Annotated in this window: 93 protein-coding genes and 1 pseudogene (1 of these 94 running past the window's edge); 54 read left to right on the top strand and 40 right to left on the bottom strand. The window is 49.8% G+C overall.

Annotated elements, in window-relative coordinates:
* The 17 genes from K331_RS0127600 to K331_RS0127525 all read right to left on the bottom strand — a co-directional run.
* Positions 1-321, bottom strand: partial view of a hypothetical protein gene (locus K331_RS0127600; RefSeq protein ID WP_156897731.1) — the 5' portion only. The gene continues 66 nt to the left of window position 1, outside the view; 321 of the gene's 387 nt are visible here — the first part of the coding sequence; the start codon lies at positions 319-321; its stop codon lies beyond the left edge, outside the window.
* Positions 322-541: 220 nt separating this feature from the next.
* A complete protein-coding gene (locus K331_RS0127595) occupies positions 542-793 on the bottom strand; it encodes a hypothetical protein (RefSeq protein ID WP_028592826.1) in 252 nt (83 codons plus the stop codon).
* Between the two features lie 238 nt (positions 794-1,031).
* Positions 1,032-2,243 (bottom strand): ABC transporter permease, encoded by a 1,212-nt coding sequence (locus K331_RS0127590; protein WP_028592825.1) that lies wholly within the window; start codon positions 2,241-2,243, stop codon positions 1,032-1,034.
* Entirely contained in the window at positions 2,240-2,959 is a 720-nt protein-coding gene (locus K331_RS0127585) for an ABC transporter ATP-binding protein (protein WP_028592824.1), read from the bottom strand. The genes K331_RS0127590 and K331_RS0127585 overlap by 4 nt, the downstream gene beginning before the upstream one ends.
* Entirely contained in the window at positions 2,956-4,416 is a 1,461-nt protein-coding gene (locus tag K331_RS0127580; RefSeq protein WP_028592823.1) for an efflux RND transporter periplasmic adaptor subunit, read from the bottom strand. The genes K331_RS0127585 and K331_RS0127580 overlap by 4 nt, the downstream gene beginning before the upstream one ends.
* A gap of 145 nt (positions 4,417-4,561) precedes the next feature.
* A complete protein-coding gene (locus tag K331_RS0127575) occupies positions 4,562-5,773 on the bottom strand; it encodes a TolC family protein (RefSeq protein ID WP_028592822.1) in 1,212 nt (403 codons plus the stop codon).
* A gap of 505 nt (positions 5,774-6,278) precedes the next feature.
* Positions 6,279-9,512, bottom strand: a complete 3,234-nt coding sequence (locus tag K331_RS0127570; protein ID WP_028592821.1) for a DEAD/DEAH box helicase — start codon at positions 9,510-9,512, stop codon at positions 6,279-6,281.
* 48 nt (positions 9,513-9,560) lie between these two features.
* On the bottom strand, positions 9,561-11,180 hold the full coding sequence (locus tag K331_RS0127565) for an SWIM zinc finger family protein (protein WP_028592820.1): 1,620 nt from the start codon (positions 11,178-11,180) through the stop codon (positions 9,561-9,563).
* 388 nt (positions 11,181-11,568) lie between these two features.
* Entirely contained in the window at positions 11,569-12,543 is a 975-nt protein-coding gene (locus K331_RS0127560) for a FecCD family ABC transporter permease (protein ID WP_025680799.1), read from the bottom strand.
* 7 nt (positions 12,544-12,550) lie between these two features.
* Positions 12,551-13,444, bottom strand: coding sequence for a heme ABC transporter substrate-binding protein IsdE (gene isdE / locus K331_RS0127555; protein WP_051290079.1), 894 nt, complete (start codon positions 13,442-13,444; stop codon positions 12,551-12,553).
* A gap of 87 nt (positions 13,445-13,531) precedes the next feature.
* Positions 13,532-13,828, bottom strand: a complete 297-nt coding sequence (locus tag K331_RS0127550) for a hypothetical protein (RefSeq protein ID WP_028592818.1) — start codon at positions 13,826-13,828, stop codon at positions 13,532-13,534.
* Positions 13,829-13,904: 76 nt separating this feature from the next.
* Positions 13,905-14,897, bottom strand: coding sequence for a heme-binding Shp domain-containing protein (locus K331_RS0127545; RefSeq protein WP_028592817.1), 993 nt, complete (start codon positions 14,895-14,897; stop codon positions 13,905-13,907).
* Between the two features lie 3 nt (positions 14,898-14,900).
* Positions 14,901-16,139, bottom strand: coding sequence for an S-layer homology domain-containing protein (locus K331_RS0127540; protein ID WP_028592816.1), 1,239 nt, complete (start codon positions 16,137-16,139; stop codon positions 14,901-14,903).
* Between the two features lie 134 nt (positions 16,140-16,273).
* Positions 16,274-16,621, bottom strand: a complete 348-nt coding sequence (locus K331_RS31785; RefSeq protein WP_084165602.1) for a nitrous oxide-stimulated promoter family protein — start codon at positions 16,619-16,621, stop codon at positions 16,274-16,276.
* A gap of 3 nt (positions 16,622-16,624) precedes the next feature.
* Positions 16,625-18,283, bottom strand: coding sequence for an amino acid ABC transporter ATP-binding/permease protein (locus tag K331_RS0127535; protein ID WP_028592815.1), 1,659 nt, complete (start codon positions 18,281-18,283; stop codon positions 16,625-16,627).
* Complete coding sequence (locus K331_RS0127530; RefSeq protein WP_028592814.1) at positions 18,276-20,459, bottom strand: DUF454 family protein; 2,184 nt, start codon at positions 20,457-20,459, stop codon at positions 18,276-18,278. The genes K331_RS0127535 and K331_RS0127530 overlap by 8 nt, the downstream gene beginning before the upstream one ends.
* Before the next feature lie 248 nt (positions 20,460-20,707).
* A complete protein-coding gene (locus tag K331_RS0127525) occupies positions 20,708-23,221 on the bottom strand; it encodes an S-layer homology domain-containing protein (protein ID WP_028592813.1) in 2,514 nt (837 codons plus the stop codon).
* Positions 23,222-23,661: 440 nt separating this feature from the next.
* Here K331_RS0127525 and K331_RS0127520 point away from each other — a divergent pair, with 440 nt between their 5' ends.
* From K331_RS0127520 to K331_RS0127495, 6 genes are all read left to right on the top strand, one after another.
* On the top strand, positions 23,662-25,218 hold the full coding sequence (locus tag K331_RS0127520) for a response regulator transcription factor (RefSeq protein WP_028592812.1): 1,557 nt from the start codon (positions 23,662-23,664) through the stop codon (positions 25,216-25,218).
* Positions 25,219-25,220: 2 nt separating this feature from the next.
* Positions 25,221-26,987 carry a sensor histidine kinase gene (locus K331_RS0127515; RefSeq protein ID WP_028592811.1) on the top strand — a complete coding sequence of 589 codons (1,767 nt, stop codon included), beginning with the start codon at positions 25,221-25,223 and terminating at the stop codon, positions 26,985-26,987.
* A gap of 217 nt (positions 26,988-27,204) precedes the next feature.
* Positions 27,205-28,488 (top strand): ABC transporter substrate-binding protein, encoded by a 1,284-nt coding sequence (locus tag K331_RS0127510; protein ID WP_028592810.1) that lies wholly within the window; start codon positions 27,205-27,207, stop codon positions 28,486-28,488.
* A 134-nt stretch (positions 28,489-28,622) separates the two neighbouring features.
* The gene (locus K331_RS0127505; RefSeq protein WP_018886977.1) at positions 28,623-29,516 is read left to right on the top strand and encodes a carbohydrate ABC transporter permease; all 894 of its coding nucleotides are present in this window, start codon (positions 28,623-28,625) and stop codon (positions 29,514-29,516) included.
* Entirely contained in the window at positions 29,516-30,340 is an 825-nt protein-coding gene (locus K331_RS0127500) for a carbohydrate ABC transporter permease (RefSeq protein WP_018886976.1), read from the top strand. Before K331_RS0127505 ends, K331_RS0127500 begins: the two co-directional genes overlap by 1 nt.
* 209 nt (positions 30,341-30,549) lie before the next feature.
* On the top strand, positions 30,550-33,588 hold the full coding sequence (locus K331_RS0127495; protein ID WP_028592809.1) for a glycoside hydrolase family 2 TIM barrel-domain containing protein: 3,039 nt from the start codon (positions 30,550-30,552) through the stop codon (positions 33,586-33,588).
* Between the two features lie 183 nt (positions 33,589-33,771).
* On the opposite strand, the gene K331_RS0127490 is transcribed toward K331_RS0127495, so the two are convergent.
* The 4 genes from K331_RS0127490 to K331_RS0127475 all read right to left on the bottom strand — a co-directional run bounded on the left by K331_RS0127490 (position 33,772) and on the right by K331_RS0127475 (position 36,722).
* Positions 33,772-34,104: a DUF3139 domain-containing protein gene (locus tag K331_RS0127490; protein WP_028592808.1), complete on the bottom strand. Its 333-nt coding sequence runs from the start codon at positions 34,102-34,104 to the stop codon at positions 33,772-33,774.
* Positions 34,105-34,190: 86 nt separating this feature from the next.
* Positions 34,191-34,859, bottom strand: coding sequence for a hypothetical protein (locus K331_RS0127485; protein WP_028592807.1), 669 nt, complete (start codon positions 34,857-34,859; stop codon positions 34,191-34,193).
* Positions 34,860-34,871: 12 nt separating this feature from the next.
* Entirely contained in the window at positions 34,872-35,687 is an 816-nt protein-coding gene (locus K331_RS31285; RefSeq protein ID WP_226383713.1) for a hypothetical protein, read from the bottom strand.
* A 210-nt stretch (positions 35,688-35,897) separates the two neighbouring features.
* Positions 35,898-36,722, bottom strand: coding sequence for a helix-turn-helix transcriptional regulator (locus K331_RS0127475; protein ID WP_028592806.1), 825 nt, complete (start codon positions 36,720-36,722; stop codon positions 35,898-35,900).
* Between the two features lie 217 nt (positions 36,723-36,939).
* Between K331_RS0127475 and K331_RS0127470 the strand changes: the two genes are divergently transcribed.
* The 3 genes from K331_RS0127470 to melA all read left to right on the top strand — a co-directional run bounded on the left by K331_RS0127470 (position 36,940) and on the right by melA (position 41,206).
* The gene (locus tag K331_RS0127470) at positions 36,940-38,229 is read left to right on the top strand and encodes a Gfo/Idh/MocA family protein (RefSeq protein ID WP_028592805.1); all 1,290 of its coding nucleotides are present in this window, start codon (positions 36,940-36,942) and stop codon (positions 38,227-38,229) included.
* Positions 38,230-38,432: 203 nt separating this feature from the next.
* Positions 38,433-39,560 (top strand): AraC family transcriptional regulator, encoded by a 1,128-nt coding sequence (locus K331_RS0127465; protein ID WP_028592804.1) that lies wholly within the window; start codon positions 38,433-38,435, stop codon positions 39,558-39,560.
* Between the two features lie 140 nt (positions 39,561-39,700).
* Entirely contained in the window at positions 39,701-41,206 is a 1,506-nt protein-coding gene (gene melA / locus K331_RS0127460; protein ID WP_028592803.1) for an alpha-glucosidase/alpha-galactosidase, read from the top strand.
* A 141-nt stretch (positions 41,207-41,347) separates the two neighbouring features.
* Here the strand turns inward: melA and K331_RS0127455 are convergent, their stop codons facing one another.
* Positions 41,348-42,181, bottom strand: coding sequence for a helix-turn-helix transcriptional regulator (locus K331_RS0127455; protein WP_028592802.1), 834 nt, complete (start codon positions 42,179-42,181; stop codon positions 41,348-41,350).
* Positions 42,182-42,513: 332 nt separating this feature from the next.
* Between K331_RS0127455 and pyk the strand changes: the two genes are divergently transcribed.
* The 5 genes from pyk (at position 42,514) to K331_RS0127420 (ending at position 47,648) form a co-directional block, all read left to right on the top strand.
* Positions 42,514-43,929 (top strand): pyruvate kinase, encoded by a 1,416-nt coding sequence (pyk, locus tag K331_RS0127450; protein WP_018886959.1) that lies wholly within the window; start codon positions 42,514-42,516, stop codon positions 43,927-43,929.
* A gap of 161 nt (positions 43,930-44,090) precedes the next feature.
* Positions 44,091-44,666, top strand: a complete 576-nt coding sequence (locus tag K331_RS0127445; protein ID WP_028592801.1) for an N-acetylmuramoyl-L-alanine amidase family protein — start codon at positions 44,091-44,093, stop codon at positions 44,664-44,666.
* Positions 44,667-44,796: 130 nt separating this feature from the next.
* Entirely contained in the window at positions 44,797-45,348 is a 552-nt protein-coding gene (locus K331_RS0127440; protein WP_028592800.1) for a putative periplasmic lipoprotein, read from the top strand.
* 209 nt (positions 45,349-45,557) lie between these two features.
* Positions 45,558-46,646: a mechanosensitive ion channel family protein gene (locus tag K331_RS0127435; RefSeq protein ID WP_036636088.1), complete on the top strand. Its 1,089-nt coding sequence runs from the start codon at positions 45,558-45,560 to the stop codon at positions 46,644-46,646.
* Positions 46,647-47,462: 816 nt separating this feature from the next.
* The gene (locus K331_RS0127420; RefSeq protein ID WP_028592796.1) at positions 47,463-47,648 is read left to right on the top strand and encodes a hypothetical protein; all 186 of its coding nucleotides are present in this window, start codon (positions 47,463-47,465) and stop codon (positions 47,646-47,648) included.
* Positions 47,649-47,768: 120 nt separating this feature from the next.
* On the opposite strand, the gene K331_RS0127415 is transcribed toward K331_RS0127420, so the two are convergent.
* On the bottom strand, positions 47,769-48,152 hold the full coding sequence (locus tag K331_RS0127415; RefSeq protein ID WP_018886953.1) for an SHOCT domain-containing protein: 384 nt from the start codon (positions 48,150-48,152) through the stop codon (positions 47,769-47,771).
* 209 nt (positions 48,153-48,361) lie between these two features.
* On the opposite strand from K331_RS0127415, the gene K331_RS31280 reads away from it, so the two are divergent.
* The 3 genes from K331_RS31280 (at position 48,362) to K331_RS30740 (ending at position 50,330) form a co-directional block, all read left to right on the top strand.
* Positions 48,362-49,333 (top strand): C40 family peptidase, encoded by a 972-nt coding sequence (locus tag K331_RS31280; RefSeq protein ID WP_051290077.1) that lies wholly within the window; start codon positions 48,362-48,364, stop codon positions 49,331-49,333.
* A gap of 362 nt (positions 49,334-49,695) precedes the next feature.
* Entirely contained in the window at positions 49,696-49,896 is a 201-nt protein-coding gene (locus tag K331_RS0127405; RefSeq protein WP_018886951.1) for a cold-shock protein, read from the top strand.
* 221 nt (positions 49,897-50,117) lie between these two features.
* A complete protein-coding gene (locus tag K331_RS30740; protein ID WP_018886950.1) occupies positions 50,118-50,330 on the top strand; it encodes a cold-shock protein in 213 nt (70 codons plus the stop codon).
* 140 nt (positions 50,331-50,470) lie between these two features.
* Here the strand turns inward: K331_RS30740 and K331_RS0127400 are convergent, their stop codons facing one another.
* On the bottom strand, positions 50,471-50,938 hold the full coding sequence (locus tag K331_RS0127400) for a TM2 domain-containing protein (protein ID WP_028592795.1): 468 nt from the start codon (positions 50,936-50,938) through the stop codon (positions 50,471-50,473).
* Positions 50,935-51,291, bottom strand: coding sequence for a TM2 domain-containing protein (locus tag K331_RS0127395; protein ID WP_025680780.1), 357 nt, complete (start codon positions 51,289-51,291; stop codon positions 50,935-50,937). Before K331_RS0127395 ends, K331_RS0127400 begins: the two co-directional genes overlap by 4 nt.
* Positions 51,292-51,586: 295 nt before the next feature.
* On the opposite strand from K331_RS0127395, the gene K331_RS0127390 reads away from it, so the two are divergent.
* The 7 genes from K331_RS0127390 to K331_RS0127360 all read left to right on the top strand — a co-directional run bounded on the left by K331_RS0127390 (position 51,587) and on the right by K331_RS0127360 (position 59,259).
* Entirely contained in the window at positions 51,587-52,426 is an 840-nt protein-coding gene (locus tag K331_RS0127390) for a YitT family protein (RefSeq protein WP_028592794.1), read from the top strand.
* Positions 52,427-52,824: 398 nt separating this feature from the next.
* Positions 52,825-53,613: an ABC transporter ATP-binding protein gene (locus tag K331_RS0127385; RefSeq protein WP_226383712.1), complete on the top strand. Its 789-nt coding sequence runs from the start codon at positions 52,825-52,827 to the stop codon at positions 53,611-53,613.
* On the top strand, positions 53,610-54,416 hold the full coding sequence (locus tag K331_RS0127380; protein ID WP_084165600.1) for an ABC transporter permease: 807 nt from the start codon (positions 53,610-53,612) through the stop codon (positions 54,414-54,416). The genes K331_RS0127385 and K331_RS0127380 overlap by 4 nt, the downstream gene beginning before the upstream one ends.
* Positions 54,417-54,418: 2 nt before the next feature.
* The gene (locus K331_RS0127375; RefSeq protein ID WP_028592791.1) at positions 54,419-55,273 is read left to right on the top strand and encodes an ABC transporter permease; all 855 of its coding nucleotides are present in this window, start codon (positions 54,419-54,421) and stop codon (positions 55,271-55,273) included.
* 260 nt (positions 55,274-55,533) lie between these two features.
* Positions 55,534-56,610 (top strand): ABC transporter substrate-binding protein, encoded by a 1,077-nt coding sequence (locus K331_RS0127370; protein ID WP_028592790.1) that lies wholly within the window; start codon positions 55,534-55,536, stop codon positions 56,608-56,610.
* 156 nt (positions 56,611-56,766) lie between these two features.
* Complete coding sequence (locus K331_RS0127365; protein ID WP_028592789.1) at positions 56,767-57,648, top strand: nitrilase-related carbon-nitrogen hydrolase; 882 nt, start codon at positions 56,767-56,769, stop codon at positions 57,646-57,648.
* A gap of 228 nt (positions 57,649-57,876) precedes the next feature.
* The gene (locus K331_RS0127360; protein ID WP_028592788.1) at positions 57,877-59,259 is read left to right on the top strand and encodes an aspartate aminotransferase family protein; all 1,383 of its coding nucleotides are present in this window, start codon (positions 57,877-57,879) and stop codon (positions 59,257-59,259) included.
* A 104-nt stretch (positions 59,260-59,363) separates the two neighbouring features.
* Here K331_RS0127360 and K331_RS31275 read toward each other — a convergent pair whose 3' ends face one another.
* On the bottom strand, positions 59,364-61,280 hold the full coding sequence (locus K331_RS31275; RefSeq protein WP_028592787.1) for a PucR family transcriptional regulator: 1,917 nt from the start codon (positions 61,278-61,280) through the stop codon (positions 59,364-59,366).
* 318 nt (positions 61,281-61,598) lie between these two features.
* Here K331_RS31275 and K331_RS0127350 point away from each other — a divergent pair, with 318 nt between their 5' ends.
* The 5 genes from K331_RS0127350 to K331_RS0127330 all read left to right on the top strand — a co-directional run bounded on the left by K331_RS0127350 (position 61,599) and on the right by K331_RS0127330 (position 67,460).
* Positions 61,599-62,891, top strand: coding sequence for a M20 family metallo-hydrolase (locus K331_RS0127350; RefSeq protein ID WP_028592786.1), 1,293 nt, complete (start codon positions 61,599-61,601; stop codon positions 62,889-62,891).
* An 11-nt stretch (positions 62,892-62,902) separates the two neighbouring features.
* Positions 62,903-64,267 carry an NAD(P)-dependent oxidoreductase gene (locus tag K331_RS0127345; RefSeq protein ID WP_051290086.1) on the top strand — a complete coding sequence of 455 codons (1,365 nt, stop codon included), beginning with the start codon at positions 62,903-62,905 and terminating at the stop codon, positions 64,265-64,267.
* 162 nt (positions 64,268-64,429) lie between these two features.
* On the top strand, positions 64,430-65,725 hold the full coding sequence (gene preA / locus K331_RS0127340; RefSeq protein WP_028592784.1) for an NAD-dependent dihydropyrimidine dehydrogenase subunit PreA: 1,296 nt from the start codon (positions 64,430-64,432) through the stop codon (positions 65,723-65,725).
* A complete protein-coding gene (gene hydA, locus K331_RS0127335) occupies positions 65,722-67,233 on the top strand; it encodes a dihydropyrimidinase (protein ID WP_226383711.1) in 1,512 nt (503 codons plus the stop codon). The genes preA and hydA overlap by 4 nt, the downstream gene beginning before the upstream one ends.
* Positions 67,233-67,460, top strand: coding sequence for a hypothetical protein (locus K331_RS0127330; RefSeq protein ID WP_028592782.1), 228 nt, complete (start codon positions 67,233-67,235; stop codon positions 67,458-67,460). The genes hydA and K331_RS0127330 overlap by 1 nt, the downstream gene beginning before the upstream one ends.
* 204 nt (positions 67,461-67,664) lie before the next feature.
* Here K331_RS0127330 and K331_RS0127325 read toward each other — a convergent pair whose 3' ends face one another.
* Complete coding sequence (locus tag K331_RS0127325; protein WP_028592781.1) at positions 67,665-68,504, bottom strand: hypothetical protein; 840 nt, start codon at positions 68,502-68,504, stop codon at positions 67,665-67,667.
* A gap of 262 nt (positions 68,505-68,766) precedes the next feature.
* On the bottom strand, positions 68,767-69,639 hold the full coding sequence (locus tag K331_RS0127320; RefSeq protein WP_036636054.1) for an AraC family transcriptional regulator: 873 nt from the start codon (positions 69,637-69,639) through the stop codon (positions 68,767-68,769).
* 228 nt (positions 69,640-69,867) lie between these two features.
* On the opposite strand from K331_RS0127320, the gene K331_RS0127315 reads away from it, so the two are divergent.
* The 6 genes and pseudogenes from K331_RS0127315 to arfA all read left to right on the top strand — a co-directional run bounded on the left by K331_RS0127315 (position 69,868) and on the right by arfA (position 76,370).
* Positions 69,868-71,067, top strand: a complete 1,200-nt coding sequence (locus K331_RS0127315) for an LLM class flavin-dependent oxidoreductase (RefSeq protein ID WP_028592779.1) — start codon at positions 69,868-69,870, stop codon at positions 71,065-71,067.
* A 217-nt stretch (positions 71,068-71,284) separates the two neighbouring features.
* Entirely contained in the window at positions 71,285-72,586 is a 1,302-nt protein-coding gene (locus K331_RS0127310; RefSeq protein ID WP_028592778.1) for an ABC transporter substrate-binding protein, read from the top strand.
* 3 nt (positions 72,587-72,589) lie between these two features.
* Positions 72,590-73,461 (top strand): annotated as a pseudogene (locus K331_RS30730) (carbohydrate ABC transporter permease).
* A 32-nt stretch (positions 73,462-73,493) separates the two neighbouring features.
* Positions 73,494-74,309 carry a carbohydrate ABC transporter permease gene (locus tag K331_RS0127300; RefSeq protein WP_028592777.1) on the top strand — a complete coding sequence of 272 codons (816 nt, stop codon included), beginning with the start codon at positions 73,494-73,496 and terminating at the stop codon, positions 74,307-74,309.
* Between the two features lie 102 nt (positions 74,310-74,411).
* Positions 74,412-74,648, top strand: a complete 237-nt coding sequence (locus K331_RS33210) for an S-layer homology domain-containing protein (RefSeq protein WP_028592776.1) — start codon at positions 74,412-74,414, stop codon at positions 74,646-74,648.
* Positions 74,649-74,858: 210 nt separating this feature from the next.
* Positions 74,859-76,370 carry an arabinosylfuranosidase ArfA gene (arfA, locus tag K331_RS0127290; RefSeq protein ID WP_028592775.1) on the top strand — a complete coding sequence of 504 codons (1,512 nt, stop codon included), beginning with the start codon at positions 74,859-74,861 and terminating at the stop codon, positions 76,368-76,370.
* Between the two features lie 175 nt (positions 76,371-76,545).
* Here arfA and K331_RS0127285 read toward each other — a convergent pair whose 3' ends face one another.
* The gene (locus tag K331_RS0127285) at positions 76,546-77,100 is read right to left on the bottom strand and encodes a GNAT family N-acetyltransferase (protein WP_084165598.1); all 555 of its coding nucleotides are present in this window, start codon (positions 77,098-77,100) and stop codon (positions 76,546-76,548) included.
* Between the two features lie 291 nt (positions 77,101-77,391).
* Between K331_RS0127285 and K331_RS0127280 the strand changes: the two genes are divergently transcribed.
* A complete protein-coding gene (locus K331_RS0127280; protein WP_028592773.1) occupies positions 77,392-78,129 on the top strand; it encodes a glycerophosphodiester phosphodiesterase in 738 nt (245 codons plus the stop codon).
* Between the two features lie 150 nt (positions 78,130-78,279).
* Here K331_RS0127280 and K331_RS0127275 read toward each other — a convergent pair whose 3' ends face one another.
* The 4 genes from K331_RS0127275 to K331_RS0127260 all read right to left on the bottom strand — a co-directional run bounded on the left by K331_RS0127275 (position 78,280) and on the right by K331_RS0127260 (position 83,113).
* Positions 78,280-79,101 (bottom strand): class I SAM-dependent methyltransferase, encoded by an 822-nt coding sequence (locus K331_RS0127275; RefSeq protein WP_028592772.1) that lies wholly within the window; start codon positions 79,099-79,101, stop codon positions 78,280-78,282.
* 152 nt (positions 79,102-79,253) lie between these two features.
* Positions 79,254-79,715, bottom strand: coding sequence for a GtrA family protein (locus K331_RS0127270; protein ID WP_084165597.1), 462 nt, complete (start codon positions 79,713-79,715; stop codon positions 79,254-79,256).
* Positions 79,716-79,719: 4 nt separating this feature from the next.
* Complete coding sequence (locus K331_RS0127265) at positions 79,720-80,847, bottom strand: glycosyltransferase family 2 protein (protein ID WP_028592770.1); 1,128 nt, start codon at positions 80,845-80,847, stop codon at positions 79,720-79,722.
* Between the two features lie 13 nt (positions 80,848-80,860).
* Positions 80,861-83,113, bottom strand: a complete 2,253-nt coding sequence (locus K331_RS0127260) for an ArnT family glycosyltransferase (RefSeq protein ID WP_028592769.1) — start codon at positions 83,111-83,113, stop codon at positions 80,861-80,863.
* A gap of 294 nt (positions 83,114-83,407) precedes the next feature.
* Here K331_RS0127260 and K331_RS0127255 point away from each other — a divergent pair, with 294 nt between their 5' ends.
* Complete coding sequence (locus K331_RS0127255) at positions 83,408-84,094, top strand: response regulator transcription factor (protein ID WP_028592768.1); 687 nt, start codon at positions 83,408-83,410, stop codon at positions 84,092-84,094.
* Positions 84,095-84,129: 35 nt separating this feature from the next.
* Positions 84,130-85,566, top strand: coding sequence for a sensor histidine kinase (locus tag K331_RS0127250; RefSeq protein WP_156897733.1), 1,437 nt, complete (start codon positions 84,130-84,132; stop codon positions 85,564-85,566).
* Positions 85,567-85,701: 135 nt separating this feature from the next.
* Here K331_RS0127250 and K331_RS0127245 read toward each other — a convergent pair whose 3' ends face one another.
* Positions 85,702-89,991 carry a S8 family serine peptidase gene (locus tag K331_RS0127245; RefSeq protein WP_028592766.1) on the bottom strand — a complete coding sequence of 1,430 codons (4,290 nt, stop codon included), beginning with the start codon at positions 89,989-89,991 and terminating at the stop codon, positions 85,702-85,704.
* Between the two features lie 392 nt (positions 89,992-90,383).
* On the opposite strand from K331_RS0127245, the gene K331_RS0127240 reads away from it, so the two are divergent.
* Positions 90,384-91,316: a manganese-dependent inorganic pyrophosphatase gene (locus K331_RS0127240; RefSeq protein ID WP_018886913.1), complete on the top strand. Its 933-nt coding sequence runs from the start codon at positions 90,384-90,386 to the stop codon at positions 91,314-91,316.
* Positions 91,317-91,322: 6 nt separating this feature from the next.
* Here the strand turns inward: K331_RS0127240 and K331_RS30725 are convergent, their stop codons facing one another.
* Both K331_RS30725 and K331_RS0127230 read right to left on the bottom strand, forming a co-directional pair.
* Positions 91,323-92,126, bottom strand: a complete 804-nt coding sequence (locus K331_RS30725; protein ID WP_051290074.1) for a hypothetical protein — start codon at positions 92,124-92,126, stop codon at positions 91,323-91,325.
* A gap of 263 nt (positions 92,127-92,389) precedes the next feature.
* Entirely contained in the window at positions 92,390-93,331 is a 942-nt protein-coding gene (locus K331_RS0127230) for an ATP-dependent DNA ligase (protein WP_028592765.1), read from the bottom strand.
* A 284-nt stretch (positions 93,332-93,615) separates the two neighbouring features.
* On the opposite strand from K331_RS0127230, the gene K331_RS0127225 reads away from it, so the two are divergent.
* The 5 genes from K331_RS0127225 (at position 93,616) to K331_RS0127205 (ending at position 97,505) form a co-directional block, all read left to right on the top strand.
* Positions 93,616-94,455: a basic amino acid ABC transporter substrate-binding protein gene (locus K331_RS0127225; protein WP_028592764.1), complete on the top strand. Its 840-nt coding sequence runs from the start codon at positions 93,616-93,618 to the stop codon at positions 94,453-94,455.
* Positions 94,456-94,737: 282 nt separating this feature from the next.
* On the top strand, positions 94,738-95,388 hold the full coding sequence (locus tag K331_RS0127220; protein WP_028592763.1) for an amino acid ABC transporter permease: 651 nt from the start codon (positions 94,738-94,740) through the stop codon (positions 95,386-95,388).
* Between the two features lie 10 nt (positions 95,389-95,398).
* A complete protein-coding gene (locus K331_RS0127215; protein WP_028592762.1) occupies positions 95,399-96,121 on the top strand; it encodes an amino acid ABC transporter ATP-binding protein in 723 nt (240 codons plus the stop codon).
* Between the two features lie 279 nt (positions 96,122-96,400).
* The gene (locus tag K331_RS0127210) at positions 96,401-96,682 is read left to right on the top strand and encodes a GNAT family N-acetyltransferase (RefSeq protein WP_018886906.1); all 282 of its coding nucleotides are present in this window, start codon (positions 96,401-96,403) and stop codon (positions 96,680-96,682) included.
* 31 nt (positions 96,683-96,713) lie between these two features.
* Positions 96,714-97,505 carry an NAD-dependent epimerase/dehydratase family protein gene (locus tag K331_RS0127205; protein WP_028592761.1) on the top strand — a complete coding sequence of 264 codons (792 nt, stop codon included), beginning with the start codon at positions 96,714-96,716 and terminating at the stop codon, positions 97,503-97,505.
* Positions 97,506-97,586: 81 nt separating this feature from the next.
* Here the strand turns inward: K331_RS0127205 and K331_RS0127200 are convergent, their stop codons facing one another.
* Entirely contained in the window at positions 97,587-98,030 is a 444-nt protein-coding gene (locus K331_RS0127200; protein ID WP_028592760.1) for a chemotaxis protein CheW, read from the bottom strand.
* Positions 98,027-99,637 carry a methyl-accepting chemotaxis protein gene (locus K331_RS0127195; protein ID WP_036636046.1) on the bottom strand — a complete coding sequence of 537 codons (1,611 nt, stop codon included), beginning with the start codon at positions 99,635-99,637 and terminating at the stop codon, positions 98,027-98,029. Before K331_RS0127195 ends, K331_RS0127200 begins: the two co-directional genes overlap by 4 nt.
* Positions 99,638-99,972: 335 nt before the next feature.
* Here K331_RS0127195 and K331_RS0127190 point away from each other — a divergent pair, with 335 nt between their 5' ends.
* Positions 99,973-100,536 (top strand): DUF420 domain-containing protein, encoded by a 564-nt coding sequence (locus tag K331_RS0127190; protein WP_018886902.1) that lies wholly within the window; start codon positions 99,973-99,975, stop codon positions 100,534-100,536.
* A gap of 241 nt (positions 100,537-100,777) precedes the next feature.
* Here K331_RS0127190 and K331_RS0127185 read toward each other — a convergent pair whose 3' ends face one another.
* Together K331_RS0127185 and K331_RS30720 are read right to left on the bottom strand one after the other, a co-directional pair.
* A complete protein-coding gene (locus K331_RS0127185) occupies positions 100,778-102,088 on the bottom strand; it encodes a hypothetical protein (RefSeq protein WP_028592758.1) in 1,311 nt (436 codons plus the stop codon).
* Between the two features lie 218 nt (positions 102,089-102,306).
* On the bottom strand, positions 102,307-104,136 hold the full coding sequence (locus K331_RS30720; RefSeq protein ID WP_226383716.1) for an AbfB domain-containing protein: 1,830 nt from the start codon (positions 104,134-104,136) through the stop codon (positions 102,307-102,309).
* A 283-nt stretch (positions 104,137-104,419) separates the two neighbouring features.
* Here K331_RS30720 and K331_RS30715 point away from each other — a divergent pair, with 283 nt between their 5' ends.
* The 9 genes from K331_RS30715 to K331_RS0127135 all read left to right on the top strand — a co-directional run bounded on the left by K331_RS30715 (position 104,420) and on the right by K331_RS0127135 (position 115,077).
* Entirely contained in the window at positions 104,420-105,556 is a 1,137-nt protein-coding gene (locus K331_RS30715; protein WP_051290072.1) for an AbrB family transcriptional regulator, read from the top strand.
* 404 nt (positions 105,557-105,960) lie between these two features.
* A complete protein-coding gene (locus K331_RS0127170) occupies positions 105,961-107,238 on the top strand; it encodes an ABC transporter substrate-binding protein (RefSeq protein ID WP_028592757.1) in 1,278 nt (425 codons plus the stop codon).
* An 88-nt stretch (positions 107,239-107,326) separates the two neighbouring features.
* Positions 107,327-108,208, top strand: a complete 882-nt coding sequence (locus tag K331_RS0127165; protein ID WP_028592756.1) for a carbohydrate ABC transporter permease — start codon at positions 107,327-107,329, stop codon at positions 108,206-108,208.
* Entirely contained in the window at positions 108,208-109,101 is an 894-nt protein-coding gene (locus tag K331_RS0127160) for a carbohydrate ABC transporter permease (RefSeq protein WP_051290071.1), read from the top strand. Before K331_RS0127165 ends, K331_RS0127160 begins: the two co-directional genes overlap by 1 nt.
* Before the next feature lie 119 nt (positions 109,102-109,220).
* Positions 109,221-110,777: a DUF4127 family protein gene (locus K331_RS0127155; protein WP_028592754.1), complete on the top strand. Its 1,557-nt coding sequence runs from the start codon at positions 109,221-109,223 to the stop codon at positions 110,775-110,777.
* Positions 110,778-110,928: 151 nt separating this feature from the next.
* Positions 110,929-111,627: an N-acetylmannosamine-6-phosphate 2-epimerase gene (locus K331_RS0127150; RefSeq protein ID WP_028592753.1), complete on the top strand. Its 699-nt coding sequence runs from the start codon at positions 110,929-110,931 to the stop codon at positions 111,625-111,627.
* A 10-nt stretch (positions 111,628-111,637) separates the two neighbouring features.
* Positions 111,638-112,480 carry a MurR/RpiR family transcriptional regulator gene (locus tag K331_RS0127145; protein WP_028592752.1) on the top strand — a complete coding sequence of 281 codons (843 nt, stop codon included), beginning with the start codon at positions 111,638-111,640 and terminating at the stop codon, positions 112,478-112,480.
* A 16-nt stretch (positions 112,481-112,496) separates the two neighbouring features.
* Positions 112,497-113,408 (top strand): ROK family protein, encoded by a 912-nt coding sequence (locus tag K331_RS0127140; protein WP_028592751.1) that lies wholly within the window; start codon positions 112,497-112,499, stop codon positions 113,406-113,408.
* A gap of 70 nt (positions 113,409-113,478) precedes the next feature.
* On the top strand, positions 113,479-115,077 hold the full coding sequence (locus K331_RS0127135) for an FAD-dependent oxidoreductase (RefSeq protein WP_028592750.1): 1,599 nt from the start codon (positions 113,479-113,481) through the stop codon (positions 115,075-115,077).
* The last annotated feature ends 266 nt before the right edge of the window (positions 115,078-115,343 follow it).

The following is a 115,343-nucleotide window of genomic DNA, read 5'->3' as shown; positions in this document are numbered from 1 at the left end:
GAAGTCCACTTCATCTAAAGGGGGATTTTTTTGGATAATGGGAGCTAGCTGTCCATCTTTCAGGCTCCAGAATTTCAACTTTTGTAGTCCTTTCATTTGCGAGATAAAGGATAGAGAGTCTACCTCGGATACAAACAGATCCTCTATCGAATGATTGTCCTCAGACAAAGAGATATCCCTTATATTTTTACACTTTTCTATATGGAGCAAGCTTAGCTTGGGAATTTTAAAAGCAGGGGTCACATCAGAAACCTTTGAGCTATAGCTTAATTTAAATACTTGCAAGTTCACTAAGCCTTCCAAGCCGTCTAAATTCTCCACAGATGCTCCTGTTAGAAAGAGCTTCTCCAACCTCTTGAATTCACGGAGTGCTGAGCAATCTTGATCAGAAAAAGAGTGTAGCATTAGAACCTTCAAGCTGCTCAGTGTGGAGAAATGTTGGCTTTTCTTATGATAATGAACGTATAGCTCCTCAAGATTGTTGAATCTGGAATAATCAAAAACAATGTTCTTATTCTCACAGGTTAACTTCTTCAGGTTCTTACGTATAGAGAGCTTCAATATCATATTTTGCAATTTTGAAAGTATCTGAGATGGAGATTGACTCAATAAAGTCCTTTTCCCTTAAAGGTGTTAAGTCCAAAGTGTAGGCTGTATCTGAATTACTATAATCCAATTTTATAAAACGAAGCGACGAATATCCTTTTTTCTCCGCATGTTGTATACCTGCTTCAACATATTCAGGATGTACCTCTAGCATATTGATATTTTCGTTGTAGCTATATTTTTTCATAATGATAGACCTCCAATCTTTGAGAGATTTGAAATTTCTGTAGACATCCATGTATACACAAGACCTATACGCCAAGAAACCGTCCCCGTGTAAATGGCCAGTCGTACTTCCATTTTACCAAGAGACGGTATGTACTTAATTTTAGTATAAAAAATCAGGCTTAAGAGTGATCTTTAAGGCTCGTTTGCACGAAGTGGACATTCATCATGTTGCTGCCTGAATCAGTCCGCATATCATCCTATTCATAACGAAGCGCGTCGATCGGCTTGAGCTTGGAAGCCTTAAGTGCCGGATATACGCCGAAGACTACTCCGACCAGCACACAGCTGGTAAAGGCATAGATAATTGGCTCATACGAGAATTCAATCGGCATACCCGCGAACTTCTGCAGCATCTTGGCTGCGCCAATCCCGGTACCAATCCCAATCAAGCCGCCAATCAGACTGATGAAGACCGACTCGGTCAGGAATTGGGTCAGAATATTGCTGCGCCTTGCTCCAATCGCCTTGCGGATACCGATCTCCCGCGTACGCTCGGTTACGGATACCAGCATGATGTTCATAATGCCGACCCCGCCGATGACGAGTGCAATACCAGCCACACCAAGCAGCAGCAGATTCATCGTATCGTTGACACCAGAGGACATTTGCATGATCTCTGATTGCGTCATGAACTGGAAGTCATCTTGCTCCTCAGGCTTCAGCTTATGACTGCTACGCAGCAGCTGCCTAATCTCCTCCTTGGCCTGATCGATCTTGTCGAAGGCGATAGCGGAGGCATTCATTTCCTGAATATTCATATGGCCGAACATGTTCATCCCTGTCGTAAGGGGAATGTAGACCTGATTGTTCGTATAGCTGCGTGCGCTATTGGCTGGATTCATTACACCGACCACCTTGAACGGAATATCCTTGAGCTGGATCGTCTGTCCTACAGCGGTAGAGGCTGCTTGTCCGAAGAGCGACTGTGCTGCATCGGAGCCCAGGATGATAACGTTCATGCGATTGTCCACCTCGTGATGGGTGAAGGTGCGTCCGTACTTCAGTGAGAGCTTTTTGACACGGTAAAAGGACTCGGTAGTAGCCTCAACCTGAGCATCTACGACTTGTCGCTTCCAGGAGGCTTTGGCTGAATTCATGGCACTAGGCGCTACATCAGCAACAGAGGGAAGCTTCTCCATGCCCTTTGCATCTTCAAGGGTGAAGTTTTTGGGCTGGGCCATCGTCATCCAGTTGTTCTCGTCGAAGGGTGCGTACGGATAGATCATGAGCAGATTACTGCCTAGTCCGTTGATCTCCTTCGTGATGCTGGCGGATGTTCCACGGCCAATGGCCATGATGGCAATCACCGCACCGATCCCGATGATGATCCCCAGCATCGTCAGGATCGTACGGAGCAGATTACTGCGCAGACTGCTCAGTGCTACACGAATCGTCTCGAGGAAACTCACTCCACCACTTCCTTTCGCGCGAATCTCCGGTTCTCTACCGGATGATCCTGTTCAATCTGCCCGTCGCGAAAGTGAACCAGCCGCTTGGCGTACTCCGACACCTCAATATCATGCGTGACCAATATAATCGTCTTCCCGTGATCGTTGAGATCCTGGAAAATCTCCATAATCTCGCGGCTTGTCCGCGAATCCAGCGCTCCGGTCGGTTCATCAGCGAGCAGAATTACGGGATTGGCGACAAGCGCTCTGGCAATGGAGACACGCTGCTGCTGTCCGCCAGATAGCTCATTGGGCTTATTGTACATTCGCTCGGCCAGTCCGACACTCGCGAGCGCCTCAATGGCTCGTTCACGCCGCTCTCGGGCGGACACGCCCGCGTAGAGCAGAGGCAGCTCCACATTTGCAAGAGCTGTCGAGCGGGGAAGCAGGTGGAACTTTTGGAAGACGAAGCCGATCTTCTCATTGCGGATATGTGCCAGCTCATATTCACGCGCGTCCAGAATGGAGTATCCATCCAGATAGAATTCACCGGATGTAGGCGAATCCAGACAGCCCATCACATTCATCATCGTGGATTTCCCGGAGCCGGACGGTCCCATGACCGCTACGAATTCCCCTTCTTGAATGGACATACTTACGTCCCTGAGCGCGTGGATTTCCTGATCACCCACGTGATAGATTTTCTTCAGATTTCGAATCTCCATTACTGCACTCATGGGAAGACCGCTCCTGCCGAGCCATCCATCATGCCAGCGCCGCCTGGTGCAGGGATGACGACCGTATCTCCCTCATTTACGCCCGACTTTAATTCTACACGGTCCGTCGTGTAGAGTCCCAGCTCTACCGGCTTGAATTCATAGGCAGACGTATTGGATGGATCAGCGGCGACATAGACCCCGTCTGCTCCTCCGTCGGATTGGATGGCTGTTACGGGTACGAACAGGACATTCTCGACCTTGCTGAGCTCAACAGCAATATTCATAATCATCCCCGTCTTCAGCTTGTTGTCCGAATTCGTGATGGATAACTCAGCGGCATAAGCATTCACGCCCTCATCTGCAGAGACTTCTGGTGAGATGAAGGTGACGGTTCCCTCGAATTCCTCGCCAGGATAAGCCGTCGTCGTCAAAATGGCCTTTTGTCCCGTTTTCACCTTCACGATGTCACTCTGGTTGATCTTGGTCGCTACCTTCAGGTCACTGGAGTTGGAGTTGTTCATCACGATGAATGGAGCTGTCGGGCTCGTGCCCACATCACCATTGACCTTCAGGATGACACCGTCCCAAGGTGCCGTAATCTGCAGCTTGTTCAGCTCGCTGCGCTTCTGCTCCAGATCTGTCTCAGCGCGGCTGATGTCGATTTGCAGATTCTCAAGCGTATCCTTCTCTGGTGGATCTTTCAGTTTCTTCAGCTCCAGCAGGGCTGTGCGATAGGACATCTCTGCATCCTCAATGCTGCTCTCGATCTGATCGCGAGTCTTGCGCATCTGCAGCTCAGTTGTGTCATAGCTGGCCTGGGCTTTCTCCCAGGCCTGCTCGGCCTCTGTCATCTCCTTGGCGGAGATCGCTCCTGAATCGCTCAGGAACTTTTGATCCTCGTAGGTCTTGCGTGCCATCTCCAGGTCGCTCTTGGCTGTCTTGAGCTGATTCTCGGCCTCCTGCAGCTCATAGCTGCTCTTCGCGGTCTCCAGTGCCTTCGCAGCCTTCTGCACGTTCATTTCCTGCAGCTCCACCTCGGTCTCCTTCGGGCCCTTCGTGGCATCCGCAAGCTTGGAGCGGGCCATGCGGAGGGCATCCTCGGCGTTCTGAATCTGCAGCTTGGCTTCTGTATCATTTAGCCGACCTAGCAGCTGTCCTTGCTTCACCTGATCTCCGATCTTGACATTGACCTCAGCCAGCTTGTCTGTACTGGTGCTGTTGAAGTTCAAGTTCACTTCCTTGGAGGCTTTGACCGTTCCCGTCACAGACAGGGTCTCGGTGATGTCACCGCGTTCAACAATAATGGATTCATTGGGAATGGCCATCATAGCTGGCTCATCAGACTTGCCCATGGAGCTATATACGGCGGCTCCACCGCCACCAAGTGCTAGTACCACGATGGCACTGATGATCCATTTCTTCCGGCGTTTCTTCCGTAGCTGCTGTAATGCGTTGTTCATTTGATTCTCTGACATGTCTGGTTCCTCTCCTAAAAGTTTTGTGAGCTTTACTTCCTGAATACTTTCGTACAAAACTCGCTTCGGAAGCATAGACTTAGTTAGTTTTGTGAGCTTTACTTCTGTATCGTTCTCGTACAAAAACTCACTTCGGAAGCATGGGTTAGCTGCTCCAAGGTTTGTTCAAGGTATAGTTGGACTGAATCAGCCCAATGGCCAGATCGTTAATCTGCTGCTTCAACTGCTCCACGCTCAAGCGGGCTTTGATGAGCTCCAGCTCTACGATCATGCCGCGCTCCCATTTCTTCTGAGCCAGCACCAAGTCAGCTTGGGCAATCTCCAGATCTTCGTGCAGCTGTACGTATTTTTTCTGTTCATCCTGCAGCGTGGTGTATAGAGATCTTACCGATTCGGCAAAATTATCCTTGCCGTTGGTCAGGGCCTCGTTGGCATTTTTCAGATCCAGCTTGACCAGTTCATAGTCCTCGGCGGTGCCCTGAAAATTGTAATAACGCAGCGTAATTTCTGCATTCTTGACGGCGTCCTGCAGCTGCCAGATCGTTGGGTTATCTTTGAGCAGCCCTGTGATATGTGTCTCCACATTCATAGGCTCTGGTTCCTTATAGACTGGATGATCCACAAGGTTGAATGACGTACCTTTGGGCTTGTTCATCAAGGTATTCAGCTCATCCTTGGCCTTCTGCAGATCGGTCTTGCGCTGCTCCAGCGTCAGCTCCGCATCGGATCGTGCTTTCGTGCTATCGATCTTGCTCTTCTCCGAGATTAGCCCACGGGCCAGCTTGGCAATGGCAATCCGCTCCTCCAGCTTGGCGATCTGAACAGACTCTTGGGCGACAAGGACCTGATTCTCGGCTGTGAAGATCCCATAGTAGGTTTTCATAGTCTGAGCATAGACCTTATCTTTCTCAAATTCGGACTGCTTCTTGGCTGATAGATAGGAAAGATTGGCAGAGGTGTAGTCTCTCCAGGCAGAATTGTTGGCGGAGGAATCCGACTCTTCCAGATTGGAGGGTTGCTGTATGTATCCCAAAGCATCGATGCTCTTTTTCAGCTCGAGGTCTTTGCGTTCAAGGTCCTGTGCGGCTGTCTTCAAAGTGTAGCTGTTGGCCTGGGCCCATATGTTAGCCTGCTCCAGAGTCAGATCCTGTTGCTGGGCGTTGTTACTGCTGTTGACTGTCTGTGTTGTAGAAGTGGGTGCAGTAGTATTGGCTTGTTGGGATGAGGTAGATAAGGCTGCTTCCGTGCCAAGGGGAGCTGTAGATGTGGAACCCCCGGCGGCCCCGACAGCTGACGGCATACTGAGGGCAGCGGACAACGACAGCAGCAGCACGGCTGCGGCTGGTTGATGTTTCATGGAGATGCTCCTTTCCAAATGACAAAATATGAAAATATCAATCTCTTAACATTTTACTGAGTGGAGCGGCAACAAAACAAGATTCTACAAACAACACTTTTGTAATCAATTCATCGACTTTATATGTTGCATGGTGCGAAATTTGTCACAAAATCATGAGATACCTGTTCACTTGAAGTGATCTGAAGAAGTATAGGGAATATTGTACGACAGGTTGCCGTTGTTAGAGGAAATAAAGGTTGAACAACTGAATAGCGAAGCGATCGGTGTACGCAACCCAAATGGAACTATATACATATAGTCCTGTGCTGAAAATAATACAATTTTGTAAATCAAGCATCACCATGATCATGAAGGAACAAGCATTTTTCACAAATTAAAAAGGCATTTTGCATAAATCCATAACCATTCGTTAAGGTCTGGCAGGACATGGTGTCGATTGCAGACGAATCTGTAGCGGAAACAATCGGATTTATGCAAAATGCCAATATCAATCCTCGAGTTCTCAAGGCCTTGAGGCGTCTGAGGCTGTCCAATCCTTGCGGAGCGTAATGAGCTCGCCCAGCTCTTCGGTTGTAAGCTCCGTAATCCAGCCCTCGGAGCTGGAGATGATATGCTCACTAAGCTGCTGCTTGCTCTCAAGCATCTCGTCAATACGTTCTTCGAGCGTGCCCAAGGCAATGAATTTGTGCACCTGAACGTCCTTGGTCTGGCCCATTCGGTACGCACGGTCGGTCGCCTGGTTCTCGACAGCCGGGTTCCACCAGCGATCGAAATGAAAGACATGATTGGCAGCCGTCAGATTCAAGCCGACCCCGCCTGCCTTGATCGACAGGATGAATACGGCAGGGCGTGTTGAGGGGGGGAGAGCATCAGACTGGAACTCATCAATCATTCGGTCACGGGCTTTCTTCGAGGTGCCGCCGTGCAGATACAGCACTGGCTCACCGAGAACACGCTGCAATATCTGTTGTAGTATATTGCCCATCCCTAAATATTGCGTGAAGATCAGACAGCGCTCATCCGCTTCCCGTAGCTCCTGCACCATGCCGAGGAGGCGTTCCAGCTTGGATGAGCGGGCAATCATTGCAGCGTCATTCATCTCCTGCTCCACTTCGGTTAGGCTAGTAGCACCAGACATGGTGGAGGAGATGTCTTCCTTGGTCAGCAGTACAGGGTGGTTGCACAGCTGCTTTAGCTTCGTAAGAGCTGAGAGAATGGCACCCTTGCGCTTCATTCCCTCCAGCACCTGAACCTGGGACATCAGTTCACGCACAGTCTGATCATAGAGTGCGCTCTGCTCTGGCGTCAGGTGAATGTAGGTCTTCATTTCATTTTTGTCAGGCAGGTCCAATTGAATGGTAGGGTCCTTCTTCTTGCGCCGGAGCATGAAGGGCTGTACGAGCTTCTGCAGCTCTGCTGTCTTATGCTCGTCTCCGTCCTTCTCGATCGCCTTTGCGAATCGGTTCTGGAAGGCCTGTGCGCTACCCAGATAGCCTGGATTAGCAAAGTCATAGATGGACCATAGCTCCGCCAACCGATTCTCAATCGGTGTGCCCGTCAAGGCAATACGGTGCTTGGCAGGAAAGGTACGAACAGCTGCGGATTGACGGGTCTGAGCGTTCTTGATATTTTGTGCTTCATCCAGACAGAGCGACTCCCAAGTGAACTTCTGCAGCAGCTCCTGATCAAGGGCAGCCGTGGCGAAGGAGGTAAGCACAATATCGGCACTTGCAACCGTAGTAGCAAATTCGGCATCCTTGGCTCTCCCGCTCCCATAGTGAAGCATTATTCTCAGAGAGGGTGCGAAGCGCTGTAGCTCCTTTTGCCAGTTCCCAAGTACAGAGGTCGGGCAGATCAGAAGTGAGGCGCCCGGCTCAGCATGTTCGGCCAGCCAAGAAGGTAGAGATGTGCTATTGTACTCTGCTTCCGTCGTCTGAGAAGGGCGAGTCCTCTGACTGGTATCCGTTATCTGAGCTTCATCAGATGTAGCTTCATGTCTCTTGCCATGGTCAGCAGATGATAGGGCGGCCTGTCGGGTCTCTTTGACATGCAAGAGATAGGTAATGAACTGAATGGTCTTGCCGAGACCCATATCGTCCGCCAGACATCCACCAAGGCCTAGAGAACGCATATATGCCATCCACGAGAAGCCTTGCAGCTGGTAGGAGCGCAGCTCAGCCTGTAGTCCACTCGGAGCAGGCAAGAGCGGCCAGTCTGACTGCTGGGTGAGCCGCTCGATCACCTGCTGCAGATGATCATTCAGCTCCACCTCCAGCTGCAGCCGGGATGCATCCTCAGTACCGTCGCTTGCCTCTGTCTCGCCCTCGGATGCGATCCTGATATAACCGCCGCGTAGTTGCAGCTGGAGCACATCCTGGAACGATAACCCGCGTTTGCGATTCATGCTTCGCATAGCCTGACGAATCTGCTCCAGCAGAGCGGGATCGAGTGGAATCCATTGCTCACGGAAGCGGACGAGCCGCTCGTTACGAGCGACCAGGGCTGCGAAATCCTCCTCAGATAGCTCCTGCTCACCGATTGCGATACGCCAGTCGAATTCAATCAGGCTGTTCAGTCCGAAGAAGGAGCGTCCACGGGCTTCACCCTCACCCTCCTGCAGCTTGGCACGAAGCCGCGGTTTGCGTCGTGAAGCGGCCTCCCACCAGGCCGGCAGCAATACTTGCCAGCCGCTCTCCAGCAATCGCTTGCTGTCGACCGTCAGGAACTGCCAGGCCTCCAGGTTGCTCAGCGGCTTGTCCAGTATGGACGAACCTTCAGCACGTTCAATGGCCTGCTGGGTAATTCCAGGCAGACAAGCTTGAATTCGTTGCGTCCAGCTCTCTGAGCGCTCACGTATCGTTGCAGTCCATAGCTCGGGCCAGGAGCCGTGGGCCTGTCCATCTCTATCCAGCCATACCGGGTATAGCTCTGCGTGATCGTGTATGGCCTGAAGCACCAACTGCAGGTGCCATTCGGGCTCAGGATGAGCGGTGTCAACAGAATTCGCTTCAGACATATCAGCGTCCGTCATTTCGCTCTCGATGATGGGCTCCAGCAGCTGCAGAAGTGGTCGGAATGGCATGGTCTCTGCTGTCCAACCAATATGAGCTAGCCAGGTCTGCTCATCCATACCTTCCCATACACCCTCCGTCGCGAACAATGCCGGGTAATCACGGCGAAGATCTGCTGCTTGCTCCTGCGTACCATAGCATTCATGAAATACGCTGGCTGAGAAGGCAGCGAGGATGCCTTGGGCGAAGCCGGAGTCTTGTTGCTCGACTTCTTTCCGCTTCACTCTTAATTCCTTCACTAGGCTTCGCTCTGAAGGCTTCAGTGCCTTGGGATCGGGTGACCAGTGAAGAGAGCCGTTTCGAAAGCTCTGTAGATCAGGAGCATAATGACCTGCTCTCAAGCAGCCTATTAGCAGAGGGGCCAGCCGCTGTAATCGGGTGGCATCCTCGTTCCAATGCCATTCGATGTGGACTGGCCAAGCCCCAGCCGCGAAGAACGGAAGCACCTGCTCCGCAGGAAGTAGAACAATCTCTGTATCTCCAGCCTGCTGAACCCCTAGCTCCGTCCCGTAATAGGATGTCTCGTCCCATGCGAAGAGACGCTGCTTGAGCACCATGCCCTCCAAGGGCCGCTGTAAGCCATCCTGACCATATATAAGGGCATCGCCATATTCGGTCATATGCACGTGCACCGTCATGGTATCTATAACTGAATTAAACTCCATACTCTGATCGCATCCTTATTTATGTGAAGAATATAATCCTGATGGTGACTAAGAGAGTAATTTGCTCTTGCGCAGCTCTTCCTGCAGCGCCCGAAGACGACTGTGACGATTAAGGAAGGCAGCCAAGAAATCATCCCATCGCTCTGTCCGCTTCAGCTTGGTGTAGAGCTTGGACAATCTTTTCATAAGCTTGACTGCAGCCTTGTAGCAGGTTCGGTTCTTCTGGACAATGTAGCGCTCGACAGCCTGATGATACCAGGGAAGAAGTAATTCAGGGGCATCCTTCTCTATAGGCTGAAGCATGCTCACTCGATAATCCAGCGGCTCGGCACCTGTGCTGAGCTGGAAGTCAATCCAGCGTCTCCATTCTCTATGCGTGTGCAGCAATTCAGTGTACAACGCTTTTCCCTTGCCTGGCAGGCCAGCCAGCGTGCTCCACATCTGTTGCTCTGCTTCCGGGTGATGGAGGAGAACCTCCTCCCAGTACGATGCATACACCTTGAGCTGACTTGAGCGCAGTAGACTTGAGCCTGACTGGGGTGGGAAAGCAAGTAGCCACTCCTGTAATTGGAGCCAGCTTGCACTCTGCTGGAGCTCCCCCAGGTAGCGCAGCAGCTGTCTTCCAGCAGCTTCTCTGGCTTGAGCGGCGTCCTGCAGTAATTGTCTAGCCTGCTCATCCTGCTGCATTCCCCAGAACATGCGGCTCTGGGCCAATTGGAGTCGTGATGCTGAGCGTGTACTCCCAGCCACCTCATAGGCTGCTTCGAGCTGTGCCAGCTCCATTTCCATCGGCTTAAGTGTCATGGTGCCCTTAGATGAATCAATCCATTGCGGTCTTAGCCACTGCTGCCAGAACAAGTCGTAGAAGTCCGAGTATAACTGAATCTGCACAGGCTCAATCAGCAGTAGGCGCCGCAGGTAGTCTAGTGTCTCGTCTAGGCGTGGTAGATAGTAGGAGCGATCCGCCTCCGTAACGCTCTCCAGGGGTTCCTTAAGCATCTGCATAATCAAGGTACTCTGATCGTCCATCGCTACCTGCAAATGATAACTAATATGGTAAGGCGCCGACCGACCGCGCTCATGAAGAGGGCGAATAAGCTGCTCCAGCACATACAGGCGTGCATGAAGAAGATACAATCGCTCCATCTGGTACGACCATTGGGGCTGCAGTCTTAGGATAGAATTTACCGCTTCATGAATCATCAATCCGTCAGGTGCATGCAACCGGAAGGAGGCTGTGCATTGACGAAACAATTCGTGCCATGTCGGTATGGGGCGCTCTGCCAGATCCACAACAACAGTATTGCCCTCCGTCAGCTGGCCTTTTCTTGCAGAAGGGCTTATGCCTGCATTGACAATGGCAGGGATAGGCCCCTCGTGAGCCTTCGTATAGCCTAGCAGTGCAGCAATCATGTGCTTGCAGCCCTCTATACCGCAGGTACAGCGGCTCTGCTCAACGGTGTTCAGCTGTATGACAACCTCTTGAGGCTCCTTATCGTCCACGACTGCGCAGATCAATCCAGGAGGATATTCAATCTCCTTAATCCGCCCCTGGGTAAATAGAGAGAAGCCACGCTTAATGGTAAGATCGTCGAAGGTATCAGCTACCTGACGAATTAAGGTATGCCAATGCTGTTCCGTTAGATTCCTTTCTGAATGTGTACTCATGGTAAGGTAATCCCCTAATCTTCAAATCTGGTGATAGGCAATCAAGATATGAACTTGATCTAAATTATAGTTGGTCAAGCGTAGTTAACCTGATCGAGTTGAATATAATTACTTGATATTATACCAGCTATTGAGGTTGCAAGGGGAACAAGTATTCGGAATATAGGATGACGGCCTTCATTTTTACGAGGAAAGTAAGTACTAGAGCGACTGTGGGATACTATGAATGGGGATTTTGAATAAGTGGAAAAAAGGATCGCCGCTTCTCGACGAGAAACGATGATCCTTTTAATTTTGACGTATCGAGCCAAACGAACGAAGGGATGAACTGCTTCAGATTGTTTTGTTCAAAACATTAAAAGTGCCAGCAGTTTCGTATTTCTGCCCTTTATCTCCGGGTCTTCCTCCAGAGCAGGAAGATGAAGAAGGGACCACCCAGAACAGCCATAACAATGGAAGCGGGAATTTCATAAGGTCTTGCTACATAACGGCCAAGCGTATCAGCCAGCAGTACGGTGAAGCTCCCAAGTAGGATCGAGAATGGAATGAGCCACTTATGGTTAGAGCCTACCAACAGGCGAGCAATATGTGGGGCAATCAGGCCGACGAAGGCCATCGTACCCGCCACAGCTGTGGAGATGCTCGCCAGCAGCACAGCTACGGCTGATACACACAGTCTAACACTGGCTACACGTACGCCGAGATTACGAATGACTTTCTCTTCCAGCCCCAGCAGATTACAATAACGAATCGTGAAGAATGCTAATAACAAGCCAGGGGGCACATAATAAGCCAGCGTTCGGACATCATCCCAGGTCTTCATGGAAATATTGGATCGCACCATCGACATGACGATGCTCTGTTTGCCCCCGGTCATATACCCTAGCGCATCCAGTAATCCAGTGAAGACGGCATGGATTGCAATACCAGTCAAAATAATCTGCAGCGCCTGAAAGCCACCACGCCAGGAGAAGAGGAAGACGAGAGCGCAGGCAGCCACCCCGCCGATAAAGGCGAACAGGGGGCTGAGAAAGTACAGTTGAGGGAACCACATAATCACGATCACGGCTGTTAGATTCGCACCACTGGAAATCCCTATAATACCGGGATCAGCCAAGGGATTCTTCATAACGGCCTGCAGCAGTACGCCAGATACCGCTAATGCGGCTCCAGACAGCAGGGAGATGATGATTCGCGGAAAGCGCAGATCATATATAATCTCTACCATCTCGTTATATTCGATGAATAGTCCCCTGAACAGCTCCGAATACGTCACCTGGATGCTACCCAGATTCACGGCTATGCCCACCAGAATAATAAGTAGTACAGTCAGCGCAATGCAGTGGGCAAGTTTCCTTTTCAGTGTGAGACTATGATTCATGCGCAGGCTCTCCGTAGAATATCGTTCTCAATTCATCCAGCGCTTCCTGGTAGTTCAGGTTGGCGCTCATGCCGAAGCGTTCATTGCTCAGATCGTATACGTTACCAGCCTGCACGGCTCTAAAATGCTTCCAGATATCACTTGTGGCAAATTCCTCACGGAACATCTCTTGCACCATTTCTGGCATGGCATGGGAGGTGCGCAGAATAATATCCGGATCAAGCTTGGAGAGGGCCTCCGTGTTGAGTGTTAACAATGCCTCTTCCTGATCCTTCAGCACATTATCTCCACCAGCCAGCTTGACCAGATTGCCGGCATAGGATTTTTCAGTAGCAACCATATACGAGCCTGGAAGACCCATTAGTATGAGCACCTTTGGTTTGGCTTGATCTGCGATATCTGTGCGCAGCTCTGCCATGTACGCCTCAAATTGCTGTCGTAGCACCTCAGCCTGCTTCGTGCGATCATACTTTACCCCGAGCTGCTCGGTGCTCTTCAGCATACCCTCGACACTTCCCAGATTCACGAATGTAGCGGGTACTTGGATGGCTTCGTATTGGGGCTTCAGATCATATTGCAGGGTGTTTGGGCTGATCACATCTGTCGGGCGTAGGGACTTAATGATCTCCAGATCGGGTGTCATGGGCTGCCCAATCTGAACAGAGTCCTTGTAGCGCTCAGGCAGAGTGAAGGCAGTGTCCGGTACGCCTACCAGGTCAAGCTCCAGCTTATCCAGTATCATACATAATGCCGCTGAGGTGCTAATAATCCGCGTCTGTTGTGTACTTTCAGCATTTGAATCTGTTTTGGCGCGTACTGCACAGGCGGGAAGCATCGCCAACATGGCGGCACACAGGAAGAGGGTTATTCGTTTCTTCAACACGTCATTCCGACTCCTTAGCTGGACAACTCCGCTCCAGTTTTTTTCTAGCTGTATCTCACAAGATAAATCATCTGAATTCCCAGTCTGTTACTTCTTCCGCAGCTTCATTAACTTCATTAAATACAGGCCTGCTGCACATACTGCAAGCAGTACTAGTAGCAGTGCGGGCATGGAGAGCAGTGATCCACTTCCACTACCTTCTTTCTCCGTTGCAGAGGCAGCACGCTCATTCTGACGGGCACCGTTCTGATCGAACTCTACGATTCCTACTTCATCATCGCTAACGTCTGCCCCGGATGCAATGATATCTGTCGCTATGGGTGCTGCTACTCCTTCAGTTGCCTGCTCGTTGGCGACAGTTCCGTCTTTGGCGGCTGCATCCATCTGCTCGGCAGATGAGCTGGGTTCACCTGCCGGATTCGTGTCTCCGCTCTCAGTATGTTGCTCAGGGGCCTGTTGCTCAGAAAGCTTGCTGGGCAGAGGAGTGAGCTTTGTTAGCAGTCAGATCAGTGGAGTCCTGAGCTTCTGCGCCTGATGTTGAGGAGGAAGCGCTGGCCGCCGTTGGTACGGATTGCTTTTCCTTATTAGCTTGACTGGCTGTATTGGCTGAGTTGACTGTACCGGCTGTCGATTGCTTCCCTTCACTTGGAAGTGCTGGAGTCGCATTTTGCTTTTGCTTGGAAGACGCGTCTCCTGCTTTATCTGTTTTACCAGCCTTGTCATTCTTGTCAGTCTTGTGTTCCGAAGATGAGTCCCCCTGAGGGGTACCGCTATTCCCAGATTTGGTGTTAGCCGTTGAACCAGAAGTTGAGGCAGCGGACTTGTTGTGACTAACCGAATTGTCGCTCGACTCTATACTGATTCCTTGCGGTAGATCTGGCTCAGCCGCGGACGTTTGCTGCTTGCTAGTCTGGTTATAGGCTTGGAAGGACCCATTGTCTGGCTGAGCTGAATCCTCAAGCAGGCTGACGAAATACACGACATCACGCCCCATAGGCTCCACATAGATGACTGGCTTGATGAACAGGGTCGGGTCACTGACCTCGAATTGATAGTCGCGGGTATCCTCTGCCTTGTTCTCTCCGGTAATTTTGAACGATACAGGAGAGTAAGCATCCCCGTCCCCCTTGGACTTCTGAACATGAATAGTAACCTTGCTAATATACGAGATCATCTTCATTCTCAGCGTGACCAGGTACTTGCCGTCTCGAACCTCCAGCAGGGACTTGGAGTAGGTGACATTCCGGCTCATGCCGTTACCAATGGAGGTGTCACCGCCATCATCTACCTTGCCCGTGTCTGGATTCGTGTAATAAGTCTTGTTGTCCAAAAGGTATAGTCCTTTATCCAGCCCAGCGGCAGTCGCTGTACCTCCGAATAGCGGACCTATCACCACAAGCAGCATGCAGGCCAAGCCTACTGTGACGATTGAAGTGAAATATCGCCTGGACATCCGTTATTCCTGCTTTCCAGTGGAGTCAAGGTTCAACCCCTTGGTTAGCATGCTGGCGATCTCGGCACGAGTAGCTGGTGTCTTCGGTGCAAAATGCTGATCATCCTTGCTGGTCATGATCCCGGCCTGTAGCAGCTGTTGTACCTGTGTTGTTGCCCAGGAGCTGATCTCAGAGTCATCCTCATACACAGGCCGAGTCTGCCCCTCAGCCTGCGCAGTCAACGAGATTCCCGTATCCTTCATATAGGCCGCGATAATCACAGCTGCTTCCTCGCGGGTGACAGGACGTTCAGGTGCAAACAAGCCCTGACCTGTGCCTTTGACGAGCCCACGCTCAGCAGCCCAGGATACATAGCTCGTATAATACTTCCCGGCAGGTACATCGGTAAAGGAAGAGGCAGGTGTTGAGGTAGACTCGACACCTGCGTGTCTGCCGAGCACAGTAGCCAGCATGCCACGCGTGACGGATTGCTCGGGGCTGAAGTGTGTCGCATCGGTACCGTTGAACAACCCCAGAAAGGTGACTACGGCGACCTCCTGTTGGGCCCAATGTCCTTGCATATCTGAGAATACCTGTGAGCTGGTCGCTACGGGAGCTTCTTTACCCGTTTCTTTTACATTCTCATGTACAGCCTCTTTCACAGCCCCTTTACCAGTCTCAACGGTAGCTGCTGCATTAGACGCTTCCTTATCATTAGCCTTCTCATTAGTCTTTTCAGTGGTTGCAGCCTTTGTCTGCAGTGAGGTCGTATCCAGGCTCAGGCGGAATGTGGGCTTCTCCTCTCCCATGATGAAGGGGACGGAGACCTGCATGCGCTGCGGCTTTTCTATGCTTTGCAGAGGGACGACAGCTTCAATCGAATTGGTACTCTCGTTAAATAGCAGTGGAATCTCCTTGAAGCTGCCTGTAGCATCCTGATACCACAGCCCTTTTACCTCTTTTAGCGGAATATAGGCATTCCCCTGCAGAAGAAGGATAGCGGAGGGCTGTCCATTCTCGATCTGCAGTACGGTTCTGGAGATCAGTGCGTTGCTCATGGATACATCGTCGCTATTCTCCTTGAGTGCTTGAGCAGAGATGGTGTAGAGCCCGTCCTCCAATGAGGTCACCGCTTGGGCATTAGATGCCGATGCAATTGCCGTGGTCGTTGGTGCTGCAATACCCGACCATATGAGCGTTGCTGCCAAAGAGCAGATGATCGTGGCACCCCAGCGCGTGTTCCTTCTATGGCTTGTGAACATGTTTGTATTCTCCTTTCGATTGTGTGCGTAGCTCAGTTTTTTGTTACGTGGCTTAATTATTCGTTGCATGGCTCGGTTATTCGTTGTTTAGCTTAGTTGTCCGTTCATGGTTCCCCAGCACGTAGCAATTGTCTTCATATGCTCCTTCGTTGTCTGAGTCGGTACAAGGTGCTTGAGGCCATGTGCTTGAGGGCTAGACCTGGATGGTAGAGCAACATCCGCGGCCCTGAATAACGCATAACCTCCTTGATCCGGGCTCTCATCTGGCGTGAGTAGCAATGAATGGGACATTGCTCGCAAAAGCTCTTGGATTCTCCGAATCGGCATTGATCGAGACGCTTGTGGGCGTAACTCAGCAACTCGTTGCACTCGGGACATAGACTGGAACGGTTACTCGAATGTCTGTGTCCGCGGCAAAAGACAATAATCATCTTCTCTACAATGTATTTCTCAGATGCGATACGATTATTCCCATTACCCATAATTTAGGACACTCTTCCATTATCAATATGATGTACCTCGTCAGCAATGCTCATTGTAGAAGCACGGTGGGAGACGAGGACAATGGTCCTCCCTGCACGCTCCTGGTTCAGGGCTCGGAGGATGACAGCTTCGTTGAAGCCATCCAGATTACTGGTTGGCTCATCCAGCAGCATGAGTGGTGCCTCACGAACGAAGGCACGTGCCAGACCAATTCGTTGCTTCTCTCCACCAGACAAGCGCTCTCCAAGCTCTCCAACCTTCGTCTGATAGCCTTCTGGTAGGGACATGATGAAGTCATGTACAGATGCTTTGCGGGCTGCGGCTTCGATCTGTTCGGGAGTCGCGTTTGCCCTTCCGATACGGATGTTGGCCTCGATCGTATCATTGAACAGGAAGGTATCCTGTGTGACATAGCTTTGCAAATTTCGTAGAGCTGCCGTATTCACTGTACGAATATCTTGGCCCGCGATCTGGACGGAGCCGGATTGAGGATCGTAGAAGCGCATTAACAGCTTGAGCAGCGTAGATTTGCCTGAACCGCTTTTCCCTGTAATCCCCAGGATGCGGCTGCGATTCACAGGAATATGAATGTCATTCAGCACGGGAGCTCCGTCATACGTGAAGTTGATGCGATCCCATTTCGCGCCAGTGAAAGGTGGCTCGCTTCCGGTGGTTACCTCTTTAAGAGTCTCTTCCTCATCCAATAGCTGAAGCAGCCGTTCTCCGCTGGCAAAGGTCTGCAGCAGATTGTTCGACAGCTGGCTGAGCGCCACGACAGGGCCGAAGGAGCTGAAGAGGGCAATGGTCGGTATTAGCACACCACTATAACCCAGCGCTCCTGTTGATTGAAGCTGAAGAGCCACGAGCAGCAGAATGAAGGAGAAGCCGAGCACGGCTGACTCGGAGAGTGCACGTGTAACACCCTCATGCTTCTTGAGTGTTTTTTGCTTCTTCTCCAGGTCCTCAGTCATAGCGGTGATGCGCTGCATCCGAGCCTCTCCCTGGTCATATTGAATGGATTCCTTCATGCCACGCAGACTTTCCAGGAAGTAGCTGCTAAGTACGCCGAAGCTATTCCGGTACTCCATGCCCTGGCGTTTGGCCATTCTTGAGGTCACGACAGGAATAATCAGTCCGACCGTGATATAGGCAGCGACAGCAATCCATGCCAGTGTACTGTGATAGGTGGCGATGAATAAGGTCATGATCAACGATGTCGTGATTCCAATCACGATGGGAGCAATCGTATGCGCGTAAAATACTTCAAGCAGCTCAATATCGGTAGTGATGACGGCAATCAGATTGCCCTTATCCCGCCCTTCAAGCTTGGCTGGCGCAAGTCTGCGCAAGGCATGAAAGACTTTGTCTCTCAGCACCGCGAGCAGCTTGAAGGCAATGTAGTGGCCGCTCAGCTGTTCACCATATCGCAGCAGCCCGCGCAGAACAGCGCATGCCGCTATAGCGAGCATGATATAGCCAGGCTGCAGGGAGCCGTCACCAAGTCCGATGCCATAGAGCAACAGATAGCCGCCTAGTACCGTAATGGCTATAGCTACGAGAAAGCCTAGTACCCCAAGTACTACGGTAACCAGCATGACGGGAATCAGTGGCCCAAGCAATACTATGAGTCTCGACATAATGTTCAGACCACTTCTACGCATACACCATTCCTCCTGAGACATATTGCTCGATTTCCTGCTGGCTGTTGAACAGTGCTGCATAATGACCATGTTGTCGCAGCAGCTCTTCATGTGTGCCGCTCTCTACCAGCTGCCCCTCAGAGAGGACATGAATGCAATCAGCACGAACTACATTTGCTAGTCGATGTGAGATCAGGATGACGGTTTTGCGGCCCACCAGATTGTGAATAACCTCCATGATCTTCTCTTCACTTTCTACATCAATGTTGGAGGTAGCTTCATCGAATATATACACTTCACTGTCATACAGCAGAGCTCGGGCCAGAGCAAGCCGTTGACGTTGCCCACCTGAGAGATTGGCCCCCTGCTCCTCAAGCTCGTAACCAAGTCCACCCTGGGATAGAACGAAGTCTCTCAGATTCACTTGGGCCAGTGCCTGAAGCATGGCGTCTTCAGTTGCAGCAGGGGCTCCCATCCGCAGATTGTCTTCTACCGTGCCCTTGAAGATATAGCTGCCCAGACTCACCAAAGTAATTCGCTGCATGACTGTACGCTCAGAGATGTCTCTCATTTCACTACCACCCACAAGCAGACGTCCTTCATAGCCGCTTGCCGAGCCCATCATTAGTGCAGCCAGTGTGCTTTTGCCTGATCCGGACTTACCGACTAGCGCTGTCAGGCTTCCTTGCGGAATGTTGAGACTGACATCACGAAGCGTCGTGTTCTTGGTCTGATCCTGATCTGAAGATTTTTGGTCAGCATAAGAGAAGCTTAGTTGCTCCATACGAATGCTTCCGTCACGGATTTCTGCATTCCCTGATGTCCGCTCTTCAAGAGCGAGCAGCTCGAAAATCTTGTCACTGGCTGCCATGCCGTTCATGGCGATATGGAAGTATGATCCTAAGAGTCGCAGCGGAATGAAGAATTCCGCAGAAAGCAGCATGACGGTCAGGGCTCCCCATAATGGAATCCGTCCAGCTGCGAATTCAGTGGCTGCAATGATGACCCCGATTCCAGCTCCGCCAAAAGCAATTATGTCCATGAGAGCTACCGAGTTCAGCTGCATCCGTAGTACGCGCATGGTGATCTGCCGGAAGTTCTCCGCAGACGTATTCATCTCCTCATGTCGCTGCTCATCAGCTGCATAGATTTTCAGGGTTGTCAGTCCCTGAAGGTTCTCCAGGAAGCTGTTGCCAAGGTTGACGTAGCTGCCCCAATACTTGCTGAACAACTTTTTGGCGAATTTCATAATAGCAATGATTGACATGGGGATGAGCGGTACACAGATCAATAGAATCAGTGCTGACTTGAAGCTAATGAACGATAATGTGACGAACAGCGTAAGAGGGGCAAGCAGACTATAGAACAGCTGTGGCATGTAACGTCCAAAATAATGCTCCAGCTGCTCAACTCCCTCTACAGCGACCTGAACAGCTCCGGCGGTGGAGGTCTGCTCTGTGTAACCAGATCCTAATCGGAGAAGCTTGCTATAGAGTCTGGCGCGCAGGGTGTGCTTGGCATTATTGGAGGCCCGCCATGAGAGCAGGCTGGAGATATACGCGCAGACCAGACGAATGGCGATTGCCCCGGCAATGATGAGGCAGGCCGTAAACGTGAAGCTGCTCGACAATCTCCCGTCCCAAGCGTATTGCAGCATGGTAGCGACGGTTATGATCGCGCAAATGTTAGCCAGGAGACCGATCCAGTTCGTGAATACGCCAAGTGCTATGTATTTGCGTGAATGCGCGACCATGGACAGCAATCGGCCATCCATCATTTTGGAGCGCTTAGGCGCAGGGGCTGCTTCCGAAGCAGCCTGTGCTGTTGTGTTTTGCTGCGGTCGCTCCGTCTTAATCTGGAATATGAAGTAGTAATATTTGAACACGACGATCAGTAGAATCACGCCACGTACCCATATCGAATCGGTAAGGATGAAGGGAATCGCGAGCATGCAGGATGCGAAGCCCACAGTTACAATCTTGGCACGCAGCTTCATGGAACGAGTCTGGAGGAAGTTCTCCAGATGATTTTTGTACAGCTTGGTAGATGTGAACCAACGGTTGAACCGGTCAGAGCCCTTGGCGAAAAAGAAAGCGGATAATAGTAAGAAGGGGGTGGTAGGAAGTAATGGCAGCACAGCACCTACCGCGCCGAGACAAAAAAAGAAAAAGCCAAGCCCGACATAGATCGCCTTCACAGTGTACACCTCCTATTAGGATTGAATTCATAGAATGAACATATACAAAAGGGTAAAATGGAGTTCAAGCAACTAACTCCATTAGTGTGAAAAGGGGCCATCCCATATTCGGAATGGCCTTTTTGAAGATAATAGAATTTATAATTTTCAGCGGAGCTGGACCATTCGATTATCGCAAGAAAAGCTTCAGCCAGACGATTCCGTCTTCTGTGAAAGTACGATGATAGACATTGCTCTTACCGTCAAGCTTATTGTCCTGTCAGTTCAAGTAGAAGCGCCAGAAGCTTAGCTGCCTCAGCTCTGCTTAGAGTAGCCTTTGGAGAGAATTGACCTTGATCATTCGTCTCCAGCAGTCCAGATCTCACGGTCAGCAAGGCACTTTCCTGTGCCCAAGTCGATATTTCCTTCTGATCGCTGAATACAGGAGACTGCTCTGTTAGAGAAGGCTGCAGCTTGGCATGCTTCAGATAGCTGGCCATGATCACTGCAAGCTCCTGACGGGTAATCGCTTGATCAGGGTGGAATAGACCGTTACCGGCCCCTTGCACGATGCCTTTATCCACTGCCCAGGTAATATACGTCGTGTAGTACTGATTCAAAGGCACATCCTTGAAAGCTGTATAGGTATAGCTCTCGGCACTTGGCCCCTGAAGCCGCCCTAACAGCGTAAGTAGCATGCCTCGAGATAACGTGGCATCCGGGCTGAAATGTTGTTCGTCAGTTCCCTTGAATAACCCTTTGGACACTACAAGCTGGATATAGCTCTCGGCCCAGTGACCCTGCGTATCGACGAAGGAGGATGTGAGCGGGCTTGCACCTTCTTCGGTGGTTGCCTCTGCTTCATTCACTTCTGCAGTCTTCTTCTCAAACACGGCATGAATGGTAGCGTTGCTGGTTACTTTTTCGAAGGTATAGCTACTCACTGCTCCGACAGATTTGTCATTCACGAGCACATCCTTGAGAAGGTAGCCCTCGTCGGCTGTAATCTCAAAGCTCTTGTTCTCATGGATAGCGACGCTTACTTCGCCTTCCGGAGTGATCTTCCCGCCTTGATCTGCTGTCGCTTTAATCAAGTATGATGTCACCGCAGAGCTGTCAGGCATATTGGACTTGGCCCCCTCCTGAAGAGAGGACAGGTCGAATACCAGACGGAAGATTGGCTTATCTGGAAGAATATTAGGTACCGAGACTTGCATCTTCTGGGCTGTCATCAAGCTTGTTAAGGAGAATCTCGCCACGATACTATTGCTGGATGCGTTATATTCCAGTGGAATTTCCTCGAATTCATTCTCCTTGTTCTCGTACCACAGGCCTTGAACCTCCTTGAGTGGGAAGGCTTCACTGCCCTTCATGACTAGAATGGCTGTTAAATGACCTCCTCTGACCTCAATACCAATTGGGTTGGAGATCAGCGAATTGCTTAAGGATGACTCATCGGAGTATTCTTTCAGAGCTCTACCCTTGATGGTGTATTCTCCATCCGGCAGATTAGCCGGATCAAGCTTGCCTCCGCCCTGTGATCCACTTGGATTATGTCCAACGATGGAATAGGTGCTGAAATGATCCGTATAGAAGGATGCGGTCCGTGCATCTTGGTTAAAGCTGGCGTTCATGTCCTCCAGGCTTCCAGCAGCAGGATCGTAATAGTAGAGCTTGCTGCTAGTTGATGTGAACAGTTGGGAAGCCTGCTGTTGACTTAGGGACGCTATAATCTTGGTGCGTCCGCCAAGCCCGCTAATTGGGGTCACAACTTCCTCATGATTGACGACTTCCAATTGGAGGTCAAAGGATGAAATAATGAGATCTTTGCTATTTAATGCACCCTTAATCTCCTTTAGGGTCTCGCTAGTGGAGGGACTCCATTTTAATTGAAGTCTGGCACCATTATTTTGGTCCAGAAACTCTTGCAGCTGACGGGCAGGGAAGACGATGATGATATCATCGAAGACCAGTCCCAGTGTAGATGATTTGTTCAGACCCTCCAGATCCCCAGGAGCAATGGAAATGGTGCCCTCAACGGCTTGAAGCTGTCTATCTGGTACGGCTTCAAGATCGGGCTCTGCAGGATTCTCTCCTGGTTGTTCTCCTGGCTCTTCATCATCTTGTATCGGGGTCAGTGTATTCAGGTCGAATTTCAAACGAATATGCTGAACGCTATTCAGCGGCGCTCCGACATACATAGCGAGCTTCGGCATCTCCACAGACTTGAGTGGGAACTGGTAAGTCTGGCTTTGTTCCTCGGGATGAACCGTACCCTTGACTCCAGTCCCTAGCTCTGTGGCTCCTTCTGGCTCAGGCCACACCTCGCTGATGGAGTCGCCTGTAACCTCGATTCCCATGATGCTCGTCTTCACGAACTTAATGGAAGCGAGTATTTGTCCGTCCTCGACCTTAAGCGTGGCTTTTCTGTCGAGCGCACCACCCATCATGGAAGCAGCGTCTCTGGTAGCGTGCCAGCCATACACATCGACCGTGTATAGCCCGTCTGCAGGAACGGTGTAGGTTACCTCGGTGACGGAGGCTATGGACGACATGGAATCCTTGTTATCTTTCACTGCATAAGTCGCTGAGTTTACAGAATCTACGGGAGATTCGAATGTCTCTGGACTAGCAGCTTCTTGTGAAAATTGCTCGTTAGCTTCGGCAGCCTGAATTCCAGCACCGTCAACGATGCTGTCGCCGTATATGGGCGCAGGCACCATTGCGAGTGCCAAGATGGCTGTCATACACCCGCTGAGCCAAGCTTTTACCTTCTGGTTCATTCCCTGTCCCCCTGTTAGATATAATTGAAATAATTCATTCATGTACTCTTGCTGCTGGCTCTTGCTGCTAGACGATCTCGTCCATTGGTGAGCTCCTTCCTTGCCCGATTATGTATTGGATGACAAAGCTGCGGCCAGCGTATGTTTTTTAATAATGAGAATCATTATCATTTGTTATTATAAAGGGATGTAGCGCAGTAATATGTGATTTGAGTCACAATTCATGGTAGGAGGCATGGCTAAAGGGCAATAAAATTTGATTTTGCCCCATTTAGTTACCTATGGTAAGATATGATTCAGTTTCGAAATTCATGTGCAATAAGGTCTAGTGACCATTAAATGGAAGCGCTTTCGTAAAAATGAATGTATTTTCTTGCAATGGTTGGCGTTGATCTTGGTACAATAGATAGAGATGCCTAATATGGGCTGGAGGTGTGGTCATGGAACAACTTTGTAAGATTCTTATTGTGGATGATGAAATATTGGTCAGACAAGGAATCAAGCACCATCTGGATTGGGAAGACCACGGTTTCCAGATCGTCGGTGAGGCCTCCAACGGTCGTGAGGCATTGGAGATGATCGAGCAGCTGCGACCTCATATTATTATTACAGATATTGTAATGCCTGTCCTGGATGGTGAAGAGCTGACCCGAATCGTGAAGCAGCGTTACCCGGACATGGAGGTCATTGTACTAAGCAGTTATGGTGAATTCAGCTATGTACGTTCCACCTTCCAGAGCGGTGTGGCTGACTATATCTTGAAGCCTAAGCTGGAGACCCAGGAGCTTCTGGAGACATTAAAGCGCACTGCGCGTAAGATTCCCTCTATTCAATATGGCGCCCAAGCAGGGGATGGCAATATATCTGTAGAACGGATCGTAGACAAGCTGTTATCTGGATATGAACCGGACGAGGCCTCTGCTCTGGCTGCGAACAGCTTTGCATTCACGAGCTTCTGTCTTATTGGTGTACTCGGGGGGCGCACTTATTTGCAGCATTCTGGCTCCGAACTGGGGTTGCAGCTTGTCGACGTACTGGATTCTCAGATGTGTACTGTATATCAATCAGCAGAGAATACCTCTGGACTTGATATATACCTGGCTAATCTTGAGCAGGAGGCTTATCCGGAGCTAGTCCACTCTTTGAAGGAGCTTGCCGATGATCGAGCGGAGCATGCGCCGACACTGGTATGGGCTGTTACCTCGCTGTTTGATTCAATCAATCAGGTAGGTGAAGTGTTCCAGAACCGTCTGAAGAAGCTGATTGACGCCAAATTTTATTTCCCTGACCAGTACATATTGCTGGAAGAGGAGATGCTATCTCCAACGGAACCGGCGGGAACCTTTAATCTGAGGCTATTCACTGAGGAGATGAAGCGGGGGCAATTCGATAGAGCCTTTGAGCTGCTGAATCAGCATCTGGATATGCTGTCAGAGCATTATGAAGCACCACCTTTCGAATTCAAATCCTTCATTAGTAATACCATATTCAATATTACGATTCTATTGGGTAATCTGGAATATGATACACATGCGCTGGAATCCGCCAAGTATTCTTATTTTAAGTCCATTGATGAAGCAGTTCATGTGGATGAGGCGAAAGGCTTGCTACAGTCATTCCTGAACGATGTGAAGAGGGAGATCGCCGATGCGCAGCAGCATGGCAACAGTGGGATGAAGAAGCTGCTGGAGTATATTGAAGAGCATTACGATCAACCGCTCAGTCTGACTTCGCTAGCGCATCATTTTCATTTCAATCCTTCATACCTGTCCAGCTATTTCACGGCTCATAATAAAGAGGGCTTTAGCGAATATTTGAATAAAGTCAGGGTTGAGAAAGCAGCTACGATGCTGCGCAATGATGATCATTCTATCTCGGAGATCAGCAGCCGAGTGGGTTACTCGGATCACAGCTATTTTACCAAGGTATTCAAGAAGCTGATGGGCTTCTCGCCCAGCCAGTATAGAAGGCGTTATCTGAATGGGAAAAGGGAATGAGCATGAAAAATTTTTTTGCACGATGGAAGTATAATGGGCTGTTCAATCAGATCTTTATCGTTACAGTCATCAGTATTATTACGGTCAGTGTACTGACCTCATTAGTTACGATTCGTATGTCTGAGCGACTCTTCATTGATACCTTCAGCATCACCAATTCCAAGATCCTGACCCAGATCCGTAGCAGCTTCGAATCATTCAATGATACGATCGTGAATGCTGCAAGCCAGGCAGGACAGAGCCTTACAGTGAAGAACTTTCTGACAGAGGGGCCCTCGGATTCCACTACGACCAGCCGTTCCTTTTTCAATATGGGTCAACAAATGGATCAGATTAATTCAAATGTGGATGCCTATAATGTGAAGATACTGGTCACTGGGAGGAATGGACGTATTTCTTCTACAGGCCAGACGTATTGGAGTCTGCCGATTCCGTCAGAGGATGATTATTCTATTATCACCAAGACGATGGAGCATCCCAGACGTGTGATGTACCAGTATGATGAAGAACAATGGGGGGATCTGAACGACCACTTTATCGTGGCCTCCAAGGCACTGATGGAGCGTACGACAGGTGTCCTCTATGGTGGAATTTATGTAGCGATTCGAGAGCAGGACTTTAAGCAGTTCTATACCAATTTCACCAGTGCAGGCAATGATATTGTTGTACTGAATGCTCAAGGGCGCGTCGTATCGAGTAATCGTGATGAGCTCATTGGGCAATATTCAGTTGAGCTGAGGGAATATGCGTCCGAGATTCGCAGCGACAATCTGAAATACAAGAATGCAGACTTCATGGGCACCGAGTATATTGTGCTGTCCACGTATATTCCTGCGTACGACTTTTATCTGGTCAATCTGATTGATCGTCAGGTAGCGGCCGGACAGATTATTGATGTGAATTCTATTCTCTTGATCTGTCTAGCCATTGTAGGGATTGCTGTTCTGCTGGTCTTCCTGATTTCTCAGCGACTGACGAATTCACTGACCCGTCTTGTGCGGCAGATGTCGCGTATTACGGAGAAGGATTTCCACAATTATATTGACGTATCTGGCAGCTATGAGGTAAAGGAACTAGGCAGGGCGTACAATTACATGTTGGACGAGCTGAACGATTACATCCAGAAACTTATGGAGACGCAAAAAGAAGTGCGCAATGCAGAGCTGGCTGCGTTACAGCGTCAGATTAATCCGCATTTCCTCTATAATACGCTTGCCTCGATCAAGATGCTGGTACAGCGCGGCAATAAGGAGACGGCCTCCGAGACGATCAATGCATTGATTTCCCTGCTTCAGAATACCATCAGCAACGTCAGCGAGACGATTACGATTGAGCAGGAACTGGTGAATATGAAGAACTACGTCTTCATCAATCATGTGCGCTATGGGGACCGAATCAAGGTCAACTATTTTGTGGCCCCGGATTGCATGCACTTTCAGGTGCCCAAGTTGATTATTCAGCCTTTCATTGAGAATGCCTTCTTCCACGCCTTTAATGAGAAGCCTGGTGGTACCATCTATATTCTGGTCTCGTCGGATCGTGATCGCCTGATTATAGAAGTAGTCGATAACGGGGATGGTATGGATGAGCTTTCGAACCAAGGAGAGCTGCCCAATCCGAAGAGCAAGCGCCAGCTGTTCACTGGCATCGGCGTGCAGAATGTGAATAATAGAATTGCTTTGTTGTATGGGGAGCAATATGGTGTTGCTATCTCCAGCACGAAGGGTGAGGGGACAAAGGTTAAAATTACATTGCCGCAAATCGAATAAAAAAATTACTACAATCCAAAGATATTACTAATGAAAGCGGTACCTTGGTAACGATTACACAATAATTGAACAAATCCAGACAAAGATATTCCTAACAGGTTGTGAAACGGAAGTGCTAGAATTTATATATCAACAGCAAACGCTTTCAACGAATTATCAATTTGTGTTAAGCGCTTGCAGGTAGCACAAAAAATATAAAGATCAGGGGTTGAATGCATTGAAAAAGGTGATTTTGCTATTGTTCGCAGCCATGCTGGTGCTCTCTGCTTGTTCCAGTGGTTCTAATGAAAGCGCCGCATCGGATCCGAGCAAGAAAGAGATTACAATTTGGGCATGGGACCGTAACTTTAACGTTGCCGCACTTGAAGTGGCTAAAGAACTATATGTATCCAAGCATCCAGATGTAACCATCAATATCATTGAGAATGCTCAGGATGACATCGTTCAAAAGCTGAACACAGGTCTGAATTCTGGTACAACTAAGGGTCTGCCGAACATCGTTCTGATTGAGGACCAACGTGCACAGAACTTCCTGCAGTCCTACACGGATTCCTTCCGTGACATGAGTGATAAGATTAAGCCTGAAGATTTTGCAGATTACAAGATCGGAGCAACAAGCCTGGATGGCAAGCAATATGGTATCCCGTTTGACTCCGGTGTTACAGGTCTGTTCGTGAGAACCGACTACCTGCAAGAAGCTGGCTACACAATGGATGATCTGCAAGATATCACTTGGGATCAGTACATCGAGATCGGTAAAAAAGTAAAAGAGAAAACTGGCAAATTCATGCTGACTCAAGATCCTAAAGACCTTGGTATCCTGCGCATGATGGCACAATCTGCTGGTAAATGGTACATGAAGGATGACGGTAAGACTCCGGATCTGGCAGACAATCCTGCTCTGAAGGAAGCTATGGAGACTTACAAGAAAATGATGGATGCAAACATCATTGATTCCCATGCTGACTGGGCACAATTTGTAGCTAAAGTTAACAGTGGCGATGTAGCATCTGTACCGACAGGTAACTGGTTTGTAGCTTCCATCAAGGCTGAGGCTTCCCAAAGTGGAAAATGGGCTGTAGCACCGTTCCCTCGCTTGACGAACAATGCTGATTCTGTAAATGCTTCCAACCTGGGAGGTAGCTCCTGGTATGTATTGAATATGGATGGTTCTGATACAGCGGCTGACTTTATGACACAAACTTTCGGCTCTGATCCGCAAATGTACCAAAAGCTGCTTACTGATATTGGTGTTGTAGGATCACTGAATGCAGCTTCTACAGGATCCGCTTATGACGCAGAAGATGCATTCTTCAGCAATCAAAAAATCTACACTGACTTTGCTAAATGGAGTCAAAGTGTTCCAAGAGTAAACTATGGCCTTCACACTTACGCTATTGAAGATATCATGGCTGTAGCGGTACAAAGCTACTTGGGCGGCACAGATCTTGATACCGCTCTGAAAGATGCGCAGGCTCAGGCTGAAGCTCAGTTGAAATAATAACTGACTTTACCTGCTAGAGAGATAAATTATAGCAATGCGTAAAACCTTGGACGCTTCTGGCACAAGGTTTTACGCGCTTGCTGAGTCGATAGGATAAAGGATATATAAGGGACAAGAGGAGTTGAAAGCATATGAGATCAGCGAAGACGGCTCAGGGCGGACGCTGGAAGACGGATATGACAGGATGGCTGTTCATTCTGGTGGCTGTGCTAATGATCTTCATTTTCTATTTTTACCCGATGATTCAGGCGTTGTTCCTGTCTTTCCAGACAGGCACGGGAGCGAGAATGTCGTTCAATGGCATTGATAACTACAAGCGGCTGTTCACCGATACGGTGTTCATTACCGCTGTGAAGAATACTTTTATTTACCTAATCATTCAAGTTCCGTTGATGATTCTTCTGTCATTATTCATATCAGTGTTGCTTAATGATCGGAATTTGAAGTTCAAAGGCTTTTTCCGGACTGCAATATTCCTGCCTTGTATCACTTCGCTGGTTGCCTACTCCGTTGTGTTCAAATACCTGTTCAGCAACAATGGGTTGGTCAACTCGTTCCTCATGAATGTTCATCTGGTCAGTGAGCCCATTCAATGGCTGACCGATCCTTTCTGGGCCAAAGTAACAATTATCCTTGCGATTACCTGGCGCTGGACTGGTTATAACATGATCTTCTATCTCTCAGGGTTGCAGAACATTGACCCATCTATTTATGAAGCAGCCAAGATTGATGGTGCTTCTGCTACGCGTCAATTCTTCAACATTACGGTTCCTTTGTTGAAGCCAATTATCTTGTTCACATCGATCACTTCGACAATCGGTACTTTGCAGCTCTTCGACGAGGTCATGAACATTACGAAGGGTGGACCGGCGAATGCGACGTTGTCGATTTCCCAGTACATCTATAACTTGTCCTTCAAGTACTCGTCCGATTTCGGTTATGCAGCGACAGTATCCTACTCCATCGTGATTATGATCATTATTCTGTCGTTCATCCAGTTTAAAGTGGCAGGTGATAAAAAATAATGGCTAAGACAAAGAAATTTTTCGCGTATCTGTTCCTGAGTGTGGCGGCCTTTGTCTCCATATTCCCGTTCCTGTGGATGATTGTCAGTACTACGAACCCATCTGTTGATGTAACAAGAGGAAAATTGCTGCCAGGCTCGTATCTGTTCGAGAACCTGCGTGAGCTGTTTGGCTCGGTAGATATTTTGCCTGCACTTGGGAACTCAGCCCAAGTGGCGATCAGCACTACGATTCTCTCCCTGCTGATTGGTTCCCTTGCAGGCTATGGCTTTGAGGTGTACCGCAGCAAGGCGAAGGATATCGTATTTAATATTTTGCTGTTGTCCATGATGATTCCATTCGCCGCCATTATGATTCCTTTGTATCGTATGTTCGGTCAGATTTCGAACTTTGCTCCAGCCATCGGTATTGATACGCTGGCAGCGGCAGTGATTCCTACAATCACAACGGCATTCCTGATCTTCTTTTTCCGTCAGAACTCCAAGATGTTCCCTAAGGACCTGCTGGAGGCAGGGCGGATTGACGGTCTGTCAGAGCTAGGGCTCTTCTTCAAGGTTTATGTGCCTACAATGAAGACCACCTATGCAGCAGCTGCAATCATTACCTTCATGTCGAGCTGGAACAACTATCTGTGGCCACTCGTTGTGCTCCAGACGCCTGAGAACCGAACGATTCCGATTCTGATCTCCAATCTGGGATCCAGCTACACTCCAGACTATGGTGTCATCATGACGGCGATCGTCATTTCAACGCTGCCAACAGCAATTGTATTCTTCATCATGCAGAAGCATTTCGTAGCAGGTATGATCGGTTCTGTAAAATAAGGTTTCCTAGATAGGAAACGGTGCGTGTGACATCGAATTATGCAAAATGACGAAGTATAACCTTGCTGGAAGAGACTTGGCTGACAGGTCTTGGCATGATATGGCTCTGGAATGAGGGCTTTGCGTGACAGGACTTGTTTGCCAGGTCTTTGACTATGTCCAGGCAACTAAAACGTTAATTCAAGTAGAATCGGGAGGATCATGTGCTTATGAAATCATCAACAACACCTAGCTTGAGCTGGCTTACGGATACTAGTGTATTTGCAGTGAATCGCTTGTCGGCCTATTCCGACCATCGTTATTACAAGACGTTGGCTGAGGCCAAGAAGCGCGGTGACATGAGCTGGCGTCACAGCTTGAATGGTAATTGGAAATTCAACTATGCGGTGAATCCTGGCAGTCGCCCTGAGAGCTTCTATACACCAGAGTTTGATTGCGGTGGCTGGGGAGACATTCAGGTGCCAGGACATATTCAGACGCAAGGCTACGGCCAGATGCAATATGTGAATACGATGTACCCATGGGACGGTCTAAGCGATGTGCGTCCACCAGAGATTACGACAGATTATAATCCAGTAGGCAGCTATATCACTTATTTTGAGGTTCCTACATCCCTGCAGCCCGGACCTGTCTATATTTCCTTCCAAGGTGTGGAGACGGCCTTCTATGTATGGCTTAACGGACAATTCGTCGGCTATGGCGAGGATAGCTTCACTCCATCCGACTTCGATCTGACTCCATATCTGCAAGCGGGAGAGAACAAGCTGGCAGTAGAAGTCTACCAACGCAGCACAGGTGCATGGCTGGAGGATCAGGATTTCTGGCGCTTCTCCGGTATTTTCAGAGATGTATATCTGTATAGCGTTCCAGCAGTGCATGTGAGAGATGTAGCTGTGAAGGCTAGCTTGGATGATGCTTATGTGCAAGGTCTGCTGGAGTTGAGCCTGCGTCTGGAGTCAGCAGAGCAGCAAGGTAAGGCTGTCGTGGATGTACAGAACGCAGACGGTGACAGTGTAGCCAAGCTGGAAGGAAGCTTCGCAGATGGTAAGCTCACGTTGAGCACGGAGCTGGATCAAGTATCCAAGTGGAGCGCAGAGAATCCTTATCTCTATACCTTGTACATCGAGGTCTACAACAACCAAGGCGACCTGATGGAAGTCATTCCGCAGCGCGTCGGCTTCCGCAGATTCGAAATGATTAATAAGGTTATGTGCATTAACGGCAAACGAATCGTATTCAAGGGTGTGAACCGCCATGAATTCAATTGTCGTACTGGGCGTACCATTACGGCTGAGGATATGCTATGGGATATCAAGACACTTAAGAAGAACAATATGAATGCGGTCCGTACCTCCCATTATCCGAACCAGACGCTCTGGTACGAGCTGTGCGATGAGTATGGAGTATACGTGATTGACGAGATGAACCTGGAGACACACGGCTCCTGGCAGAAGCTAGGCGCAGTAGAGCCTTCCTGGAACATTCCAGGCAATCTGCCAGAATGGCAGGGTATTGTTATGGATCGGGCTATATCCATGGTGGAGCGCGACAAAAATCATCCGTCCATCCTGATCTGGTCCTGTGGTAATGAATCCTACGCTGGTGAGGTTATTCTGAATGTAGCTAATTATTTCCGTACAGCCGATCCAAGTCGTCTAGTGCATTATGAAGGCGTATTCCACAACCGGGACTACGATGCCAGCAGTGATATGGAGAGCCGCATGTATGCGAAGGTAACGGATATTGAGGAATACCTGAACAATGACCCGCAAAAGCCTTATATTAGCTGCGAGTACATGCATGCCATGGGGAACTCGGTTGGCGGAATGCATAAATACACCGAGCTTGAGAACAAATACGAGCTCTACCAAGGTGGCTTCATCTGGGATTATATTGACCAGGCTGTCATGAAGAAGAATCGTTATGGCGAGGAGTACCTTGCTTACGGCGGTGACTATGATGATCGTCCGACTGACTATGGCTTCTGTACAGATGGTATTGTGTACGCGGATCGTACAGAATCTCCGAAGATGCAGGAGGTTAAGTTCCTTTATCAGAACATCAAGCTTCAACCAGATCGCACCGGGGTAACAATCGTGAACGAGAACCTGTTCGAAGGCACGCAGGATTATGAACTGGTGTACACGTTGTTCAAGGAAGGTGCTGAGGTATTCACTGGTCGGACAGCGGTGGACGTTGCAGCACAAAGTGAAGGACGCGTCTCCTATGAGCTTCCAGCTGTGGATGAAGAGTCTGGCGAATACGTGATCCATACGGCTCTCGTTCTGAAGGAATCCACGCTGTGGGCTGCTGCTGGACATGAAGTAGCGTTCGGACAGCATATCTTCCAGGTGGAAGTTCAGTCACAAACGGCTGTACCAGCAGGTGCGCTTCGTGTAGTAGAAGGCGACGTGAACATTGGCGTGCACGGCAAAGGCTTCAGCATCATGTTCTCCAAGGGAGCAGGTAGCCTGACCTCACTGCGTTATGAAGGACGCGAATTCATCTCCGTTCCTCCGGCACCGCTCTTCTGGCGTGCGACGACAGACAACGACCGTGGAGCGGCTTGGGGCTTCGAGGCAGGTGGCTGGTTCGCGGCGAGTCTGACACGCAAATGTACAGCAGTCGAGCTGACTCAGGCTGAAGGAGCTGTGACTGTAACATTCAGCTATCGTCTGAACATTCACGAGGATGTACAGGTTACCGTAGCTTACACGGTATATGGCGATGGCAGCATCAAAGTGAATTCCAAGTATGACGGGGTTGCAGGCCTTGCAGACCTTCCAATCTTCGGCTTGTCCTTCAAGGTGCCAGCAGAGTATCATCATCTGAACTGGTATGCTATGGGACCTGATGAGAACTATACAGATCGTGCTTTTGGAGCAAGACTGGGTGTGTTCAGTAATGAGGCAGCGGACAATGTGTCTGGTTATGTAGTACCACAGGAATCCGGTAACCGTACAGGAGTTCGCAGAGTCGATGTAACGGATGATCTGGGTCGTGGCCTGCGTATTCAGGCTCCATCAAGCGCTCCTGTAGAGTGCAACATCTCCCCTTATACTGCGTTCGAGCTGGAAAGTGCTGCACACCTGTATGAGCTGCCTCCTGTTCACTATACAGTGGTCACTGTGGCTGCCAGACAGATGGGTGTAGGCGGCGACGATAGCTGGGGTGCACCAGTGCATGATGAATATCGGATCAAGTCCGACCAATCGCTGGAGTATGAATTCTATATTAAGCGTGTCTAATACAGCAGGAGATTCCCGAAAATTTCCTCGGGATAAGGCGCCTGTGCATTTAATGAGTTCCCCCGTAAGTTAAGACCGAAAAAGCTGTGCCAGCCAGGAAGATGAATCCTGAAGGCACAGCTTTTTTTCTTATACGAATACCTTGTCGTACATCCTATCCACATCCGTAATACTGTGATTATTCTATTTATTCTCTTTGTGCTTGTAGGTATATTTCCCATCATCGACTCCATGAACAGGAGCTTGTCCATACTGAACAACTATACCATCTGCTACCTTATAAAAATATCTGGCATTCGTCTCATCTTTAAATATAACTTCTGAGCCAACCAATGGCGCCTTACTTATAGAGGTTTCAATTGAGGATATTTCAGTCATTTTGTATTTTTTAACCTCTGTAAGGTAGTCTAGTACTTTGTTTTGAGTATGATTAATAATCGCCTTGTTAATGATCCCAATTGTTAAAATTAGAACGAGTACTGAAGCAACTAACCCTATCCAATGCTTTCGTTTCATAAAATTATCCTCTCTGAAATAAATTTCAGGGAATGTAATTGCAGATCTTTATCAGACTTACTATGGGTGCTCGCACCCACTGCTACTCAATGCTTCTCCTGTACATACTGCTGCTGGTTATATGCCAAAGCAGCCTCATAAGCCGGGTTATAGTCGAATTCCTCGCTCTCAGGGATGACGAACAGCAAGGACAGAGCAGAGCTGACCAATCTAGTCATCACATAATATGAGATCACTAAGAGGGCATCCGCCATATAACTAATCGGCATCCATATATCATCGGGGTCGTGTGCCGTCACGAAGAAGTTAAGAAAAGATACGATCAGCAACAGGCTGAACATCATGATCAACGTTGCCTTAACCAGTCTTCCCCGCTTCTCCAGCTGCGGAATTTTACGGAAGAAGAGGGACAGACGCATGTAGGTATCAATAATTCCCCATAGATGAATGAATGGAATCATTCGCACGAGGCCCATGATGGGAGTAATAGGATAGTACCTGAATTTGAGCTTCATGGCCTGATGAACTCGGGTAAGCCAGATCAGGTAGGTGATGATGAGAATGAAGTTAAGCACCTGCTGGAAGACGATCGCCGCTTCATCCCACTTGTATACCTCATCGTAGTACCAATCGTAATTAAAGGCATACACTACGTTCATGCCCACCATGATAAGGCTGATAATCACAGCCACAAGGAGTAGTTTCTGATGGATGCCGCCGATCATTCGCGACGGAAAGCTGATGTCCTGTCTCAAGCTGATGCCCTCCTATGTCTCATACAATAAATAATCGATGGCTTCATATAAGGATTCCACCGGGACGATCTTGAATTGCAAATTCCGTTCCTTCTTAACCCGTTCCGCTTCAGCTTCGTTACTGTCCTCACCCCACCATTCATAATCAGCAGGGACGAAGAAGATGTCCACGTCTTCAGTTTCAGCGGCAATTAGCTTCTGTTCCAGGCCTCCTATAGAACCGACCCAGCCATCCTCCTCCATGGTACCCGTACCCGAGATTTTAAGGGTGCCCCCCTTGGAAAAGTCGATATCATTCTCTTCCTCATACAAGCCTACGGCCACCATCAGGCCCAGCGAGTTGCCATAGAAGCCCTCCAACTGCTCCATTAGCTCACTCAGCCTTTGCGCTTCCACCTCGGGATCAGTCTCATGCTCATAGGTAGCTTCGTTTTCATTTAGTTCCGCAGCTGCATGGACAGCCTGCTCCAGCGTATATGTCATGGTTTCGGTCTCCAGATATTCGTCGGCATACTCCTCGGAGCTCTCTGCTTCTACTTCTTCAAAGGCAATATCGCGATAATCGCCATCGTAATTCATATACACAAACAAGCGCTCGATGAGACTGTCGGTATATCCGCCCTCGACGACTGCAAAGTGAACACTTCCCTGCACGCCGACCTCAGAGACGGGGATGGAGGGAGAGGGCTGCGTATACTCCGCTGGCATAGACCAGGATGACAGGAAGGTTGCTCCTGCCGGGATCAAAAGCAAAGTGAAGGCGATGAGATATTCCAGCAACCGGCGCACCCAGGAGTACGTCCGAACGGGAGGATTATCAATATTCACGGCTTACACAACCTTTCGCTTCTCATGCTGTACAAAAATGGTATTGAACTGCTATGCTCATCTAAACTATTTTACAGAATATGTATCCTCCTTCATATGGGTAGAAAGGCTTGTAAATGCCTGGGAAGCGCCTGATTGTCCCTGCACAATTGTGTAGGGGGACCTGTAAGCGGTAAGCGGTGATTTCTACACTGGAGCAACCCTTTCGCACTAAATCTGGTATTGCTTGCGGTATTGCAACGGCGTACGATTGGTCATTTGCTTGAACACTCTTCCGAAATGGGCGATGCTGTCGAAGCCTGTGCTCTCAGCGATGCGGGTTACTCGCCAGCTGGTCTCACGCAGCAACTCCTGTGCCTGGCGAATGCGGACATAATTCAAATACTCAATGACCGTGAACCCGGTGGTCTCCTTGAAGATTCGACAGAGGTACGGACTACTGATGTAAAAGACATCCGCAATGTCTTCGAGTGTCAGGCGGCGGGTGTATTCCTGATTTAAATGCTCGATAATCTCGTACACACGCTCTTGCTTCTCGCTTCGTTCGGGGATGATCGGCGAGTGACCCGCAGCCTGAATGCGCCGAATCAGTATCAGAAGCTGGACAAGAAGAGACTGCTGACAGAGCAGCTTGAAGGAAAGCTCCTGCACTTGCTCCCGCAGCATGGCTGACATCATCTCCCGGATGGCCTCCTGTTCTCTCGAATCGGGGCGGAGAAGGAAGTTCTGGTTCGGGAGCAGTGGCTGGCTATCCTGATGGATATCCAGTGCCTTACGTATGAAACGGTCATCGAAGTTGATCAGTATACGCTCGTGTCCCGCCGGTCCTTTGTTCGTGGTGCGATGAAGTTCGTTTTTATTAATGACAATCAGATCGCCGGCCTGCAAGGCATATAGGCGGTTATGAATATAATAATATCGCTCACCGTCCAGCAAATAGTAAATCTCGTACGAATCATGGAAATGGTCAGTCATCATATCGAACTGCTCTGTACGCCTGACCTGCTCAATTTCAAATAGATAGTCGGTATGCATAAAGGCTCCTCTCGTTAACGAATGAGCTTGGCAAAAAGTAAAATATTAAGCGCTATCATTTGGGCGTGTTGATTGGTTAAGATATGCATAATTATAGCTCAAAGGGCTAATAAATGCTTAGAAAATGATATTTCTTATACTATAAAATGGAGTCAAGTTAATCAATGTCAGCTGGACAGGGCAGCCTGTCAGCCCAATCAGAGGAGCTGTGATGATCTTGACGAAGAAGAGCTATGCGATTGTAGGAACCGGTGGAAGAGCGGAGTTTTTTTATGGTGAATTGGTTACGACCTTTCAAGAGACCTCCGAGCTCGTGGCGCTTTGTGATGTGAATCAGACACGCATGGATTTTGCGAACCATTTGCTGGCGGATAAATATCAATACCATACAGTGCCTACCTATAAGGCACATGAGTTCGAACGCATGATTGCGGAGGTGAAGCCAGATGTCGTGCTGGTAACGACAGTGGACCGAACACATCATGACTACATTATTCGTGCGATGGAGCTGGGCTGCGACGTGATCTCCGAGAAGCCGATGACGGTGGATGAGGAGAAGTGTCAGGCCATTCTGGATGCCGTGGAGCGCACAGGGCGCAAGCTACGCGTGACCTTCAATTATCGCTATGCTCCGCATAATACGAAGATTCGTGAGCTGATTATGGATGATGTGATCGGCGAGGTCATCTCGGTGAACTTTGAGTGGCTGCTGAATACGGAGCATGGGGCGGACTACTTCCGCAGATGGCATCGTGACAAGCGCAATAGCGGTGGATTGCTCGTCCACAAGTCTACGCATCATTTCGACCTGATGAACTTCTGGCTCGGTTCCAAGCCTGCGACCGTGTACGCCCAAGGCGACCTGCGTTTCTATGGCAAGGAGAATGCTGAGAAGCGGGGCGTGACTGAGTTCTATAGCCGGGCTTATGGTAGTAAGGCTGCAGAGAATGACCCGTTCGCACTGCATCTGGATCGGAACGAGCGATTGAAGCAAATGTACCTGGATGCGGAGCACGAGGATGGCTATCTGCGTGATCAGAGTGTATTTGGCGATAATATCAGCATTGAAGACAGCATGCATGTCATGGTGAAATACCGGAACAAGGCTGTTATGAACTACACATTAAATGCCTATATGCCGTGGGAAGGCTTCATTATCGTATTTAACGGCACGAAGGGACGCATCGAGGTGCGGATCACGGAGAAATCGTATGTGAACTCTGGCGGGGAGAAGGCGGACGAAGGAGCCTTGAAGTCCAAGCACATTCGTGTCTATCCGATTGATGCCGAGCCGTATGATGTGGAGATTGTGGAGCAAGCTGGAGGACACGGCGGCGGCGACCCATTGCTGCTGCAGGATATCTTCGGAGAGCCACTGGAGGATCGCTTCCAGCGGGCCGCCTCTCATCAGGATGGGGCTTGGTCCATACTAACAGGGATCGCGGCCAATCGCTCGATCCGTACAGGACAGCCAGTACAGGTGGATGATCTGATTCGCTGGTCATGACGAGAAGAGAACACTTTATTTGATAGCCAACAGGGAGTCCGCTATAGCGGGCTCTTTTGCTGTCGATATTTTTATAGTGTAGCTTGAGGTTCCGTCGCGGACCGATTCTTGATCCAGAATAAAAGTTAAAGTAAAGTTCGGATATAGGATGCAAGAATATTGTAGGCTAGGCTAAATGAAGGGATATGAAGGGAGGGACACCTGTGAATCACCAGGACAGAAGGACGGGAAGTCTATTCCAGAATGATTTACGCAGAGAGGACTATGGCCCACGATTCTACGCCTATTATTACAAGCAGTGGAGCAACTACCGTATGTCCTACCATGAACATGACTCTACCGAAATCATGTACATCATCTCTGGTACGTGCAGGGTAGACGTGAAGATGGAGAATGGAATAGTGGAGCAGGCCGTGTTGAAAAAGGGACAATTCATCCTTCTGGATGCAGGCGTACCGCATCGTCTGCTGGTTGAGGATGGTGTTCCCTGCCGGATGCTCAATGTGGAATTTGGCTTTGCGAAGGTATCACCAGACAAGCCGTCCATTCGTCAGCTCGCACTTGAGGAGGAAGAAGTGGAGGAATTGCTGAACAGCGCGGCACCGTATGTAGTGCTGTCCGACCCTGAGGAGGTGTACCACATTTTGAAGAGTCTCGTGCTGGAGTTGGATCAACGGGGGCTGATTGCTGAGGCGAGATTCCGTTCCGCAGCCAGCTCCGTGGGTAGTGACGAGCCGAGTCTCCTGTCTGATCGGGTACCCAGTCCTTTCGCTAGTCCTTATTCTGATACAATGCTCACCTCCAAGCCTGCCGATGCAGTGCCCATTATACCTCGCGTTCTGGATCAGGGGGAACGGGTTCGCCCACGAGAGGCTCGTAATCTGCAGTTGCCCGAGCAGGGTACATTGGTTCGTACATTGTTCATCCAGTTGCTGGTGAGAGTCGCCCGCCTGTATATCGAACAGAGTAGGAGCACGCTAGACCAGACTGAATCGTATGTCAAACGGTGCGTGGAGTTCATGCATCAAAATATGGACCGCAGCATTCAGATGAAGGACATCGCCTCTGCTGTCAATTTGCATCCAGGGTATTTACATCGTATTTTTCGTAAACATACAGGTCTAACACCCACGAATTATCTGACGACTCTACGCATGGAAAAAGCGAAAATGCTGCTGCAGCAAACCGACATTCAGGTCTCAGATATCTCTGATTACGTGGGCGTGGGCAGTCGGCAGTATTTTCATATGCTATTCAAAAAGTATACGGGGCTTGCTCCTGTGGAATATCGCACTTCTATGGAGCGGCAGGTCAGACAGTATCCTGAGTAGGAAGTTAGGATTTTTGACATTATATACTTGAATAGGTCATGATTTTGATAACGACTCTCCCGCGGTTGTTGCTACAATGTCTCCATAAGCGACACATCATTAGCCGAGGCACAGTCTTCGGATGCGGGAGGATATTAGACATGTCTTTTAAGGTGGCTTTTATTGGGGCTGGCAGCGTCGGATTCACGAGAGGGCTGCTGCGGGATCTGTTATCTGTGCCGGAATTCAGCAATGTTGAGGTGGCGTTCTGCGACATTCACCAGAAAAATCTGGACATGGTGACAGAGTTATGCCAGCGAGACATTCATGAGAATGGCCTGAATATTGTGATTCAAGCGACGACGGATCGACGAGAAGCACTGAAGGATGCGAAGTATGTATTTTGTACCATTCGTGTGGGCGGACTGGAAGCTTTTGCAACCGATGTGGATATCCCGCTGAAATATGGAGTCGATCAATGTGTTGGGGATACGCTGTGTGCTGGCGGTATCATGTATGGTCAGCGCGGTATCGCCGAGATGCTGAACATCTGCAAGGACATACGCGAGCTGAGTGCACCGGATGTGTTGTTACTTAACTACGCGAATCCGATGGCGATGCTGACATGGGCGTGCAATAAGTACGGTGGCGTGCGCACGATTGGTCTATGTCACGGCGTTCAGCATGGACACCGCCAGATTGCGGAGGTATATGGTCTGGAGATGGATGACGTAAATATTGTCTGCGCAGGCATTAACCATCAGACGTGGTATATCAAGGCCTCGCATGAGGGCAAGGATCTAACCGCCGGATTGCTGGGGGCGTTCGAGCGACACCCGGAATTCAGTCGTACAGAGAAAGTGCGTATTGACATGCTGCGCCGCTTCGGTTATTACAGTACCGAATCTAACGGTCATCTGAGTGAATACGTACCTTGGTACCGTAAACGTCCGGAAGAGATACAGGATTGGATCGATCTGGGCAGCTGGATTAATGGGGAGACGGGAGGATACCTGCGGGTATGCACCGAAGGACGCAACTGGTTCGAGACGGATTTCCCGAACTGGATGAAGGAGGAGCCAATGCGATTCCTTCCAGAAAAGCGAGGTCAGGAGCATGGCTCCTATATTATCGAAGGGCTGGAAACGGGACGGGTGTATCGCGGTCATTTCAACACGATTAACAACGGGATCATCACTAACCTGCCTGATGATGCTATTATCGAGGCACCTGGATATGTAGATCGCAATGGTATATCCATGCCATATGTAGGGGAATTGCCACTGGGCCCAGCCGCTGTGTGCAATGTGAGCATTTCGGTTCAACGTCTGGCCGTAGAAGCGGCTGTACGTGGGGATGATCAATTGCTGCGTCAGGCCTTTATGATGGACCCGCTCGTAGGAGCGGTGTGTAACCCTAAGGAAATCTGGCAGATGGTTGATGAGATGCTCGTTGCCCAGGCTCAATGGCTACCGCAGTATAGTGAAGCTATTGCTGCGGCAGAGCAACGGCTGGCGGCGGGGAATCTCATCTCGACAAAGAATTATAATGGTGCTGCCCGCCTCAAGGTGAAGACAGTAGAGGAGATGCAGCAGGATCGTGAGGCCGCCAGCAAGAATGCAGGAGAGTCGGATAAAGGCAAGGATCGTGAGAAGGTAGAACAATAAACGATTTTATGGAATTGAGCCACCTCTTATACGGTGTGGTCAAGCCAACTCTCAATAGAGCTACTTGAATGCCGATGAATGAGATAACAGATCAAGGTACGTTAGGTACTGCGATCTGTTTTTTTTATAGCCTATAGTCTGTCACTGAACATTGGAGCGCTGGTGAAGAATCTCGGATGGGGGATGTCCCATATGCCGCTTGAATATCCGGTAAAAATAAGAGACATCACTATAACCCACATATTCGGCGATCTCCGCGATGCTCAGTCTCGATTCGGTCAACATATAGGTGGCTGTCTTGATCCGTTGACTATGGACATGCTCACTGATGGTTCGGCCCGTTACTCGCCGCAGCAAGGTAGCCGCATAGCCAGGAGATTTTTGAATGACGTCCCCAAGCTCATCCTTGGTAATTCTCTTGCGATAGTGAATCTGAATGTATTCCTTCATACGGTCTACATGGCGATGGTGCTCTGGCGTCACTTCACCGCGATCCCACTCCATATTCAAATGAATGAGGGCCTCCATACATAACGTTGCCGCCATAATCCGATAATAGGGTGGCCGATCCGACCAATGCTGCTGCGCAAGCTTGATTCGCTCATGGATCAGATCGTAGCATCCGGGCTTGAGATGAAGTGGAGATGGCAGTAGTAACAGAGGCAAGGTTAAGGCATCCACCCGTGTCATTCCCTTACTCTCCTCTTCCCTTTCTATGAAGGTTGTATGCAGAAGAGGCTTCCATAATACGACATACTTGGTGTGGAACAAGGTAGGGATACTTTTGCCATAATAAGATACACCTGTAGGAATGTATAAAATGTCACCCTTATCGAGAATATATTTCTGATCCTTCACCCAATATACACATTTTCCAAATGTCAGGACGACCAGTTGGCATAGCTCACTCCCTTTGGGCGCGGATTCATACCATTCGGTGCCGTGGTCCTGTCTAACCGCTGTTAATTCAAGCATTTCGTCCCTCATCCTCCTCTCGGTGAACGATGTTGCGTGAAGATCATTCATGGATGTTAATCAGGCTATTATAGAACATGGCTACTACTGTTCCAGTATACTGTACTATAGTTCAAAAGCTGTACTATATTTCATAGTTTCCATACACGAGTAAGGCTACAATAGACAAGAAGCGACAAATAATCAGAGCATTTTGCACACATCCAAGCGCGATCTCCACAAGCAATAGATCAGGCGTAGTAATTACCTACGTCTGTATCATATTTGTTCTCTGGAGCGGAAGCGATTGAGATCAAAAGATTGCAAAATGTGATCAAGGAGGATTTGCATCCATGCAAAAAACAAAAATTATTTGTACAATTGGTCCGGCAAGTGACACAGTACCCGTACTGAAAGAAATGATACAGGCGGGGATGACTGTGGCCCGTTTAAATATGGCTCACGGGGAGCTGGACGAGCATGTCAAGCGGATGGAGAGTGTCCGTCAGGCCGCCGCAGAGCTGAATACTTTTGTACCTATTATGATGGATATCAAGGGACCCGAGGTTCGGATCGGTAAGCTTAAGGAAGCCTCTTGTGAGCTGAAGACCGGAAATGAAGTGACGCTGACGACAGAGGAGATTCTGGGTGATTCTGATCGCATCTCCGTGAACTATCCTGATCTGACGAAGGACGTGAAGGCTGGAGACCGCATCCTGATCGACGATGGTCTGGTAGATTTGACAGTACAAGCTGTTGAAGGCACGGAGATCCGCTGTAACATCGTTAGCGGAGCTAACCTGAAGCCGCGTAAGGGCGTTAACCTGCCAGGCATTGCTACCTCTCTACCAGGGGTGACAGAGCGTGATGTCATGCATATTCAGTTCGGCATCGAGAATAAGGTCGAGATTATTGCAGCATCCTTCGTAAGAAAAGCAGAGGATATCCGTGAGATTCGTGCCATTCTGGAGAAGCATAATGCGGGTCATGTACAGATCATCTCCAAGATTGAGAATGAAGAGGGCATGAGAAATCTGGATGCGATTATCGAAGCTTCGGACGGCATCATGGTTGCCCGTGGTGACCTCGGGGTAGAGGTGCCGATTGAAGAAGTACCTATGATGCAGAAGGAAATGATCGACAAATGCAATCTGGCAGGCAAGCCGGTTATCGTAGCTACACACATGCTGGAGTCGATGCAGGTGAACCCGCGTCCTACACGCGCTGAAGTCAGTGACGTATTCAACGCAGTTGTACAGGGGGCCGATGTCGTGATGCTGTCTGGCGAATCCGCAGCGGGTAAATATCCAATCCCGTCCGTGAAGACGATGGCAAGCATTGCGAGAAAAGCAGAGTCTATCATTGACTATCGTGAGCAGTTCGACAAGAAGCGTGCTCAGCAGGCTACAGATATTACGCAGATTATCAGTCAAAGTACAGTGAGTGCTTCGCTTGAGCTGAACGCCAAGGCGATTATCACTTCTACAGAGAGTGGCTTCACTGCGCGTATGGTATCCAAATACCGCCCAGAAGCTCCGATTATCGCAGTTACTCAGCATGAAGAAGTGCTGGCCAAAATCTGTCTCCTCTCCGGTGTAATTCCGGTAAAGGGCGACAAGGTAGCGACGACGGATGAGATGTTCGAATCCTCCACCCGGAATGCCATTAAGACTGGCTATATCCAGCAGGGAGATACGATTGTCCTGTCCGCAGGTGTACCCATTGGTCAGACAGGAAATACGAACCTGATCAAGGTATTGAAGGTATAGCTGATCTTTACTTATTAAAGATGTCATTAGCAGTAAGGACCGCACTAGGTGTGGTCCTTTTTGTATTTATTCGCTGCACAGGTTGTAAAGCATGCACCAATATTTCCTATATAAGTGAAGGGGTCATCCACTTCACTTATATAGGAAAGGGTGTTGGTCTTATGCCACTCAAAGGGTACAAAATTTTTATTGATCCAGGTCACGGAGGTTCTGATCCAGGTGCAGTCGGTGGGGGTTATGAGGAAGCAGATATCGTACTGGAAGTCGGAAAGTTTCTGAAAACAGAGCTTGAAAAATCGCGTGCTACGGTACAAATGAGCCGTACGACGGATACTTTCCCGCAGCTAGCCGCTCGCTCCAAGGCTTCTAATGATTTTGGGGCGTCGATCTTCGTGAGTCTCCATGTGAATGCGGGCGGTGGTACAGGATTCGAGACATGGATTCACGATAACGCAAGCAGTAACACAGCATCGCTGGCGAGATATGTGAATAATGCTCTGGTAGGCTCTCTGGGTAAGGCTAACCGTGGGGTGAAGAAGGCACCTAGCGGGCGTAACGGCACTAATATCTATGTCATTGATCCTAAGAACACCAAGGCTTGGGCGATTCTGCCAGAGCTGCTGTTCATTGATGCCGCATCTGATCGCAGCACATTGGTAGCGAACAAGCAGAAGTGTGCACAGGCGATTGCGAGCGGTATCAGAAGCTTCGTTAATACGCTGCCACCTATTGAATAGACCACAGCTTTGAAGCAGTCGGAACAAACGTAGCGGAGGGACAAAATAGAAAGGATTAAGAACTTACGAGTTCTTAATCCTTTTTGTTATGCTCGTATGTTAAAATATCCCTAGAAAAAGGAGGTATATAATGAAGAAAAATCTTATTATGCTATTTTTAGTCGTGTTGTTGTCTGCATGCAGTAATGCGGGGCCTTCGTCTGAGTCGACTGGTAGCCAGCCAGCAGAGGGTACTGATACAGCCGCTCTGGAGCAGCTCCAACAGGATAATGCCAAGCTGCAGGAGCAGCTGGAGCAGAGCAAGGAAGCTGACAAAGCTGTTGATGGTGTCCTCAGAGAGACACTGAATATGACCTTCCGGCTGATCACCGCAATGGATGATAAGGACTATGATTATATCGCTTCTGTATCCTCTAGCAATGTAGAGGTATCTCAAGATAAGAATATGCTTATTGTTCGTAATGAGCAAGCCGAAGCTCCAACTGAAGTTGCACTTCTGAGCGGTCTTGGCTTGGCTGAGCTGGAATTCCGTGGCTTCGAACAGACGGATGAGAGTCATGCGGTACTGTTTATGGCAAGAGTGTCTACAACTGAGGGTTCAGAGGGAAATGCGGCACTTAACTTTCAGTTCGTTCGGTCAGGGGGCGGAGCCTGGCAGTTTGATGGACTACTAACCAATTAGACTAAAATATAATTAGCTTAAATGGAGCCCCCTGTGGGTCATTACGCTCAGAGCATAGCAATGGGTAGTCCGGCTAAGGTAGATCCGTCAAGGTGGATCTAGTTAAAGCTCGGTCCCGGATGCATGCTCTTTGTCTTATTCGACAAGTGCTGTGATGATATGATACACTGACCCTTTATTTTTTTTGAAGGCGGGGGTTGCTGATTATCATGAATACTATATTTCACTTTTTTGACGAGATCAGATGGATCGATGCGGGAGTATCGGTAGGCATCCTGTTGTTATTTCTATTATTTCGGAAGCTCTTTACGAGCTATCTGTTTTCTCTGCTGCGACGTCGACTGAATACGAATGGTGGAATCCTCAAGTGGGCTGAGGCCTTTGAGAAGCCCTTGCGTAATCTCTTCGTACTAATTGGAGTGTACCTTGCGATTCGTTATTTTGTACCCGCCGATTGGGGCTGGATGTGGGGACTGAACCGGGTTAGTCGAAGTATTGGCATCTTCCTGGTTGGGTGGGGAATCTACAATATGACGGCCTCCTCCTCCGCACTGTTGGAAGGGATTAGCCGAAGAGTTGGCATCGATGAGAGCAGCATGCTGATTCCCTTCTTATCCAAGCTGCTACGTTTTGTTGTCATTGTACTGATGGTCACGGCCATCGGGGCCGAATGGGGCTTCAGTATCAATGGCCTCGTAGCAGGCATGGGGCTGGGCAGTCTGGCCGTAGCGCTCGCAGCTAAGGAGACTCTGGGCAATATGCTGGCGGGCGTAGTTATTATTTTGGAGAAGCCCTTTTCCAAAGGGGATTGGATTATGACACCCAGTATTGAGGGAGTTGTCGAGGATATTACCTTCCGCAGCTCCAAGATACGTACCTTCGCAGATTCCGTCGTAACCGTGCCCAACGCTACCCTGGCGGATCAGCCGATCACGAATTGGAGTCGAATGGGGAAGCGGCGTATTACTTTTACGTTAGGAGTTGCCCTCGATACGGATCGCAAGGCTTTAGAGCGTGCTGTGACACGAATCGACCAGGCGCTTCGAACCGATGAGAAGATTGACCCGGCGATGATCATGGTGCGTTTCACCGATTTTCAGGAGAGTAGTCTGGGAATTTTGCTGTACTTTTTCACGAAATCGACTGTGTGGGCAGAGCATCTGGCTGTCCGGCAAGAGATGAATTTCATGATCCTGCAGATTCTGGAGGAGGAGGGGGTGCGACTTGCTTATCCATCCAGAAGGCTGTATGTCGAGGAGGCAGCATCGCCACTACATCAGAGGTACTCGGCTGAGTAATCCGATGTGAGGTTGTCATGATACTTCTAATGAGGTACGATGTGAGGTACAATGAGTATGCTATGAGAGTGCTGTGAGCTTGGAAAGCTACCGCTGCTCGGAAAACAGAACATTGCAAAAGACCGCTTGTGTGTAAGCGGCCTTTGCGCCCCATATAGGCTGTTGTTTGTAGTTGTATTCAGAGCGGCATTAGAATTCTTAATTTTTTGATGCCCTCTGTTCCAGCCCAGCTTCCGATACCAGCCAGGATGGCGTTGTGGAGAAAATGCATAGCGACAGTATAAGTGATCGACCCAATCACCATCTCCATGATAATGAAGCGTTTGATATCGGAGGAAGTGATCACGTATATCTTGAAATTTTGATCCATTCTTCACCTCGGCCGTTTTAGGTTATCCTTATGCTACTGCCAGGTTGTCTGATTCTTAAATGATTTGTAACCCTTAGCGACTGAGAAATCCTCATTAAGATAGGTGGAGGACGATGACTCTAGCAATTCTAATAATTATGGGAATGTGCCTTGTGTACGCATTCCTTGCGATTTTCGCGATCAAATGGATTGGGCGAATCCTATACAAGAGAGAATTAAGCAGCACACAGGTACAGTTCTGTGCTTCTATATTGCTGACGATCGTGATGATCGGGTACTCTTTATATATAAGAACACTGAACATGCTCCTCTTGGTTGCTGTCAGCCTGATCTTGCTTGTTCGCTCTTATAGGGAATTAAGAAAAGGACTGTGATTTTGGATTCTGTGGATGGTCGATGTATTCTGAATGGTATTGTGGATAAGCGTTACAGGAAGGGAGGGTGTCATGGTTTTTCTCTACATTATAGGGACCTTCATTGTGGTAATGCTGTTAAGCTGGATTCTGGGCATTGCGGGAATACATATTCTCGAGGGTCCTGATGCTGGATCATGGTATTTCTACGGCTCGACCATTATAGGTATTCTACTGAGCATTCACGATAAGCTGGAGGGTAGAAAAAATAAGAAGTAAATAAGAAGCAAGAAATAGCATCACTATTTTCAAATGCTGTCTATGTAGGTGTCTGTAGAGAGGTGATCCGCGTTCAACGACCAGTTGATCGGGATCACCTCTTGATATGTGTGGGGGAAGTTACAGTCCATATACACTGTTGGTGATGACTTCCTGCAGCTCCTGCATATGTGCCTCGTATTGCTCCTGTGTAATTTCACCGTTGTGAAGACGTTGCTTCAGCTGTTCAGCCAGCTCATTTACCTGATGATCAATAACCTGTTGTACATCTGCACCCTGACGATCAGCAATGTCAGCTAATGTCTTTCCATCATATAATTCGTAGTACAGCTCTTCATCCGATCTTAACTTCAATATTTGAACCAGATCTCTGCTGGCAGATACCGTGGTGCTGGCGTCGGTCAAAGGCTCGGCGGTCTTGGCCTGAGCAGTGCTTCCCTGTGTCTCACCAAGGGCAAGTGCCAAGGCAAGGGTGCTAAATAATAATAGTCTTTTCAAATTCATAGAACTCTCCTTCTCCCCGTCCTATCATTACTCTTACGTTGATCATTGGGAAATTGGATTCGGGGTTGTCTTGTTCATATCGTTACTATACCTACCCAACCTTAGGATTAGATGAAACGGGGATAAAAAACAACTGAAAAGAGACGCATAAAACGTGTACTTGCGTTCATCCTAATCCATATCTGAATTGGAAAAGGAGTTAACACTGTATGAACTATCGTGAGTTGGGGCGCTGGATGGGAAGTACGATATTAGGGACAGCTCTATTGTTATCGGTTGCTGGTTGTATGGATCAAGCTTTTCGCAAGGACCTAGTGCATACATCCTCCCCAGTCGCTGAATCAGCTCAGCTAAGGCTGGCAGGCAAGGCAGGAGCGCATAAGCTGAATGTCTATAAGGATCAGGCAGGACGTGTATGGGTGCCGCTCCAGCCTACAGTACAGGCGATGAATATGAAGCTGCATCAGACTGGAGACCACTACATCATCGGGGCTACAGATCCGAATTATACGGTGCAGATGAATACTCCATCAGCCCGAACAGGTGATCAGACGGTGGAGCTGCCACATGCACCTCGCATGTTAGGGGGCACCCCACATCTGACGGTACAGGCGATGTCGGCTTTGCTGAATACTCCTATGCACTGGGATGCATCACGGGCTTCAATCGTTGTAGAGCCTCAGAGTGCAGGAACTCGTATACGGAGTAAGAGTCTCCCGGGACTCCCGTATTCTGGGGCGGATGGTCGTATGGGGGCAATGTCGCGTGGTGGATCTAATCTGGATACTGAGGCTGAGAAGCAGGAGCTTATTTCCTACGGGAAGAAGTTCATGGGCACTCCATATGAATTCGGTGCAGGAGATTATAGCGATAAACGCACATTCGACTGCTCCTCTTTTGTACAATATGTGTTTTCACATTTTGGTGTTGAACTGCCACGTACCTCCATCTCACAGGCAGGAGTTGGACGGCGAGTGCAGCTTGGGGAGCTGAAGACGGGAGATCTGCTGTTCTTCTACACCCCGGGTCGCTATGACAGCAATAACACCGTCGGGCATGTTGGGATCTATGCGGGCAACAATCGGATTCTCCAGACGTATGGTGACCCTGGCGTTACCATGAGTGAGCTGGACGATTACTGGAAGGGAAGATTTTTGTTCGCCAGACGGGTGCTGGATTAACGCTAGGCAAGAAGGCATGAATAAAGTTGGCTGGTGAACCAGATTATCATGTATAGATGTGACATGAAAGGGGAAGCATTAAGGGAGGAGGCAGGGCAGTGTCCTTAAAAAGTAGTGACTGTCATGCACGCCTCCCTTTGATTTGTATGCTGTGCTAAAACAAACAAAATTTAGAAATATACTGCGCAGATAGCTGGTAATTCGACTGAAGCTGTGCTATAATAAGAGCTAAGAAATGACCTGAATTAGCGAATTCGCATATTGTAGAGGGTTATTGTTTAGAGGTATAACCTTGTGCAATATGTGAATTTTTATTTTGAATAAAAATAAAGGTCATGTATATAAATTTTGGAGGTGTTCCCATGCAAACAGGAACAGTAAAATGGTTTAACGCAGAAAAAGGTTTTGGATTCATCGAAGTTGAAGGTGGAAACGATGTATTCGTACACTTCAGCGCAATCCAAGGCGACGGTTTCAAAACTTTGGACGAAGGCCAACGCGTTGAGTTCAACGTAGTTGAAGGAAGCCGCGGACCACAAGCTGAGAACGTTGTAAAACTGTAATTCTGCCATGCTGCCCCGAACTTTGTTTGGGGCATTTTTTTTAACGAGACTATAGACATCCGAGATTTGTCTTCCAATATTGTAAGAATAAGCATCGCCTAACGCGATCTTTCTTCTGCGAAGGACATCAAGGGATGTCTTTCTTAGTTGCAGAGCAAAGCCGTACGTTAAACGAGTTTTCTTCTTCATTACATTTTATCTTGAGGAAAGAGGGGACGTTCATGTACAATTCGCGCAAAAAACCTATGGAAGAGACAATAGAAGAAATTACAGTGGTCTGGTCTTGTACCAGCGAGAGCTGTAATGGGTGGATGAGAGATAACTTCTCCTTCGACGTACAGCCTTCTTGTTCTCTTTGCGGCTCACCTATGGAAAAAGGCGAGAAGAAGCTTTGCGTGCTCGTAAATAACAGCTTTAGCAATAACAAGCACTAGACTATCATCCGCTTATAGCTATTATCCATTTGGAGTTATACGGCGTCTGAACGCATTGCTATATACTTAAAGAGCCTTCGAGTACACTTACGTGCGCTTGAAGGCTCTTTTGCATGCGTTCGCCTATCTGCTGATTCGGGTCACAAAGGACTTTGGGGTGCTGGCGTATACCCGTTCTCTGGCCCTGCATGGGTCTGTGTGTTCAGCCGATGCTGGTAGATTTCCCGTAGAATATCTTCCTCAACCTTGGCATTCCAATTGCGAATCATGCCTGGCAGCAAGAACAGATCCACGATGACCCAGATGGTCAGAGCACCACCGAATAGTATCAGTGGTATCAGACTTCCTAGGAACCAAGCCAATCCGCTCGAGGTAGTCTCAATGAACTCCATTGCGAATAGCATAACAACATAGCTAATCATGGCGAGGATGAATAGAATCAATTGAATAATGCCAGTTGCGATTCTCTTGACATAAAAACGATGGACACCCAAATGACCACCAATGAGCATCAGATACCCTAAAGCAAGTGATTTCTCATGATCCCTCAGGGCACCGTTGAGGATCAGCAGCTCATTGACCGTCAGATCACTCCGACTCAGCTTCATAGGTAAGGTGAAGGCGGTGGAGGAGGATAGGAGCCTTGCATTGAGATCTCGTCAATCAAGCGGTCCTCAATCACCGCATTATGCTCACGGACCCAGGTGTGAAGCAGAAATGCATCTACGATCCACCAGACCGTAGTAACGATCATGCCGATAACGGTAAGACTCAGGATCAACTGTGCAACGGCGCTGCCCGTCTTGCCCATATAGAAGCGATGGCCCCCGAACATACCGAGGAAATACCACAGAATATAAGCTACGACCATATTCTTGCCCTGACGCTTGAGCTCAGAATCCAGTAGCATCAGTTCACGTGCATCCATTTGGCTCTTCTTGCTGATGTTGTACAAATTCAATACGAATACCTCCCGTACCAATATCAATGGAAACAATTCAATGATATCAGATAATGGAAGGTATGACGATACTCTTTGGGGATTTTACACAAAAATGGGTCTCCTGTAACGCTTCCTTTCTGTTGCTGGGCTCAAGGGGGACAACGCCTTTAATCGGTTAAACTGTTAGCATGGTAGCACAACTGCTTGAGAGGTTTGGCGATCCATGATTAGATGTAGGTGTGGTCATGACACGAAGTAATAGGCTTTCCCGGGTCATGCTCATAGAACAATTCGGGAGAGTAGGCTGTAACGCATGAGAAGAACAATTACAGATGTATTGATCATTATGGTGGGCGCCCTTGCTTTTGCGCTTGGAATTAATGTGTTCATCATTCCCCATGAATTTGGCGAAGGTGGCGTGGTAGGGGTTACGATTATTTTGTATTATTTGCTGGAATGGTCGCCAGGCTGGACGAGCCTGATTATCAATATGCTCCTGCTGGCGGTTGGCTATCGGTTCCTTCCAAAGCGAACGGTCGTATACACCGTGCTTGCAGTCTCCTTTCATTCGTTGTTCCTTCATCTGACGGAAGGGTGGCGGATTGTCTCCAGTGATCTGATGGTGAACGCGATCTTTGGTGGTGCAATTATTGGACTGGGCATCGGATTGATTGTGCGGGTAGGAGGCACGACAGCAGGGACAGTCATTATAGCGAAGTTCATGAATAAATACTGGGATTGGAATATTAGCTATGCACTGCTATTCTGCGATGTGATCGTTGCGGCGTCCTCTTATTTCATAATTGGACCAGAGCGATTGATGTTCACCATTATTATGCTATTCGTTGCGACCAAGGTCATGGAGTTCGTGATTGCAGGCTTGAATCCGACCAAAGCAGTGACGATTATATCCAAGGAGCAGGACCGAATTGCCGAAATGGTGAATAAGCAGATGGATCGAGGCGTGACGGTGCTAAGTGGTCGCGGATATTACACGAAGTCTTCCATGGACATTCTATATATTGTAGTGAGTAAGCAAGAGATTGCTATGCTTAAGAAAATTGTAAAGGCGACAGATCATGAGGCTTTTATAACGATTCATGATGTGCGGGATGTATTCGGTAAGGGCTTTGTGGATCTTCAGAATTCCTGAGCTTACTGGGGAATCAGTGTGGGCAGGGCAAAGTATAAGAACAAACTAATAGAGCGAAATAAAAGCAAGATAAAAGGATGGACCCTTCTGCTATTAGGCGGTGGGGTTCTTTTGCATGTGGATTGAGGCATCTACTGCATCGCATGGATTCACCACAGTATCCTCTATTCCAAACAGAGGTTTACTAGAACTATATAACAGCTATATATCGGCCAATGTTATATAAAAACACCGAGATATAACCCATCAATGCTTTGCATCAGAAGGGACTAGACAATGTGACTGGCCAAGGGGCTGTATTTTTGACTTGCTGTCTAATGAAGAAGGATATGTTGTTCTATACAATGTAAGAAAAGCAAACATGTATGTAATTGCAGCTGGAGAAAGGAGGACTCCTGTTGAATCGGTCAGAGGGCATGGCTCCTGAAATTGTAATGGATCGTGTGACGATGAAGTACCAGAGTGATCAGAAGGAAGTGCTTGCATTACAGGAGGTTAGTCTGAGTGTAGGTAAAGGTGAATTCGTATCCCTGCTCGGTCCCTCTGGGTGTGGGAAGACCACACTGCTACGCATCATGGCTGATCTTCAACAGCCCACCTCCGGCGAAGTGCTGATTGCAGGGGGCTCTGCTACCGAAGCTCGGCTGGCGCACAAATATGGCATTGTCTTTCAGAATCCTGTGCTCTATGACTGGCGCAAGGTACGAGACAATATCGCCCTCCCATTGGAGATGGGCGGGGTGGGGAAGGCGGAGCGGTATCGCAGGGCAGATGAGCTGTTGAGTATGGTGGGGCTGGGCTCCTTTGGCAATCACTACCCCTGGCAGCTAAGTGGTGGGATGCAACAACGAGCAGCGATTGCAAGGGCCCTGTCCACAGAGCCAGAAATCCTACTGATGGATGAGCCCTTCTCCGCGCTCGACGAGTTCGTACGTGAACGGCTGAATGAAGAGCTTCTTGCTATCTGGAATCAGGTGGGGAATACGGTAGTATTCGTAACTCATAGTATAGCCGAATCCATCTTCCTGTCCGATCGCGTCTTCGTCCTCAGTCCCCACCCCGGTCGCCTTGCTGCCGTCATTGATATTCCTCTCCCTAGACCTCGTACTTCGGATATGCGAAGCACACCTGAATTTTACAACCTGATCTCCCGTGTTCGAAGCTGCTTTGGGGAGGTGTCCGTGTGAAGGATGATGTGCTGCGTGTGCATGGGCGTCTGCTACCTGCGCTCATGTGGCTGACTGCGCTGGTTATACTCTGGCAATCTGCCTCCTGGATGCTGCTCCATATCGTACAGACTCCGCTGGCCCAGTCCAAACTCCCTTACATTCACGAATTGGTAGCTGAGCTATCCCGCTATTACCCGACGCTATTCAAGGAGGGCGGAATTACGCTCTTGAATGCGACTTGGGGCTTCCTTTTGGGAGCCGTGGGGGGCATTCTACTGGCTGTAGTCATGAGTATGTCCCGCTGGATCGAGCAGGCGACTCTTCCTTATGCGGTGGCCTCACAGATGATTCCTGTGCTAGGTCTTGCCCCGATTCTCTATGGTATTGTCCGTGATGAGGACATCGCACGCGTGTTGATTGCTGGCTATATTACCTTCTTCCCTGTGACGTTGAATATGCTCAAGGGACTAAGGAGTGTATCTCCGACTGAGCTTGAATTAATGGCCTCCTGTGCAGCCAAGCCTTGGCAGGTGTATGTGAAGCTACGTGTGCCCGCGGCACTACCGGCCATGTTCAACGGTCTCAAGATTGCGGCTCCACTCGCGGTAACGGGAGCCATTCTAGTAGAGCTGATGGGTGCGCGTCGTGGGATTGGTGTTATTATGCTACGGAATCTCTACTACGGACCGTCACATGCCTATATGTTCTGGTGTACGGTCATGACTGGAGCTGCGCTTGGGGTAGCGAGCTATCTGTTCATTAGCTGGCTTGAGCGGCAAGTAGCTCCCTGGCAGCCTGATCTGCGCAGAGGAGGTGCATGAGGATGAAGGGAGATGCCGCAGAGGCAGGATGGACATCGCCACAGATGGAGGTCGGAGCTGCTCCGCTACGGCGTCCAAGGAGCGCTCGCAGTATTGAGTCGATACGAAGCCTACTTCTTCCACTGGTGGTAGGTATTCTGCTCTTGGTGCTCTGGCAGGGCCGAGTGGTGCATGACGTATTGAATCTTCGTACGTATCAGTTGCCCTTGCCTTCAACCATCGCGCAGGCTGTATATGAGAATGCCGCGCTACTGCTTGCTTATGCAGGTTATACGCTGAGTGAAGCGGTGCTGGGCCTAGCGGTTGGCTCTTCCTTGGGATTGATCATAGCTGTCTGTGCGACCTTCTGGCCAAGATGGGGGAGTGGTGGTGTATGGTTGGTGGCTGCTCTGAATGCTGTGCCGATTGTGGCCCTTGCCCCGATTACGAACCTATGGTTCGGGGATGGGATGGGCTCGCGGATCGCCATTGTATCTGTGACGACCATGGCTGCCATGGCGGTAGGTGCCCACAAAGGGCTGACTGCGGTAGATCCGCTGGCGATGGATTTCATGCAGGCAAATGCGGCGAGTCGTTGGCAGATTTTTCGATATGTGCGCATGTACAATAGCCTTCCTTATGTGCTGACAGCACTTAAGGTCAACACGACTGCCGCGATGATTGGAGCAATCGTGGGTGAATTCTTTTACTCCTCGAAGGGGTTGGGGTATCTGCTGTCCAACTCGATCAAGGTAGCCAAGATGCCGCTAGGCTGGGCCTGTATTGTCATTGCTGCACTGGCAGGTATTGCGTTCTATCTGCTAGCTGACAGCCTGGAGCGGGTACTCTTGCGTTGGCATGCCTCCCAGCGCACCTGAGGGGGACTGTGGAGCCATGTACAATGAGAATTTTTGATGTAATCGTTCCTTGGTGTGTGAACTCCATTGTATGAATTCTAGTGTGTGTTTGGACTCTAGTGTATACGAATTCTAATGTGCGAATTCTGGTGTACGAACCTCAGTGCGATAGAACCTTGAAGTATGGTTGGTTGCCTTGCAGAATACTGCTGTGGATTGTTACAGCATGCTGCTGTTGCTTGCGGTGAAGTGATCGTATTCAGAAATAAGGGGGAGAGCGTATGGGCCAACATGTACAACGTGCTTACTCGCGTGCGATCGGATTGGGAGTGCTGGTGCTCACGCTCATGCTTGCCGGATGTGCAGGCGACGGAGGTGCAGGAAGCGGGACTTCTGTGGAAGGAACGGACGGTGCTGACTCGCGAGCACAGCCCGCCGAGGTGAGGCTGCAGCTCAAGTGGGTGCCACAGGCACAGTTCGCTGGATACTTTGTAGCTCTGGATAAAGGCTACTATGAGGAAGAGGGGCTTCAAGTCGAGATTCTGCCTGGTGGCCCGGATATCGTGCCAGAGCAGCAGGTGGCGAGTGGTGCAGCGGATATCGGTGTGGACTGGGTGGCGAGTCTGCTAGCGCATCAGGAGCAGGAGATGCCGCTTGTTCAGATCGCACAGATCTTCCAGAAGAGTGGGCTGGTGCTGGTCGCGAAGAAGGATTCTGGAATAGATAGCCCGGTGGGGCTGAAGGGTAAGAAGGTAGGGAATTGGATGGGTGGCAACGAATTTGAGGTGCTGGCTCTATTTGATAAATATCAGCTTGACCCAGCGAAGGATCTTGAATTTGCCAAGCAGGGCTTTACGATGGATCAATTCATATCTGGCGAGCTGGATGCAGCCTCGGCTATGACCTACAACGAATATCAGGTAGTGCTGGAGCAAGGTGTGAGCGCCGATGAACTGATTGTCATTGACATGAATGATGAAGGTGTGGCGATGCTTGAGGATAACCTGTTCGCGAACGGGGATTGGCTGGAAGGGAACAAGGAGACGGCAGCCAAGTTCGTTTGGGCATCCCTGAAGGGGTGGAAGGACGCGATCGACAATCCGGAAGAGGCGGTAGATATCGTCATGAAGCAAGCAGAGCAGGGGAGCACCTCAAGAGAGCATCAGCTGAAGATGATGGAGGAGGTTGCTAAGCTGATTTTGCCCAATGGGATGGACCCTGCTCGCATGGGGCAGATTGATGATGCGATGTTCAAGCAGACGGCGGATATTGCCCACCAATTCGGCGTCATTAAGCAGCCTGCTGATCTGGAGAAGGCCTATACCCATGAGATTATGGAGCTTGCTTCCAAGCCATGAGGTGTGGGTGTGGTGGATACTATTTGAACAGAATGGCAAGTGGTCCATTAGTGATGTCTAGGTGAGAAAAGTAAGTGGCGAAAACGAAAAGCAAGCAATAACGGCGAATAGCTGGATGGTGACATAACGAGAGTGAAATGACGAAGGAGGCTGCACATGGATACGGTAACAATCGGAATGATTCAGGCCATGCATCCACTGCATGGTGATGAAGTCGTGGAAGCACACAAGCAAGCTGCAGTGGAGCAGCATGAGAATCTGGTTCGTGAAGCTGCAGCCCAAGGGGCCAAGATCATCGGCCTGCAGGAGATTTTCTATGGACCGTACTTCTGCGCGGAGCAAATCCCCAAATGGTACGAGGCTGCCGAGGAGATTCCGGGAGGACCCACGGTACGACGCTTTCAGGAGCTCGCCAAAGAATTGTCTGTCGTCATTGTGCTGCCTGTCTATGAGCGAGAGGGTATCGCTACCTATTACAACACCGCAGCTGTTATTGATGCAGATGGGAGCTACCTGGGCAAGTATCGCAAGCATCATATTCCACATGTCGGGGCAGGGGAGGGCGCGGCGGGCTTCTGGGAAAAGTATTACTTCAAGCCGGGAAACCTTGGATATCCCGTCTTTGACACGGCGTATGCCAAGGTCGGGGTGTACATTTGCTATGATCGTCACTTTCCCGAGGGTGCTAGAATGCTGGGGCTGAACGGTGCGGAGATTGTCTTCAACCCGTCGGCGACTGTCGCAGGTACATCGGAATATCTGTGGAAGCTGGAGCAGCCAGCGCATGCGGTGGCCAATGGATATTACGTTGCGGCCATTAACCGGGTAGGCACCGAGGCCCCTTGGAGTATGGGGGAATTCTATGGACAGTCTTATCTGGTGGACCCGCGCGGGGGCTTCGTTGCTATGGGGAGCCGGGATCATACCGAGGTCGTGCTGGGAGACATGAACAAGAAGCTGATTCGCGAGGTGCGAGAGAGCTGGCAGTTCTACAGGGATCGGCGTCCCGAGACCTACCAGCAGCTATCCAGTATATAGCGAGTGGTCCGTGGTCTTTGCGGTGGTGTAAGGCGTACAGATCGAGGGCTTACGTCGATTGAGATAAGAATGAAGTGCGGCTCGATGAACAAGCATCTGACGTATGGAAAATGGAAGGATAACGCGCGGCTGTCGCACATATGGAAAGACAGGCGGAGTTATTGCTGGCTAGAAGATCGATGTAGAAGTATGTAGTCATGGATATAAGAAAAGGAGATGAGCGACCTGATGCAGGCAACCGACGAGATGGAGCAGGCGTTAGACAAGGACCGCAAGTACCTGTGGCACAACATCCTGCCTTACCGGGAGGATCACCGTCCCATGGTCGGCGTTCGCGGTGAAGGCTCATGGATTACCGACCTGGAGGGCAATAAATATCTGGATGGCATGTCAGGCATGTGGTGTGTCAATGTCGGGTACGGGAGAACGGAGTTGGCTCAGGCTGCATATGATCAGCTGGCGGCTCTGCCTTATTTTCCACTCACCCAGAGTCATCTGCCGGCGATTCAACTAGCTGAGAAGCTGAATGAGTGGCTGGAGGGGGAATATGTCATCTTCTTCTCCAACAGTGGCTCAGAGGCCAATGAGGTTGCTTTTAAAATAGCCCGTCAATATCAGCAACAGATCGGACAGCATTATCGGCACAAATTCATAGCAAGATACCGGGGATATCATGGCAGCTCGCTCGGCGCCCTGTCCGCCACGGGCCAGGCACAGCGCAAGTTCAAGTATGAGCCCCTGGCGGGAGGCTTCCTACATGTGAGCCCTCCAGATAGCTACCGCCGCCCGGCAGGGTTGACACTGGAGCAGTTCAGTGAGCAGTGTGCGCAGGCGGTTGAGGACATGATCATCTGGGAGGGGGCAGAGACGGTAGCGGCCGTCATTATGGAGCCTGTCATTACGGGTGGCGGCCTATTGGTGCCAGAGGCATCATATGTACAGAGGGTCCGCGATATCTGTACGCGTCACGGCGTGCTGCTCATCATGGATGAAGTGATCTGCGGATTCGGACGCTCGGGCCGCAAGTTCGGGCATCAGAACTTCGGCATTCGCCCGGATGTGATCACGATGGCCAAGGGGCTGACCAGCGGCTATCTTCCGCTATCGGCAACCGCTGTTCGCAAGGAGATCTATGAAGCCTTCAAGGATTCCGAGCTGCACGGCCACCTTCGCCATGTAAATACGTTCGGCGGCAATCCTGCGGCCTGTGCGCTGGCACTGCGTAATCTGGAGATCATGGAGAGAGAGCGACTGGTGGAACGGTCGCAGCTGCTCGGCGAGCGTCTCCATCAGCGATTGGTTGCTCTCAATGATCATCCGCTCGTAGGTGATATACGCTGCTTCGGCTTCATGCTCGGGATCGAGCTGGTAGCGGATAAGCAGACCAAGGAACCAGTCCCGTTGTCTGTCATTACAGGGATTATAGCTGAGTGTAAGCAAAAGAGGCTGATCATTGGCAAAAATGGAGACACTGTCGCTGGATTTAACAACGTGCTGACGCTGGCGCCTCCTCTATCCTCCACGGATGAGGATGTGGAATTCATAATCCAGACGCTTCTACAGGTTATGAGTATCAGTCGGCTTGAAGGGCTTGTGGGTGAAGCGACATGAGTGAATTAAGCTTTTCTGCAGTCTCTTGTTGAAGTCCCTTGTTGAAGGCTCCTGTCGAAGTCTTCTGTTGAAGTCTTCGTAATCCGAAATGTCAATGATGCAGTCTATTGTTGGAGAGAGGTGGTACGGCTCGGAAGCTTGAGCTTCTCGGGATACAGAAGCTGGTAGGCTCGAATCGCAACCTGTATGGAGAGGCGGTGCTCGGCCTGCATGAACTCTGCCCCCAGCAGCTCGGTGATTTTGTCCAGGCGGTAATACAGGGATTGGCGGACGATGAATAATTGCCTGGCAGCCATTTGCTTGGAGCCATCGTTATCGAGATATACCTTGAGTGTGAGCAGGAGTTCGCTACCCTTGATCTCGTCGTGACTGATGAGTGGTCCGAGGTAGGAGGCTATAAAGCGCTGTAAGGTATGGCCATCGTTCAAGTGTGGAAGCAGCTGAAAAATACCCAAATCCTCGTAGAACAGTAGTGGTTGGCGAATACAAGGGTACAGATTCAGTGCCTGTAATCCTTCCTGATATGCTGCAGTAGCTGCGGCAAGCCCTGTGTGCACATGGCTGACGCCAATGATCAAGGCTGCTATCTGCATCGGCAATGCTTGTGAAGTGGGCATCCCGGCAAATGAGGTTAAGTGGTTATTTGGGCTAATACGTTGTCGTGGATTGGCGATGCTGGTGTTTTCCTCATTGTAAGTGATGCTGCTCGTGGTATCTCTCGTGCTTGTATTATTTCTGATGCTTGTAGTACCTCTGATGTTGAAGCTATCTGTATGCCTATTATGTTCTGTATTACGGGTCGTGCCTGTAGTGCCTTTAGGGTCCATAATGCCCGAGAGTGTCTGCAAAAGTCTTTCTTTGTCGTGCTGAAGCTGGGGGTCGGAGATGAAGAGGATAACCCTGCTGGGACTGGCGGTGATCCACAATCGGTACCCGGCCTGCTCCAAAATATGGCGGAGCGAGGGGGCGAATTGCGAAAGGCTGCTGCTGACGTCAGCTCGTATGTTACTGCTCGGGGCTTCGTGCTCCAGGATCGCGATACGATATGGTCGCTCGTTGAGGGTGTGATAGTCCGGGCCAATCATACCCATTAATTGACGCTCGTCCCGGATCTGCCCTTCTACCAGATCTTGAAGCCATTGCTGGTGGGTGGACCAGCGGCGATCCTCTAGTGTATGGCTGCGGAGTAGCTCCTGTGCAATGGATAAGGCGGCAGAGTCGAGCAGGCTGAGCTCGTCGGCTGTATCATCGCCGTGATGCAGGAAGGCGAGATGGGCCCAGGTCTGCCCGAGTGCACCGATGGGACGGATCGCAAGAGTGGGCAGAGCCATAGTGGATTGCTGCCCTGATGCTTCCTTAGTGTGAACGGGTGCGTGAATGACGCCCATCTGTTCTGTAGAGAGAGGAGCTGCTGTGCAGTGGATCTCCTCAATGATCTGAAGCCAATAGAGATGATCCTTGGCCAGATTGGCCGGCAGGAATATGGCTTTTCCCACCAGTGGGCGATAGACAAGCGGGCGCCCGATACTCTCGTGGAGCAGGCGAAGAACATTCTTACTGCCCTGCGGCATCAGGGTTAGGCGGTGAAATTCGCGGGTAATGTGCTCCAGCTCCCGCCGCTTGCGCTGCTGCTCGGTGAGGAGCAGAGAGTGGACATCCAGTGTAATATCCACGAAGCGGACGGTGTGCGGGAATACTACGAGCGGAAATTGCTGCTCATTTGCCATGACGATTGCGTCCTCGGGGATCGCAGGACATTGGGGCCCCAATTCTACGCAGAGGCACGCTGCATTGCTGTGGATCAGCCTGCTAAGGAAGGTCAGCATATCCGCTTGCATGCCTATACCTGTCGTCAGAATCATTTCCCCGCCATGAATCAGTGAATCGAATTGCTCCGTCTCCAGAATGTGAACCCACCGAATCGGCCGGGTTGTTCCTGCTTGACCTGCAATCAGGTATGCTCCCTGGAACACAGGTCTGTTCAAAGCCTCATCCACGGTACAAAGAACTCTCCAATCCAATTACAGCACCCCGTTTCCTAAATAGTGTCGTTGGTACGTAAGGATTTCACAAGCTTTGAGCCAAACGGACATTCTTGAAGAATTTGAAGACTGTAACAAATTACAGCATTCCTTTTGACAACCTGTCTAATGTTAAAGCATTCCTATTCATCTATAGTTGGAATTATATCATGTTAGTATATATAACCGCGAAGGGAAATATATTTATCCTATATATATCAAGGTTGTTATGTGTAGAAATCGTTCGTGTGTTCTGGGTTGTTCGTGTAATAAAAGTTAACTCAATTACCTACTCGCTTATCTAAAGGAGGGATATCGTTGAACACCTGGGCTATTCAGCAGGAACGAGTGATGGAACGAATCGAGGCACTATCTCGCATTGGTAAGATCAGTCCCACCGGGGTATGCAGACTGGCTATGTCTCCTGAGGATCTGGAGGCTGTGAAGATTGTTATGGGCTGGATGGAGCAGGCGGGGCTGAAGACGCGCATGGATGCCTTCGGCAATGTGATTGGTCGCTTGGAAGGACGTGATGCATCCGCTCCGGCTGTAATGCTGGGTTCGCACCTTGACACTCAGCCTTATGCAGGACGCTTCGATGGTATTGTGGGTGTCATCGGTGCGCTGGAGGTGGCGGAGGTGCTGCAAGAGCAGGGAATTACACTGGATGTACCACTGGAGGTTGTCGCCTTCAGTGATGAAGAGGGCTGTCGCTTCAATAAGGGATTGTTCGGAGTCAGGGGACTTCTGGGTCGCCTGGAGGAAGGGGAGCTGGAGCGTGAGGACAAAAATGGGATATCGCGCCGCGAAGCATTGCTTGCGTTCGGTGGAGATCCGGAGCGGTTCGCGGAGAGCCAATACGCTCCAGGGGCGGTCAGGGCGTATGTTGAGCTGCACATTGAGCAAGGTCCAGTCCTCGAAGCGGGAGGGCATTCGGTCGGAGTAGTTACAGGGATCTCGGGCCCGATCTGGTGGACGGTAGATATGTATGGCTTTGCTGGCCATGCCGGGTCGGTGCCGATGTTCATGCGGAGGGATGCACTTGTTGGAGCAGCGCGGGTTATCCAGTATCTTCATGAGCTTGCCTCACGGGAGCCGCAGGCCCCGACGGTCGCGACGGTGGGCTCGCTGCAGGTCATGCCAGATTCACGAAATATCATCCCCGAGCACGTCCGATTCACCGTGGATCTACGAGACATGGATATGGAGCGTCGGAATCGGCTGGAGCGAGAGCTACGCTCCTTCATTGATACCACCGCGGGCTTACTTGGGCTCACATATACCATACGCGAGGATACAGTCAGTGAACCGCGTTACTGCGCTGAACGCATTATGAGTACGATACGCGAGTCGGCTGAGGAGATGAAGCTGGAGTTGCCTGAGCTGATGAGCGGTCCGTTCCATGATGCGCTGGAGATGTCGCGTTACTGTGACTATGGCATGATCTTTGTCCGATGCAAGGACGGTATCAGTCATAATCCAGCGGAATACGCCAGCCCTGAAGATATTGCAGCCGGGACTGAGTTGCTCTATCGAACGGCTCTCCGACTATGTCCCCAACCCATTGCAACGAATAGCCGGCTCGTATCCGGCATGAACAAGGAGGCTTAACCCTGATGCAGATGAATGATATGGAGATGAATGCCCAGCTTGAGGATGCCTTTGCCGAAATACAGCCCGGAATGACGCCGCACGCAGCCCAGGATGAATCTAATCGTTGTCTGTACTGCTACGATGCACCCTGCATTCAGGCTTGTCCCACCAGTATCGATATTCCGTCCTTCATTCATCGGATTGCGACGGGGAACCTGAGGGGGGCTTCCCAGACGATTATGGATGCTAATCCAGTCGGTGCGAGCTGCGCACGTGTCTGCCCCACAGAGGAATTATGCGAGGGAGCCTGTGTGCTGAATCACAGCTCGGAGCCGATTCAGATCGGGATGCTGCAGCGCTATGCTACTGATTGGGCCATGCAGAGTGGTCATCAGCTGTTCCAGGCTGGTCATTCGAACGGTCTGCGTGCCGCCGTCATAGGGAGTGGCCCCGCAGGCCTGGCTGCAGCGAAGGAGCTTGCTGTAGCGGGCTATGAGGTCACCGTGTTTGAGAAAAGATCGCTTGCGGGTGGCTTGAACACCTACGGTATTGTGTCCTTTCGACTGCCCCGGGCCGTTGCATTGTGGGAGGTTCAACAGGTAGAAAGCATGGGTGTACAATTCCGGACCAATACCGAGGTTGGACGAGATATATCCGTAGCTGAGCTTCTGGACGATTATGATGCGATTATCCTGGCAGCCGGGATGGGCTATGTTCCTCCATTAGGGATTGAAGGTGAGCAGTTGGGTGGAGTGTACGATGCAATTGAACTGGTGGAGAGTACGAAGAATGGGCGTCCACCACTACATTTTCAGGGAAAGCGTGTAGCGGTTATCGGGGCAGGGAATACAGCAGTCGATGCGGCTACGACTTCCGTTCGTCTGGGAGCAGAGCAGGTGAGGATGGTCTATCGGCGTACACGCGAAGAGATGACGGCGTATGCCTTTGAATACCGATTTGCCCGGCAGGAGGGTGTTGAATTCGATTGGCTAACCGCGCCGGTGCGTATCGTGGGTGATGGGAAGGGGCAGGTGACAGGACTGGAATGTGTACGAATGCAACTCACAGAGGAGCCAGGAGCTGATGGGCGGAGAGTGCCGCGTCCACTAGAGGGATCGACTTTTCTGATGCCGGTGGATGCTGTAGTGACAGCGATTGGTCAGGAGCGGCAGCTGAGCATAATCGACAAGATGGGGCTTGCGCATGATCGTGGCGTTGTACGAGTAGACCCGGATACCTACCGAACCTCCCATCCCAAGGTGTATGCCGCAGGAGACATTGTCTTCGGTGCAGGGAAAGGAGAGGCTACGGTGGTATCTGCAGCAGAGCAAGGAAAGCAGGCAGCCCGTGCGCTGATTCAGGAAGGAAGTCGCCAGGCAGAACGTACAGCATGATAGATCACGGTGTGTGGGATGGTCAGAAGAAGTTCCGAACCAAGTGAGGATGTACCTATCGTGTGGACTGGTGCATCGTGCGAACCTGTGCATTATGCGGACCCAGACTCTTAGCATTTTCAGTTCTATCTATATACTACTGTAACCGAAAGGAGCTTGCTTATGGCAGACTTGAGCATCAATCTGGCAGGGATTCGCTCGCCGAATCCGTTCTGGCTGGCCTCTGCACCGCCCACCAATACTGGATATCAGGTGCAGCGAGCCTTTGAAGCAGGATGGGGTGGGGCTGTCTGGAAGACGCTTGGAGATCCGATCATCAATACCTCCTCCCGCTTCGCGGCGGTGCATTTCAAGGGACAACGCGTGGCAGGCTTCAATAATATCGAGCTGATCTCCGACAGACCGGTTGAAGTGAATCTGCGGGAGATTCGAGAGACGAAGCGCCTTTTCCCAGATCGGGCCTTGGTTGTGTCATTGATGGTGGAGCCAAAGCGTGAGAAATGGCATGAGATCGTCAAGCGAGTGGAGGCTGTGGGTGTAGATGGATTGGAGCTGAACTTTGGATGTCCTCATGGCATGGCTGAGCGGGGCATGGGAGCAGCCTCTGGGCAGCAGCCAGATCTGGTGGAGATGCAGACGTATTGGGTGAAGGAAGTAGCACAGACGCCGGTCATTGTAAAGCTAACGCCCAATATTACAGACATTACGGTGGTGGCCCGCCATGCGGTGTTGGGTGGAGCGGACGCCGTCAGTATGATTAATACAATTAACAGTCTCGCGGGAGTAGACCTGGACACCTGGAATACCGTTCCCCATGTAGGGGGGAAAGGAGCGCACGGTGGATATTGTGGACCTGCGGTGAAGCCCATCGCGCTGAATATGGTAGCTGAGTGCGCCCGCACACCAGAGGTTAGCGTGCCGATCTCTGGGATGGGGGGAGTATCCTCCTGGCAGGATGCAGTCGAGTTCATGCTCATGGGGGCTTCTGGCGTTCAGATATGTACAGCCGCGATGCATCATGGCTTTCGGATCGTCGGCGAGATGATTGATGGCCTGAACAACTATCTGGATGACAAGGGTATTGCCTCGGTCAAGGATCTCGTAGGCCAATCGGTCCCGCGTTATTCCAATTGGGGCGATCTGGACCTTAATTATCAGGTGGTAGCCCGAATTCATCAGGAGCAATGCATTCACTGCAACAAATGCCATATTGCATGTGAGGACACCTCGCATCAATGCATTGATTTGCTGAGAGATGAGGCAGGCCGCTCGTATGTTCAGGTGCGGGAGGAGGACTGTGTGGGCTGCAATCTGTGTTCTATCGTCTGCCCGGCGGAGGGGGCTATTGAGATGATTCAGGTAAATCATGGACGGCCACCAATGAGCTGGAATGAGCGTCAGCGAGTGTTGACTGGGCTGAACCGGGAATCTAGTGAAGCGGAGGTGCGATCTTCATGAGTAATCACGGCACGAGTGGCGGCAACAATAGCTTCAATAGCAACATCAATAACAGCGGGTACGAAAAAAGGGGCACAGGCAAGCTCATTCGTAACGGAATCATTGTCACAGCGGTAGACACATATAAGGCAGACATTCGAGTGGACGGTGGCATCATAGTGGAGATTGGCCTGCGCCTTGAAGACCAGGGGGCAGAGATCATTGATGCTTCGGGCTGTTACGTATTTCCGGGTGGGATCGACCCTCATACACATCTGGATATGCCTTTTGGCGGTACTGTAACCTGCGATGACTTTGCGTCGGGCACGAAGGCTGCGGCCTTCGGCGGTACGACCACCATTATTGACTTTTGCCTGACGAACAAGGGGGAGCCGCTGCAGAAGGCTGTCGCGAGATGGCATGACAAGGCCTTGGGTAAGGCGGTCATTGACTATGGATTCCATCTGATGGTATCAGAGCTGAATGCGGAGGTGCTTGAGGAGCTGCCTGTGATCATGGAGAAGGAGGGCATTACATCGTTCAAGGTGTTCATGGCCTACAAGCACACGCTCCAAGCGGATGACGGTACATTGTACCAGACGCTGAAGGTAGCGCGGAAGCACGGAGCGCTAGTCATGGTGCATGCCGAGAACGGGGATGTTATTGACATCCTGGTGTCTGAAGCACTCTCGGCTGGGAAGACCGAGCCGATCTATCATGCGCTCACTCGTCCACCGGAGCTGGAAGGGGAGGCAACCGGTAGAGCCGCCTATCTGACGGAGCTTGCAGATTCACAGCTGTATGTAGTCCATGTGACCTGTGCGGAAGCGGCGTGGAAAATACAAGAGGCGCGCAAGAAGGGACTGCGTGTATACGGCGAGACCTGTCCGCAGTATTTGCTGCTGGAGCAATCGGCTCTGGAGAAGCCGAATTTTGAAGGTGCGAAGTATGTCTGGTCACCTCCGCTGCGCGAAGCCTGGAATCAGGATGTTCTCTGGTCGGCGCTCGCCTCGGGCGATCTGCAGACGATCGGCTCCGATCAATGCTCGTTTCATTTTAAAGGGCAGAAGGAGCTAGGGCGCGGTGATTTTTCGAAAATTCCTAATGGTGGACCTATGATTGAGGATCGGTTCAGCTTGTTGTACTCGGAAGGAGTGCGGAAGGGGCGGATTACCCTGAATCAATTCGTAAATATGATCTCGACAGCCAGTGCCCGCCTGTTCGGACTATTTCCGCGCAAGGGGACTATTGCAGTAGGCAGTGACGCTGATTTGGTCATTTTCGATCCTAATCAGGAGCGAACACTCTCGGCGCAGACCCATCATATGAAGGTGGATTACAGCGCGTTTGAGGGGATGAAAGTAACCGGAGAGCCAGTGTCTGTGCTGGTGCGTGGTGAATTCGTCATTCGTGACAAGCAATTTGTGGGCACTCCAGGTTATGGGGCCTATCTGCGGCGTGACTCCTTTCGCATTGCGGAGCAGGTCAGAGTCCCTGAACGGATTCCGACAGAGGAGGGGATCATCTGATGTCTGCCTATGGGGAATTCGCAGCGGAAAGAGAAATATTGGATGACCTGCTGAATAGGGGATATGTGGTCCGAAGTGTACAGGAGGGGTTGGACGGAGCGGATGTCATGCTCATTCAACCTGCACATCCAGACCAGCATGAGCACGTACATCTGGGTACCGCGGATGCCCGCAAATATCTGGGCACATTGCTGGTGAGTGGAGCGGCCTGTGTACCAATAGTCTGATTCACCCGGTTCGATCAAATATGGATTAAAAGCTCGCACCGAGTAAACTGGGCATCTAGATGAAACTCCGAAACCCGAAACTCCATAGATATGGAAATCAAAAGGTCGAAGATTTGCACTCGAAAAGAGTCCATCTTCGACCTTTTGGTATGTTCCAGTTGTGGGTGTGCGGGTATAGCCAACTATAAATTCAGAAATTCAATCTTATTGCTGAGTCTTCGGTGCAGCATTGTCAGGTCTGGCTGGCTGCTCGCCGTTCACCAGCTTGGTGACAAAGCTCTTCAGATCGTCAGCTGAAGGCGCTGGCTTGCTCTTGTCGGCAGAGCTGTTAGCTGTGTCGTTAGCCGGGCGATCAGCGGTCTTTTGCGACATTTGGGAGACTAGCAGTCTGATCACCTTGTTCACATCCACACCTTGGGCTGTGGCAATGCTTGCAAGGGATTTATCGGATTGCAGTGCTTTGCTTAGCTCGTCCTGTGTCAAGCCGAGCAATGCTGCCAGCTCTGTATTGTTGGCGAACATGCCGCCTTTACCACCTTCTCCCGGACCGTCAGCCTTGAAGCTTCCCTTGCTCTCCAGGAGCTTGCCAGCAAGCTCGGTGTAGTTTGGAGCCTTTGCTGCGTCCTTCGTCGTCGTGTCTCCGGTCTTGTTCACATTTGCTGGACGGTCTGTGGATTGGTTATTCTCCAGCCAAGTAGCGATCTTCGTCTTCAAGGCTGCACCGTCCACGCCTTGCTCTGCTGCGATCTCGGCCAGGGATTTGTCTTTCAGTTTACTTTCCAGTGTAGTGCTGTCAAGGGAGAGCCAGCCCTGTAGTTGCGTGGACAAGCCTTGATTGCCGAAGTGCCCCAAGCCGCCACGTCCTTCAGGTGTTTGAGTGCCTTGAGCCTGAGCCTGCTTGCTGCCGGTTGCGCTTGTGGTACTGGCCGCCGCCTGTGCTCCTTGAGCAGACCAGATCGTACCACCTGCGAATAGAGCAGCGGCCATAGTTCCTGCGAGGAGAATTTGCTTGGTATTTTTGCGCTTCGTTGTATGTTTGTTCATCTTTACTTCCGCCCTTCAGTCATGGATTGTCTTACAAGGTCATTCTAGCCTGTGTATATGAATTCTCTCTAAATGCCCACTGAATATAAGCTGAAAGTGACAAGCGAGTAGGAAATGGGCTTAGAGCGTTCTGTGTCATCCTGAGTAAAAGGGGGAGAGTGTCTTGAGGAGACCCAATATGAGTTCAGCGACCTTGTGGGAATGAATTGAGCGATCTTGGACAGATGACTTCGTGACGGGTTTATTAATAGAGCAGGCTGCGCTAACTCCCGTTCTGCTCCAACTTACGGTACCGATTGGGAGACAGCCCTACCATTCTTTTGAAAGCCTTGGAGAAGGAGAACAAATCTGGATAACCTACAGTATGGGCGATCTCGGTTAGAGACAGCGTGGTCTCGTTCAGTAGGCGTCTCGCCTGATTCATTTTTAGACGCTGAATGTATTGCATGGGAGACAGCCCATAGCTCTTGCGGAATTGCTTCGTAAAATGGGTACGGTCCACTCCGGCATAGGTAGAGACACCTTCGACGGTAATGCCGCCTGCAAAATGAATATCCATGTATTCCTTTCCCTTCTGCAGCCATGGTGTTCCCTCGCCAGCAGGAAGGGTACCAGGTGGTGAATATTTGGTCATGCAGTCGAAAATGCCCAGAAAGCGCATGAGTCTCCCCAGGTCACGCTCCTGCTCGGCTGTAGGTCTCGCTTCCTCCATGAATGAACGCATGCCGTTTGCCATCTCGGAGGTGAGTACACCGGTGCGATGAGGCGACTCTGGCGTTAGTCCGACTCGGGACAGCAGCTGTGGGGCGAGCTCGCCATCGAAGGCCATGAAGATTTTGCGAAGCGGAGTATCTGGATCAGTCACATATTCATGGGTCACATGCGGGAAAAGGGAGAATATATCACGCGGACGCAATGAATAGATCTGTCCGTCCTGATAGAAGGTTCCTGCACCCTCCAGAATGAAGAGCAAGTAATAGTAAGGACTGGTGCGTGGCCCGATATGATAATTGGGTTTGGCAATATTCTGGCCAATTCGTATAGGCCAGGCGCCACTAGCTTTCTCGAAGTCGGATGGAGTGAAGAAAATGATATCCAGAAACTCATGGTGATCCTCTTTCATCAGTTCTGTCATCAAGAGCACCTCTTCGCCGTGTTTTTATAACCAATTATACAGGTGGGTTTTGTGGATATTCAAGAATTTGTATAAAATCGAATTTGAATTGACCACAAATAGACAAAAAAAATCAACGCTTAATGACATGGATCATTGACAAATGGATTGCTATGATACTAATACTTATTATTCCAACTGAAATTATTGGTTTATAAAAAGAATGTTTCAGGAAAGGAAGCGTGTCATATGAGCGTGCATGTGTCTGAACAGGAGGAGATTCGTTTTGGCTGGTTTCTGCCAACGGCAGGAGATGGAAGATATGTAGGGATCGAGCCGGAAAGACAGCCTACGCTGGAGTATCTGGTTAAAGTAGCTCAGGCAGCGGAGCGGGGTGGCTGTGACTTTGTACTGATTCCGACAGGTGGGGCTTGTCTGGATGCCTGGGTAGTGGGCTCAGCTATAGCCAGTCATACCTCTACACTGAGGCCATTGGTTGCTATTCGACCAGGCTTGGTAGCGCCTGTACTGGCAGCTCGCATGGGAGCGGCGCTGGATCAGCTATCTGGTGGTCGTGCCATGATAAATGTCGTCACAGGCAGCTCGGTGCGTGATCTGGAGGAGCTGGGTGATCCGCTCGCCCATGCGCATGATGAGCGCTACATCCGTGCGGGTGAATATATGGAGGTCATCCAGCGGGCATGGTCAGCGTCCAAGGGGATGAATGATTCGGAGTTCGCGAAGTTAGCGAGCGCAGGAGAGCATTCTTCTGAAGACTTCGAAGGGAAGTATTATCAGTTCCATGGACCTGTCGGAATGCCGGAGACACTCCAGTCACCGCATCCGCCATTTTACCTGGGCGGCAGCTCACGAATAGCCAAGCGCATGGCTGCAGAATATGCAGACACCTTCCTAATGTGGGGTGAGCCGCAGGATTGGATTCGGGAGCAGATTACCGAGATGGAGGAGATTCGGACAGAGCTGCAGCGGGAGACGGGACGTGCTCGCGATCTACGCTATGGCATGCGTGCACAGGTGCTGGTGAGAGATACAGAGGAGGAGGCTTGGGAAGCCGCTTGGGATATCATCAGCAAGGTACCTGCTGAGGCGATTGAACAAGCCAGTAAAGCCTTCAGCGAGACTGACGCCACCAACCAGCGTAGACAGAACGAGCTGCGGGAGATCACAGCGAAGCAACGTTTCATGGCAGGGCCTAACCTGTGGACAGGCCTGTCTGTAGTTCGATCAGGCGGGGCCATCCTGATTGTAGGTACTGCCGAGCAGATCACAGATCGCTTGCTGGAATACGTTGAACTGGGTGTGTCTACCTTCATTCTGTCTGGCTACCCCCATCTGGAGGAGGCGGAACGGTTCGGGGCATCGGTATTACCGCTCTTCCGCAGTCGCTTACTGGATCAGCAACGTGCACGAGCGAGTCAATCGGTCTAAGTTGCTTCTGGCCTAGTGTCGATTAGCGTCAATTACAGGACCAACAATGTCATGATCAAGACGCTTCCCCTACCACAAAGCTGCACAAATGCGTGCTTAACGAACTAGGCTCCTCGTCTGGAGCAGATCTGCACTACCCGTTGATCTGGCCGTTGATCCGGTCAAGGTGATAGTGGCATTATCATTCCGCACATTATTACTACAGGAGGTTATCCGTATGTTTCGTAGACAACGTTACGCCTATTCGTGGGCGCTTGCTCTTATTTTATTCATGTCCGTGGTGCTTGCTGCCTGCGGAGGTCAGGGTGGTGCTACAGGTGGCCAAGATTCCGAGCAAGCAGATGCGTCCGGATCTGCCCCTGTGAAGCTTAGCTTCATTCACTGGCGAGGAGAGGATACGGAGGCTCTAAATACAGCGATTGCCGAATTCGAGCGCGAGAATCCCAATATCACTGTTGAAATGCAGACTCTCCCTTCTGATCAATATCAATCCACGGTCCAGTCCAAGATTGGCGATGGGGCTGTCGGGGATGTGTTTGCTTCCTTCCCGGGTGCTCAGTTTGAGACCTTTGTGCAAGCAGGGCTGTTCACTGATCTGACGGGGGAAGGATTTCTGTCTTCATATAATCCTCAGCTGATTGCGGCCGGACAGAAGGATGGACGGCAGTACGCGGTTCCTTACCAGCTTGTGTACAACGATCCCATCTATAATGTGAAGCTGTTCGAGAAATATGGTCTGACACCACCAGTGGACTGGGAAGGCTTCCTGGCGCTCTGCCAGACGCTTAAGGATAACGGGATGATTCCAATTGCCTTTGCAGGTGCGGATATCGGTCCGGGGCAATTCATGAACACGATGGTCATGAACAATGCACCTACAGATGATGTCTTCACGAAGGTGGAGGCGGGCGAGGCTAAGCTTACGGATGAATTCTGGGTGAGGACCCTGACGCAGATCAAGGAGCTGAACGACAAGGGCTACTTCCAGCCAGATGCACTGGGGACCAAGGACGCAGCAGCAGGGGCTCTGTTCATTCAGGAAAGAGCGGCGATGCTCGCCAGCGGTTCCTACCAGCTCGCTCAGAACAAGCTGCAGAACCCGGAGCTGGAGCAGCAACTGCTGGCCCCGATTACTGTAAGTGCCGATCAGGCCAGATATGAGGGCGTGCATACCACCACGTTCATGCTCGCAGTGAACAGTAAGTCCAAGCATCCTGAGGAGGCCAAGACATTCATCGAATATCTGAGCCGCCCCGAGGTAGCAGGAGCCTATGCCAACGCAACAGGTCAAAATGTAACTGTAAAGGATGTTGAATATAATACGCCTGAGCTGAAGGCAGCAGGAGCTTGGGCTGACAGGAAGACAGTCTTCCAGCCACGGTTCACCATTCTGAGTGGAGATAACCAAAAGGCCGTTACGAACTCCATTCAGGCCGTTCTGAGTGGTACATCTCCAACGGAAGCTGCTCAGGAGGCGCAGACAGTCATTGAACAGCACATAGCCAAGGCCGGGAAGTAGCCTATGAAGACACGGCTTCATTTACTGCTGTTCCTGCTGCCGGGACTTGTCTTGTATGGAGGCTTGTTCATTGTTCCAACCTTAACAGGCCTATATTATTCATTTACCAACTGGGACGGAGTATCTCCGTCCTATCAGTTCGTTGGTACAGCCAATTATATCGATAGCTTCAATAGCATTGTGTTCCGTAAGGCGTTTGGCAATAACATTAAATTCATGCTGGTAGTCGTGCTCGCGCAGACCTTCATCTCACTGGTGCTGGCTCTGATGCTGGTGGGCAATACGAGAACACATATCGCCCTGCGTGCATTGTACTTCCTGCCTGCGATCCTCTCTACGGTATCGGTGGGGATCGTCTGGTCGTTCATGTATGATCCGTCCATTGGAATGGTGAACACTGGGCTCCAGGAATTGGGAGCCTCGGCGGCCACCCGTAACTGGATCGGAGATCCGAAGCTGGCGCTCTACTCTGTCGCCGCGGTTCAGGTGTGGGCCCATGCGGGGCAGATGATAATCGTATTTATCGCGGGGCTGCAAGCTATACCAGTCGAATTGTATGAGGCTGCCAAAATGGATGGTGGTGGGCGTTGGGAGACCTTCCGTCAGATCACCTGGCCATTACTGGCCCCCTCTGCGACTATTGTTGTGGCCTACACAACGATTCAGTCGTTCAAGGCATTTGATCTCATCTTTACGATGACGGTGGTGGACCGAACTATGCTACAGAAATTCTGAGCACTTATATTTACCACACGGCCTTCGGCAGTTATTCGTTCGGACTGGCTTCAGCTGCCTCTATGATGTTCCTTGTGCTGCTGGCTCTGCTGACATTGCTGCAGTTCAAGGCACTTCGAGCGGAGCGGGTCAGCGGGTAATACCGGACTACAGCCAGAGAGGAGGTAAAGCTATGGTGATGCGCTGGTTCAAACGTGTGCTTCTGTCAGTCTATGCCCTTTTGATTGTGGCTCCAATGTATTTTGTGTTGGTGTCCTCTTTCAAGACGAGCAGCAATTTCTTTACTAAGCCGCTAGCCTGGCCTGATCCGTGGACGTGGGATAACTTGTATCAGCTATTCCGCAATCAGCCGATGTGGGGATATTTCCTGAATAGTCTGCTGGTTACTACTGGAACTGTAATACTTGAGCTTCTGCTCGGCAGTATGATCGCCTATGCTATCGTCCGCTGGAAGGGGAGACTGGGGGCTGTCATTTTTGGACTGTTCGTGGCTGGCTTAATCGTTCCCTCGCAGGTCAACATGCTGCCAATCTATGCACTGACTCGTTCGCTGGGCTGGTCTGACAGCCTTGCTGGCCTCGTGATTGTGACTACAGCCATGCTGCTGCCCGTATCTGTCTTCATGCTGACTGGATATATGCGTATGCTGCCATCGGAGATTCTGGAGGCAGGCAGTATTGACGGTGCAAGCGAATGGAGGCTGTATGCCCGAATTGCCCTGCCGCTTGCAGCCCCTTCACTTGCCGCGACGGCGATTTTCCTGCTGGTCATGGTCTGGAATGATCTCTTGATGCCCATGCTCATGCTGAGCAGCAAGTCAAAGCTGACACTACCATTGGTGCTGCTACAATTCAGGGGAGAGTATGTAACACAATATCCGATGCTACTGATGGGTGTACTAGTCACGGCGATCCCAATTGTGGTGCTGTTCGTGGTGTTGCAGCGATATTTTGTGGCAGGTCTTGCTGCTGGCTCGCTCAAGGGTTAATGAACTCCTGCATACCTCATTGCAGAGCAGTCTCTTAAGGGTCAAGATACAATGGATATATTAAGGGAATTGAATACACATTTACCGTGAAGGCAATGAACGATGCGGGCAGCAGCGTGGCATCTGTGGCGTCTGTGGAGTCCATATTCCGACAGTGCAGCCGTTGCGGAGTGGGCGAAAGACGGGATGGCGGATAGGATCCAGGCTGGGATTATTTCAGGAAGAAACGGTAGTCGATTAGCTCTCAAAACATTTATTACTAGAGCTGAGGTAGCAACCAACGATTGTGCGGAGACTGCTTCAACAATCGGATCTCATTTAGACAGCATGAATTTCTAATACCAATATTCCAATATAAATGTCGGAGGGTCTCCTTATCAAGGGGGCCTTCTTTTACTTTTAAGAAGACTGAGATCCGTATCATTTTCATTTTAATTAATGTTATTATTAAGTATTAATAAAAATATTGACCATCCATCTTCATCATGTTATATTGTCCTTGCAGATAAGAGAGGCTCCGTATCCTCACATTTGGAAAGGATGGTATCCATGTCACAATCTTTAAAGGCAAAAATGATTATTGATAAGTCGTTCCGCATTGCAGAGGTGGATAAACGTATATATGGCTCTTTTATTGAGCATCTGGGTCGTGCTGTATATGGAGGTATCTATGAGCCCTCACATCCGTTGGCAAATGAGAGCGGTTTCCGGAGTGACGTGAAGGAATTGGTGAAGGAGCTGGACGTACCGATCATTCGTTATCCAGGTGGTAACTTCGTATCGGGCTATAACTGGGAGGATGGTGTAGGCCCGGTTGCGGACAGGCCCAAACGTCTGGAGCTCGCATGGAGAACCGTAGAGCCTAACGAGATTGGTACGAATGAATTTTTCCAATGGACTCGTGAGGTCGGCTCCGAGGTCATGATGGCAGTCAACCTGGGGACACGTGGTATCGATGCCGCACGCAATCTAGTAGAATACTGCAATCATCCAGGTGGTTCATACTGGAGTGATCTGCGTCGCAGTCATGGCGTGGAGCAGCCGCATAAGATCAAGACCTGGTGTCTGGGGAATGAGATGGATGGTCCGTGGCAGATCGGCCACAAAACAATGCATGAATATGGTCGCATCGCACTGGAAGCAGCCAAGGTTATGCGTTGGGTAGATCCGGATATTGAACTGGTCGCTTGCGGTAGCTCTAATACAGGAATGACTACTTTCCCTGAGTGGGAAGCTGTGACGCTGGATCACACCTATGATGCTGTAGACTACATCTCCCTGCACCAATACTATGGCAACCGTGATAATGATACAGAGAATTTCCTCGCGTTGACGATGGACCTGGATCATTTCATCCATACGATTAAATCGACTTGTGATTATATCAAAGCGAAGAAGCGTAGCAAGAAGACCATGATGCTGAGCTTCGACGAGTGGAATGTGTGGTTCCATTCCAATGAAGCAGATAGCAAAATGGAGCCATGGCAGATTGCTCCGCCGCAGCTGGAGGATATCTATACCTTCGAGGATGCGCTGTTGGTAGGGAGTATGCTGATTACCTTCCTGCGTCATGCAGACCGGGTACGTATGGCTTGTCTCGCTCAATTGGTCAATGTCATTGCGCCAATCATGACTGAGAATAATGGCAGAGCATGGAAGCAGACCATCTTCTATCCTTACATGCATGCATCTCGCTTCGGACGTGGTGTATCCCTGATGCCAGTCGTGGATTCGCCGAAGTACGATTCCAAGGATTTCACAGATGTGCCTTATCTGGACAGCGCTGTAGTCTATAATGAAGAGAACGAGGAACTGACGATCTTCGCAGTGAACCGTAACCTGAATGATGCGCTGGAGCTGAACTGTGATGTTCGTAGCTTCGAGGGCTTCGAGATTGTAGAGCATCTGGTCATGGAAAGTGATGATCTGAAGGCCACCAACTCGGCTGCACAAGAGAAGGTAGCGCCACGTAGCGGCGGTAGTGCGAAGCTGGATGGCGGTGTCGTATCCGCTAGCCTGAACAAGGCTTCCTGGAACGTTATTCGTCTGGCGAAAAAGTAATGTCAGGCAGGCTGGATAGCTTGTATCGAATGATGTGAAGTGAATTAGGTAATAAATGAGTTAATAAACGAGTAGATAAGTGCGGACGCTGAGGAGAATTCCAATGCTGTCCGCGCTTTTTGTCTTGGGAGGGATGCTATGAGAAAAGAGGTGTCTGTCACGCCTGAAGAAGGCTTTATTGGACCCAGTCTTGCACCTGACACAGCCACACCATATGCGGGGAATCCGGTCCCCAGCGATCCTTTGCAATTGCGTAGGGAGGCCCGAACTTCCGGGTCCAGCGCACCTGTGCTCGTCGATAGCCGCTATCGAGGCAGAATTGCTTGATCCCCTGCTTGTCCAACTGCCGTACCATTTCACTGATTAGTGCAGAACCGATGCCACGATTCTGATAGTCAGGAAGAATATATAGACTTCCCAGTTCCCCAACATCCTTCAGCTGTCCGTCGGTGCATTCGGATATCAGCTGGCCAGAGGGGCCGTAAGAAATCGTGCCTACCACCTCGTCACGCACTCGGGCGATCAAGAAGTGCAGCGCAGGCTCTTGTGTGTACAGGGCATTAGCCAAGCGCTCCTGCTTATGGCTAATTTCGTATTCGATATCCTCCAGGTGCGCCTCCAGTCCTTCTTGCTTGAAGGCATCCCTGATCGCCAGCTCAAATACGCGGTGGATCTGTCTGATCTCGCCAGCAGCGGGTGGTCCAATGTTCAAATTGTGCAGCGGGTTCATGGGCTGTTCTCCTTTGGTTTGTGTCCATTCCAATCCTATCTGGCATCAAGCATATCGAATGATATGGATCGTTTCAACCGTCTAGCCAGTAGTCTAGCAGTGCTGCACACTGTTTGGTACCTCGCCGTCAGCGGTTGTTTGCCAATGCACACAATATGTTTACATATATTTCATACAGCATGAACATGAATAAGTTACGTTATAGTGAGTAGGATTTGGACAAATATATAGACATACTAAAGTGTATATGGATGACTGAATCAAAATAGAAACACACGGAGGTATACATAGATGACGACAACACCAATTATTAATTTTGCCCATCGCGGTGCATCCGGTACATGCCCGGAGAATACCATGATTGCTTTTCGGCAGGCTATAGAATTGGGTGCTACGGGGATTGAGACCGATGTACAGCGGACAAAGGATGGTAAGCTTGTGCTGATTCATGATGAGTCTCTGGAGCGTACAACCGGCCTGCCACGCTTGGTTAAGGATGTGACTGGTGCAGAGCTGGAGTCGCTTGATGCAGGTAGCTGGTTTGACCCGAGCTTTCAGGGGGAGCGCGTACCGGAGCTACATGAGCTGCTGGAGCTGGGGAGAGAGCACGGGATTGTATTGAATCTGGAGCTGAAAAATGGAATAGTTCCTTATGAGGGTCTGGAGGAAGAGGTCATTGCTGCCGTTCGAAGCTTCGGTCTGGAGGAACAGGTTATCATCTCAAGCTTCAATCATTATTCCTTGGTAGAATGCCATCGGCTAGCTCCGGATATCCGCACGGGAGTCCTCTACATGGAAGGGCTCTACCGTCCATGGGAGTATGCACAATCGCTTGGTGCTACGGCACTTCATGCTTATAAAGAGGCGATCACTCCAGAGTGGGTGAAGTCCGCAGCAGAAGCTGGAGTAGCGTACCGTCCCTTTACGGTTAATGATGAGGAAGAGATGAGAGTATTCCTTGGTTATGGGGTACGTGGCATCATCACAGATTACCCGGAGCGTCTGCATTCGCTGTTGACGTTGAGTTAAATGCTTTGAGCTAGGTACATCGCTGATGCACGCGTCTGGATCGCATATGAACTATACTGAATTACGTTTAGCAACTAAGCTGTGAGTGTGAGGATATCTTTTTTTAAAAAAATCCATACTGGAGCAGGCACACGCGCCTGAGGGGCAGATTTACTTCATCCCCAGGCGCATCCGGTAGCTGAATACCACTTCTAGCGTCCGACCTTGGAAGTAGTCTTGTACCAGTGCTGCAAAACGAATCAGCTTCTGATCGAGCTCCTTCGAACCCAGCTTGAATACCGTCTGGACACCACCTTGACTTAGCACCAGTCCGATATAACGATCTGCATCGGCAATCTCGGTGTGATGGAAGCCTATTTCTCGGGTGTAACGGAAGACATGGCTCTCCTCCAGACGTCGCAGATGAGCAGACTTATCCAGCTTAAGCGGACGCTTCTCGGGATCTGCGAGTCGATGAATAATATCACTGGCGTGGTCCAGGATGTCCATATAGGCTGTCTCAATGTGCCAATTCGCACAAGGAGGCCATTCACAGTCATAGGCTGCAAATATTCCGCCGTCACGAAGCACACGTCCTGCTTCCTTCAGCGTGCTTGTCGGCTCCATCCAGTGGAAGGACTGCGAGCATGTGATGATATCCACGGAGGATGAGGGTAGTGGTAGGGTATTGGAATAGCCCTGTTCAAAGCTGATGTGCGGGGCATCTGTATACAATGCCAGCTTGTGCTTGGCTAAGGTAAGCATATCCGGGCTGGGCTCAACCCCGATGATCTGATCTGCAGCATCCTTCCATATAAAAGTAGACAAACCGGTGCCGCAGCCGACATCAGCTACTCGTGCAGGTCGGTGTCCCAGATAGTCTCTAAGAATGCGAGTGACAAATTGAGGCGCCTGCGGACGATTGCGATCATAGCCATCGGCGAATCCGGTGAAACGGTCAATGTTGCTCAGCAAATTTCCTTCGGGAATCAAGCTGTCTCCCCCTTGTTCTGCATATTGAACCGATACATGCTCCCGTAACAGACTGTTAGATGGTGAGCGTTAGTATCGTTCAACACTTATTGTACACGTCCAGGAGACATCCGGCAAAAAGTTCCAACTCTTCTTTTGTTTACAACGCCCCTCTAAGTCTGTTCTGTCTCTGCACTTCGTGGAACGAAGACCCATAGCCGGCTCCCTGTGTAGTTGATCATGAGACCGGCAAATGTAGCGAGCAGCTTGCAGATTGGCAATGTCCAGTCGGTGAGCTGATCCAGTAGACTAAGTAGCATCGCAGTGCAGCCTAGTGTAATCAGGTTGAGCACGATGAAGGAGACGAAGGACTTCCATGTACCAGAGAGATTCCGCTCACGGAACGTCCAATTTCGATTCAATACATAGCTGTTAAGTGTTCCTGCAGAATAGGACAGAGCCTGGGCAGGCACAATGGATACCCCTACCCACGATAACCATAGGAAAATAGTGAAATCTATCGCCGTGTTCAATACGCCTACAATTGCGAAGCGAAAAAAGGAAGTAAGGCGGACTTGCAGAATGCGGTCGCGTGTCTGCCGTGGTGTCGGTTCAGTTGACCTTATTCGCTTCATTCGTTCAAGCTCCTCTTCTCGGACGTGATGAATCCAGACTTCCGTGCGTATACACCATCTTTGCTGTCGCGGGGCTTGCTGTAGGTCTCACTGTTGGACCCGTTGGACCGTTAGCATCATAAGTATCTTCATTGTGTTGGACATCGGTAGCTTGCTCAGAAGATTGGAGCTGTTGACCACGTTCGAGCCTGACACATTCCCGGACAATGTAGAGCGGACGCGCCTTGGTCTCATCATAGATCCGCCCTACGTATTCCCCGATAATCCCCAGGATGACGAGAATCATGCCGTCAAATATCAGCTGCAGGCTGATTAGTGAAGACCAGCCTCTAACGGCATTATCCGTGAACAGACGAACACACAGTACATAGATCAAATACAGAAAGCCAGAGAGGGAGAGAAGAGCACCGAGGTATCCAGCCAGCTTCAGCGGCTTGTAAGAGAAGGAAGTCATGCCGTCCAGACACAACTTGAGCATCCGTTTTAGCGGATATTTCGTCTCCCCCGCAAATCGCTCATCCCGCTCATATTCCACAGCAATCTGGCGAAAGCCTACCCAACTAACCAGACCTCGCACGAAGCGATTGTTCTCGGGCAGGCGCTTCAGTTCATCCACGACCCTACGGTCCATTAACCGGAAGTCGCCTGTGTCGACGGGGATTGAGATGTCTGTAGATGCGCGCAGGAGCCGATAGAATACCCGCGCGGACTGCTTTTTGAACCAGGATTCGCCGTGACGCTTGATGCGCTGGGCATAGACGACCTCATAGCCTCCCTGCCATCTGGCGACCATGTCCGGGATTAGCTCAGGTGGGTCCTGTAGATCTGCATCCAGAATAATGACCGCATCACCTATGGCATAATCCATTCCTGCGGTAATGGCTAGCTGATGACCGAAATTACGGGACAAATCAACCAGGATAACGGACTCATCTGTGGAGCTATAATCCTTGATCATATCTGCGCTACGATCGCTGCTGCCATCATTTACAAAGATCAGCTCGTAAGGCTCGCCTAGCTCCCGCATGACGTGTTTTATTCTGCGATAGGTTTCCTGAATGACAGCTTCTTCATTATACATTGGCACTATTACCGAATAACGGATGGTTGTCAGTTGCTTGGTGTGGGTCATTGTCGTGTCCTCCTTACCAGGATACTTCGTACAGCTGAGCAGAGGCAGACGCTGTCGATTGCCACTCGGCCGCAGGGATTTCTCGGCCATGCTCCTTGATCCAGTTGACGAGCTCAGAGCGATCACTGCCCATGCCGCTCGTCACGAGAAAGTATTTTACCTGACCGCTCTCCACGAGCGCCTGCAGCTTATCGGTATCATATACAGGATCAGATTGCACAAAGCCGTGTAAAATGATGATCTTCTCCCCGTAATCAATCAGATAAGGGGCAGCAGCTGTATAGTTCAGGGTTGCTAATAAGTAAGTCTCGTCCGTATTATGCTGGCGAAGATATTGAAGCAGCTTCTCATCTGCCTGTGGTGTACCACCCATACCCAATCCCCTTGTCGGGAGGCTGGCTGCTCCCGGGAATCTGGTCATCGTACCAGGTGCTTCATCTGCACTAGCTGCTTCATCACTTGCATCTGCTGAGGAACTAAGCATCCCGGGGGGTGTAGTTCGGTTCATGGCCGACTGGATTCCGTCACCCCGCTCACCGTCAGGACCGCCCCTTCCTCCGCGATCACCTAATTGACTTGGACCTGCTTGCGGAGTCATGCTATTCTGCCCATAAGTAATGGGAGTAGTCGCCCAGTATATAGGCCCGATGAAGAGGGCCATCAAGCCAGTTATGACAGCTAGTCGTCTGCCCCAAATCATATAGCGACGGTCCGAGGTAGCGTGTTGTCCATCGGTGCCGCCAGTAGCTCGAATCCATAGAAGCAGGGTTGCGCCTATCACACCTGTGACCCAAGCGGTATGGGGCCAGAAGCTACCGATGCTCTCGGTGTAGCCCTTCATGATATACCAAGCGAACACGCCTGTAAGGAGTATGGATGCTGGCAATAGCCAAGCTGTCCAATTGTTCTCTCTGGAGCGATATTGTGTCCACATGCTCACCCAGCCTGCCCCGAGCAGCGCAGCGATTGGAGGTGCGAGCATGATGAGATAGTAATGATGGAAGAATCCTGCAATGCTGAAGAATCCCGCAATCGGTATGAGCCAGGACAGCCAGAATAGGACCTCTTTCTGCTGGAGTGACCAGCTCCGTATGCGGCGACGAGCAAGAATGCTAATCGCTGCGAGCACAGCGAATGGAATTAGCCAGCTCGCTTGACCGGACAGCTCGCTCTGGAACAGACGGAGTGGGCCAGGGGTCCCTGTTCCGAACATCCCGCCACTATTCAGCCTGTCACCACCAGGACCTCCGCTAGTTGGGCCTTCACCAGTTGGACCTCCTGTGCCAGGCCCTCCACCGGTTGCACTTCCAGCGCCAGGACCATGACTCGCTTGGGCGCCACCATTACCGTTGATCTGATCTTTTGCCATCACGCGCTTGCCTTGATTGTTGTAGTTCGTCTGATTCGAGAGATTAGCAGGACGTGTATTCTCTCTACCATCGCTCTGCTCTGTGTCCCCTTGCCCACGATCTCCCGTAAGACGAGCAATGCCATTATAGCCAAAGGCCAGATTCATGACGGAATTCGTCCCGCTGCTCCCTACGTAAGGTCGCTGATCAGCCGGAGTGGAATCCACTGCTAGCGGCCAGGAGAGGGAGAGGATCAACAGGGCTGCGGCGCTCCCAGCAAGAGTAGCTACTTTTCGCTTCCAAGGTACACTCGCCGCGAGAATATAGAAGAGGATGAAGGCAGGAATAACCATGTAAGCTTGCAGCATCTTCATATTGAAGCCGACACCGATTAAGGCAAAGGAAGCGATGATAGAGCTGCTGGAGCTGCGGCGAATGCCACGAAATAGAAGCCATGCTGCCAGAAGCAAGGTGAAGACCAGCATGCTGTCGATATTGTTCGTCCGACTTACGGATACAGCTACGGGAGTGCATGCCATAGCGAATGCGCTTAGCCGTGCTGCCGTTAGGCCAAACGTAGGCTTTAGCAACGCGTATAGCAAGAGTACAGAGCCGATCTGAGCCAGGACTTGTGGAAGGATGACGCTCCAGCCATGCAAGCCAAATAGATAGGCGCTAGCTGCCTGCACCCAGAACGTAACAGGAGGCTTGTCGATGGAGACCGAACCAGCTGAGTCAAGTGACACGAAGAAGAAGTTGTGCCAGCTCTGGAGCATACTTGCGACCGCTGTCGTGTAATATGTGTTCACGTAGTGATCCCGCCAGATGTTATAACCACTAAGGAAGGCTGAGAATAGCAGGATGCACAGCAGTGGGATGTCTATTTTGTTCAATAATGTTGTAAGCCTGCGCCACATATCCGTTCACTCCCGATTCTTGTATGAATTTATTTATATAGTGGACCGAATACCTGAAGTACTCATGAGGCTGCGCTGAAAATTAGCTGAAATGTCTGGTGATGCGACGACCATCATTTTTTCAGTGAAAATTCAGTGCCATCCTCAGCCGAGTTGCGTCATAATGGAAATATTAAATTGTAGAGGGAATGGCTAAATGCAGCCATTGGAAGTGGATGCTGTAGCAACACAATGGCTTCAGCAGTGTGCCATGGACTAGCTGAGGATTTGAGGTATAGAGAGGATGTCGCACGTATGACTACCATGAATGGAATCAAGATATTGCTTGTAGATGATGAGCCACATATTCTGCAATTTCTGGAATTCGGCCTGATAAATGAAGGCTATGAGGTGAGGACAGCTTCTAATGGAAGTGAAGGGCTGGAACTGGCACGGGAATATCGACCGCATGTAGCCATTCTCGATGTCATGATGCCAGAGATGAACGGGTTTGAGTTGTGCCGTAGCCTGAAGGAGACAGGGGATAACATTGCAGTAATTATGCTGACGGCGAAGGATGAGGTGGATGATCGGGTCAAGGGGCTTAAGCTGGGTGCTGATGATTATTTGGCCAAGCCCTTTAATTTCGAAGAACTGCTAGCCCGGATCAGAGCAAGGCTCCGCAATCAATTCCCTGATCTGCTTGGAGAAGTGACCTATGGGCCGTTCCGTGTAGATGATCGTCGCAAGGAAATTAAACATGCTGATCGGGTGCTGGAGCTGTCACCTACCGAATATGAGCTTCTGAAATTTATGGTGCTCAATCATGGTCTAGTACTCAGCAAGGCGCGTATTCTGGACCGAGTGTGGGGCTATGATTTTGGCGGAGAGGACAATATTGTCGAGGTGTATATTCGCTCCCTGCGCGATAAGCTTCAGGATAAGGAACATAAGCTCATTCGCACGCTGCGTGGGGTGGGCTACCGGATCGATCTGCCATGAGGTGGAACAAGGAGCGGTGGAGAGACTGGATGAATATGAACTCACTTCGCGCTCAGTTGCTTACACGAACGTTACTGATCGTGGCTGTGCTGCTTGTGCTAATAGGATTTTTGCAGTATGTATTCATGAAGGATTTCGTCTATCGTAACCGTGCTGAAGTCATGGAAGCGCAGCTGCGCTCTATGCCCGTGGATCTGTTGACCCGAGAGGCCAAGTCGAGTGGACGGGAAGGAATTCCACCGCAGGGACCGCCCGATCGGTATCTTTTTTTCTCGGATATGACACTGGCGATTATCCAGAAGGATGGAACCTTGCGGGATATCTCGCGTGAGGATGGGCTATCCGCTCCCAGACTATCGGAGGATATTTATGATAAGCTGCGTGCAAATGCCGAATCACGGCGACGAATGAGCGATTATTATCTGGTGGAGGATCATCAGGGGAATGAGCAGCTGGTCGTGGTCCGTGCACCAGGCCCAAAGGGCTCATCAGGTGAGCTACTGCAGATGGGTACCTCAACAGCTCCGCTCAAGGCACTCCTAATGCGCCAACAATTGACGTTCCTTTCTTTATCGTTGTTAGGGCTTGCTATCGGTGTGGTGTTAATGCTACCAATCCTGCGGCGGACGCTCATTCCGCTCTCCCAGATGGTCAAGACCGTGGGGCGTATTGATGCCGGTAATCTGACGGAGCGTGTGGCTACCGACCAAGGGCAGCAAGAGATAGACAGGCTTGCCGTATCATTTAACGGTATGCTGGAACGGTTGGAGGCTTCGTTTGCCACAGAAAAGGAAGCGCAGCTACAAATGAGGCGCTTTGTGGCAGATGCATCCCATGAGCTGCGAACCCCGCTTACCTCGATTCATGGCTTTCTGGAGGTGCTGCTCCGTGGGGCGGCCTCCAACCCCCAGCAGCTACAGGTAGCACTGGAGAGTATGTATGGCGAATCCAAGCGAATCAAGAAGCTCGTAGAGGATCTATTGCTATTGGCAAAGATGGATCGGGCTCCTGAGATGTTATTGAAGCCGACCTCGTTAGACGATATGCTCATTTCCATGAAGCCTCAATTACAGATGCTTGCTGGGGAACGTAAGGTGATCTACGATATTACCACAGAGGTACATGCTCCAATTGACGTGGATGCGATGAAGCAGGTGGTGCTTAACTTGTTCAGTAATGCGGTGCAGCATACCGATAGGTCGCTAGGTATCATTAAGGTAGGCCTGAGCGTGGAGGAGGGAATGGCAGTGCTTGATGTAGGCGATAATGGCCCAGGAATGGAGAAGGAGCAACTGGATCGAATCTTTGAACGCTTTTATCGTGGGGATACCTCGCGTACTCGAAGATCTGGCGGTGCAGGACTGGGGCTGTCTATTACTGAATCCATTGTACATGCACATCAGGGGCACATTGGAGTGAAAAGTGAGCCTGGCGAGGGAAGTGTTTTTACGGTGCGTCTGCCCTTAATGTAGCCTTGAATACAGAAGCCTCCGTTCCACAGTACATACGTGGGACGGAGGCTTCTTCACTTGATGCAGGTCCATAGCTTCGCTGGATACCAGCGAAGGATGTGAACCATGAATGATGTCGTTTTGCTGGTGAAATCCTTAGTTAATCAGCTCACCCTGCTGCAGCAGCTCATACAGTACTTTCGCTGCTGCTTCACGCGTTGTAGCTGCTTCTGGACGGAAATAGGAAGTTCCGTTAACAGTCTCTCCACTCATGATACCTGCTTGGGTTACTTTATCAATGCTGAGCTCAGCAAAGTTCCCGAAGGAGGAAGCATCTGCATAAGGTCCACGAGGGGAACCCTGTACAGCTGGAGTGATCTGTAGCAGATCCATAGCTTTTGACAGCATAACGGACATTTCCTGACGCGTAATATGTGCATTAGGATCGAACTTTCCATCATTGCGGCCTGTAATCAGACCAGCATTATAAGCTGCTGCTACATCTCCTGCATACCAGCCACCTGCTTGAACATCAGTGAATGGAGCAGTGTTTGCAGCTTGTAGGCCCAGAGATCTTGTCAGCATGGCTGCGAACTCGGCGCGAGTTACACGCTCTTTTGGCGCGAAGGTCTGCTCCGAAGTGCCGTTAATCAACAGCTTGTGTGCAAGCGATTGAATCTGAGATTGTGCGAACGAAGAGGAGATATCCTCGAAATACACAGTTCTCGTTGCCACTGCATAAGTGGACAGCCCTGGACGATTGACTACTACTACGGTTGTGCCATCATCCTGCTTGTTGAATACGGATGGAGTCGGTGATACCTTGCTTCCGCTAGTATACAATACACCAGCAGTGTTACCCTCAATTTGTCCAGGTACGGTAAAGGAGCGCAGAATGCGTTCTTTAGCCGGTACGTTCAATGGTGTACTGAGGTTGCCTGACAGTACATTAACTTCGAAGCTGACAGGTGTGCCGATAATCGTAGCGCCTGGGAAGCCTTTGGTGAAGATCTCCAGGTCCTGGTCCTGATCGGCAATGTTGAGCTCCAGGGAAGATCCGGCTGGAACAGAGCTAAGTGCCGACGTTGGCAAGGATAGGGATGATGTCCCAAAGTTCAAAATAATACTGCTATCTACGGTTGACTTGGCGAGCAAGCCAAGCTGGTCAGCGGACAGAATCAGTTTGGTTGTAGGAGCCTCACTAGTGTTAATAGAGACAACAATGGCAACTGGTTTGGAGTCTGCTTCGTTGAGGGCAGCCTGAAGTGCTTCATTGGTAATGCTCAGTGCCTGAATTCCATTACTTACGACTACAGAGGCTTGTACAGGCTGAACTGATTGCCCTTGCTTCACCACACCTTGAATGCTAGGTGCACTCGGTGTAGTTCCATCTGCAGGAGTGGCTGGAGTATCTGTAGCTGGAATTGTTGGTGGAGTTCCGCCTCCACCCCCGCCAGTGCTGCTGTTTCCGTTGTTGCCGCCAGTAGTATCATCACTGCTGCTACTCTTACGTGATGTATCAACTCGCAGAGCCTTGGAGGCATAGTATGTCATGAGTCCATCAGCGTTGTACTTAAAGTTGCCATTTGCATCAAGCTGTGGAGCAATCAAGGTTAGCTTGTAGGTTCCGGCAGTCAACTGGCGTGTAATCAGATTGCCGTTCGCATCCCTTTGAGGGCTCCCTGCTTCGTCAACAGCGAAGTAAGTTCCGCCGTAGTTCTCGAATGCATAGTCCCCTGGCTCCAGGAAGCCTTCCTCGGTATAAATATTATCAACAATACCAATGAGTTGGTCATTCACACCATATACTTGAAGCTCGATGTAGTCTGTATTCTCAGCCGTCAGACGGAATGTTACATCCGTCGTGGCCTTAATGCCGCCCCGGTTAGGTGTAATAATTGGATTGGATAGTTGCATTTCTTGCAGACCGAATCCGGTAGCAGGGGCCTTCTCGCCGACATGCACAGTGAATGGCAGATGGAGTGTTGGGCGTCCTGTGCTTTCCAGTACAACTTTACCCTCATAGACTCCGTCTACAGCACCTTCAACAGGCTGTACTGACAGGAAGAATGGTTGGCTTTTTCCTGCATCAGCACTGATAGCACCGCCGTCGCCAACACCCTGTAATTCTACACGAAGATTGCTAGGGCTCGGTGTAGAGATCGGATTTGTAGGATCGGAGGTCACATCAGCATGCAATTCTACGCTAGCTTGATAGCGTACGGAGCTGGAGGATACGTTTTTCAGCTGAAGCTGAATTTGCTTCGCTTCACTTCCAGCCGGCAGGACGCCGAAGCTGGCCGATGAGCCATAATTGATCACATCTCGATAGGTCAGATCTTTGTCCAAAATAGTCAGTTGCTCTACAGTTTGCAGCAGAGCTGGAGTATCTGTGGCATGATCCACATTGACTCTGCCTGCCCCTTGGGAGTAAGCATCATAAAGCTTACCTGATTCGTTGAACAGAGAGTCTGCAGTATTGGCAAGAGCTGCTCTGACGTCAAATGGTGTCCAATCCGGGTGCTGCTGCTTCAAGAGCAGAGCCAGACCTGCTACATGCGGGGACGCCATACTTGTACCGTTGCTGCGATTGTATGCTTCGGCATAGGAGGCATCTGGATCGAACTTTCCGTATTTCGGCCAAGTGGACATGATGTTGACACCTGGTGCGGATACATCTGGCTTGATGCCCAGCAGATCATCGCTATTTGGTCCGCGAGAACTGAAGGATGCCATGCGATCACCGGGAACATCAATTTGAGGATACTCCTGGTCAAATGTAATGAAGTGGAGCTTGTCAGGATTCTCGACAATACTGCGAGCCCATGCTCGTCCTTCTCTACCTTTCATGTCAAATGTCGGAATGAAGCCAAGGCTATCGCCAAGACTGGTGTTGATGTAGCCGTCACGCTGTGCCACGCTATCGGACAGATCGGCACTGTTAGGGTCGCTAGGGCTGGTATTGCCGTTGAAAATGATTGCAGCGAGCGCCCCTTGCTCTTTGGCAATCTCGATCTTATCTACGAATGCAAGACTTCCTCGGGAGAGCAGTACGATCTTTCCAGTCACATCTTTACCCACATAATCATCTACTTGACCAAGATCAGCATAGACAACCTCAATAGGGTGTGTGCCAAGGATAGAGGCAAAGTCATCATCGCCTGTTCTCCAGCCCATAAGCTGGTAATCATAAAAATCGTAAGTATCCGCAGTAACGCTGCCATTAGGGTCGACAGACTCGTATGTGGCTTGGGATACGGTACCCGCAGCTGTGTACAGGCGACCAGGGATCGTTGTCGCTCCAACGGAGATCGCTAATTGTGCAGAAGCTGGTGAGCCCATTGAGTAGTAGTAAGGGCCAGAATCAGCAGCGTTACCGCTCGCGATAACTGCCACAACACCAGACAGTACTGCATTATTGATTGCAATGGAGTCTGGTGAATTCGGGTCCTTCTCCTGATCGGAGCCCAGGGACAGGTTGATTACATCCATGCCATCCTTGACCGCACGCTCGATTCCATCAATCACCTGTGCAGATGAGCCGGATGAGCGCCCAGTTGCAGGATTCCGCCCAAGCACCTTATAGGCATACAGATCTGCATCATAGGCGACCCCTTTTTGAACGATATCAGAGGTCGTATTTTTGGCTTGGCCAACAATAGTACCTGCTACATGCGTTCCGTGAGATGTTCCGGCAAAGCCTGTTCCGTATGGGTCTTCATCAATGCTGACAGGAGGCTCCTCATAAGGATCATTGTCCTGCTCAAAGGAATCGTAGCCGCCTTTATAAGCATCCTTCAGGTCAGGGTGATTGTAATCGACACCGGTATCAATGACGCCTACTTTGAGTCCTTTGCCTGTGAAGCCTTTGCTCCAGGCCTCAGGAGCGCCAATTAGATCCAGTGGGGCGTTATCAAATTTCACTTCATAGGTATCATCTGCCACTGTGGAAGGATCTTGAACTGGGATTGTAAAATAGGTCTGGTTCTCATGAACGGATTTAACGCCAGGAAGCTTGGCGAGAGCCGGTATTTTGTCGGCTGCAACCGTAACCTCCATGCCATTCAGAACCGTGTTGTAGCGGTAATTAACCTGGAGAGAAATGCCTTGTTTTCTGGCAAGCTCTTCGAAAGACGTCTGCTCGCTCTTGATGGAGGATTCAGCAGAGCGCGTCGAGAAGGCACGGAGGCTGCCTGCGCTAAATCTCTCAACAGCTACAGGGTCGCTGCTGAGTTGGACAATGACTCGAACATCCTTGGAAGAGGAAGTGTCAAGATTAGGAGAGATGTAGGTAGGCTCCTGCAACACCTCGTTGGTCAGCTCAGAAAGAATCTGTTGGCTGATATCAGGCGAAGCTAGACTGGCTGAAGGAGCTAGTAAGCTCGCTGCCAGAGCGAAGATGGAAGAAACAGTAGTTACTTTATGCAGCAATGTACGTGTTTTCAAAGCTTCCCCTCTTTTCACAAGATTATAGTCTATTGATTTGTCTATCAGATTTGGCTTGGCAACATCCTTCGTTGCCTGCAGGCCCCCTCCCATATTGGAATATGATTCGTAGAATGGTTGAGTATGTAGTTTTGAGGGATATGTTACCATATGACTAGCAGATTTTTCTATATGAATTTAATATTTTTAGAAAATAAAGGTTGTCAATAACAAATAAACCCATGATTCATCAGGTTTTGTCAGGCTTTTTACAGAGAATCTACCTTAGTCACTGCACTCAAAAAATGATAGTTATGCAAGATTGCGGATGCACAGCATGGGAGATTAATGATATAATCGCATTGGAATTGTTGACTATAGTAAAATCAACCTTGATTAAGGAGTCGATTACGATGGCAAAAACACTGGTCTTTGGTCATAAAAACCCGGATACGGATACGATTACTTCTGCGATTGCATATGCTTTCTTGAAACAAAAGCTTGGTGTAGATGCTGAGGCAGTTCGTCTGGGTGAAGTAAGCGGAGAGACTCAATTTGCTTTGGATTATTTCAAGACCCCGGCACCACGTTACGTTGAGAAGGTGGCTGCTGAGGCCGAGACAGTTATTCTAGTAGATCATAATGAACGCCAGCAAAGTGCTGATGATATTCAAGAGGTGCGTGTGGTTGAGGTTATCGACCATCATCGTATTGCGAATTTTGAGACGAGCTATCCGTTGTATTATCGCGCTGAGCCAGTAGGTTGCACAGCGACAATTCTTAAGAAGATCTATAAGGAGAATGGGGTAGAGATTCCTAAAGATATCGCTGGACTCATGCTGTCTGCAATTATTTCGGATTCCCTGCTATTCAAATCTCCTACCTGCACAGAAGAAGATGTAGCTGCAGCGCGTGAGCTGGCTGAGATTGCTGGCGTAGATGCTGAGAGCTATGGCTTCGACATGCTGAAGGCAGGAGCTGATCTGAGTCAGCACACCATCGAGCAACTGATCAGTCTCGATGCAAAGGAATTCCAACTGAACGGTAGCAAGGTTGAAATTGCCCAAGTCAATGCAGTTGATGTGAATGATGTGCTGTCCCGTCAGGCTGAGCTTGAAGTTGCACTGAATAAGACGATTGCGGATAAGGGCCTGGATCTGTTCCTGTTTGTTGTAACCGATATTGTTAATAGTGATTCTGTGGGTATTGCACTCGGCAACAAGGCTCAGGCGGTTGAACAGGCATACAATGTCAAGCTGGATGGCAACAAGGCGCTATTGAAGGGTGTAGTATCCAGAAAGTCACAAATCGTACCTGTACTGACAGACACATTTAACGCACTGTAAGCACTGTTATTTGGGGAGCTTGGCTTCTGCGCGCTGCAGGGCCAGAGATATTTGACGCTCCCATTCTTCTACCTTTTGCTGAGAGGCATGTACATTGCCGAGCAATTGATAGACGCGGGTAAGCTCAGCGAGCGCAAGGATGGAATTTCCGTTTTTGATACTTGCCCTATACCGTTTGTGTGCTGCTGTGCGGCTCTTCTTAACGGAGGCAATTTGTTTGTTCTCCGCTGTGATTTGCTTCTTGATAGCTTGTACAGGAACAAGGGCTTCCTTGACGGCCGCTGCCTTCGCAGTGGCCGTTTTTTTGGCGTCTGCAAGTGCCTTTTTCTGAGAAGCGATGTCCGCACGAGCTGCTGTAACAGAAGGCTTAAGCGAGCCTTGTTTCAATACCAACAGATCCACATTCTTCTTGTCCTTGCGCTTGCGGGCGTCGGCGAGTAGCTTATTCAGCTCTGAATATTGCGTCAGCAAAGGAGTGTGCTTCTTCTGTGTCTGGTCAACCTTCAGCTTAAGTGACTTCAACAAGGCAGCATCAATCGCACTAATTCTGCTCTTGATGGACTTCATCTTATCGTTGTTGCTCTTGCTGAGGCTACGGATGCGTTGACCCTCCAATGTGATGACGGATTCAAGCGTGGTCATTTGATCATAGACTGCCCCGATTGAGCTGGCGGCCTCACTGGCCTGAGATTGACTTGGCACTAAGAGCAGAGCCGTGCAGCACAAGAACACGATAAAGGGCTTCCATAGTGTACGGGTGAATGCCGAAGATAATGGGTGAACGTTCTTCTTGGTCGAAATAGGTTTCATGAACAACACTCCTGTCTGAATTAGTATAGGTGTCCGGGATGAGGCGTTACGTTAGTTGAGTGCATTCTCCTCTCTCGTACAACAAATAAAAGAAGCACCCCGCAAGTATGGCTAATAGCCTCACTTGCGGGGTGCTTCGCCCGCATCACCTATGAATTTGTAGTTAACTATACCTTCTTTTGGGATATATGTCAATCTAATTTGGGAACATATATTCTCATTTTGGTGATCTATCGTTATCAATCGGTCCTTCCGCTTACCACTCACTCTTGCTGTAAAGTACAATCCTGGGCAGGGACATGAGGTGCCAAGCCCTCTATGACAGGATGGCGCATTGTCCCTCCTGGTGTCCATTCCAGGAAGCTTACCTTCACGACGTACTGAGGGTGCAGCCACTGGGTATCACGCAGCAGTGGGGGAGTCGCGCGGAATGGACACGCTTCTACCACTGACTTCTGGACCTCTGCCGTGAGGCTGCGCCAATCAGCCGCCCCCCATTTTCCCGTACCAGCGTGCCCGATATACTCCAGAGTTCCATCCGTATTCATCAGCCCGAGCAATAAGGAATTTACTACCTTATCCCGGTAGGTGACCCCACCAATCAGTGCATATATATCTCGGCTTATCTTATGCTTTTGCCAACGATTGTCCTTCCCCTGAATCAGGTATTTGCTATCCACTCTCTTCAGGATGACACCCTCCATTCCCTGGTTGGATATAGCCCTGAATAAGGCTTGTCCATCCGGAAAGTTCTCGACCAGATGTAGATACGGCTGTGGTCTAATTAGATCTGATAGAAGCTGCTGGCGTTCTATTAGCGGGAGCTCGGTCACCCATTGATCGTTAGCGAAAAGAATGTCGAAGACCATATATACGATTGGAATCTGCGTGGCAGCGTGCTGAATGGAGCGGCTACTGCGGAGGCTGTCGCGTTTCATAATCTCATAGAAGGATGGCTTGCCATCCTGGAAAGCAACCAGTTCACCGTCAAGTATGAAGGAAGTTGCATGGCAATGTTCGTTCAAGTGCTGGAGCTCCGGGTATCGTGCAGTTCGATCATGCAACCGCCGATTCACCAGCCGTACCTTGGTCCCGTCATAATAGCTCAACATTCGTACCCCGTCCCATTTGACCTGGGCAATCCATGAGGGCCCGACAGGGATCTGATCAATTCGGACGGGTTCAAAAGGAATAATAGGCTTCAAATTTGCATTTCTCCTGTCTTTCATATATTCCGCCGTAGAAGCTTATACAGCAATATCATTAGGATTCCCAATTAGCTGTGCAATAACAAGCACTTATGAACCGACACGTGACAAATGGTGTGCATACTGTCATCGCCTGATTTCCAATATAGGAATGTAAATATGTCATATATTATTACATAAAATTATAAAAATCATTGAGGTTTATTTGGAATCCTGATAGAATCACAGTAAATTGTTACTTTTCGAGACATATACCAATGAATTAGTAGGGGGTTTTGGTATTGAAAAAGATTTATTTGTTAAGTTTAATGACATTAATTTTGGTTCTACTAGCTGCATGTGGACAGCCACCAGCAGTGAGTGAGCCGACACCAGCTACAGGTGGAGAGACAGCTTCCGGGGGAAATGGACCGATCAAGATCGCTACAGATGCATCCTATGCGCCTATGGAATTCATGGATCGGGACCAGGTTACAGGCTTTGATATTGATTTTCTGGACGCTGTGATGAAGGAAGCCGGTATTGACTATGAGGTCGAAAATGTCGGCTGGGACACGATGCTGCTGAGCGTCAAGCAGGGTAGCGAATATCAGGCAGGGATTTCGGCGATTTCTGTCACCGAAGAGCGGAAGGAGAGCTATGATTTCTCCCTTCCCTACTACGAATCAGCTAATATGATTGTTGTGAAGGAAGGCAGTGATATTCAGAGTGCAGCAGACCTGGCTGACAAGCAAGTTGCTGTTCAGGCGGCTACGACCGCTGACACAATCATGTCAGAGCTGATGGGAGCCAGCAATCCTAAGCTCAAGAAGTTCGATAGTAATACATTGGCGTTCATGGAGCTTGATAAAGGTGGGGCCGACGCAGTCGTAGCCGACAATGCCATCATTCAGGAGTACATTAAGAACAATCCAGACAGCAAGCTTGTAGGCATTACAGATAGTGAAGCGTTCCAGCCTGAGTATTATGCTTTCCTGATGCCAAAGGGCAGTGAGTTGAAGGCGAAGCTTGATCCTGCAGTGAAGGCTGTAATTGATAATGGAGCCTATGAGGAGATCTATGAGAAGTGGTTCGGCAAAAAGCCAGATCTAACCAGTCTTAAAGCTGAGATGGCCAAATAGCAATTGTACGTACGGCGGCCACGAAGTGCGGAATTGGGCCTAGTATGAATGGAAGGCTCCTCACTGCTTCATATGCGTCTTCGCTATGCAGAATTGTGGGCATGGAGATGGCGTAGACGCACGGGATCTAGTATTGAATCTCGCAAGAGAAGGCATGTGTTTGCTCTGGCAGGCGCATGCCTTCTTTGTCAGTATCCGGTGGGATCAGCCGAACGCCTTAGTGGTAAGTACAGGTGTGCTGATGCAAGGTAGCTACCTAAGGAACAGGAAAGGAAGAACGACATGGATTTTAGATGGGATATCATCGTGTACTATTTTCCGTTACTAATGAAAGGAACGATTCTGACGATTGGCATCTCCCTGGCCTCAATTCTTATGGGTGCTGTGCTAGGTCTGGGGATTGGCTTTGGGAAAATGTCGCCCAAGGCTTATATACGGCTACCCATGGCCTGTTACATTAACTTTTTTCGCGGTACGCCGCTATATGTGCAAATCCTGCTCGTTCACTTTGGGGTTGTGCCCATGCTCATGGGAACTACGAATGCCGCAGTGGCGGCAGTTCTGGCCCTGACTCTGAATTCGGCTGCTTATACAGCTGAGATCTACAGAGCCGGTATTCAATCCATTGACAAAGGACAGCGTGAAGCGGCATTGTCTCTCGGACTGACCCAGCGACAGGCTATGCGATATGTAATACTGCCACAAGCGATCAAGCGTATGATTCCTGCCTTCGGCAATGAATTCATTGTGCTGATCAAGGACTCTTCCTTGGTTGCGGTCATCTCTGCGCACGAGCTAATGTTCTATAGTAACGTTATGAAATCTCAGTACTACAGAGTATGGGAGCCGTATCTCACAGCATCGCTTATTTATTTTGTCCTCACATACTCCTTAAGCAAGCTGCTTGAATATATCGAGAAGAAGGTGAAGTGACGTGGAGCCGATCATTCGTGTGTCTGGATTGGGAAAATCGTACGGCGCTCATGTTGTACTAAGGGACATTCATACAGTGATCCATCGCAAGGAGGTTGTGGTCGTGATCGGGCCCTCTGGCTCAGGGAAGTCCACCTTTCTTCGCTGTATTAATATGCTGGAGGTCCCGGATTCCGGAGAGATAATGGTAGAAGGTCATTCATTGATGGACCCTGACATTTCGATTTCCAGTATTCGCGCGGATATGGGAATGGTATTTCAGTCCTTTAATCTATTTCCACATATGAAAGTAATAGATAACATTACGCTCGCTCCTCTCAAAGTGCGTCAATGGTCCGCCGAGCAGGCTCGTGAGAAGGGAATGGAACTGCTCAGCAAGGTGGGATTGGCAGACAAGGCAGATGCATACCCTTCCTCGCTATCAGGTGGTCAATCCCAGCGCGTGGCAATAGCTAGAGCTCTAGCCATGGAGCCCAAGGTGATGCTGTTCGATGAGCCGACCTCTGCACTTGATCCAGAGATGGTGGGAGAGGTGCTTGGCGTGATGAAGGAATTGGCGGCAGAGGGGATGACGATGGTGATTGTGACGCATGAAATGGGCTTTGCCCGCGAGGTAGGAGACAGGGTAATCTTCATGGAGGATGGCATCATTCTGGAAGAAGGTCCACCCGGTATGCTCTTTGAGCAGCCTAGACATGAGCGAACCCAGAGCTTCTTGTCCAAGGTGCTGTAGAGGACCGGAAGAACGCGGCATCCTATGATCGTATGAGGTTCCAAGTAGTGCTCGCTCAAGGCCGAGGGACTAATTAGAAGGCTTGAAGATAGTTAGTGGAGGAGCCCATATAAGAATCCATAATAAGAATCCATAATAAGAGTCCGGATAAAAGTCCGGATAGGAGTTAGTGTAAGAGCTCGTCACCTCTCTCGTCATATGACGTTTCGTCTCGCTCATATTCGGGGAAACTAATGAACGAGTCGTTAAATTATAGAGAAGAGGAGCTGAAGCGGGTATATGCACGACATTCGAAAAGAGGATCATGCCTTCGTAATCATTGATGGCGAAGAGATTGTTGCCGAAGTGACCTTTGCGCCTGTAGATGAACACTCTATTGTGATCGATCATACCTTTGTGGCTGAGGAGCTGCGCGGGCAGCATGTTGGTAAGGAGTTGATCGAGCGTGTAGTGCAGATGGCCCGAGAGGAGGGGAAGAAGATTGTCCCATCGTGTCCGTATGCCGAAGCTTTGTTCAAGCGAACACCAGCGTACCATGACATATGGAAGAAGGATTCGTGAATCATATCCTGATATAGTGGAGGGATGATGAATGAGACGGAAAATTCTGATTACTGGTGCGGCTGGCAGCATCGGCCATTGTCTGCTGGAAGGCCTGCGACAGGTGAAATCCTACGATATTATCGGAGCAGATCTGAATGAGGACCCTGAACGGGGAATCACAGCTTTGAACATAACGGATGGAGAGCGCCTCAAGGAGCTTGCCCGGGGGATGGATACGATTGTGCACTGTGCCTGGGCGAAGGATGAGGAGGATTTTCTGGGTAAAATTTTGCCTGTCAATGTTACCGGGGCTTATTTGCTATATGAGGCGGCTCGCGAGCAAGGCGTAAGAAGAATTATTTTTGCTAGCTCCAACCATGCTACGGGCTACTACAAGCTTCATGAGGAGGTCGAGCCTACAGATCCCTATCGTCCTGACAGCTTTTATGGACTGAGCAAGTGTTACATTGAGCTATTGGGTCAGCTGTACGCAGATAAGCACGGCTTGTCCTCTATCAATCTCAGAATTGGCAATTTCACAGCGGATAATCGTCCGCATAGTGAGCGCTCGGCGCATATCTGGATATCACACCGGGACATGGTACAGCTGGTGCATCGCTGTATTGAGGCCGAGGACAGCACGCGCTTCATCTCGATGTATGGTACATCAGCCAATGAACATAACTATTATGATATTTCCTATTTGAAGGAACTCATTGGATATGATCCGGTTGATAACGGTGCAGACTGGCTAAGAGAGGCAGCTAGACGCGGAGAGCCGTTGAAGCATGACGAGACCCGATACCAGGGTGGGGGTGCTGTGCACAAGCATCAACCGTGAACCAGAGTCGTGAACCAAACAAGACCATCCGCGTTCGAGGGAACGAGATGGTCTTGTTTGTACGCGTGACTAACTAATTAACTAATTGTATATAAAGCTCAAGATGCGATCCATATGAAGAATTCCTACAAGGGAGGTCTCTCCTTGTTCCCCTTGCTTGGCATAGCCCATAATGTAGCCACTGTTGTTCCAGCCGGAGCGGGTCGGGAGCAGTTCACGATACTCTGAGATCTGTATGACCTCATCCACCAACAGTGCGGCATAGTTCCCGTCTATTGACACGATAATAATGCGTGCGCGATCATCAAGCTCTGCTCCGCCTAGATCGAACAGATGACGCAGGCTGATCACGGGTACAATCTTGTTCTGCAGCTCGATCAACCCCATCACCTCGTAGGGTGCACCTGCGGGCCTGGTAAGGGCAGGAACGGTCATGATCTCATGAGCAGAGGTCATAGCCATGCCATATAGCTGATCATCAATGGATATTACAATATACTGCGATGTGTGTGTGGGAGATGTCATAAGTCACGTCCTGTAGATTTTGGAATTTGAAATACAGATACTGATTCATTAAGCTCCTCGGCCAAATGGGCCAAAGCCTGGCTAGTGGATGCCGTCTCCTCGGAGGCTGCAGCAGATTCCTCGCTTGCTGAAGCAATGGTCTCCACAGACAGCATGACATCGGAGGCTTGCGCCGCTTGCTCCTCGCATGCAGCAGCAATCTCATTTACCTTCAGGGAAGAACTGCTTACCATATCCATAATAGTCTGGAATACTTCCTCGGTACGATTAGATTGTACGACATTTTCTCCTACAATGGAAGCGCTCCGCTTAGTATTGGATTGCATGGTTTTAATAATGCTGGTAATCTCCTTGGTCGCGCTACCACTGCGCTCTGCCAGCTTGCGAACCTCATTCGCGACAACGGCGAAGCCTTTGCCTTGATCGCCTGCTCTTGCCGCCTCAATAGCAGCGTTAAGAGCTAATAGGTTCGTCTGGGCTGCAATGTCATCGATAACTTCAATAATCTCACCGATCTTATCGGAATCGCCCTCGAGCAAATTCATCGTCTGGCGAATCTCATCCATCCCTTGCTTCGAAGCTTGGACGACCTTCTCGCCTTCCTGGGCCACACTCAGGGTCTGGTTGGATAGCTCGGCCGCTTCCTCAGCGCTACTTGCTACTGAATTGACCGCTTCGGTCAATTCCTTGAACAAATCAGATATGGAGGAGGCTGCATCTGCCTGACTGGAGCTACTTCCGGCGATTTCCTCGCTGCTGGCTGCAATCTGCTGCGAAGAGGCTCCTACATTTTGGGATGTAATGATAATGCCTCCGATCAAATTACGGAAATTATCGATCATTTTATTCAGGGATCTGGATACCTGTCCGATCTCCTCCTTGGAATCCAGTACGGATTTCTCGGTCAGATCGCCCTTTGACACCTTTTCGATCAAGGCGACCATATAATTCAGCGGCTTGGTGATGGAGTTCGCTACAATAAGTCCAATCAGGATGCTCACAACCACGGCTCCGATAATCAAGGTAATCGTAAGAGTCATCGCGGTGCCGTAATTTTGGTCAGCCAGATCGTTGGTATCTTGTGCGGCTTCGACATTAAGCTTAATTAGATGATCCAGACTTGCGCTGACCTCATCTCCAATCGCGAGGAGAGTCTCATTATTGAATTCGTTGAAGGCAGCGATATCGTCGCTTGCAGCCAGCTGCTTCGCGGTCTCGTATCTGTCTACATATTGCGCATATATCTTTTCGAAATTAGCGAGCTCATCCATCTCTTCTTGTGTAGTGGCTAATGGACGGTATTGATCAATAGCCGACTGGACATCACGGGCGCGCTCATTCATACGGTCCATAATTCTCTGCTCGTCAGCATCAGTCTGTGCCGCAGTGAGATCCACAATGTTCACGCGCATACGCTGGTACAAGCTCTCGACGTTGGATACCAGCCTTACGGCGGTGAGGTTCTTGTCGTACAACTCATTCATGCTGCTGTTCATGGATTCAAGGTTTTTGATCGAATAAATGCCCATCACCCCAAGGATAACACATATGACTAGGAATGAAGTAAGGATTTTCACAGCAGTCTTGAGATTATTGAACCATTTCATAATCGTGATCTCCTTTTTAAATGAGTCTTAAGTAGTATTTTGTTGCGCATATAATATGTATCTCGACAAATTCTAACAACAAATGAAGTATGATTCGACAAAATCGCATTAATTTATCGACATTATGTATAAAAGCTAATAGACAAAAATACAAACAGGGTGTGATGAGAGTAGGTGTGTTTTGAGGAGGAATGGGTTAGAATAGCAAGATGACTTATCAAGATGACTATATGGAAGCCACATTGTTCATAGTGTTGTCACTTCACAGTGATGGATGGCGTTCAATATAATAGAATTATTACAATTTTAAAATAACTAAAGGAGAATCCATTCTCATGAGCAAAGCGTCCAAGGACAAGCTCCAGCAGCCTACGACCAACCGGAATTTTACCGGACTGATTGTCACGGTATCTCTGGTAGCCAATGCTATCATTCTCGCGTTGTTCTTTACTCCGCTGGGATATCAGGGCGAGGTACACTTTGATCTGTCCCTCTTGCCACGCATGAACGCTATTTTCAACAGCTTCACCTTTATCTTTTTGCTAGCAGCTTTGTTTGCTATCATCAAGAAGAATGTCACAATTCACAAAAGATTTATTATGGCGGCATTCACAAGTACACTGTTATTTCTTGTCACCTACCTGACCTTCCATTACATGTCCCCTGGGACAGCGAAGTTCGGTGGCGAAGGAATCGTTCGGCCGATTTATTTCTTTATTCTGATTACACATAGCTTCCTGGCGGCCATTATTGTGCCACTGGCACTGTTCTCTGTTGTATGGGGATGGACGATGCAGGTGGAGAAGCACCGCAAGATTGCCCGTTGGACGATGCCGATCTGGCTGTATGTCAGCTTCACAGGAGTAGTGGTGTACCTGTTCATGGCTCCGTATTATTAATGGACTGAACAGTTCTTTAGCTATCTTCATACCTCATAATGCTCTCGGAGTTATGCTCTCGAGTTCAATCATTCTGTAGTCTGGAGCAGGTGCCTGACCTAGACTTCTCACGCAAAAAAAGGGTTGTCCTATTGTCATGGAGATGACAAGGGACAGCCCTTTTACTATTTTGGCAGCCAATAGACTGGAAATCTTGCTGTAATAGAGTGTTCAAGTGCCAGACCCTGCTCTTATCCCTTGACTAGATTTCGGGGAAACACCAGCTGGCCATATGCTTCAAATCCTTGGCGTTATGAAACGGTATGCGATCAGGCTCCGGCAGTTGTGAAGCTGGACAAGGCAGCTCTCGTGCCACTCTTCTGACCCAGCTCGTGGAATCAATGGCAATCACCGAGCATTGCCAGCGTCCGTCCTTCCTTGGGCGAAAGGTCATCGTCAGATCCGTCTTGGCCGGCATTTCCGGATAGACTCCGTCAAGATATTCGACCTTAACCCGCTGATCCATGAGCTCATGGCAATACACTGTAATCCATATCCCATCTCTGACGCGAACGGCGTATACATCGCCTGCCTGCACCTTGCCGGTTCCTGCGTCGGGTGAAGCCTTTGGTACTTTTGCCCGTGGCTTTTTTTTATGCTCCCAAGCGCCTAATATCGTTTCCTTTAGATCCGGGAGCTGCTGAGGTCTGTCGTCCAGTGATACGTTGGAGAGATCGTAATCCCCAAAAATCCGAGCCAAGGTTGTCTCATTAATACCAATGGAGGAATCCCACCACGCCAGCGGTGCCTGCACCTCAACCCGAATGTTGGGACGCTGGTCACGCTTCTGGTACGATGTGAATTCGGTTGCCATTCCGGGATAATCCGTCGTATCCAAAATACCGATTAGCCCCAAAGTCTCTAATAGATTGCGGTAGGCGTACTCGCTACGTGTAGGCAGCAGCCGTTCTTTTTTGAGTGCCAAGGCTGCCTTACTATACCGTGTATTGGCTGGTAGCGAGCGAAGCACCGTCAATATGGCACGGAGTGTCCAGCGATCATATTCGTTAGGGGTGGGAAGCTCTTGTCCCATCATTTCCTGAAGTGCCAGCACATGTCCAAAAAGGTTGCCGTCCAGTGGAGTTCCACTAGTCATTCTCCAATACCACTCCAGACTCGTATCTGTTGCCCCAGAGACGCTCAAGCCACAGATTTGGCAAGTACTAGAGGAAGGGTAAGGAGCGAACTCGTGATCAGGAACGGCCTCTGCAATCAGCTTGCCAGTAAGCAATGAACGCCAAATCATCGGCGCTGACCATAATGAGGCCACGAAGGCTTGCGCTGACTGATTCAATGTCCAGGGCTCGGCGAGCTGTCTTAATTCAGTCATTGTCTGTTCATGCTGCGGACTTACAAAGTGGTTGGGAGGATGGCCGCTGGTCTGGAGTGCTTCCAAATCCGTCTCCGATATCTCTGCCGGAATGGGATGCCGCGAAGTCTTAAGCTCCTCATCCCAAATGGTGCTCTGATGATAGATTTGCTTCAACAGCCATAGCTGATGGACAACTTCCATAAGTTATACCTACCCTTCAAGTGAGTTCCTTCAAGTGAGTGATTATCATTTTATAGGGAGATTACTGGTAATAACTAGATTATTATTAGTTTAATATATCATAATTGCAGATGGTGGGCTGAATCGTATAATCTGGCCAGCTTTTAAATCAATAATTTAGAAAATAAAAAGGACACAGCAGGGTGCGCTCTGTCCTCCATATTCATTTAGATCTACCGCTATAAATCTACCCTTCCAAAGGTGGCATCACTCTTCAACATACTGCTGCTGGATTCATTCACCGTGTTAAGCCGCAGCGCATAATCATAATGACGGATATAGATCCCGGGCTGATTATAGGACTCGAAGGAGAGCTTATTGCTCTCTGCCCAACCAGGAACAATCCGGAAGGTGGCGTCACCTTTATAGCTGTCGGTGTTACTATAAGCCCCTAATATGATTTTGTTGCTCGAATCACCTGAATCACGCTTTAGAAAGTAACCGGGAAAATTAATAGATTCCAGAGATACCCCATCTGTATGGGCGAGACCAGGTATTACGCGAAAGTGTGAGTCAAGCTCAGGGGAGACGTTGGTATCAATCCTTGCGGCAAAGTTCGCATGGCGAATATAGCGCTCTGGATAATTGTGTGAGCTGAAGCGGCTGTGAGTTAAGGCTTCAGGCTCAGCAGGTCCAAGTAATTTGACTTCATGGAGAGTAGGGGTATACCAGTTGCCAGGGTTGTTCCATAGTACCGCGTTCACCATCTGAATACGTACATATCGTGCAGTGAAATGGACGGCATCCGTAGTGAAGCCATAGGTAAGATTGTTAGTACGGTCAATGGTGGAGTAATTGACTCCATCGTTACTGACTTCAATTTTATACTTATAATAGCCCTCGGAGCCTTTGTACATGAACCACGAAATGTCGACCTCCGTGATGGTCTGAGCTGAGCCGAGGTCTACCTGCCACCAGGCAGGCCAGGTGTTGGATGAAGCCACCCATGAGGTCTGATAATTGCCATCATTGACATGGGAGGGTGAGGAGCCTGAGGCAGTCGAGATGGCGGTTGCTGGTTGGCCTTGAGCATGATTGACCAGTTCAGGGAGGGTTACTGTACCGGTAGTGGCGTCGATGTCCCATTCCTTGTACCAATCCAGGGAGGCGGTACCGTCTGCATCATTCAGGGAAAGTGGAAGCCAAATATGTTTGTGCTCGCCCAGCTTCATCGGATTCCAGCGATCGCCCATATAGATATAAGAGGTAGTGCTCTCGCCAGTGATTGTAGCGATATCGTGAATCTGTGAGGCAAAGGCCGATGAGTTACCAAATGGCTTCAGCGTTGACCAAGGTCCAGTCATGGACGTGGCGGTGGCATACGCACCTTGATTCGGATACCATCCCGAAGCTTGCGAGGTGAAGAGGTAGTAGCGAGTCCCCTTTTTGACAATGGCAGGAGCCTCACGGTAGGCGTTCTCGAAGAGCCAGCCCTCGAAGGATTCCACGTTTGTATAGTCCGCATTCATTTTGAAGATGGCCATGGTGTCATTGGCCCCGCCATTCTTGCGAGAGGCCGTCACTAGATAGCCTGTCCCATCTGTATCTACAAACACTGTCATATCACGAGATTCGTAGTTCAGGGGCCGGAAGCTACCTACATAAGTGAAGGGGCCGTCTGGTGTGCTGCTGGTCGCGACTGCGACCCGACCGAGGTTGTAATCCGTGCCATTTTCGTAATGTGCCCAAAGTACATATTGTTCAGTTGAGGCATTATAAATGACTTTCGGGCGTTCAATCTTGCTGGAGTTCAGTTCGTCTGCCGAATGCTTGGTCAGAATTGCATTGTTGAAGGTCCAGTTCTTCAGATCCGTAGATGTGTAGACATTCACACTGTCGAACTTGCCGTTCACTGCATGCTCACCGTACCAATAATATGTGTTTCCTACCTGCAGGATGTTGCCGCTGTTCGCCTGAATGGGATTGCCAGCCGTGTCGAACCAATCTGTTCCATTCGTGATGGGGGTACTTGCTGCTTGTGTCCTCTCAGGTGGGCCAGCCAATACCATAAGCGTGAATACGAGTACAAGAATCCAGACCTTGTTCTTTTTCCTCATCTTCATACACCTCCCTAATATTCACAAGAAATAAAAGCGCTTACATTTACTATTTTATGTAAAAATCTGGACAATTCAAGTGGATATTTCATTTGGCTGATGCCTTAATTCCATGAACAGCCTCAGGCGCCTTCAGCACAATGTTATAATGTACATATTGAGAGAGGACGGATAGAGAGATTGCGAAGAAGAGAAGGCTCGCCGACTCGATCCGCATAAGTGGAAGGAGACTGTTATGCAGAAGAAATGGAGTGTAGGGGCCTGGCGCTTCTTCATTTATGCAGGTGTGACCGGACTTGCAGGAGGGACGCTGTTCGCATGGCTAGGTGTACCAGTGCCCTGGCTACTAGGGCCAATGACTGCTGTATTGATCGTATCCAATGTGCTGAGACAGCCTTTGCGATGGTCGTCTCAGCTTCGCGATGTAGGAATTGGTGTGGTGGGATATTCGATAGGGATAACGCTCACCCTCGAATCTTTGCGACAGATGATGGTTCAGCTTCCGTTGATGCTGCTGTTTACTACATTGCTGCTGCTCATGACGATGATCCTTGCCTATGTTTTCAGCCGTTGTACCGAGTACGACCTACCCACGCTTATGATTGGAAGTGTACCGGGTGGACTATCGCAGATGGTGACACTGGCTGAGGAAATCCGTGGAGTAAATATTAACGTAGTCACGATGATGCAGGTAACCAGGCTGATTATGATTGTATTTTGCGTGCCGCTTCTGCTCTACAGCCCTTGGCTTGGAGGTGGAAGTGTTTCTTCTGAAGGTGTAACTGTAGCTTCTGCTGCCGTAGCTACAACGGAGGGGGCATGGGCGGAGCTATTTCCGGAACTATGGGTCTACGCGCCGTTGTGTGTGCTGGGTGCACTCTTGGGGCAGAGGCTTCGTGTACCTACAGCTTTTCTGCTAGGACCGATGCTGGTGACCACGCTTCTACATTTGTTCATGCTGGAAGCACCCGTTCTGCCAGACGCGCTTCTGAATGCTTCGCAATTTTTGATTGGCACTCACGTAGGCTTATCATTCAAAAAACAGGCTTCAGGTAATTTGGCCAAGACAGCTGCGCTGGCACTCGGTAGTGGTATGCTGCTAATTATTGGCTCCTTGGGACTGACATGGCTGTTCGAGCATTGGCTTGGGACATCTACAGCGACGGCTTTTCTTAGCATGGCTCCCGGCGGGATGGATCAGATGGCGGTAATGGCCCATGAGGTCGGTGCTAATCTGCCGATGGTATCAGGCTACCAGATGTTCAGATTATTTTTCATTTTCTTCGTGGTATCTCCATTATTGGGTCTGCTGCTACGTCGATTCACTGCCATTACACCTAAGTCGCGCTTGCATACGAAAGAATCAGCTTGAACCTTCGGAGTGCCATCATACAAGTAACATCATACAAGTCATCCTACAAGTAGCGCTTATCCTATCGTTGTTCTAGTATCTTATCCTTGTTCTAGTGCCTTGAAGGGAGGGAATGTGAGGACAGACTTGTTGTCTGCTAACGACTATGCTTCCCGGATCATCATTCTGAAATCATATTCGTTCAAGGTGCTGGGCCCGAGGTATTGTTCTAAGCAGTGAGGTCACTAAGGCATTCCATAAGTGAATGTCTTTGGTGTCAGCCTCTTGTTACCTATAAAAAAATATACCGCTAAATTATATTTTTATGGAGAAATTATTCTTTTTACGAGATAACACTGCTATAATTTGGTTAATTCATTATGCAATTGTGTATTTTCTATATTTCGAAACAAGGGGGCAATGGTATGAAGGGTCCTAATAAAGGCTTGCTGCTTACGCTGTGCTGCCTGCTTCTGGTGTTCGTCATCAGCGGCTGCAGTGGAGGGGCAACGAAGTCTTCAGGCCAGGATGATGGTAGCGGTCAGGTGACGCTGGAATTCTGGACTATTGCGCTGCAGCCAACGTTTACGGATTATTTCAATCAGGTCATCGCCGATTATGAGCAGGCCCATCCGAATGTTCGTATTGAGTGGAAGGACTACCCGTATGATGCAATCACCAATAAGCTGCTGACCAGTATTTCTGGTGGAGACAGCCCTGATGTGGTGAATCTGAATACGGAATTTGCCAGTCAGATGGGTACGAAGGGTGCCGTGCTTGATATGAATGAGTACCTGACCCCTGACGAAAAGTCTGCTTATTTCGAGGGTATTTTCGAATCCACGGTCATCGGTGACAAGGCATATGCGCTGCCATGGTACACCGGAACCGAGGTGTTGTTCATGAACAAAAAGCTGGTTGAGAAGGCTGGTCTTGATCCTGCAGCGCCACCACAGACGCGTGAGGAGCTAATCGAATGGGCGCGTCAGATTAAAGAGAAGACAGGTAAGGCCGGCTATGCCATGCAGCTCGTATCAAAGCTATTCCCGATTGATGGAATTCCGATTCTGAATGAAGACAAGAGTGCTGCTGCATTCAACAATCCCGATACAGAAGCGATGATTCGGAATATACAGCAGCTCATGGATGAAGGCATGATCATCAAGGAGGATGCGGATTTCGCTAAGCAGGTTCAATATTATGCAGGTGAGCAGGTCGCCTTCGAGCTTGCTGGGCCAACTTTCATTAACTTTATCAAGACGGCAGCGCCTGAGGTGTATAGCAATACGATTGCAGTTCCATTGCCGACGGGCAAAGGGGGCGTGCGGATGTCCAATTCCATGAACCTGGTCGTCCCTGCCAAGTCGGCACATCCCGAGGAAGCAGTCCGATTCGCCGTGTTCCTGACCAATGCAGATAGTCAAACGGCGTTCTCGAAGGTGGCCAACACTCTTCCTTCTACCAAGGCCTCGATAGAGGACCCATTCTTCACTGAATCGGATCAGTCTCTTGAGGCCGAGGCCAAAATCGTATCTGCTCAGAGCCTTGATAAAGCTACGGACTATATGGTAGGTGTCCCGAATGCCAAGGATATCAACTCTGCGATCACACGGGCATTACAGAATATTCTTCTGAACGGAGCGGACATGACCAAGACGCTGAATGATCTGGAGCAGGAGGTAAACAGAATCTTGCAGCAATAATCGATAGTCCCCAAGGATGCAACCTAAGCTGGAGCTCATGCGGTAATTCAGTGGACTTTTAAAAAAGACATACAAGGTGGTGATGCTTATGAAGCGGTGGCTGCGGTCAGAGGCTTTTGCTGCCTGGGCGTTCATGACACCGGGATTGGCTTTATTGGCAGTCTTCGTATTCTGGCCCATCCTGTACAGCATTCCGCTTGCATTAACGAATTACTCGGGGCTTACAGATGCCAGCTATGTGGGCTTCGATAATTTTGAGCGGGCGGTCAAGGACCGTAATTTTCTGATCTCCCTATGGAACTCTCTAGTGTACGTGCTGGTGGTGCCCTTCATTCAGATCTTCTCAATCCTAATGGCGGTGTTGGTTAATGGGAGAATTCCGGGGATTCGAGCCTTCCGTGCCGCTTATTATACCCCGGTAGTGACATCTATGGTTGCTGTAGCCTTGATCTGGAGCTGGCTGCTAAGCAACAACGGTGTGGTGAACTATTTGCTCATGCAAGTGGGTGTGCTCACTGAACAGATCGCTTGGCTGTCGGGCAGTGCCACGGCTCTGTATGTACTGATGTTCATTACGATGTGGAAGGGGCTGGGCTATTATATGATGCTGTATTTGGCCGGTCTGCAGAACATCCCTTCTGATCTGTATGAGGCGGCTAGAGTCGATGGAGCGGGGCGTCTACGTCTGATGCTTCATATCACCATACCGATGCTAAGACCGTATGTGCTCTTCTGTACATTGTTCTCTGTCATGTCGGCCATCCGCGTATTTGATGAGGTGTACATTTTGACTAAGGGCGGGCCGGGTACCTCGACATTGACCTCAAGTCTGTATATTTTCCAGAAGGGTATGGAGCAGTTCGAATTCGGCTATACGTCAGCGCTTGGACTCATTGTGAGCCTACTCGTTGGGGCACTTAGTGTGCTTGTATTCTGGCTGAACCGCAAAGGAGGTATCAACTCCTACTGATGCTGAACAGGAAAATGGATACACCAATTCGTCCTCTTGCCGAGTCCCGAGGGATGCGCTTCTTTAGACGAACTGTGGGGCGACTGGTAGTCTATGCATTGTTAATCTTGCTGGCATTATTCATGATGGGCCCATTCCTGTGGTTACTGAGTGTGTCCGTGATGCCCGGCCGAAATGTCTTTTCCACGCCACCTGCCATTTTTCCGACGTTCGTGGACTTCAGCAATTATGTACAGGTGTGGCAGTTCATGGACTTTCCAAAATATATCTACAACACCGTAATCATAACCGCTCTTGGTGTAGTTACGAATGTAGTGTTGGCCAGCCTGACGGGCTATCCACTTGCAGTCTTTCGCTTCCGGGGCAGGAATCTTATCTTCGGGCTGCTGATTGCGACCATGATTATACCTTCCTCTACAGCAATTATTGTGCACTATTTAACGATCCGAGCCATGAATCAGGTGTTGCCTTTCAATAATAGCTTCATGGATGTGGTGTTGCCAGCGGCGATCTCGGTTTTTAATGTATTTCTTATGAGGCAGACCTTTCTTAACATTCCACCAGATGTTCGTGATTCGGGCAAAATGGATGGCGCCTCCGAGCTCCGAATCTGGTGGCAGCTGGTACTTCCGCTGGTGAAGCCTGCCATTGCAGTCATCTCGTTGCTGGAGGTGATGGCTTTCTGGAACAACTTCTTGTGGCCAATTGTGATCATGGATGATCCGCAGGATTATCCGCTGGCTGCAGCCCTGACCTATCTGAATGGGCAGTTCTCCTATAACTTCGGCTGGATTGCCGCGGGTACGATGATTTCGGTATTGCCGATCATTATTGTATTTCTGCTCACGCAGCGATATTACATGGAGGGTCTGGCCGGGGCTGTGAAGGGGTGATTGCTTCGCATCCGCACTGGTTAGCTTTCTCGTCATGTGTGTGAAAGTGAAGTATAAGCAATGCATTGATGAATGCTTGACTCATGATACTTCAGCAAAAAAAGGCAGGTGGCGACCGTATGAAGTCACGACAGCGAATCTTGTTCATTCCGCTAGACGAACGTCCGTGCAACTACGAATTTCCATTCTTGCTCAGTCAGGGCACCGAGCTGGAACTGGTGCGTCCGCCAAAAGAAATGCTAGGCAACAAGAAGCTTCCAGCAGATCTGCCCCGGTTATGGAGCTGGTTGGAGCAAGAAGCGGCTACTGCTCATGGAGCGATCCTCGCACTGGATACACTGCTCTACGGTGGAATCGTGCCTTCACGTCTGCATGATCAGAGTCCGGCAGAGCTTGCAGAGCAATTGGAAAGATTACGAATGCTTAGGGAGCGTTGTCCGAACCTGCAGCATATGTATGCTTTTCAGTTGATTATGCGCTGTCCGCAGTATTCGCTGGCAGATGAGGAACCGGACTATTACGCGAACTGGGGACGGGAAATTTTCCGAAAAGGATACATTGAACACCGTCATCTCTCGGGGCTAGCCACAGATGAAGAGCTGATAGAGCTTAAGCATATTGATACTGTCCTGCCTGCCGGGGTCCTTAAGGATTATCTGGATCGGCGCGAGGTGAACGCGCTACTGAATCGGGCGGCTCTGGAGCTGGTAAGCTCAGAAGTTATTGACTTTCTCATCATCCCTCAGGATGATTCCGCGCCTTATGGATGGACGGCAAGAGATCAGCAGAAGGTCCGAGAGCGTATTGCGGAGCTTGATCTGGAGCTACAGGTGTATATGTATCCTGGAGCAGATGAAGTAGCCTGTACGTTGCTCGCCAGAATGCTGAACCGGGTCAAAGGGGTTACTCCGTTGCTCTATCCGCGAATGTCCTCTGATCAGGGGGCGCTGGTTACGCCTTTGTTTGAGGATCGTCATTTCGGCGAATCTCTGAAATATCAGATTCTCGCTGCTGGAGGCTTGATGGTTAGTTCTGCCGCAGAGGCTGATGTCATCCTGCTCGCGAATACCCCGGGAGATACAATGGCCGAAGCTGTGGATCAGCAGCAGGCTTCGGCGGGGTACGATGTACAGCGCAATATAATCGAGCTAATTGAATATGCGGCCTATGTGCAGCAGCATTGGGGCAAGCCCGTAGCCATCGCAGATGTAGGCTATGCCAATGGTGCGGATCTCAAGCTCTTGAGATTGTTGCGCCGCCGGGGGCTACTATTCAAGCTTGCAGGGTACGCAGGATGGAACACGAGCTCTAACACACTTGGCACCGTCATTGCCCAGTCCATGGTGTACGCTCATTATGGGGCAACTCAGGAGCATCTTGATTTTCTGGCTCTCCGTTATACAGAGGATGCCTGCTATTGCGCTGTAGTGCGTATGGTCATGAATGAACGTATAGTAGATGGAATGGGATTGAGTAAGTTCGAACTGGACGGTCCGCGAGGATGTGCAGCAACGATCGTACGGGAACAATTGGAGCTTGTGATTCGTCAAATGCTGCTTGGTTCCGATGAGCATATTCAGATTCATGATTGCTATATGCCTTGGAACCGGACATTTGAGGTGGGCTTGCATGTGAGTTATGAAGGTATGGCTGCAGTATCGCAGCAATCTGGCTAATTACTGGCTGATCAATAGTACTGCTCAATTCAGTTGCGCTCCATACATCAGTCATTTCCGTTGGGGGAGCCTGCTCATTCATGTAGCTATACTATTACCAATGCACATGATTAGTGTGATTATTTTCTATATAAAGAGAGAGGGTGTACGAATGACCCCTGTTATCTACGGTATTCGCCCAGGACTTATCGTATCGTGCCAAGCGTTGCCCGGAGAGTCCCTGCATGGTTCAGACATCATGGCCAGAGTAGCCGATGCTGCCGAGAGAGGTGGTGCCGTCGCGATTCGTGCAAATGGTGCAGAGGACGTCCGGGTGATCAAGCGGACTGTGTCTATTCCAGTGATTGGGCTAATCAAGCGCGACTATCCTGATTCCGAAGTCTACATCACCCCTACGCTGCAGGAAGTGGATGAGCTTCACGAAGCGGGAGCAGACATGATAGCACTGGATGCTACGAACCGTCCTCGGCCACAAGGGTGCACATTGGCAAGTCTATTACAACATGCAGCAGAGCTGAATCTGCCTTGCATGGCAGACATCTCTACATTGGAGGAGGCTGTCCAGGCTGAGGCACTGGGAGCGGCGTGTATTTCTACCACGCTATCAGGCTATACCTCCTACTCTCCGAAGATGCGTGGCCCTCATCTGGAGTTGGTAAGGGAGGCGGCGCAGGCCGTCGGTATCCCTCTTATGGCAGAGGGGAGAATTAGCGAGCCAGCTCAGGTAGAGCAGGCACTGCGACTGGGGGCTTATGCAGTTGTGGTAGGTAGTGCAATTACTCGTCCGCAGTGGATTACAGCAAGATTTGCCGAAGCGGCCGCTAAGGTAGTGACATTAGAAAGGCAGTGAGCATGTATCGATGGACATGAACGATCGAATTCGGACGTATTATCCCTCTTTGACCAAATCTGAAAGCAAGGTAGCTTCCTGTGTGTTGGAGCGCTCCCATGATCTGATTTATTTATCCGTGACGGAGTTGGCTGAATTTGCTGGTACCGGGGAGACCACGGTGATGCGCTTTTGCCGGAAGATTGGCTTCAAGGGATATCAGGATTTCAAGCTGGCTCTGGCTCAGGATCAGACCGCACGCAGACCATATGAGCTACAGCATCAGGAAGGCCGGCCTGATCAGGAGCCTGATATGATTCAGACTGTGTATGAGGCTATGGTGAATATATTGAACTCCAGTGTGGGCTTGCTCGATCGGGATCAACTGGAGCTAGCCGTGGATGTGCTTGATCAGGCGGGCTATATTCAGTTTTTTGGTGTGGGGTCCTCGGGGATTACGGCCCTTGAAGCCAAGAACCGTCTTCTACGCATGGGCCGCAGAGCGGAGGCAGTAGCCGACAGCCACATCCAATCTATGATGGCAGTAACTATGGGGCCTGGGGATGTCGCCTTCGGGATTAGCGTGTCGGGAAGTACACTCGATACGAATGACATGCTGCATAAAGCCAAGCAGAACGGGGCTACTATCGTCGCAATTACGAATTATGCCAAATCGCCAATAACGTCTATCGCTGACATTGTACTCCTTACCGCTGGTAAGGAGGCTCCGCTTGAAGGGGGATCGATTGGGGCGAAGATCTCTCAGCTCTTCATCATTGATCTGATCTGTGAGGGCCTCGCGCGGAAGAATCTAGACCGCACCAAGCAGATGAAGGAGAAGACTGCGAGAGCCGTCATTGAACGTAGTTATTAAATAAAAGGAGCATTCCATGGATAAAGTCATCGGACTTGATATTGGAGGCACTTCGGTTAAAGGAGCAATCGTGGGGAGGGATGGAACGATCTTCGAGACAGCAATTTGTCTAACCAAGCCAGAGGCGGGACGGGAACTGCTACTGCAGCGGATGGAAGTTCTAGTGTATAAGCTGCTGAGTGGGCAGCCGGATGGAACGATACACGCGATTGGAATAGCTTCGGCCGGTCGTGTGAACTTTGAGGATGGTGAGGTTGTATACGCAACGAAGAACCTCCCTGGCTGGCAGGGGGTCCATCTGAAGGAGTGGGCGGAGTCTGTGTTCGGCCTGCCGACGATTGTTGATAATGATGCCAATGCTGCATTGCTTGGTGAGATCTGGCTAGGTAGTGGTTCACCTCAGGAGGAACTGGTGATGCTGACGCTTGGCACGGGAGTGGGTGGGGCTTATTTCCTGCCAGAGCGTCTTGTCAGAGGGAAGCGCTGGTATGCTGGGGAATGGGGGCACAGCATTCTGGTACCAGGAGGAGTGCCGTGTAATTGCGGTAAGAAGGGCTGTGCAGAGCAATACATCTCAGGAACGGCACTTCATAGGCGGGGTCAGGAATCAGCAGATAAGATCTACCCATCAGCTCATGATCTGATTAAAGGTGCCGAAGCGGGTGAGGAGGAGGCCCTAAGGGTACTGGAGGAATTTGTGTCAGATCTCTCCGTTGTTATTGCCAATATTGGGATTACCCTGGACCCGGATGCCGTCATTGTGGGAGGGGGACTCATTGATTCCAGCGATGTCTGGTGGCCTTTGCTGGAGCGGCAAATGGGTCAATGGGATGGTACATTGGAGATTCGGCGAGCTGCTCTTGGCAACAAGGCGGGTTACCTTGGAGCGGCAAATTTGGCGTTGGATGTGAGTAATCCCTGTATCTGAGTACTTCCTGTAGATGTTCTGAAAGATGAAGTTTACCAGGTTGATCAAATAATATTCGGGAGGATCTTTCATGGAACAGCGGAGAATGCAAGTGGATGTCGTCGTTGTTGGCGGCAGTCTGGGTGGGACAGCTGCTGCGCTGTCTGCAGCGGAATGTGGCATGAAGGTCATTATGACGGAGGCGACGGACTGGATCGGTGGGCAGCTGACATCACAGGCTGTACCCCCTGATGAGCATCGGTGGATCGAACAGTTCGGATGCACTCTTTCCTATCGAAAGCTCCGTGAACGGATTAGATCCTACTACAAGAGTAATTATCCCCTGACCAAGGATGCCCTTGACGACCCGCTTCTGAATCCGGGAAATGGGTGGGTAAGCCGACTCTCACATGAGCCGCGTGTGGCTCTAAGCGTATTGCAGGATATGCTGGCTCCATATGTAAATAGCGGAAGGGTGAAGATCCTATATCATACTGTGCCAGTAGCGGCTGATACTGTTGAGGATATGATCACTGGAATCGAAGTCCTGCATCTTAAGGATCAGACTCGTCACTATCTGCAAGCCTCTTACTACCTGGATGCCACAGACTGCGGGGATTTATTGCCACTAGCTGGTGCGGAGTATGTAGTTGGTGCGGAGTCGCGCCAAGATACTCACGAGCCTCATGCGCCGGAACATGCGGATCAGCAGGATGTGCAAGGCATTACACATGTAGCCGCAGTAGATTATGTAGGGGACTGGAAGTGTACTATAGAGAGGCCTGCTGACTATGAGTTCTGGAAAGGCTTTATGCCTCGGTTCTCAACAGCTCCTCTGCTAAGCTGGTATGCCGCTGATGCGAATGATACTACCCGGCTCAAGGAATTTACGATGTTTCCCAATGAGCACGGAGTTACATCCTTGTGGGATTATCGGCGGATTGTGGACCCGAAGCTGTGGCGTACTCCTTTATTTGAAGGTGAGGTTACGCTCCTGAATTGGCCACAGAATGACTACTTTATAGGAACGATTATGGATGTAGCTGATAAAGAACGTGTAAGTCATCTGGAAGCAGCAGCACAGTTGACTTTGTCACTTGTGTACTGGCTTCAGACAGAGGCGCCGCGCTTGGATGGAGGACTTGGATTTCCGGGCGTCCGCCTGAGAGGGGATGTGCTTGGGACTGTAAATGGGCTTGCGAAAGCCCCCTATATAAGAGAATCCCGTCGGCTCAAAGCTATGCAGACGATTACAGAGCATGATGTCAGCAGGCAGCTTCGTGGAGCAAAGGGGATTCGCAGCTATAAGGATAGTGTGGGCGTAGGGAGCTATCATCTCGATATACATCCTACAACGATAACTCAGCGAACGTACTATATTCCTAACTACCCATATGAGATTCCTCTAGGTTCGCTGATTCCCAAACGTATGAAAAATCTGATTGCAGCATGCAAAAATATAGGTATGACCCAAGTGGCTAATGGCTGCTACCGACTTCATCCGACGGAATGGAACATTGGCGAGGCAGCAGGAGTGCTGGCTGCGTATGCCGTTCAGCATCAAGTGTATCCAGTGCGGATAAGAGAATCGAGTGAGCATCTCGGTCACTATCAAGAGTGTTTGCTTGCTCGGGGTGTTGAGCTTCATTGGCCATTAGGAGTGGAATTTACGACTGAATTCGACATGTAAAAATATGGTGCGAAAAAAGATTTATTTTGGGGTTGATAATAAAGTGAAGTTCGTGATATATTATTACGGCTGACACTGATTCAGCATTCGATATTGAAGTTGAAAAAAAGTTTTTTTAAAAAAAAGCTTGCACTTCTCTCGCGAACATGTTATGATCTTATAGCTGTCGCAAAAACGACAGGAAAGAAAAACGAAGTTGATCTTTGAAAACTGAACAACGAGTGAGCGGATTTTGTGAAGCAAAATCCAACGCGAAGGTTTTTGGT

This window comes from Paenibacillus massiliensis subsp. panacisoli DSM 21345, assembly GCF_000426545.1.
GTDB classification, from domain to species: domain Bacteria; phylum Bacillota; class Bacilli; order Paenibacillales; family Paenibacillaceae; genus Paenibacillus; species Paenibacillus panacisoli.
This window is presented reverse-complemented; position numbering and strand designations above follow the sequence as displayed.

Excerpts from the sequence above, each read along its gene's own strand:
- K331_RS0127595 (WP_028592826.1), bottom strand. The coding sequence starts at position 793 with ATGAAAAAATATAGCTACAACGAAAATATCAATATGCTAGAGGTACAT.
- K331_RS0127585 (WP_028592824.1), bottom strand. The coding sequence starts at position 2,959 with ATGAGTGCAGTAATGGAGATTCGAAATCTGAAGAAAATCTATCACGTG.
- K331_RS0127580 (WP_028592823.1), bottom strand. The coding sequence starts at position 4,416 with ATGTCAGAGAATCAAATGAACAACGCATTACAGCAGCTACGGAAGAAA.
- K331_RS0127575 (WP_028592822.1), bottom strand. The coding sequence starts at position 5,773 with ATGAAACATCAACCAGCCGCAGCCGTGCTGCTGCTGTCGTTGTCCGCT.
- K331_RS0127570 (WP_028592821.1), bottom strand. The coding sequence starts at position 9,512 with ATGGAGTTTAATTCAGTTATAGATACCATGACGGTGCACGTGCATATG.
- K331_RS0127565 (WP_028592820.1), bottom strand. The coding sequence starts at position 11,180 with ATGAGTACACATTCAGAAAGGAATCTAACGGAACAGCATTGGCATACC.
- K331_RS0127550 (WP_028592818.1), bottom strand. The coding sequence starts at position 13,828 with ATGGATGCAGCCGCCAAAGACGGAACTGTCGCCAACGAGCAGGCAACT.
- K331_RS0127545 (WP_028592817.1), bottom strand. The coding sequence starts at position 14,897 with ATGTCCAGGCGATATTTCACTTCAATCGTCACAGTAGGCTTGGCCTGC.
- K331_RS0127540 (WP_028592816.1), bottom strand. The coding sequence starts at position 16,139 with ATGTTCACAAGCCATAGAAGGAACACGCGCTGGGGTGCCACGATCATC.
- K331_RS31785 (WP_084165602.1), bottom strand. The coding sequence starts at position 16,621 with ATGGGTAATGGGAATAATCGTATCGCATCTGAGAAATACATTGTAGAG.
- K331_RS0127535 (WP_028592815.1), bottom strand. The coding sequence starts at position 18,283 with ATGCGTAGAAGTGGTCTGAACATTATGTCGAGACTCATAGTATTGCTT.
- K331_RS0127525 (WP_028592813.1), bottom strand. The coding sequence starts at position 23,221 with ATGAACCAGAAGGTAAAAGCTTGGCTCAGCGGGTGTATGACAGCCATC.
- K331_RS0127520 (WP_028592812.1), top strand. The coding sequence starts at position 23,662 with ATGGAACAACTTTGTAAGATTCTTATTGTGGATGATGAAATATTGGTC.
- K331_RS0127515 (WP_028592811.1), top strand. The coding sequence starts at position 25,221 with ATGAAAAATTTTTTTGCACGATGGAAGTATAATGGGCTGTTCAATCAG.
- K331_RS0127505 (WP_018886977.1), top strand. The coding sequence starts at position 28,623 with ATGAGATCAGCGAAGACGGCTCAGGGCGGACGCTGGAAGACGGATATG.
- K331_RS0127500 (WP_018886976.1), top strand. The coding sequence starts at position 29,516 with ATGGCTAAGACAAAGAAATTTTTCGCGTATCTGTTCCTGAGTGTGGCG.
- K331_RS0127495 (WP_028592809.1), top strand. The coding sequence starts at position 30,550 with ATGAAATCATCAACAACACCTAGCTTGAGCTGGCTTACGGATACTAGT.
- K331_RS0127490 (WP_028592808.1), bottom strand. The coding sequence starts at position 34,104 with ATGAAACGAAAGCATTGGATAGGGTTAGTTGCTTCAGTACTCGTTCTA.
- K331_RS0127475 (WP_028592806.1), bottom strand. The coding sequence starts at position 36,722 with ATGCATACCGACTATCTATTTGAAATTGAGCAGGTCAGGCGTACAGAG.
- melA (WP_028592803.1), top strand. The coding sequence starts at position 39,701 with ATGTCTTTTAAGGTGGCTTTTATTGGGGCTGGCAGCGTCGGATTCACG.
- K331_RS0127455 (WP_028592802.1), bottom strand. The coding sequence starts at position 42,181 with ATGCTTGAATTAACAGCGGTTAGACAGGACCACGGCACCGAATGGTAT.
- pyk (WP_018886959.1), top strand. The coding sequence starts at position 42,514 with ATGCAAAAAACAAAAATTATTTGTACAATTGGTCCGGCAAGTGACACA.
- K331_RS0127445 (WP_028592801.1), top strand. The coding sequence starts at position 44,091 with ATGCCACTCAAAGGGTACAAAATTTTTATTGATCCAGGTCACGGAGGT.
- K331_RS0127440 (WP_028592800.1), top strand. The coding sequence starts at position 44,797 with ATGAAGAAAAATCTTATTATGCTATTTTTAGTCGTGTTGTTGTCTGCA.
- K331_RS0127435 (WP_036636088.1), top strand. The coding sequence starts at position 45,558 with ATGAATACTATATTTCACTTTTTTGACGAGATCAGATGGATCGATGCG.
- K331_RS0127420 (WP_028592796.1), top strand. The coding sequence starts at position 47,463 with ATGGTTTTTCTCTACATTATAGGGACCTTCATTGTGGTAATGCTGTTA.
- K331_RS0127415 (WP_018886953.1), bottom strand. The coding sequence starts at position 48,152 with ATGAATTTGAAAAGACTATTATTATTTAGCACCCTTGCCTTGGCACTT.
- K331_RS31280 (WP_051290077.1), top strand. The coding sequence starts at position 48,362 with ATGAACTATCGTGAGTTGGGGCGCTGGATGGGAAGTACGATATTAGGG.
- K331_RS0127405 (WP_018886951.1), top strand. The coding sequence starts at position 49,696 with ATGCAAACAGGAACAGTAAAATGGTTTAACGCAGAAAAAGGTTTTGGA.
- K331_RS30740 (WP_018886950.1), top strand. The coding sequence starts at position 50,118 with ATGTACAATTCGCGCAAAAAACCTATGGAAGAGACAATAGAAGAAATT.
- K331_RS0127400 (WP_028592795.1), bottom strand. The coding sequence starts at position 50,938 with ATGAAGCTGAGTCGGAGTGATCTGACGGTCAATGAGCTGCTGATCCTC.
- K331_RS0127390 (WP_028592794.1), top strand. The coding sequence starts at position 51,587 with ATGAGAAGAACAATTACAGATGTATTGATCATTATGGTGGGCGCCCTT.
- K331_RS0127375 (WP_028592791.1), top strand. The coding sequence starts at position 54,419 with ATGAAGGGAGATGCCGCAGAGGCAGGATGGACATCGCCACAGATGGAG.
- K331_RS0127370 (WP_028592790.1), top strand. The coding sequence starts at position 55,534 with ATGGGCCAACATGTACAACGTGCTTACTCGCGTGCGATCGGATTGGGA.
- K331_RS0127365 (WP_028592789.1), top strand. The coding sequence starts at position 56,767 with ATGGATACGGTAACAATCGGAATGATTCAGGCCATGCATCCACTGCAT.
- K331_RS0127360 (WP_028592788.1), top strand. The coding sequence starts at position 57,877 with ATGCAGGCAACCGACGAGATGGAGCAGGCGTTAGACAAGGACCGCAAG.
- K331_RS0127345 (WP_051290086.1), top strand. The coding sequence starts at position 62,903 with ATGAATGATATGGAGATGAATGCCCAGCTTGAGGATGCCTTTGCCGAA.
- preA (WP_028592784.1), top strand. The coding sequence starts at position 64,430 with ATGGCAGACTTGAGCATCAATCTGGCAGGGATTCGCTCGCCGAATCCG.
- hydA (WP_226383711.1), top strand. The coding sequence starts at position 65,722 with ATGAGTAATCACGGCACGAGTGGCGGCAACAATAGCTTCAATAGCAAC.
- K331_RS0127330 (WP_028592782.1), top strand. The coding sequence starts at position 67,233 with ATGTCTGCCTATGGGGAATTCGCAGCGGAAAGAGAAATATTGGATGAC.
- K331_RS0127325 (WP_028592781.1), bottom strand. The coding sequence starts at position 68,504 with ATGAACAAACATACAACGAAGCGCAAAAATACCAAGCAAATTCTCCTC.
- K331_RS0127320 (WP_036636054.1), bottom strand. The coding sequence starts at position 69,639 with ATGACAGAACTGATGAAAGAGGATCACCATGAGTTTCTGGATATCATT.
- K331_RS0127315 (WP_028592779.1), top strand. The coding sequence starts at position 69,868 with ATGAGCGTGCATGTGTCTGAACAGGAGGAGATTCGTTTTGGCTGGTTT.
- K331_RS0127310 (WP_028592778.1), top strand. The coding sequence starts at position 71,285 with ATGTTTCGTAGACAACGTTACGCCTATTCGTGGGCGCTTGCTCTTATT.
- K331_RS0127300 (WP_028592777.1), top strand. The coding sequence starts at position 73,494 with ATGGTGATGCGCTGGTTCAAACGTGTGCTTCTGTCAGTCTATGCCCTT.
- K331_RS33210 (WP_028592776.1), top strand. The coding sequence starts at position 74,412 with ATGCGGGCAGCAGCGTGGCATCTGTGGCGTCTGTGGAGTCCATATTCC.
- arfA (WP_028592775.1), top strand. The coding sequence starts at position 74,859 with ATGTCACAATCTTTAAAGGCAAAAATGATTATTGATAAGTCGTTCCGC.
- K331_RS0127285 (WP_084165598.1), bottom strand. The coding sequence starts at position 77,100 with ATGAACCCGCTGCACAATTTGAACATTGGACCACCCGCTGCTGGCGAG.
- K331_RS0127280 (WP_028592773.1), top strand. The coding sequence starts at position 77,392 with ATGACGACAACACCAATTATTAATTTTGCCCATCGCGGTGCATCCGGT.
- K331_RS0127270 (WP_084165597.1), bottom strand. The coding sequence starts at position 79,715 with ATGAAGCGAATAAGGTCAACTGAACCGACACCACGGCAGACACGCGAC.
- K331_RS0127265 (WP_028592770.1), bottom strand. The coding sequence starts at position 80,847 with ATGACCCACACCAAGCAACTGACAACCATCCGTTATTCGGTAATAGTG.
- K331_RS0127260 (WP_028592769.1), bottom strand. The coding sequence starts at position 83,113 with ATGTGGCGCAGGCTTACAACATTATTGAACAAAATAGACATCCCACTG.
- K331_RS0127255 (WP_028592768.1), top strand. The coding sequence starts at position 83,408 with ATGACTACCATGAATGGAATCAAGATATTGCTTGTAGATGATGAGCCA.
- K331_RS0127250 (WP_156897733.1), top strand. The coding sequence starts at position 84,130 with ATGAACTCACTTCGCGCTCAGTTGCTTACACGAACGTTACTGATCGTG.
- K331_RS0127240 (WP_018886913.1), top strand. The coding sequence starts at position 90,384 with ATGGCAAAAACACTGGTCTTTGGTCATAAAAACCCGGATACGGATACG.
- K331_RS30725 (WP_051290074.1), bottom strand. The coding sequence starts at position 92,126 with ATGAAACCTATTTCGACCAAGAAGAACGTTCACCCATTATCTTCGGCA.
- K331_RS0127220 (WP_028592763.1), top strand. The coding sequence starts at position 94,738 with ATGGATTTTAGATGGGATATCATCGTGTACTATTTTCCGTTACTAATG.
- K331_RS0127210 (WP_018886906.1), top strand. The coding sequence starts at position 96,401 with ATGCACGACATTCGAAAAGAGGATCATGCCTTCGTAATCATTGATGGC.
- K331_RS0127205 (WP_028592761.1), top strand. The coding sequence starts at position 96,714 with ATGAGACGGAAAATTCTGATTACTGGTGCGGCTGGCAGCATCGGCCAT.
- K331_RS0127200 (WP_028592760.1), bottom strand. The coding sequence starts at position 98,030 with ATGACATCTCCCACACACACATCGCAGTATATTGTAATATCCATTGAT.
- K331_RS0127195 (WP_036636046.1), bottom strand. The coding sequence starts at position 99,637 with ATGAAATGGTTCAATAATCTCAAGACTGCTGTGAAAATCCTTACTTCA.
- K331_RS0127190 (WP_018886902.1), top strand. The coding sequence starts at position 99,973 with ATGAGCAAAGCGTCCAAGGACAAGCTCCAGCAGCCTACGACCAACCGG.
- K331_RS0127185 (WP_028592758.1), bottom strand. The coding sequence starts at position 102,088 with ATGGAAGTTGTCCATCAGCTATGGCTGTTGAAGCAAATCTATCATCAG.
- K331_RS30720 (WP_226383716.1), bottom strand. The coding sequence starts at position 104,136 with ATGGTATTGGCTGGCCCACCTGAGAGGACACAAGCAGCAAGTACCCCC.
- K331_RS30715 (WP_051290072.1), top strand. The coding sequence starts at position 104,420 with ATGCAGAAGAAATGGAGTGTAGGGGCCTGGCGCTTCTTCATTTATGCA.
- K331_RS0127170 (WP_028592757.1), top strand. The coding sequence starts at position 105,961 with ATGAAGGGTCCTAATAAAGGCTTGCTGCTTACGCTGTGCTGCCTGCTT.
- K331_RS0127165 (WP_028592756.1), top strand. The coding sequence starts at position 107,327 with ATGAAGCGGTGGCTGCGGTCAGAGGCTTTTGCTGCCTGGGCGTTCATG.
- K331_RS0127160 (WP_051290071.1), top strand. The coding sequence starts at position 108,208 with ATGCTGAACAGGAAAATGGATACACCAATTCGTCCTCTTGCCGAGTCC.
- K331_RS0127155 (WP_028592754.1), top strand. The coding sequence starts at position 109,221 with ATGAAGTCACGACAGCGAATCTTGTTCATTCCGCTAGACGAACGTCCG.
- K331_RS0127150 (WP_028592753.1), top strand. The coding sequence starts at position 110,929 with ATGACCCCTGTTATCTACGGTATTCGCCCAGGACTTATCGTATCGTGC.
- K331_RS0127145 (WP_028592752.1), top strand. The coding sequence starts at position 111,638 with ATGGACATGAACGATCGAATTCGGACGTATTATCCCTCTTTGACCAAA.
- K331_RS0127140 (WP_028592751.1), top strand. The coding sequence starts at position 112,497 with ATGGATAAAGTCATCGGACTTGATATTGGAGGCACTTCGGTTAAAGGA.
- K331_RS0127135 (WP_028592750.1), top strand. The coding sequence starts at position 113,479 with ATGGAACAGCGGAGAATGCAAGTGGATGTCGTCGTTGTTGGCGGCAGT.